The organism is Ochrobactrum soli, from assembly GCF_003664555.1.
GTDB lineage: Bacteria > Pseudomonadota > Alphaproteobacteria > Rhizobiales > Rhizobiaceae > Brucella > Brucella teleogrylli.
This window is the reverse complement of record NZ_RCHH01000016.1, coordinates 1-84,734: the sequence shown is the minus strand read 5'-3', so window position 1 is coordinate 84,734 and position 84,734 is coordinate 1. Positions and strand designations below refer to the sequence as shown.

The window sequence follows — 84,734 nt, the reverse complement described above, 5'->3', positions numbered from 1 at the left end:
TTGCATTATGGCGTGACTACACTGCTGAAATGACGGCTTGAAAAACACACGTGCAACCTGCTCGATGCCTTGATCAAACAACTTGGCAATGCCGATGAAAGAGCTGTCGGAACACCACGTGCAGTTCGGGAAGTCGAGAGGATCACTTTACGACGCGTCGGTATAAAATGGGACTTCCGGTTTAAGGTCTGAATACCGAGCGGACATATATAAGGGACCAGCATATTTAGACGCGACTAAAATATCATTCTCAGTTCGCAAACCATTTCCTCCTTTTTTTACAACGACGTACACGTTTGGCGCGATCACGGCCTGGGCAGCGTTTTCATATTGGAAGTGACTTCGCGTGACTCCAAACCCGCTCTCTCAACATATCGCCAGCATGGAAATAGATCCGTGTTGGAGATCCCAATGACTTTGAACAAAACTTTGTCATATCGAAAAATGACCGCGGTTGACCGGAAGCGCGGCACATCGCTTGCTGGCTGGACATCGATACTGCTGGCATCCTTCACTGCCTACGCAAATGCCGAGTCGAATCATCGCGGCTGCGTTGACGGAACGATGCAGATGAAAGTGGGTGTTTTCTATGATGAGTACCAGTGGTGCGGCATCAACGGGGGTACCGGCCAAAACAGCAGCATATGTAAGGACGTAACGACTGTGAACAAAATGGTTCCTGGTGTGGAAGCATTGTTCCAAGACAACCCTGACACAAACAGAGCTGTTGTCTTCCGGGGGAGACCTACGAAGCACGGAGATTATTCTGGATATGTAGACGCTATCGCCATAGGCGGGGGCATCGGGGGGCGCTTGACTTGTCGAGCCCACGTAGCAAAGCCAGACATAGTACTTAAGTATCCAAATTTGCCGTCCGAGAGGGTTGGGCAACCGGTGACGCCGCACGGTGGTGCTTCAGGCGGCATTGATCCATATGGTTTCAAATTGGCGTCGGGCAGTTCGCTTCCACCAGGACTCACTCTGGATAAAACGGGTGGCCTATCAGGCGTGCCGACAAGAGTAGGGACATATTCCTATGACCTGATTGTAACTGACTCGATGGCCTACACAGCCACTATAAAGCAAACAATCGTCATTGCTGAAGCACCGACGGTTGATCTTGATCTCGGCTCGCTGCCAGGCGGCAAGGTTGGTCTCGACTATGCAGCACACAAGCTGGCAGCTTCCGGTGGCACGGCACCTTACAGCTATGTCGTCTCCGGTCTGCCCGCTGGCCTGACCTTTGACGGTGTTGACACCATCTCCGGCAAGCCAACGGCTGCAGGCAGCTTTGACGTCAATGTCACGGCAACCGACGCTGAAGGTTATACGGCGACCAAGTCGCAGACGATCGTCATTGCTGAAGCACCGGTGATTGATCTCGACCTGTCGGCCATGCCTGCGGGCAAGGAAGGCCTCGACTATGCGCATACGCTCGTCGCAACCGGCGGCACCGAGCCTTACAGCTATACCGCAACCGGTCTGCCGGCTGGCGTCACCCTGAACGGCGACACGCTTTCGGGCAAGCCGACCACGGCTGGCAGCTATGATGTGACGATCACTGTCACGGATGGCGAAGGCTATACGGCGACCAAGTCGCAGACGATCGTCATTGCTGAAGCACCGACCGTTGATCTTGATCTCGGCTCGCTGCCAGGCGGCAAGGTTGGTCTCGACTATGCAGCACACAAGCTGGCAGCTTCCGGTGGCACGGCACCTTACAGCTATGTCGTCTCCGGTCTGCCCGCTGGCCTGACCTTTGACGGTGTTGACACCATCTCCGGCAAGCCAACGGCTGCAGGCAGCTTTGACGTCAATGTCACGGCAACCGACGCTGAAGGTTATACGGCGACCAAGTCGCAGACGATCGTCATTGCTGAAGCACCGGTGATTGATCTCGACCTGTCGGCCATGCCTGCGGGCAAGGAAGGCCTCGACTATGCGCATACGCTCGTCGCAACCGGCGGCACCGAGCCTTACAGCTATACCGCAACCGGTCTGCCGGCTGGCGTCACCCTGAACGGCGACACGCTTTCGGGCAAGCCGACCACGGCTGGCAGCTATGATGTGACGATCACTGTCACGGATGGCGAAGGCTATACGGCAAGCAAGTCGCAGACCCTGGTCATCGAGAATGCTTCGGCCATCAGCGTTGACCTCAGCACATTGCCTGCCGGCAAGGTCGGCCAGGATTACGGCTCGCATAAGCTTGCTGCAACCGGCGGTACGGAGCCTTACACCTATGTCGTCTCCGGTCTGCCGGCTGGCCTGACCTTCGACGGTGTTGACACCATCTCCGGCAAGCCGACTGTGGACGGTTCGTTCGAAGTTGCTGTCACGGTTACGGATGCCGAAGGCGCCACCGCCACCAGCAAGCAGACTGTGGTCATCGAGAAGGCTTCGGCCATCAGCGTTGACCTCAGCACATTGCCTGCCGGCAAGGTCGGCCAGGATTACGGCTCGCATAAGCTTGCTGCAACCGGTGGCACGGCACCTTACACCTATGTCGTCTCCGGTCTTCCGGCTGGCCTGACCTTCGACGGTGTTGACACCATCTCCGGCAAGCCGACTGTGGACGGTTCGTTCGAAGTTGCTGTCACGGTGACCGATGCGGAAGGCTTCACCGCCACCAAAAAGCAAACGGTAGTTATTGCTGTCGCAACGCAGATCGAACTCGTTGCCCTTCCAGACGCTGAGCAGGGCAAAAATTACGGTCCGCATCAGTTGCAGGCATCGGGCGGAACCGGTCCTTACAGCTACGTCGTCACCGGTCTGCCGGCTGGCCTGACCTTCGTCGGCAACACCCTGGCTGGAATTCCGACGACAGCCGGTACCTTCCCGGTCTCCGTGACCGTCACCGATGCCGATGGCAATGCTGTGACCCATGTCGTGACCTTTGTCGTCCGTGTCCCTGTTCTTCCCGATCCATCGCTTGATCCGGAAGTGATCGGACTGGTCAATGCTCAGGTCCAGACTGCAAACCGCATGGCAAAGACGCAGATCCGTAACTTCCAGCAGCGCCTCGAACAACTTCACGGGGAAGGCGACTGCCGTCAGGATTCCATTGGTCTGAACGTCGGTCTCGACGGAGCCAACCTCAATCCGAAGATGCCGGAAGCCTGCTCTGGACGTGAACTGTCGCTCTGGACTGCCGGTGAAGTGAACATCGGCAAGTCATCCTCCGACGAGCATGCAAAAGACAGGAAGCTTGAACATACCAGCATTGGGGTCAGTGGCGGTGTCGATTACCGTTTCTCGCCATCCTTCATCGGCGGCATCGGCTTTGGCTATGGCAAAGACACCACCGATATCGGTCAAAACGGGACAAAAAGCCGTGCGACCATGACCTCGCTTGCAGCCTATGGCAGCTATCATCCGGGCAAGAACTTCTACCTCGATGGTGTCATCGGCTATGGTTGGCTGAACTTCCAGAGCGATCGCTTCGTTACCGCAACCGGCGGTATGGCAAACGGTGAGCGCAAAGGACAGCAGATCTTTGGTTCTGTCACCCTTGGCTACGACTATCGCAATGAAGCCTGGCTTCTGTCACCATATGTGCGGGCAGATGCAGCCCATACGAAACTGTCTGCATTCTCTGAAACCGGTGCGGGGATCTATAACCTCACCTATGGCGATCAGACAGCTGACCTCTTATCGGCAACCATCGGTCTTCGCGGTGAGTATTCGATCCCAATGTCCTGGGGTGAGCTGAAGCCAAAGGCCCGCCTCGAATATAGCCATGACTTCGAAGGCTCAAGTCGCGTCAAGCTTGGCTATACCGACATCGGCGCAATGCTTCCCTACACCATCGACGCCGACGCAGGATCAAAGGACAACTTCAAAATTGAAGCGGGCTTTGATGCCAAGATCACAGGCGACTGGACTGCTGGTTTCGATTACAGCACCCAGATCGGCACTGGTGGTGGAAAGCTTCAGCATGGATTCCGCTGGAAACTCTCCAAGCAGTTCTGATCGAAACAAGACTTGTCCTGTCCGGCCCACAAGGCCGGACAGGCGCACAACAAGCCAATACAGCCAAAAGTGTTACCTGGCGAACTATCCTCACGTACTGATGAATATCATCTAAAAATGAGAGAGATCATGAAGCACTACGTACCCAACAGGCCGATCATCAATGAACTCAGTCAAAAGTTAAACGCACTTGCCAATCCCAACAGGCTTTCCATCATCGCGCATCTAAACAATGGTGAAATGACCGTAGGGACACTGGCCGATGCGGTCGGACTTGGACAATCTGCTCTGTCACAGCATCTATTGAAAATGAAGATCATTGGTCTGGTCCAGGCACGCAAAAAAGGACAGTTGCGATTTTATTCTCTCACCGACGAACTATCCAATTCCCTCATCGGAAGTGCGGTTGTGAGCGAATTGAAGAGAAGACACACTATCAGATGAGATGGCATTGGTCGCCGAATGTATTGGCTGGGCGACAGAAACCGTTCCGCAACGACGCGGGCACATCCTTTTAATCAACTCGTAACGATATCGGCGGAATTTGCCAGTAAATTACATTAATAGCTATTGATTTAGAACATAATAAATAAAGATAAGTGAGAAATTGCCTGACCATTAATATTCGGGGGCCTATGAACAGTCTCAAGCGCATTGATCGGCGGACGATAACTTTATACTGGCTGGCTACTGCAATCGTCGCCTGTGTCGTGCTTCTGGGCGCGGCGATAATAATTTATAGGGATTATAATAATCGTATCAATGCAGCAGGCCAGCAAGTGATGTCGTTGGCTCAGGCTTTGGCTGAACATACTACCCAGGTTTTCACGAAGCTTGATGTGCTGAGCTGGGCTCTCGTTGAAGATCAAACTGACATGATCGTTGACGAAATCATGTTGTCAGAGGTGATGCGCAGGCGTGCAGCTGCTGAGCCTGCGGTCATGGGCATTGCGACAATTGACAAGAACGGGATTGTCACGGCCAGCGGTATGGACGATTACCCAATCGGTCGCAACGTTAGCAATGCCAAGAACTACAGAATATTAAGTCAGGAAAACTCTCCCCAAGTCTCTATTAGTGAACCCTATAGGGCATCGAACGGCATACCGGACGGAGCCGGCGGCTGGGCTATGAACTATGCCCGCCGCATCAACGACCATAAAGGGAATTTCAATGGTTACGTCCTGATCGTTGCGAACGAGGCCTATTTGTATGGCTTTTACCGACGGTTTGAGGATCAACACGGCTTGATCCTCGGTTTGATCGGCAAGGATGGAATTATTCGCGCGTCGAATGAAGACGCAGCAAATGGTGATACCATATCGGGTAATATGGAGCAGCATATCAATGAGGGAGATGGTATCCGCATAGAAACATCACGCCGTACCGGTGAAGAATGCATCTATGCTCATTACCAAACTGCGGCGGCTCCCCTTGTTGCCTTGGTCGGGGTTCCGACGGCCCCGATATATAGATCCTGGCTCATTGCGTCTTCCCTGACGCTCGGCGCATTGTCAGCTCTATTTGCGGCATTGGTCGCGATTGGGATACTTCTCGGCAAGTTTGTAAAAAACAGAAATGCTCTCACCATATCCGAGATACAAGTTGCCGGAGAAAGACGTGAAAAAGAATTTCTAGAAACAATAGTCAATACAGGGGCGGTTCTTATGATGGTGACCGACTCCAAGGGAAAAGTACTTGTCGCAAATCACGCCATACGGGAGCTTTTTCCAGAAATTCAGCATGAGGATGAGAACGGCGATCCGGTCTCTCATATTCTTGGCAAGCTCTTTTCGGAAGTGGTTGATGAACTGCCCTGGCAGGCCATTAACAACGTTTCATTGCCTTCTGGCCAGAAAAGAGCACTTTCCTGGTCGGTATCGCCGATCCTTAATCCAAAGGGCGATCTGAAGAATGTCGTGGCGATTGGACTGGACATAACAGAACGACGTGAGGCGGAACTTGCCATCTACCAGTCAGGAAAACTCATAACGCTCGGAGAGGTCGCGACTGGTATAGCGCATGAAATCAATCAGCCACTCGCAACCCTGGCTATGGGCATATTTAATCTCCAGACGCGTGAAGAGCAGGACAGACTTGACCGCGTGACGATTAAAGAGGGCCTGGCCGCGGCGGCGTCGCAAGTTGAGCGGGCTGCGAAAATTGTGAAACATATGCGTGTTTATGGTCATCGAGGCGGTGGAGACCTTGTGGCGATCGATCCGGCAGACGCAATCGACGGTGTCCTTACCATGATCGGAAGGCAAATTCAAAATCAGGGCATAGAAATCAAATATTCTAGGAACCCTGCAGATGGTCGAGTGCTGGCCGAACTGGTGCTGCTGGAACAGATACTGTTCAACCTGATTCTGAATGCCCGCGATGCAATTTTAGGGGATCGCAATCATGAAGCGGAAACAGGAAGCTTCATTGAAATCAGACTGGAGAATACGGCTCCCGATCAGGAAACAATAGTCGTTTACGACTCTGGGCCAGGGATTCAAGCCGAAATTGTCGATCGGATTTTCGATCCATTCTTCACCACAAAGCCAGTCGGAAAAGGGACGGGCCTCGGCTTATCACTAAGCTACGGCATGGCACAGGATATGGGCGGTAAGCTGTCTGCGTCCAATGGAGCGATGGGTGCAGAATTCCGTTTGACGCTACGCAAGGCACAAGCAGCGCAGGGGAATACATGACCGGTTCGACCGAAAATCCATCGACTGTTCTTCTGGTCGATGACGAAGAACCATTGCTTGATGTACTCGGCACTGCATTGGCCGATGCCGGCTATGATTGTGTCAGAGCATCCAACGCGGTTGCCGCATTAAAGTTGTTGGATAGAACCCCTGAGATAGACATCGTTGTCAGCGACATCCGGATGCCTGGCATGGATGGTATTGAGCTATTACGCACCATTCGTAATCGATATCAGGAACGAAACTGGCTTCAAGTGATTTTTATCACGGGTCACGCAGATATCGATAATGCCGCTGAAGCACTCAGGCTGGCTGCTGTCGATTTTTTACAAAAGCCTGTTCAAGGACTGGAATTTCTCAACGCGGTTGGCAAGGCCGCAATTAGATCACGCCAGCTGAGATCAGAAATTAGCTTACGGCAAGAGAACGCAGTTCGTTGGGATCGCCTAATGAGCGAAGTTCAACAACTCGGCAATAGTATTCGAGCACCACTTCAGGACAACACAGAAAAAACGGATGTTCCGGCAAATTCGACGCCTTCTTCGCGCATTCAATCCTTCACCGCGCCAAGCAAGGAGCGGCTTCTAGATCTGTTGCGCATACGGGATGTCAGGACGCAATTTTTCCCTGGCAAACTCTTTGTCGATCCCGCCTGGCATATGCTTATGGAGCTGATGGAAGGTCATTTGACAGGGGCCCAATCCACTGCTTTCAATTTATACGTCATTTCAGGTGTGCCTCTCGCGACCGCATCGCGACGTCTTGACGATCTGACCAAATCCGGCCTGGTCCATCGCTGGGTCGATCCGACAGATGGACGGCAGCAGATCGTCCGACTAACCGACAGGGCCATAAGATTGATGACCTCCTATCTCACCGAGCTCGATCAGCAATTGAACGATACTTAGCGTATCGTTCAAAACCGACTTCCTTCACAGTGGATATGAAAGACGGCTCCAAAACTACGCGCATTGCGCTTTAACAGGCGGTATTCACTTTCATAATGGGAGCATTTATCTCCGCCGCTGAATAATTCAGTCTATTATATAAGCATCACGTAAAATATACTTTCATTTTGAAATGAATATATTTTGAAAGCAGTTGCTAACTTATGTATGGGCATTGTTTGATTAGCGTTCCTTTTAATTTCAAAACAATGCGGACACCCTCATCTTGGCAATAAGTGGAATACCTGTGTGGCAATGGTTGGTGAATCAGGGACAAAATGATGGCAACCAGAATTCATAGTTCCCGGCGTCAAATATTGATTATATCCGCCTGTCTGACAGCAGTTGCCGGAACGATAGCGCTATTGTTTTTCATGGCCTGGGTTACATGGCGAACCGCTACTCATAAGGAGTTGCTTGCACTCAACACCTATGCCGATCAGACCGTAAAACGCGCGCTACATGTCTTTGAGGAAGCACGATCGTCGTTGGTCGACATGCAATCCTTCTCGGAGCGCCGCTGTTCAGATGCGCACATAATCCGGATGCGTGATCAGACGATCAATACGACTTCGATCGAAGAGATCGGATATTTTGAAAACGACATTCTGAAATGCACATCGTGGGGTAAGACCAGTCCCGCGGTCCGGCGCGCTAAAGCGGACTTTGTTACTTCGGATGGATTGGACGTTACGTTTCGTTTAACGCCTTCGGCCAGTAAGACAGGCCAAATGACAGCGATCGCTCTCGGTGACTATAACGCGCTGATTGTTCCAGCCCGGTTGATCGACGTGCCGGTAAACGGAGAAATCGCCACAGTCTTATTGAATGAGCACGATCAGGTTCTCGCAAGCCGCGATCCGTTTAACTATTATCCAGACGACGATACGAGCTTTGACGCCAATCGCCTCAAGAAATCCGGTTATCTGGTTGGTGTTAGTGCAATCAACGGTCTTAAAGCAATTGCAATTGAGCCACGCTCCAGACTTGTTATTCGTGTGGGTACAGAATTGCCGGGTTTCCTTTTTGCAGGTCTGTTTGCCACGGTATTGTTTCTCATAGCTGTCTACTGGTACTTTGCCAACCGCCTTTCTCCCAAAGCTGAACTCGCAACTGCGATTAACAACCGCAATCTGATCGTCGAATATCAGCCAATTATCGACTTAAGTTCCGGTACGTGTGTCGGCGCGGAAGCACTGGTGCGATGGCGAATGCCCGATGGAACACTCGTTCGTCCTGACTTGTTTATCCCACTGGCTGAAGAAACAGGATTGATTGTAGAGATTACGGATCAGGTCATTGACCTTGTGATCGCGGAGCTAGGCGACATGCTCGCCGATGACAAAACTATGCATATCGCAGTTAATATCAGTTCTTCAGACATTCAGTCCGGACGTGTTCTGCATTATTTGCGAGATAAGCTACATTCGACGGGTATAGAGAACAATCAAATTTGGCTGGAAGCAACGGAGCGCGGCTTTCTTGAAATCGATTCAGCGCGTGCAACCATAGATCAGGCACGAGAAATTGGTCACGCCATTGCGATAGATGACTTTGGAACAGGCTACTCAAGTCTGCAATATTTGCAAAGCCTCAATTTGGATGCGATCAAAATCGACAAGTCGTTTGTTGATACGATTGGTCAAGCACCCGCCAAACACTCCGTCATTTTGCACATCATAGATCTTATCCATGCCCTGGAATTAGTTTCAGTTGCAGAAGGGGTTGAGACCGAAGAGCAAGCAGCATTTCTGCGCGAGCACGGAGTAGCCTATGCTCAAGGCTGGCTATTTGCGAAACCGCTTCCTGCCCTGGCTTTCATCGACTTTCATAAACGCCGCAATGAGAACCATTCAGCGGCCGTTGCTTAACATCTAAGAGCCGAACCGAAAATTAAGTTGAGCGATTTTTCATAAATTTTGAGCGCCGTTTATTTTAAACTATTTATATGATTATTAAATGTAACCTAAATATCTGTCAATCTAGGCTCAAATTTATAAATTATTCTTTAGTTTTCTCTAATATACAGGAGGTCATGAATCTATTGCTTGGCGGAACCAGAAGCCGAGCCACATTGGTGGGATGATGCATCGGAAGATACCAATCTTATGAACAGCCTGCATTATATCCGGTTTGTAGATCAATTCGGCGATATCAGCTGGTTCGGACGCAATCTACAACTCGATTTTCCGGACATGAATGCGATTGATATTAATCGGCCATCCTTCACAATACCCTGCAATTTGCCGCCGATTGCCTCTATATTGCCATTATAGCCCCTAATAACGGTGCTGTTGGGCAACATATTCGCCGGTGCCAAATGGCGTTTGCTGGAATTCCGCATGGCGCGTGTGAACAAAGACATGAACCGCACGGGTTTTTGCCACAGAACAAGGGTGAGGGCGTGGCTCAGTTCGACAACTGCGAACTTGCCGATGACGCTGTCGTCATCCGTGGTTGCGCAGAAGGGCAAACTCCTTGCCTAGGCTCTACGCACCAGCATGGCGATCATTCGCTCGCGTAGCGTGGCGAGAGGTTCGCGTTGGTTGAAGATGCAACCGTTGCGCCGGAGCGTAAGCGTAGCCCTGTTTAATGTGGTGCTCGTGCCCGATCGTGAGTTTTCCTGCTGTGGGTTTGGGGGCAGGATTTGGCAGGCGCGATCGTAGTCACGTCAGCCGATGGCGAAGCGTGGCCGGATTAAAATATAGCAATTGGTAGGCCAGATTGGCGTAGGTTCCAGCTGGGGAGTTGTCCATATGCGAGCATGTTCAAACATGCGCCTGATTGCCAGTCAAGAACCTTGGCGCCAATTTCTCCCCCAAACAGCATTATGGCCCTTCGCCGCCGGGTCGATCTGAACCACTGTTCCCGGCATTGAGCAATGTGATGGCTCCCAACCCACAATGTGGCTAGAGTTCAATTGCGCCCACCTCTTCACCGCATGCGCGGAAGCTTTAAAAGATGGTCGCCGTTCTCGCGCACGAAGTACAAAGCAGTGCTCGCAATGCGGTTATAAATGCTTGCGTCTGCCCTTGTGACTTTGGTCAGAGATCGATGTGCTCCTGTTCCGATAATCTACAGAAGCTACCCGCGGGGCCTTCATTGCGGTCGCCATTCGCGTCAAGATAATCTTGCTAACGATAAGGATCGGCGCCGCAAAAACGAAAAGCAATGCAATCGTGAAAAATGCCGTATCGAAAGCGATTACTGTAGATTGGTAGGCGACAGCCTTGCTCAATAACGCCTTGGACGCCTGATTTGCAGCAGCCGTAGTCATCCCGCGGGCCTCGAAAACTGCCACACTTGTTCCTAACCGATCGCCTACAGCAGAATATCCAGCTGTGATATGGCTGGCGAGCACAGATACATTGCCTGCGATATTCCGCGTCATAAGAGACTGAAGACAAGCTATTCCCAGAAGACCGCCAAACTGCCGGCCAGTATTGAAGATGCCGATAGCGGCAGGGAGACTACGTGCACTCATCCTACTGAATGCGATCAAGGTAATAGACAGAAATAGAAAGCCAAGGCTCAAGCCCCGCAGGAGAACGGCGTTCAACATGTCGTCCATTCCGCTGTCGCCTGCGGAGCCTGACAGGAGCCACATAGCGATCATGATCATCACGATCCCGAAGGGTACGGTGACAATTGGAGAGACGCCCAGGCCCTGGAATACGAAGGCAGACAAGAAAAGCGAAAATACAAAAGGAATACTACTGGCGAGCAAAAGAATACCGGTATCCGTTGGCGTGAAAGCCAGGACCGAGATTGCAAAACTCGGAATCAAATAAGTGCTTCCAAACAATGCCGCACCAGCTACAAAACTTACTATGAATGCGAACGTAAAATCGACGGACCTGAAAACACTGAGCTCGAGCAGTCCTTCATCCTCAGGCCGGCTCGCTTGGTGACTAATAAACAGGCAAAGCGTCACCACACCTATTCCGGTCAGCCACCGGATGCGACCTTCATCGAACCAGTTCCAGCGGTCGCCCTGGTTGAGCACATAGACGAGGCAGAAAAGCGTGATTGATGCCAGTAGAAGGCCACTCCAGTCAAAGCGCCTATAGGGAATATAGGTGCCGATGGTTTCTTCTGATAGGAGAACAAGCCCGGCTGCCAGCAATCCGATAGGAACTACTGAGAAAAAAATCCACTTCCAAGAATAGCTGTCCAATAGCCATCCTTGCAGTACCGGTACGAGGGTCGCCGGTGCAACCACAGCCCCTGTTGCAAACAAGGCTTGTAGAACAGGCTGGCGAGAAGGCGAAAAGTCTCGAAAGATAACGGTTTGTCCGATTACCAGTAGGAGACCTCCCGAAAACCCCTGAAATGCGCGCAGAACAATCAGCAAATCCAATCGGGTCGTCAAGGCAGTGGCCGCACTTGCCAATGTTATCATCACAGTCGCCGCAACAACGATAATCCGCAAATTAACGGTCGTCGCAATCCAAGATGCCATAAGGAACGCGATCATCTTCAGTGTCGTATATCCGATGTCGAGCCAGGCGAATTCGTCGGGAGTAGCGTATACATCACCGATTATATGACCTTTGCCAAGCGTCAAAGCGGTACCCGCAATCGCCTCAGTCAAAGTGGCAATCACAATGCCCGCGAGGAGGAGGCATCCTGTATTCTGCCTGGTTTGGCTCGAGACGCTTGGGGGAGAGAGCATCAATTCTCACTCCCCAAATCGATCTTGACCCGCGCGGAAAGTCCAGGAACCAGACGGCCGGGAAGTGGATTCTGAACAAGTTTGATCTTGACTGGAACACGTTGCACGACGCGGACGAAATTGCCAGTAGCATTATCAGCGGGCAGGAGACTGAAGGCCGATCCGCTACCCGGTGCAAAGCTGTCAACTTTTCCCTCGATAATTGTTCCTGGATAGGCGTCGACCGTTACCTGGGCCCACTGACCGGGTTGAATATTCTCAATCTGTGTTTCCTTGAAATTTGCGACAATCCATACGTCCTTGATTGGGACCAGATCGATCAGTGAAGCTCCAGGGGATACCAGGCGTCCGACGCGAACCTGACGGTTACCAATAACGCCGTCAAAGGGAGCACGGACGACTGTATTGTCGAGATCAATTCGGGCCAGGTCACGCGCAGCCCTGGCTTGAAGCACAGCAGCCAGGGCTGCTTCCTTTTGTGTGGTGAGAACCTTGATACGTGTTTCTTGTGCCTCCAGCGCGGCTTGAGCGCCTAATAAGCCAGCCTCTGCTTTTGACCTCGCAGCGTCACTTTCATCGACCTGAGCTCTGCTGACCGAATTTGTGCGAACAAGTTCACGCTGTCGCTGAGACGCTTTGACCGCGAGAGCAAGATCTGCCCCTGCTGCCCGTTTCTGTGCCGTCGCCTGCTTGACCAGAATATGCTGAAGCTGGATCTCCGCCTCAACATTTTCGATATGTGCCTGTGCCGCCTGCACATTTGCTTCAGCCTGCGCCAGACGTGCGCGGAAATCCCTGTCATCGATTCTGAACAGAACATCATTTGCTCGTACAGTCTGGTTGTCGGCTACATCAACCACGGTGACATATCCGTTTACTTTGGATGCTATAGAGGTTGTATTGCCACGAACATAGGCGTTGTCAGTTGTCGCTCGCTCAGTCGAGCTCGCCCACATCCAGCCTCCTGCAGCGGTTGCTACGGCAATGAGACAAAATACCAGGCCAACGATTTTCTTCTTACTGGTCGACATGTTTACACCAAATGGTAATCATCATTACCGTTGACAGATATGGTAATGCCAATTACCAGTCAAGCGGCAATATTGAAGAGGCAGATATTAAGTGACCGCCACGAAAAGCGAACGGACACAACTTCGACGGCAGGCTATTCTTCGTGCCGCAGCTCAGCTTTTTTTCGAGCAAGGCTACGCAACCACCAGTATCGATGCGATCATCGAGCGTACAGGTGGATCAAAGCGAACAATCTACAGCGAGTTTGGGAACAAGGAAGGATTGTTCCTGGCACTGGTCGCCGACAGTGCTGATCGCGCAATCTCTGCACTCTCTCTAGACTACGATACCCAAAGTGACTTGCCCAACACGCTGACGATCTTTGGAACTCGCTTACTTGCGGTTTACATGAGCCCTTCGGTCCTGGGTATTTATCGTATCATTATCACTGAAGCTGGTCGAATTCCCGATCTTGCACGCTTGTTCTACGAAAGAGGTCCGGGGCGTACTACGGTGCATCTTGCTAAAGTTCTACAAGCTGCAGCCGATCGCAAAGAAATTCGGATAGGTGATCCGTTGCTTGTTGCGGGGCATTTTGTTGGAATGATCCGCGACAATCTTCATTTGCAGGTCGTGCTTGGTTTGCGACCTCCCCCTACCGAAGGGGAGGCGCAGGCCACTGTTGCCTCTGCAGTAACGCTGTTTCTAAATGGTGTGCGGCCTCGGTGAGATTATTACGCCCATGCCGGAACCAGAACACACACATTGGGAGAATCAAGCCTTGGCCGCCACCGGAAGGCGGAACGGCGCGCCGAGGCGATTGAACGCGTTCATCGCGGCGATCGTAATAGTGAGATCGACGAGGTCCTTCGGCTCGAAGGCGGCTGAGGCGGCGGCATAAGCCTCGTCGGAGGCATGGGTCTGGCTGACATTTGTAACTTCTTCGGCCCAAGCGAGTGCGGCCCGTTCCTGGTCGTCAAACAGATGGGGCACCTCGTCCCAGACCGGTAGTAGAGTGATCTTGTCTACCGACATCGTTTTGCGAAGGTCACGGCTGTGCATGTCGATACAGTGGGCGCAGCCGTTGATCTGCGACACGCGCAGAAAGACGAGGTGGATCAACTCTTCCGGTAGATTCGTCTTGGTTGTGACGTAATGGTGGACCCCGTAAAGCGCCTTTGCACCTTCGGGTGCGACTTGGGACCAGTTGATTCGGGACATGTTACATTCCTTTCTTGAGGGCGAGACTCTTCTTCCGCCGGAGAGCCGCCGTTGCCTATTCAAAGATTAAGAAGGGTTCAGGAACCGTGCCGTCCGACTAGGGCTTGCGCGGGATCGTCAGGTCGGTATCGTTGGAATCGACGACGAAGACGGCGAGCAGTTTCGCTGGCTCTGTCTTGCTGGCATTGGCGGAGACGTCGTGCAGGTCGCCGGGAAGTTCCGTGAAGCTCTGGCCAGCAGTAAAGGTTTTTACCTCGCCACCGTTCACCGCGCTCAAAATTGACCCCTCGAGGATCGTTGCGTAGATCAGGGCGGACTTCGCATGTGTGTGCGCGGAGCTATAACCGCCGGGCCCATACTCCACTAATGCAGCTTTGATGCTTTTGCCTGGAACGTCTGGAAGAGCATGCTCGTAGACCAGTGTCACTTTGGCGTCCTTCGTATCATATGCGAGTGCAGTCTTAGTGACGTCGTGAGCATGAGCTGTGGCCAACGATGCTGCGAGCAGCGCGGCAACATAGATGAACTTCTTCATGATTTTCTCCTGTTTTTGTGTTGGTTATGCGGTAAGCCATTCAGCGATCGTCACCCGGCCTTCAATGTAAGCTCCGCTTGGGACGAGCGATCCGTTGATGACAGGGGCGCCGAAGTAGTCGACTTCCGCGTCCGCTTCGATGGCGGGAACGTCCCCCCTTGCCTCGAGATACGCCCGGATAAAGGACTCGAACGATGCCCGTTCCGGCCCAGCAAGATCGATAATTCCGTTCTTCGGTTCGCCTAGCGCAGTCTCGACCAGAGCCGCGGCGACGTCGTCGGCCGCGAGTGGCTGGAAGTCGATGTCAGGCACCTTCACCCCGCCGTCGACTGCATAGGCGCCTGCCAGCGTCTCGATAAATTCATGGAATTGCGTCGCTCTAACGATGGTATAACCTTGGCCTGAGGTTGCGACGGTCTCCTCCTGCACTACTTTGCCCGCCATGTAGGGATTGGCAGCAAGACCGTCCGCGTTGACGATCGAGAGGACGACGTGATGGCGCACGCCCGCGGCCTTTTCCGCGTTCGTCAGGTTCCTGCTTGACGTCCCGAAGAAGTCGACGAGTGCTTCCTTGTCAAAGGACATCATGTTTGACACATCAATGACGGCGTCGGCGTCTGCGATGGCTTCTACCAGTCCTTCTCCCGTATAGGCGTTGATACCGTTGCGAGAGCTTGCGATGACGGCGTTTTGGCCGGCGTCCTGCAGCAGCTTCACTACCTTTGATCCGATTAGGCCCGTGCCGCCGATCACGACGACCTTCTTCATCTTGGTCATGTTATTTTCTCCTATGACGAGGCGCGATTGCCCGTCTTGCGTTCGTGGAGTTCAAGGAAGGCGCATCCGCGAGCGGCGATACCGCCGTCGTCGTCAGCACCGAGACCCGCCAAAAGGTCCGCGACCGACACCTTGGCGAGCTCTGCACGATAGGCCTTCTCGGCCTTAAGCATCGCGGCATTAATTTGGCAGGGCTTGGTAAAGTAGCGCTGCGGCAGTGGGTTCGGCCCGCGCTGGCGGATCTCGGCGCACCGAAAGGCGGGGGCCGGTCCCTCGACCGCGAGGACGATGTCCAGGAGACTGATGTCACTAGGCGCCTTTGCCAGCCGATAGCCCCCTTTCGGCCCCGGTGTCGTCGCGACTATCCCGGCGCCAGAAAGCGCTTGCAAATGCTTCAGCAGATAGCTCGTCGACACGCCGTGGAGTTCGGCCAGTGCTGCCGCCGACAGGACGCCGTCGTCGGACAGCCCCGCCAGAAATGCCGCACAGTGGATGGCCTGCTCGACGCCTTCGCTCAGTTTCATGTTACATCTCCTAATCGTAGATATAATTTATCTATGATTAGGTTCATTGTCAATACCTGTTTAGATCGAACGTATTGATCATGGAATTGCCCGACTTTCGGAAAGCAGCGAGTATGATAATCGGTGCCGGTGCCCCAACGTATAAGCAACCTCTCGAAATGAAGCTGATCGCCGTATTTCCAATAAGTACTAACGTTGTGGTGAAGGTTCCAGGAAATGCGTCGGTCATCCGAGTAGCCTTGACTGCATCTTGAAAAACGCCCCATACGCAAAACCTCCGCCCCTCCGATCATTTCACGCAAGACGAGAAGGGCAGCACGGGGTGAGATATCGTGCTTGTGGCGATTATGCTGGCTGAAACCAATGGCCTCGCCAGCACCAGTTCAATGAACCCGGCAGATTTGACGAGGCGCGACGGCCGGTAAGCCGCCGCCCTAACATCTAGCGCGCTAGCAACAACTGGTCATGCTCTTTGAAACCGAGGTCGATCCCGGCAATCTGCCCGTCAAGACTGGCGCGTAGCTGTGTTTCGAAATCGCGATGACCCGCCGATTAACACGAAGAGTTTTTAGGCAGCCCATATTGAACGACAGCAAATGTGTTTGGCTTGTCAACCCATCGCGGGTAATGGTCAGGGCGTGATCGGTTGAGCGAATATCGCAAACCACCTGCTGCAGCATCGAGTCCTCGATCTCGACCAACTCCTCATTGAACCACAGCGATGAAAGGTCTCGACAAACCAGAACTCTTCGATGTTCCCTTTCTCCACTGGCGACTGCTCAAGTCTCTCATCGAGACTCGCGAGAGCGACACCGACGTCGAAAGACGCTCGCATAAGTAATTGGGCGGAATATTTGTTAGCGGCTCATTTGTTTTTGCCGTAGAGTCAAGAATGCCTGTCGCCGTTTTCAGCAATAGCGGGACTGTTCTCCGATCCGTAAAATTTTCAAAGGCTGACGCTCATTGTGAAACTTGAATCCAGGTGGTTTGATGACCACTTCCGCCCCCAATTCATCCGTGAAGTTCATGGTGACACTTGACTGAAAGCTGCCCATCGCAGCATATTGCGCTCATTCCCGGTTCGGGCGATATTTGGTGCTACCGACAATATGGGGTAGATTCACTGTTGACCGACGAACCGGCCAAGGGCCCAGCCTCCTACTTACCTTCAATTGAAAAGAAGTACGGGCGTCCCCTCTTCCATTGGCAGGAGTTAGTACGTAAGGGTATCCCGGCAAAGCATATGGATTTCGTCGCAATGTTGAAGAACGAGCAAGGAATGGGACACGGGCACGCAAACGCCGTTGTCGCACACACATTGGCGCAGGGCAAAAAAGTAACTTGACGACGGCGGTCAAATGGATCGCCGCCCGGGTTGCTAGCCGCATTATTTGGAGGTTGCATGGCGAACACTTTTCCTCATGGCACTGTTCACGAGGCACGCGAGGATCTTCAGGCTGCCCTGCTATCGGATCCGAATGTCTTCGTGCTGTGGGAAAGCCTGACGCCGCTCGGCCGGAATGAATTCATCTGCTGGGTGGATGATGCAAAACAGCCAAAGACGCGCCGGCGTCGCATTGAACGAACCTGTGACGAACTGTTGGAAGGCAAGAAACGCCCATGCTGTTGGGCGGGCTGCGTTCACCGCACCGACAAAGCGCCAAGCCGATGGCAGCAGGCAGTCTTGATAGATCACCAGGGGAAGAATAGGCCGTAAACCTCAAAGCGAATGTCCCGTTGTCATTTTTCCCAGGAAACAGCCGCCAGACTGCTGCCCACCCCATGGAAGACAAAATGGATAGCCTCGAGACGGACTCTTTTTCATTGGGTTGATGACCTTGATTGCATCGATCGAGATTGCATAAGTCCTGTTCATCCTCGTCGACCAATCACCCTCCCCTATGACCTTGCTGACAGCGCGCATGGCCGATGACGTAATACCCACACCCGTCTATCTATAAACCGCGCACGAAAACCGGCCAGAAGCGATAACTCGTATGGGACGAATGTGCGCGCCAGATTTTCAGAAAACGGAGCAATTGGTTGGCGTGTTGGTGTTTCTGATTTCATGTCAAGAATCCGGCACGCGCCGGGACATTGGCGTCCGTTTTCCAGATTGCCAGTCAAGAACATGATCAGCCCGATCAATTTTGATCCGAGGCAAATGTAGTAGAGCGCGTGCCGTTGCATTCATTATCGGATGGTGATCTTTAAAATAACGGCTTGGTCAACATCAGCCATATGATGGCCAAAACTGCGGTAAATGCCGGAAAGCCAAAAGCAAACCACCAACGATAGAGACGATGATAGGCCGCCGGCAGTGCTTTTCCCTCGTAAGCAGCCAAACGCGCCATATTCCGCAACCGAATCTGCATCCAGACAACTGGCAGCCAGAATGCACCAACAAAGATGTAGAGCGCCAACGACAGTCCAATCCAACCGGATAAGACAGGCCATCCAACTTCGCGTGCAAGCAAATAGCCGGTGACTGGCTGGAAAATGGCAGCAGTTGCGGTGAAAACCGTATCAGCCAATACGACGATGCCACCGACATGAGCAATCAACCGCGGGTCTGCCGATCGATTTGAGATGACCATGAAAAACGCGATACCCGCGCCGGTGCCAAGTAGCACCGTTGCACCAATCACATGCAGAAAACGCAGAATATCGTAGGTCATCGCGCCTCCTGCATCATCACAATGATCGCCGCCAAAACAATAGATGGAACCACTTTGACCATCGGTCCAAGCGGATCAAGCCACAGATCTGGCGCGACCGCCAGACCACCGAAGAGATAGCAGGCCGAAAGCATTATCATTCCAACCGCTGCCAGGCGCGTTGCGGAACGCCAAAGGATCGCTAGGCCCAATGCGATATCTGCAAATGCGCCGCCATATAATGTAATACCCGCCAGCCACGCCGGAACGTGATGTCCTTCGAGAATAGCCATAGCGCGCATCGGAGATATTAATGCGAATAGCCCCGACACGCACCAAAACAGCGCAAGCGTGGCGATGGCCAGTGGCAGCATGAAGTACATCCGAGCGAAAAGCCGTTCCTGTCGGGTGGACGGCAGACTTCTCAGTGTCGAAACTAGCGAACGACAGGGGTAACCGCCCGCCTCAAGCCATACGCTAGGATCGCCTTGTATCCCGCCGGCGAGCGCCTGTAACGCAGTGCTGCGCATCGGCGAGCGCCACCCAAGCCAGCCGAGCAGATCAGCGCCCTTCCCCACTAATTTCAGTACCAGTGCGGGCATTTTTGGGCGCAACCACGGAGGTGAAAAACCCTGCCATTGTCTGATCCCGTCGACAAGTTCGGAGAAGCTTCGAGCCTCCGGCTCGGTGAGATCGGCAATAAGGCCCGATGGTAGCTTTCCCGTTGCCGCTGCCACTACGGCCATTGCCACATCATCGATATGAACAGTCTGCACCTGAGCATGAGGCAAAACACGCGGCAAAATTAACGGTAAACCAGCCACGCCACGTAAAAGCGCTGTGCCGCCATAGGCATCTGGCGACAAAACAAGCGTTGGACGCAGGATCACGCAATCTCGTCCGCTCCTCGCCAGTATTTCGTCGCCGCGCGCTTTTGACCGAAAGAACTCCGTTGATGCTTCGGTTCCAACTCCAGCCGCCGAAATCTGGACAATGCGTAAGGAAATGTCCTTCGTTGCCTCGACCAGACGAGCTACCGTTGTGACGTGGATGGCTTCAAGACCGTCTCGCGCGCCGTCTTGCAGTGCTCCGGCAGCGTTCACAATTACATCGACATTTCCCAGCAACACTTGCCACTCGTCGACCGAGATGGTGGGAATGTCGCGGATCAACCATGTCCCATCGGCGTCAGCGGCGAGCGCAGCATGACGCGACCGTCCTACGCCGACAACTTCAAAATTTGCGTTAGCCAAAGCCCGCATGCACGCTCTGCCTATGAGCCCGTATCCGCCCAAAACGATGGCCTTACGCATCGAAGCTCCCATAGATGCACGACGTACATATATTAGCTCCTCAGTATTGCCATGGGCAGTGCGACTGAAACGCACGTGGGCGGCCCCCCGAACCTGGCTGGATGCCCCGTCCATCCTCACTTAATTTTTCAAGGACTTGAATGGGGCCGGAAGGAGAATGTCCGCTCATCTCGCAAGAGTCATGGAAGCGGATATCATGCTTTAGTGGAATTGAACTACTGCTAGCGAGACGGTCATTGCGAAACGGCAATAACAACCTTGCCCTTGGCCCGCCCGGTCTCGACATAACCCAAGGCTTCTGGCGTCTGCGCAAAGGGATACACCTTGTCCACGATCGGACGAATGGGGCCAGCGTTGCTCAGCTTAGAGATCTCCCTCAGTTGCTGCCCTTCGGCGCGCATCTCTGCGCCGGCGTGTAGATCCCGGCGTGACCTGATAGCCCTGCCACTGCTGAGAAATTTGGGTTGCTTCGGTAATGATCAGGCCAGCCGAGGCGCGCTGGGCATAATACTCGGGGGTCAGGGTACCGGGCACGAAGCCCGCGCCTGCACCGTTGCGTGTGAGCGGCGCAATGACAACCCGGTTTGAAAGGGGATGTTGCCGAGGGCGACGGGTTCGAAAAGAGGGCTGCGGGTCATGATGTACCTGTGATGTTACTTCTGCAGTGGGGGCTTAATGGGAATGCTTAGGCGGGAGTGCGATAGCGTTCGGCCGGAACCGCGTTGACAAGGTTTCCGAGCATCGCTTTGCGGGCTCCATCGAAAGCGTCCCACTGTCCGCCGTCGTGCAGCGGCGGGATGGTGACCGGCTCGCGACTGTCGAAGCCGACGAGGGCGGCATCCACCAGATCGCCCACTTCCATGACATTGCTCATGGCGTTCACGTCTGCGCCGACATGATCCCAGATCTCGGTGCGGGTCGTGGCGGGAAGTACGGCCTGGATGTACACGCCCTTAGGCCCGAGTTCATGTGCCAGCCCCTGCGACAGGAAGAGCACGAAAGCCTTCGTCGCACCGTAGACGGTCATGCCGAACTCTGGCGCTAGACCGACGACCGAACCGATATTGATGATCGCGCCCTCGCCTGCCTTGGCAAGACGGGGAGCAATAGCGCTGGAAAGTCGGACGAGTGCGGTCGCATTGAGCGCAACGAGCTTGGTCATGTCATCGACATTCTGGTCGACGAAGCTTCCGCCGATCGCCGTTCCGGCATTGTTGACTAGGACGCCGATGCGCGCATCGTCGCGCAGCCTCGTCTCGACCTTGGCAAGATCAGTCGCCTGGGTGAGATCGGCTTGGAGGATATCTACCGTGACTCCCGTTTCCTGGCGCAGGCGGCCCGCAAGCGCTTCCATGCGCACCGCGTCTCGGGCGACCAGTACGAGATCATGGCCGCGGCGCGCGAACCGTTCGGCATAGGTGGCGCCGATGCCCGTGGAGGCGCCGGTAATGAGGACTGCGGAATCTTGGCTCATCGGATTGCTCTTTTCTGTCATTGACCCTATATTCATGACAGTCATCATGAATATATCTAAATATGATGGTCATCATGTAAATGTCAACGGGTGTTGCGGAGAATTTTGAAAATGAAGGTCAGCCGAGAACAGATGGCAGAGAACCGTCGCCGGATCCTGGACGTCGCCAGCCGGTTGTTTAAGGACAAGGGGTTCGATGCGGTGAGCGTTGCAGAGGTCATGAAGGCAGCGGGCCTGACCCATGGCGGCTTCTATGGACACTTCACATCGAAGGACGACCTGGTTGCGCAGAGTCTGGCGCACGCGCTTGCAGCAGACAGCGTCGGCAATGGCGAGTTCAGCGATTTCGTCCGGTCTTATCTAGCGCCTCGCCATCGGGATAATCCCGGCAATGGATGCCCGACGGCGGGCTTGGCCGCTGCCATTCGTCACCAGACGCCCGCAGCGAAAGGCGCCATGACCGAAGGTCTGCGGACACAGATTGCTCGTATCGAGCAAGCACTTCCGGACGACGGCGCGGTCGACAAGCGCCGGGCAGCGATCGGAAGCTGGGCGGCAATGATCGGAGCCGTCATCCTCGCGAGAGCGGTCGATGACCCCGAATTGTCTAATGAGGTTCTTGAGCAGACCCGCGATTGGATCGACACTCAGGTCGAATAAGAGCAGGAGAGGCGAATTTCGAGTGCCTAATCTACGTCTGCTTGGAGGATACGCTCGAACTTCACGTGACGGCAGAAATGAAGGCGCAAAGCCCTCCGGCAGCTTCCGACCCACTGCGGTCGTTCGAAAACAGGGGGCGAAGACAACCAAAGCGGACCAAGTAGGTCTCTGTCATCTTGAATCATTTCTGCCACTTGTTTCAGGCAGACGGTCCCAAAACTCGAGATGATTTCGGCAAGGTAGAATCTGATTCCGAAAATCTGCATAGTCATGTCCGCCCTGAGGGTGGCAGGCGTTTAGCCGGTGCCTTAGGATTATCCTCTAATCAAATTTTCTGGAGCCGCGTTTTCGGAGGTCTGCAGGACTTTCGCGAATGCTGAAAGACGGCTGTCAGGAGCGGACTAATATCATGTCCGTCAGAATAAAGAGAAGATCATCATGCCGGCGAACACTATAAGCAGCACGATGTAAAACGGACGAAATAGATAGAAACGCTGCCAATTCGTGAGGCCGAGAGCATTGATGTAAACGCGCTCATCAAGCTTCAGATTGTCCGCGCCGCTATCGACGGAAAAATCACCGCCGTTACTCTTATAAAATCGGTACTCCTTGATCTGCGCGACAATTTGGTGAGCCGCCAGAAGAATGACCGCCACAAACGCGGCTGAAAAAATCAAGAATTCCAATAATAGCATAACTCGAAAACGCCTCTTTAATTCGCAGGGCAGGGATAAATAGCAGCCAGCGCCTCAATCACCAATGTAGATGCTCTCCTTTTAAGACGCTCCGGCGTGACGCTTCGAAGATGCGTGTATACGCGATCTGTCAGCTCATGGGGGAGAACCGATCCGGCCCCACACCAGTCCGTCCCGCTGGTAGCATCAGCCACCCCAGCTATATAAGCACTACCACGAGCGCCCGACGTTATACGACCAGCCTCACTCTGCAGAGCGCCATCATCGAACTTTCCTTCGAGCGCTTTGACCAACTCAGTCCCGTTGATGATCCAGTCGCGGGCCTGATCGTTGTCAGATTCTGCCGATGCAACATTGATGGCCAAACCTATCGACAGTATAGCCGCCGGAAAAGTTGTCCGCAATTGGTACGCTGCTGTCATCTTCCGCTCCGTTGATCTGGCGGCACCGGCGCTGCTCGAACGCAGGCGGTTATCGACGTGAATGACCCAATGCACGCTGGAACGGGCAACATCAGATCGTGTATCGCTCATAGGCTTCGAGCAGAAACTGCTTGCCTTTCTCGGTCAAGCGCGACGCGTCAACGAATGCGGAAAACGAGTCGGCCTGATCCCGCATATTGTCGAAATGGGCGATCATCTCCTTGCTCCCGAACACAACGTGGAAACGCTCGCCAGCGGGCAGCCAAACAAAAAGCGGGCTTGGTGAGAACTCCAGAATGACGTCCTCATGGAAAACTTGAAAAAGACTGTCCCATGCGCAAACCGGATCGCTGCTGGTGGTTTTCTCCGGCTGCTTGCCGAACTCGGCATGATAAATAAAGACGGATCCTCCGAGGTTTCCAGCAATCCTTGCCAGGGCAAGGAACGCGGCCCTATCGAGAACATCAGGGAATACCCGAGATTCGAGCCCGCGTGCCAGAAGGAATGCAGGGCGCAGAAGGCGCATTTCATCGAGCGCATCATCAAACAGCGTATCCACTATATTGCACCATACATCTTTGACAGCGTTTATCGCAATACTCCCGCAGACCCTCTCAAAACTCCGGGCGCCTGACAATCCCATTTCGATCTTCACGTGATCTATGGATCTGCTTCAATCATTCTCGAAGCATTCAGCGCGATTAGCGCAGCTGTTACTTGACCGCACCATTGAGATAGAGGTCTTCACCTCGCTGCAGCGGCGTGAAAATGAACTCGTCTTTTCTGAGAAAGCGGTTGAACCAACTTAAAAGATCATCTTTGGTCGACGAGTTGCGATATCCGATCAGCTTGACGGCCAGGGGAGCACTAAAGGCTATGTCAAAGGCGGTAGCGAACTGGGTGGTGCCTGAAAGCTGAACCGAAAACATGCCACCACCGTCGTGACGGATGGAAATTTCCGCACGAGCGAAAAACTCATCGCTGTAGGTGGTGATAAGACCTGGGGCTTCCCACCAATCTTCACTCGTCAAAGCGTTTCGAGTTCCTTCTCCCTGGAAGTCGGCCCGGATTTCCTGGAGGCTGCGATAGTCACGGTTCTCGAAACGCTTCAAAGGTATTTTGAGCCACTGTGTATCCAGACCCGGGTTCAACCACTGGGAGACGTCATCCTCGGGGTCATTGTTGGGATCGAAGAAGAATTTCGGAGATTTCACTTCTAAATCCAAGACGACGTAGTCATCCAGCTGCTGACCAGGCCAAGATCCACTTGAGGCCCGCAAGGTAATGCGTGGCTCTTCGACTGGAAGGTCGAGCGGATAGCTCTGATAAACAAGCTTAAAATGTCCCATGCGGTTCCCCGGTCTGAAAACTCAATGTGGATTCCTTAAGATAGCGGCTGATGGTTATACTTTACTATGTCACATCTTTCTGCAACAGATCGCTCGCAATTACTGCTTCTGCCGGAAGCAGTCGATGATTATGTGGGACCTGACAACTTGGTCCGCTTCATCGAGGACATCGTTGACGACCTCGATCTCAAGGCTGCCGGATTCGTGCGGGTTGTCAGCTTGAAGTGCTTAGGCCCCTCTCCACCCCATAATTGTCGTTAGCAGCAAGAAAAAGCGGAACGACCGCTTTGGAAAGCTTGAGAATGCTAAGCTAATGTCCGGAATAAGACGCATTACTGACCGGCCGCTTTCAACCTTACAGCGGCTAATTTTCGCTAAGCCGGCGGATAATTCGGCGACGGCGGCGTCGCGAAGGTGATCAGATTGCCATCGGGATCACGCACTTGCGCCAGCGTTGAATAATCGCCCGTGATGTCATCACCCAGCATGATCCCAACGCCACGCAACCTCTCCCGTTCGGCGTCGACGTCGTCGACAATAAGGAAGATTGCTCCTCGCCCGGAGATTTCATCGTCCGTCGAAATCCCCACTCCGGCCTGATTGAACAGCTCCCACTGAACAAGTGTACCCATCGGTCTGTTATCCGGTCCGCGACCGAACAGTTTCGTATACCAGGCTTCGGCAACTCCAAGGTCAGCGGTGAGCAAGAACGTGTAAATCTTGTGCTGTGACATTCGCTTTCTCCGCAAATGGCAATGTCATTGGAGCCATCCAGCCTAACATAAAGCGTGCCGTGACCGAACGCCCCGCTTGTTTGACCCAGATTCAGCAGCAAGCAATGCGGCTAAGCAACCGAGGATGGACGCAGAAAATCACGTCACAAAGGGCATGATATCGATGCCGTCACCTGGAAACACCGTGATATGCGGGTGATCCTGAAACAGCTTGGCCGCAGCATCCGCGGTTTCAGCGTCCACCACCAGATAACCGCAGAACGGATTCTTGGCTTCAGCGATCCCCTGCCTCGTCACACGCGTTGTCTTCCCCACCATGCCCCCGCGATCGAGGATGACCGCAGCGTTGCGTTCTTCCCACGCCATCCATTGGGCTATTCCCTTCGCATCGACCGCGTCCTGCTCTGCTTTTGACAGGCGTCGAAAGGATGCCAGGTCTTCAGAATTGATTGTATATACAGCCAGAAATCTCGGCATCGGTATTCCTCCCTCAGCTTTTAAACACTGTCAGTTTAGCGTCACTGCGTCGGAAATCACGCAATATCGCTCGTCGAGATCATGCGCAGGCGCGAGCGGCCGATGAAGCGACGTCTGCCGTACTTGTAGCGGATGCGCCCTGCTTGCCGGAGGCTCCTGCTGATTCCATGCATCTGATTAGGGCATTCAAGAAACGAACCGGCCAAACGCCTGCTGCCTGGCGGCGCGAGAACAGCCTTCGATAGAATCGCCGGCGACATCAATGAGGGCAAGACCGTACATGGAAGCGCAAGAACGTGCATGGCATCGGACACGGACGCGCGTATAGTCAGCTCAATTCTGCAATCAGGTAGGCTCTCATTTGGATCAGATACTCGCCATACGGACCTTCGTGCGCGTTGCCGAGGCAGGATCTTTCGCCAAGGCGGCGGACAGCATGAATTTGCCCCGCTCATCGGTCAGCAAGCTCGTTCAGGATCTCGAGGCCCATCTCGGGACGAAGCTGGTTGAACGCACCACCCGGTCGGTGACGATGACCACGGAAGGCGTCAACTATCATGAGCGCGCTCTTCGTCTGCTTGCCGACCTCGACGATATGGACGGTACGGTCGCGGGCGCGCGCAGCACGCCTAAGGGAAAGCTTCGGATCGATATCGGATCGGTGCTAGCGAATGAAATCCTCATTCCGGCCCTGGCCGACTTCCAGCTTCAGTACCCCGACATCGATCTGATGTTGGGCGTCAGCGACCGCTCGGCCGACCTTATCGGCGAAGGCATCGATTGCGTCATTCGCGGGGGAACGCTTGCCGACTCCTCAATGATGGCGCGAAAGCTGTGCGAGCTCGACTATGTGCTCTGCGCCGCGCCCAGCTATCTGAACGGACGAGACCCGCCGGCGCGTCCGGAGGATGTCCAGTCACACCGCGTCGTCAGCTATTTTTCCGCATCCTCGGGAAAGCGATTTCCCCTGCGCTTCCAGCGCGGTGATGAGCGCATCGAATATGCGCCCAGTTCCGCAGGCATCTCCGTCAATGAAAGCACCGCGCATCTGAACGCGCTGCTGGCCGGATTGGGGATCGGTCAGAGCTTCGGCTTCCTGGCGAGACCGCACATCGAGCGCAGCTCGCTGGTCGAGTTCCTTCCGGAGTGGAAACCCGAAAATCACACCCTCCATCTCGTCTACCCGGCCGACAGATTTCCGAACCCTCGGCTGCGCGCCTTTGCCGACTGGGCGGCCAGGATTTTCGAGCGGGTCGACGCCAGACGCGCCGCCGCACCCGAGATCATCCATGCGGATGGATAATCTCTCCACGCCGAGCGACTTCTCGCCGCCACGCTAGCCGACTAGATTTCCCTCATCGGACGGCGACGACAGGCAGGAAGCCAACGCCACCTCCCGAACAGTTTCAACACATCAACAGGCCGCGCGCATTCGGGCTGAACCCTTCCGCGCGCCCAGCATCAGGAGAAAGTAAGATGACCAACAGGCTCGCAAACAAGATCGCGGTCGTAACCGGCGCCACCAGCGGGATCGGCCTTGCAACCGCCAAGCTCTTCGCGGCGGAAGGCGCCCGCGTTTACATCACCGGCCGCCGCAAGGATGCGCTGGACAAGGCGGTGGCCGAGATCGGCCACGGCGCTGTCGGCATCCAGGCGGATTCCGCGAAGAATGAGGATCTCGACAAGCTCTTCGCTCAGGTCAAGTCGGAGCAGGGACGCGTTGACGCCCTCGTCGTTAACGCCGGTGGTGGCAGCATGCTGCCGCTCGGCCAGATCACCGAGGAGCAGATCGACGATACCTTCGGCCGCAATGTGAAGGCCGTCATCTTCACCGTGCAGAAGGCGCTTCCGCTGATGGGCCAGGGCTCGTCGGTTGTCCTGACCGGATCGACCGCGGGCACCGAAGGCACCGCGGCTTTCTCGGTCTATTCCGCCTCCAAGGCAGCGGTCCGCAACCTCGCCCGCTCCTGGGCGCTCGATCTCAAGGGGACCGGCATCCGCGTCAACGTCGTCTCGCCCGGCGCGACCCGCACCCCGGGCCTCGTCGAACTCGCCGGCGACGACAAGCAACAGCAGCAGGGTCTTCTCGACTATCTCGCCTCGCGCATCCCGCTCGGCCGCGTCGGCGAATCCGAGGAGATCGCCAAGGCGACACTCTTCCTCGCTTCCGACGATGCAAGCTTCGTCAACGGCGCCGAACTGTTCGCCGACGGCGGCCAGGCTCAGGTCTAACCAAACGACGGGAGTGGCTGACGGCCACTCCCCTTTCTCAAGGAGTTAAGGCGATGCGCGCTGCAGTCTATTTCAAGCATGGAAAGCCCGAGGCCGTCCTTCAAGCCATAGAAGTCGAAGATCCGAAACGTCCGGGGCGCGGTGAAGTCCTGATCCGGGTGCTGTTGCGCCCCGTCCATCACGGCGACCTTCTTGGCGTGGCGGGACGCTACCAACCAGGATCGGTAGTTCCAAAAGAAGGCGTGCGCGTCGGCTTCGAAGGCTACGGCATCGTGGAGGAAGCTGGAGATGGCGTCGATCTCAAGCCTGGCGTCCGCGTCGCGTTCTTCCCTGGCCGGGGAGCCTGGAGCGAGAAGACGATCGTCTCGGCCGAATACGTCACCGAGATCCCGGCCAACGTATCGGATGAAGCTGCTGCGCAACTCCACGTCAATCCGCTGACGACGGCGCTTCTGCTGCGGGCGGTCGAGACTTCAGGCGCCAAACCCGGGCGGGACGTCGTCGTTTTGACGGCCGCCGGATCCGCCGTTGCCCGACTGACGATCGGACTCCTTCTCGATCGCGGCTTCGACGTGGTTGGTGTCGTCAGGCGTGAAGCCGGCGTAAACGAACTCAACGTCGTGTTCCCGGACCTGCCGGTCGTTTCCACCGACAAGGCCGGCTGGCAAGACAAGGTCATTTCGGCCGCCGACGGTCATCCGATCGGCGTCGTGCTCGACCCGGTCGGCGGCGAGACGGCCAGCGCGGCGGCCGGGCTGCTCACCCAAGGTGGCACCCTCGTATCCTATGGCGATCTGTCCGGGCAGCCGATCTCGGTGCCTGCCCTCTATTTCTCGACCCGCGACATCCGAATCTCGGGCGTGACCGTCGGGCGCTGGGCGAGCCTGCCGGTCGAGGTCCGTAAGGCCGACCTTAAGCTGGCGATAGAACTGGCCGCCGGCAAACCAGAACTTTTCCCGGTCGAGAAGACCTTCGATCTGGCCGATGTCGGCAAGGCCGCCGCACTTGTCGAACTGCCCGGCAAGACCGGTACGGTCCTGCTCTCCTCCTACTAGAAAGCTGCCGGGCACGGCACGCGCGCCGAAATCCGCAGCAAGAACGTCCAGACAGAGCAAATCCGAACATCGGCGCAGGCTCTGCGCCGATCTGATGTCTCAACCGATCATCAACCACAACATGAGGAAACACCATGGCAGACCATGACAAGACATTGCCCACCGGCGTCGTCGTAAGCGCCTACTACCGCGTCCATCCCGACGATCGCCAGACATTCATCGACGCGGTCATCCCTGATATGACCGCCGCCGAAAAGATCAGTGGTTGCCGGTTCTATGCGTTCGCGCAGGACCTCGTCGACCCGAACACCTTCCACCTGATCGAAGGTTACGAGAACGAGCAGGCTTATGAGGAGCACGAAAATTCCGAGACCTTCCTCAAGGCGCTCGCTCATGTCGTGAAAAATGTCCGCATCCTCGATCGGCAGGGCGTGCGCTACGACGTTGCCAAGCTGCATGTCGACGACCCTCGCGGTCGCGTCTCCGCCTGACGCGCCGCTCCCTGGAGGCGCGAGGTCATTTCAGACCGTTTTCGCGCCTCCATGCTCCCGGCGTCTGGCCGGATCGCTTCTTGAAGGTTCGTATCAGATGCATTGCGTCGCTAAACCCGGTGACTTCGGCCACGGCTTCGAGCGGGCTCTCCGAATTGACGAGCAGTCGCTGAACCATTTTCACCCGCTCGTCGAGTTGCCATTGATATGGCGACACACCGGTCGAAGCCTTGAAGGCGCGCGCAAAATGCCACTGTGAGAGCCCGACCAAGGCAGCAAGTTCCTGCAACTCCACGTGTTCGGGCAGACGTGACAGCATGTATTCGGTCACCCGGTTAAGCTGCCGGGGTGCGAGCGTTCCCGAACGCGCGTGCGTTTCCCTCGTTTCAAACGCAATTGCGAATATCGCAGCGGTCAGGCTGTCGCCGTATAGCCGGTAGGTGTCATCCTCGGCAGGGATTTCCGCCAGCATCGTCACCAGCTTCCATATCCTGGGTTCGGTAAATTTCAGTCTAGGTGCACCACCCCGTGCGCAAGAAACATGGTGCTCGAACTTTTCAGAAAGTGCATTGAGGTCGAAGATGACCGTGGCGTCATAGACGAACTTCACTTCGGAAGCGTATCCCCACAACGGCGTTCCTGCCGGAGCGAAGGCCATGTTTCTGGGCTTGTGTTCCACCGGACACGGTACATTCTTGCTGAGCCGAGGCTCTGTGATGCCACCTACCTCGTCGAGATTGATCGACAAGCGGGTCATGTGCTCGTAACCGAGAGGGTGAAGGATCTCGCCTTGCGAGTAATGCGCCTTCGTGATGTCTATACGGACGCTGTTCCAGAACTGGGTCCGCGTGGTGATGCTGCGAATATTGTATGGCAGGCCGAGCAGTTCGGCTTCGCGCGTGTTCATCGGCGGTTACGCCTCCAGGTTCCGGGAGCCTCTCCAGTGAGCTTCTTGAAAACACGACTAAGGTGCATTGAATCGCAAAATACGACGGCCTTCGCGATCGCGTCGAGAGGGGCGTCCGAGCGAAGCAGAAGTCCCTGAGCAGCATCCACCCGCTTGTCGAGCTGCCACCGGTAAGGCGACAGACCTGTTGAAGCCTTGAATGCCCGGCAGAAATGCCATTGCGACATCCCGGCCAGCCGTGACAGCTCGTCTAATTCGATGTGGCGAGGCAATTGGTCCTGGATATAGCTGACGATGAGTGAGAGCGCATGATCCGAAAGGCGCGCCGCTGCAGCAGGCGGCTCACCGCCTTCCGCAGATAACAGCGCGAACACGGCAGACGTGAGACTATCACACAGAAGCATCATCGCAGGATCTTCTTGCGGGATGTCGACAAGCATCCGGACGAGTGTGTGGATCCGGTGGTCGGTGAACCGCATCCGCGGCCGCTCGAACATCCGGGCGTGGAAATCTTCCTGGAACGTCTTCTCCAGCGTTTCCAGATCGAATAGCAACAGCGCGTACCGACTGTAGTGCAGCTCCTTGGTCGTGTGCCCCCAGAGCGGCATTCCTCGTGGCACGAGTGTCATGTGGTTGGGCCTGTGGTCCAGAAGGCAAGCCTGCTGTGGTTTCAACCTCGGCTCGGTCACACCGCCAACCTCGTCGAGCGCCATGGCGATGCCGGTCTCCTCCTCGTTCAGCAAAAAATGGAGGACTTCGCCTTTCGTGTATTCGTGCACATCGACAATCGTGACGCCGTTCCAGGACTGCGCACTGCTGTCAATCCTTACGACGTTTTCGTGAAGATCGTTCGCACTCTCGACACTCATTGCCTTCCTGTTCCCTCCAGCCGCCGGCAAACACCGGTCAGCCGAAAACCTATCCGCTCGCGCTAGCCCGTAAACAGTCGAATGCGGCCGGAGCGAAGTTTGGAGCAAGAACGTGCAGCTTCAGCAAGAACACGCATCGCTCGCGTGACCGGAGCCGAATAGTCTTCAGCCGTCCAACTAACACGAACAGAAACGCCGACCGTGACCTCGACCGACCAGCCCCTGCCCCTCACACGACGCGACGCGCTCCTGACTGGTGCCGCGTTGGCCGTGACGATGTCGCTGCCAGCAGCGCCCAGCCTCGCCGCAACCAAATCATCAAACCATCCAACTGACGGAAATCTTCCCATGACTGAAAGCTTCATCAAGACCAAGGACGGCGTCGACATCTTCTTCAAAGACTGGGGTCCGAAGGACGCGCAGCCGATCGTCTTTCATCATGGCTGGCCGCTGTCATCGGACGATTGGGACGCCCAGATGCTGTTCTTCCTGGCCAATGGTTACCGCGTTGTCGCCCATGACCGCCGTGGCCATGGCCGCTCAGCCCAAGTCTCCGAAGGCCATGACATGGATCACTACGCCGCCGACGCCTTTGCCGTCGTCGAGCACCTGAACCTCAGGAACGCCGTCCATATCGGACACTCCACCGGCGGCGGCGAAGTGGCACGTTATGTCGCGAAGTACGGCCAGCCGCACGGCCGCGTTGCCAAGGCCGTGCTCGTCTCCGCCGTCCCGCCGCTAATGGTCAAGACCGCCTCCAATCCTGGCGGCACGCCGATCGAGGTCTTCGACGGCTTCCGTTCGGCGCTGGCCGCCAACCGGGCGCAATTCTTCCTCGACGTCCCCACTGGACCGTTCTACGGCTTCAACCGCGATGGCGCGAAGCCTTCACAAGGCGTCATCCAGAACTGGTGGCGGCAGGGCATGATGGGCAGTGCCAAGGCGCACTACGAAGGCATCAAAGCTTTCTCGGAAACGGATCAGACGGAGGATCTAAAGGCCATTGCCGTGCCGACCCTCGTCATGCATGGCGACGACGACCAGGTCGTTCCGATCGCCGACGCCGGCGAGCTATCCGTCAAGCTCCTGAAGAACGGCACGCTCAAGGTCTACAAGGGCTATTCGCACGGCATGCTGACCGTGAATGCCGACGTCCTCAATCCCGATCTGCTTGCCTTCGTGAAGGCGTGAGAAGAAGGGCGGGCAGCGGGATATTATCCATCACGGTGGATGATGTCTCCATCCCGGCCAGCTTCTCGGCTGCTGCCCGCCCTTCTATCCTCTTCGCATCGGAAACACGGATGCGTCAGCTCTATCGGTCCGCCTACCCCAGGCGGGAGAGCTTTCGTGCATCCCTAAACCTTGAGGTTCGAGTATGACGGAGACAAGTGCGCCCTCAACCTCTTCGTGGCCTGCGGTTCTTTCAATCGCGGTCGGCACCTTCGTGCTGGTCACAAGCGAGTTCCTTCCGATCGGACTGTTGTCGCACATCGCCAACCAGTTCGACATCCAAGCCGGGCAGGCAGGTCTGCTGGTCACAGTGCCTGGCCTCATCGCGGCCATCGCGGCGCCGCTGTGCACCGTATCGGCACGAGATATTGATCGCAAGCTCCTTCTGATCGGCTTCACGGTTCTTGTCCTGATCTCGAACCTGATCGTCGCCAGCGCTTCCAGTTTTGAAGTAGCGATCCTCGGACGCGCCCTGCTCGGCATCAGCGTCGGGGGCTTCTGGACCTTTGCTGCGGCCGTCGGACGCAAGCTTGTCGCCCACCGCGACGGCAATCGCGCGACATCGATCATCATGGCCGGAATATCCATCGGGACCGTCGTCGGCGTGCCCCTCGGGTCAGCGCTCGGAAGCATCATGGGCTGGCGCCTATCATTTATCGCCGTCGCCGCATTGTGTCTGCTCGTCGCGGCAGCACAGGCGACACTTCTGCCCAAGATCCTGATCGAGGCCGGGCAGTCCTGGCGAGGTTTGCGGGAAACAGCTCGGAGCCATAGCCTGACGCTCGCGTTCACCGCGACCGCACTGACCGCCGGTGGCCACTTTGCCGCCTACACCTACCTCGAGCCGCATCTGGTCATCAACGCGCTGCTAGATCCGGCAAGGCTTGGCCTGTTCCTAGCAATCTATGGCGTCTTCGGTATCGTTGGCACTTTCGTCGGCGAGCGCCTGAGCCGTCAAAAGCCTGCGTCCGGGTTCATGCTCGTCGCTATAGCGATGGCGGCGTCGATCATCCTGACCGCTCTTTTGTCTTGGAACCCTTTCGCCGAGGCCGTCGCCGTTGCCCTATGGGGAGCAGCTTTCGGAGCAGTTCCCGTCTGCGTGCAGATCTGGACCTATGCCTCCGATCCCGCAAGGTTCGAAAGCAGTTCTGCGATCACTGTCAGCGTCTTTCAGATCGCAGTTGCTGCTGGCTCATTTTTCGGCGGACTGGTCGCCGACGCGCAAGGGATTATCGCCGCCTTCCTGGCCGGCGCATGTCTGAACCTCCTAGCTGCACTGCTGGTCGCCAGGAAGATCCTTCACCCCAATATCATCACAAAGGAGATCTGAATGATCGTTCGTCCGCTACTGTTCGCCATTGCCGCATTTACCGCCAGCGTTGGGATGGCTGATTTGGCTTCGGCTCAATCCGCTACGGCTACTACCGCCGCGCCGGCACCAAGCGATGCCGAGCTCGTTGCCTCCCTTCCAGGCTTTCGCAATGCCGATGTCACCGTTAACGGCGTCAAACTTCACTACGTGATCGGTGGACAGGGTTCACCGGTGGTACTGTTGCCGGGCTGGCCGCAGACGTGGTGGTCCTGGCACAAGATCATGCCTGAGCTTGCCAAGGGTCACACGGTCATATCGCTCGACATTCGCGGCATGGGGCAATCCGACAAGCCGGCCGATGGCTATGAAAAGAAGACCCTCGCCAACGACGTCCATGAACTGGTGAAAGCCCTCGGCTTTCAAAAAGCCGACATCATCGGCCACGATATTGGCTCGATGGTCGCCTTCGCCTACGCCGCCAATTACCCGGAAGCGACAAGCAAACTGATCATGCTGGACATCCCACATCCAGATGCTGAGCTTGCTAAATGGCCGCTGCTGCCGACGGTAGGGACCTTTAGCGACAAGATCGATGAGAATCATGGATATCCGTGGTGGTTTGCCTTTCATCAAGTCAAGGGCCTTCCCGAGGATCTTCTCGAGGGTCGCCAGGCGATCATGCAGAACTGGCTCTTCCGCTATTTGATGAAGGACGAAAGCAAGATCGACGCGCGTGACCGTGCTGTCTATGCAGCAGCCTACGGCGACCGCGATTCAATCCGAGCAAGCGACGGCTGGTACCAAGCCTTCCCGCAAGACATCATTGATGATGGCAGCTACGCCAAGCTCGAGATGCCTGTACTGGCGCTCGGCGGAACCGGCTACGGTTGGCTCAAGGCGACCCTGGAGCGCAAGACAACCAATCTGACCGCGATCAAGATTGCGAACAGCGGGCACTTCATCGCCGAGGAGCAGCCAGAAGAGACGCTGAAACTCATCAACCAATTCCTCAATTAAAGCATCAACTCGGGAAAGAACCCACCCATGACCGTTCAAACGACCGACGCTTCGCGTCGCCGCATATTGCAGCTTGCTCTCGCCCTGCCTGTCGCGACCGCCTTCGTTTCGCAAGCTGCTGCATCAAGCTCCGCAGGCATCCTTCCGCCAGCGACGAAAGACATCAAGCCGTTCAAGGTGTCGGTGCCACAGTCGGCCATCGACGACCTGAAGCGCCGGCTTAAGAACACCCGCTGGCCGGACAAGGAAACGGTTTCCGACTGGTCCCAAGGCGTCCCTCTTCAAAAGGCGAAGGCGCTGATCTCCTACTGGGGAGAGAAGTACGATTGGCGGAAGTTCGAGAAGCGCATCAACGCCTATCCGCAGTTCCGCACGGAAATCGACGGGCTCGGCATCCACTTCATCCACGTCAAGTCGAAGCACGAGAATGCTCTGCCGATCATTCTCACCCATGGCTGGCCGGGCTCGGTCGTAGAATTCCTGAAAGTGATCGAGCCGCTCACCAATCCGACCGAGCACGGCGGCAAGGCGGAAGACGCTTTCCACGTTGTCATCCCGTCGCAACCGGGCTTCGGCTTCTCGGACAAGTCGCAGGCGGAGGGCTGGACGGTTGTGCGCACGGCGAAAGCCTGGGCCGAGCTGATGACGCGCCTGGGCTATAGCAAATGGGTTGCCCAAGGCGGTGACTGGGGTTCGGGCGTCACCCATGCGCTCGGACATGTCCGGCCCGAAGGGCTGGTGGCAGCCCATGTGAACTGGCCGCTCGTTTTCCCGGAGAAATTTCCGGACAATCCGACGCCCGAGGAGAAGGCGGCGATGGATGCGGCCGCCCGGTTTGCCAGCGACCAGTTCGGCTATTTCAAGGAACAGGCAACGCGACCGCAGACGATCGGCTACGCGCTTGCCGATTCTCCGGTCGGACAGGCAACATGGATCTACGAGAAGTTCCAGGCCTGGACTGACAATCGCGGCGAACCCGAAGACGCTCTGACGACGGACGAGATGCTCGACGACATCTCCCTCTACTGGTTCACCGACACGGCTGCCTCCTCGGCGCGCATCTACTGGGAAAATGCCCGTAATGGCGGGGGTTTCGACGCCAGCCGGATAGAATTGCCGATGGCAGCCACGATCTTTCCGAAGGAGATCTACCGCGCGCCGAAGGCGTGGGCTGAAGCTCATTGGCCAAATCTCTTTTACTGGAACGAGGTCGACAAGGGAGGCCACTTTGCCGCCTTCGAGCAGCCCGCCCTCTTCGCGCAGGAAATGCGCAAGGCCTTCACATCTATCCGCTGATCCAGCTCTAGCAAAGCCAGGGAAACAACATGCCTACCAATGAAGAAGTCATTCGCGAACTCTACCGTACTGCAGAAGTGAAGGACGTCGCGGCATTCGTCGCCCTCTTCGCCGAGGGCGGCTATTTCTGGGACGTGTCGGCCGGCGCGAAATATTACGGCGACGATATCGGTAAGACCGTCGACATCTATGCCACCGCGTTTCATGACATGCATCGCGAGCTCGGAAACTTCTACGTGACCGAAGACGTGGTCATCGTGGAGTTGACCCTCAACGGCACCCACTCAGGTCCCCTCGCCCTGCCTGCTGGGACGATCCCTGCCACAGGCAAAGAAATGCACGCCCCATGCTGCGACGTCTTCCATCTGAAGGATGGCAAGGTAACGTCGTTCCATTGCTACACCGCGGCGACGATCATCTTGGGCCAACTCGGGGTGCTCGGCAACCTCGGTGCGTCGTTCCAGCAAACGTGAGACCGGCTACGGCCGATTTCGAACAGTCGCGGCGCATTCTGATCATCCATGCTGATGGATTGTATCTGCCTGCGCCGCTGCTTCTGCGCAGATTGCCCACCGTCTATATCAGGGCATGCCTTTGAACCCCAGGATGGAAGCGACGATGAACAAAATTAACCTTGACAGCCCCCACGATGTCGACGCTAGCCGTCGGCTGTTCCTTGGAGCCGCAACGGCGGTCTCGGCCTTCGTGACGATCGGCGGAGCGGCGGTGTCGATGCAATCGACCGGCGGCATGGAAATGCCCACTGCTACGAATGCTATCGATCCATTCAAGGTAAAAATTTCCGCCTCCGCAATCGAAGACCTTCGCGTTCGCCTTCATGCTGCAAGCCTGCCGGAACGAGAAACGGTCTCCGACTGGTCGCAAGGCGCTCCCCTGAATTCGTTCGAGGCGCTGTTGAAATACTGGCGCGACAGCTACGATATGCGTCGCCTGGAAAAGCGCCTGAACGCCTACCCGCAGTTCCGGACCGAGATTGATGGCTTGGGCATTCACTTCATCCATTTAAAGTCGACGCATGCGAACGCAAAGCCGCTCATCCTCACGCACGGATGGCCGGGCTCGGTCGTGGAGTTTCTCAACGTAATCTCCCCGTTGACCGATCCCACGGCGCACGGTGGGAAGGCGGAAGACGCGTTCGACGTGGTCATCCCTTCCCTTCCCGGCTACGGCTTTTCCGACAAGCCGAACGAGAGGGGTTGGGGCCTGCCGCGGATCGCGCGGGCGTGGGCCGAATTGATGAGCCGTCTCGGCTATACTGAATATTACGCTCAGGGAGGCGACTGGGGTGCCGGGGTCACGACCTGGATGGCCAAGCAGCATGTCGCCGGCCTGAAGGGCATCCACCTGAACCTGCCGCTTCTTTTCCCGCCACCGATCGAAGGAACTCCGAGCGCCGAGGAGCAGGCGTTGATCGCCCAGCTCGTCGAATTCGCCACTCACGGTTCAGGCTACGCCAAGATCCAGTCCACCCGCCCACAAACGATCGGCTACGCACTTGCGGATTCTCCGACAGGTCAAGCCGCCTGGATCTACGAGAAATTCGGGGAATGGACCGATGCGGACCATCATCCGGAGAAGGAGCTCGGTTACGACCAGATGTTGGATGACATCATGCTCTACTGGCTAACTGACACCGCAGCGTCTTCAGCGCGCCTCTGCGCCGAAAGCTTCGACACCGATTTCAGCCCGCAGAAGCTCGATATCCCCGTTGCGGTCAGTGTCTTCCCTGGAGAGCTTTATCGCCCGCTGAAGATCTGGGGGGAGCGCATGTACTCGAAACTGACCTACTGGAACGAAGCCGCTCACGGCGGTCACTTCGCGGCATTCGAGCAGCCTGCAATTTTCACCGAAGAACTCCGCAAGGCTTTTGCGACCATGTGATCTACTGCTGGGCTCTGCCGGGCATTCACCTCGATGTAACAAGAAGGAAGAAGCCGATGAACCTCTGGTCCTCCCGAAAGTTGATGGCTCTTGCGGCCACCATCCTGGCGATGGCGAGCGCCTGCGCCGCCTTCGCCCATGATCCATCGCAGCACGACCATTCGGCAATTCAAGCAGATAGCGCCGCTCCTGAGGCAGCCTATCTCGCGGAGAACGACGCGGCCATGAACAAGATGATGGCGGACATGGAGGTCGAGCCATCAGGTGATGTCGACCGCGACTTCGTGGCGATGATGACGCCCCATCACCAGGGCGCCATCGAGATGGCACTCGCAGTTCTCAAATACGGGAAGAACGAACAGCTCAAGCGCATCGCGCAGGAGATCATCGTGGATCAGCAACAGGAGATCGCGGCCATGAAGCTTGCGATCGGCGATCCGCTCCCCCCATCCGAAGCGGCCCCAACCCAGGTCACCCCGGAGACTACCCCAACCGGATCCAAGCCCAGCAAGACCATGCAGGGCATGGACCCCAACATGAAGATGTAAGCCAGAGGTCCTCCCAATGAATATTCGGACATCTTTCGCCGCCAGCTTGCTGGCGGGCAGCATGCTATTGCCTTTTGCAGCCTTCGCGGGACAGGCGCCCTTCGCCGCCGCTGATCCGGACATTCCCGTCAGCAGCAAGGACCGCGTCTATGCCGCCGAGCAATTCTCCAACACGCTGTCGGTGACCGATCCCGCGACTAACAAGCTTCTCGGCGTCATCAAGCTCGGCGATCCCCAGCCCGGCAACCTCTCGCCGCTCTACAAGGGCCAGGTGCTGGTCCACGGCATGGGCTTTTCGCCCGACAAGAAGACGATCGCGGTGGTCTCGATCGGTTCGAACTCGGTGACCTTCATCAACACTGCAACGAATGCGGTAAAGCACACCACCTATGTCGGCCGCTCGCCGCACGAGGCATTCTATACGCCCGATGGCAAGGAAGTATGGGTGACGGTCCGTGGCGAGGACTATATCTCCGTCATCGACGCCGCCACATTCGAGGAGAAGACGCAGATCAAGGTGCCTGCCGGGCCTGGCATGCAGATCTTCTCGCCTGACGGCAAGTACGGCTACATCTGCTCATCCTTCAATCCGGAGACCGTCGTCGTCACTGTCGCCGATCACCAGATCGTCGGCCATGTGAAGCAGGCGAGCCCCTTCTGCCCCAATATCGCGGCCTCGCCTGATGGAAAGCAGGTCTGGTTTACGCTGAAAGACATAGGCAAGACCCAGGTCTTCAATGCCCAGCCGCCCTTCGATCTGATCCAGACGATTGATACCGGCCCGATCACCAACCACGTCAACCTAGCCACCAACAAAAACGGCAGCTTCGCTTACATCACCGTCGGCGGCCTCAACGAGGTCAAGGTATTCCGCACCGACAATTTCGAGCAAGTCGCCACCATCCCCGTCGGCAAACTGCCACACGGTGTCTGGCCCTCCGGCGACGGCACGCGCGTCTATGTCGGCCTTGAAAACGCCGATGCGATGGCCGCAATCGATACGCTGACCAACAAGGTCATCGCGACGATCCCGATCGGCCAGGCGGCACAGGCCGTCAACTATGTGCCGAATGCCGTTCCTGAAGGCGACGGCATGCAGAACTTGCAGCCGCTCGGCACCGCAGGCGTCGCCGCCCATCTGACGCTGTCGGCAAAGGGCGACAAGGACAAGACGGCGCCGACAAGCGTTACGCTCTTCGACCAGGGCCTGACGCAGGTGTTGCAGGCATCGGTGACCGGGCTTGAACCGAAGACGATGTACGTGCTGGCACTCTCCGACAAGGCCGATGGCAGCGGCCCCCTTCAGGGCCTGTCCAACTTCATGACGAACCCGGCCGGTTCCGCGATCGTCAACGCAGTCGGCCCGATCCGACAGATCGTCGAATCCAAGCACAAGGATGAACGCAGGTATATCGTCGTTGCCTCATCGGTCGACGGCAAGCCCGGCAAGGTCCTCCAGGTGCAGGCCCATTAATGTGAACCGATGGCCCGCGGCTTGATTGCGGGCCATCTAGCCAAGCTCTCACCGAGACGACTTCCCAGCCAATCGTAATGCCAAAACGTCCGCACTCAGCGATTGGACACTTGAACCGGGGCCATCAAATACCTTAAGTCAACGATGGATGGTCAGCTTTGTTGAACCCAAGGCTGAAGCCGTGGGTTCGGCAGCTCGAAGCAGCCGCTCCGTGTACTGAGGAAGTAGGTCAATATGACGTCGATGGCGTGGCGTAGTAGTAGAGTGTTGCGGGCTTCGACATTGGTCTCGGATTCGCGATGACGGCTATCGACGACGAGGCCGACTTTCTCACTAAGATCGTCAAGCTTGATAGCTGGACAGGATCTTGGAATGGCGTGACCATTGATGAGCGACGTGAGCAGCTAAGGGGAAAGGTCCTTCACGAGCTTGTTCGGGAAGATGAAACCGGGCTCACCATTAATCTCGATGAGGTCGGCGGCTTTACCGAACCCCGGTTAAAGAGGGACCAACCCTGCCCAATTGACCACCGTCCAAACCATATGGCCCTGATCCCCAAGGGTATGCGCCTGTGGGGTTACGGAGAGCTTGAGTACTGCCACTACGCTGTATTGCGTTTCGACATTCCGACACTCGTCAGAACATTCGGCGACGAATTCACCGCTCGGGCATTCGAGCAACCACGCATTAGATTCATGGACAGTCGAATTCTGACACTCGTCCGTATGTTGCTCGAAATTCGGACAGAAAAGACCTCAAACCTGCTTGGCGAAAGCCTAACTGCCGCGATTTTCGCGATCTTATCTGCAGGAGATGCAGAAGTTCGCAAGGCGGGCAAGCTCGCTCAATGGCAGGTGAAACGAGTTACCGAGTATATGCGCGAACAATTACCCCGTCAGATAGAACTAAGCGAGCTAGCTGGAATTCTCAACCAGTCACAGTGGCACTTTTGTCGAGCCTTCAAGGCGTCGACCGGGCTTTCGCCCTATCAGTGGCAGCTCGAGCAAAGAATCAAATTTGCAAAGGAAATTCTTCTTGATACGGACATCCCACTGCAAGCGGTCGCGGAGGCTACGGGATTCGTCGATGCGATGCATCTCAACCGGGCATTCAAGCGCCGGGCGGGCGAAACACCAGGTGCATGGCGCCGTTCACAGAAGTAGCTGTCGGGCGTTCTTCGTACATCTAGTCGGCAACGTGATGATGAAACTCAGGCCTGGGATGAAGATGGGATAATTCAGCACGCCACCTATGCAGGGTTGGCACTGAGGCAGGACAATGCCGACGTCTTCAGGCTGGAACTTCTCAAGCAGGGCCAACCAATAGCCGACGTTAGATTATCCGCTATTCGATCTGGTCGGAGTGGATAGCCCGCGATGTGCAATCTTTATCTGATGGAAGGGTGGCGTCGCCTTAACTGTCTGGTTGGGATGGGCTTGATATTGGGGTTGCCATGACCGAAGCCCCGCACTCCCATTTCAAACGCCATCGCTTTCCCGCTGAGATCATTGCTCACGCCGTGTGGCTCTACTATCGATTTCCGCTCAGCTTGCGCGACGTCGAAGATCTGTTAGCCGAGCGCGGTATCGCCGTCTCGTTTCAGACCGTCGCGGAATGGGCAGCTAAATTCGGCTTGAAGTTCGCTCGTCAGCTCCGGCGCCGCTCACGAGGTCAGTTTGCCGACAAGTGGCAACTCGATGAGATGGTAGTGACGATCAAGGGGAAGAAATACTGGCTGTGGCGCGCCGTCGATGCAAACGGTTACGTCCTCGATACCCTGCTGCAAAACCGAAGGAATAAGGCCGCCGCGTTGCGCCTGATGCGTAAACTGCTCAAGGGCCAGGGTACCATCCCGCGGGTGCTTGTGACCGACAAGCTACGTTCCTATTCGGCCGCAAAGGCCGAGTTGATGCCGGGCGTCGACCATCGCTCGCACAAGGGATTGAACAATCGAGCGGAGAATTCACACCTTCCTGTACGACGACGAGAGCGACGTATGATGCGCTTCAAGTCCGCGCGGCAATGTCAGCGTTTCGTCTCAACTCACAGCCAGATCGCCAATCTGTTTCTTCTTCATCGGAAATACTTGTCCGCCGCCGATCATCGCCAGCTTCGCACCCACGCCATCTCGACCTGGCGGGAAATTACCTTGCCAATAGAAACGTGAAATTCAGGCCGAAGGGACTATCGCGCCTCAAAATCAGTTAAGGCGACGCCACCCTTAGACCTGATCTGGCGTCTGCCGGTCAAGCGATGAATGTGGGCGTCGGCTATTGTAAAAGGTTAGATATCGGCTGATGCCAGCCCGCGCTTCGGATACGGTCGTGCATAACATCTTATCCATCGCTGAGCTTTACAACAAAGTTAGCGTTACCGTGCCTCGATGCCTTGCTGGCCGTGCGTATCGCTAAACGGCTTTCCTCGTTGAAGTGCTACTTATTGTTGCGCTGGCTCTATCGCGCATATTCCAGTTGAAGCGCGACCAGGTCTGCGGTTGCGTCGCCATAGCGGGCTGCAATCTCCTCAAGGGTGCGGTCTAAAGCCTTCGCCGAGGCAATTGTCTGATCGAGTGATAGCTGGGCTTCGCATGTATCCGCATTTTGATCCGGCATCAGGGCAAGACCGTAACGCGATTCGACAAGTGCCTTTCCGGCCGTAGCGACCGCTTGCGAACGATAAGTCCTCGACCATGCGTCGGCGCTGAGCGCAAGCGCAATTTCGTCAAAGCCGTCTGTGACCGGGATCGATAGGGTCTCGCGGTTCCAGAACGAGAGAAAGTTGCGAGCAACGAACCACATGCGCCGCGCCGTAAGATGAAACGATGCGGAATCATGTACCGAAGTCCAATTTCCGGTACCGAGTTCGGCCGCCATCGCTTTCGCTTTTGCACGTCCCGCCAAGGCTTCAACTAGGGCAAGACTTGCGGGAATCGAAGCGGTGACGCCGGTCGTGGTCATGACATTGTCATCAAAAACAAAGCGCTGGCCCCGAACCCATCGTGCCTTGGGAAAATTTCTTGCGATCTCATCGAACGCGTACCAATGGGTGGTTGCCGCCCTTCCGTCGAGGATACCGGCGCGAGCGGCTATCCATGCACCCTCGCAGATGGACACGACGACTGCTCCCTTGCCGGACTGATCTCGTACCCACCCGATCACGGCTTCGTTCCTGCTGTCATGCATCGCCGGCACGATAATGATGTCAGCACCCTCCGGATGGGCCACGTCAAATGCATGTATGGTCGTATCCGGCTGGATTTTAAGCGTGGGCATCAACCTGACTGGACCGGCGTGAGTCGAGACAATGGCGACATCCGCGACATCCGCCCCCTTTAATACGCCATAAGGCACGATGAGATCGGTTGTCTCCGTGCCTTCATTATCAGCCACAATCGCAACGAGCGGCCGTTCTCGTCCGGCCTTCACAGGCGGCAGATGAATGGAGCTGGCATCGGCGCCCACAGCACTTCCCGGCCCCGAAATGCAGGAGGCGACCAGAAGGACCGCAAGGAGAATTTTCATAAGACTGCGCATAAGGTTATCCGTGTTTGATGGAAACAGCTCCAAATAGCCGCTGAAAGCTATGGCGAAAATGTCAATTCTATCGCATTTTACGCCAATGATTCAAAAGACCAGGCTGATTGTCGTAATCGGGTATGACGGGGTGCAGGCCATGGACGTGGTCGGCCCTATGGAAGTTTTCGCGATGGCGAACCTCTATCTCTCACAGCCCACACCGCAGTATGTTGTTACATTGGCTTCTCCGGCCGGTGGCTGCGTGAAATGCAGTTCAGCCGGCGGATTGCAATTGGGAAATGCCGTGGCGTTGCACATGCTGCCGGATGAGATCGATACGATCATCGTGGCCGGCGGCAGCGAAGAAGCTTTGCGCGGCGTTGTCTTCGGCACGACATTGGTCGAATGGCTGAAGTCACGCAGTGGCACAACGCGCCGACTTGTCAGTGTTTGCACCGGCGCTTTCGTGCTCGCTGCTGGTGGGCTCCTGGACGGGAAGCGTGCGACCACGCACTGGAATTCCGTCGGCCTCCTGAAGGAGCTTCGACCGCAGATCAATGTCGAACCTGATGCCATATTCGTCGCTGAGCCACCGACTTATACCTCGGCAGGGGTCACGACAGGTATCGATTTATGCCTGGCATTAGTTGAAGCCGATTGCGGGGCGCAAACGGCATTGTCCGTCGCTCGACAGTTGGTGCTGTTCATGCGCAGGTCGGGAGGGCAATCGCAGTTCAGTCCGGTTCTGGCGACCCAGGTCAACGCCACGCCGCGCCTGCGCAGGCTATTAGACGAAATCATCGAGAATCCGATCGGAGATCTTTCCGGCCCCGCTCTAGCGGCCCGCGCGGGAATGAGCGAGCGGACCTTCTCGCGCTCCTTTAACAGGGAAACCGGCACGACACCGGCACAATTCGTGGAAGGTGCACGGATTGAGCGTGCGAAGGCGCTTCTTGAGACATCGGACTGGTCTCTGCCACGCATCGCCGAGCGCTCAGGTTTCGGCAGCCTCCATTCCTTACACCGCGCATTCCAAAAACGCTTGGGAGTTACGCCCCGCTCCTATCGTGATCGCTTCGGGGTTGGGTAGGAGATATCTAATAGCGTATCTCTATTCCCTGCCCGTGGTCATCTCCAAGCATCGGGATGAAGAAGGCTGAACAGTGGCATGCGCGACCTTCCCACCGAGGTCGCTGAAAAGCTAAGGACGTTAGGGCACGAGAATTCTAGGAATATTTGGCGCGCTGCGCCGGGCGAAGACGAGAACTACGTCTACGCTATACCCCCTCCTTTAGCTCGATCTGGAATCCGGCTCCCATCCCCTCAATTCTCGTAGCAAGCCGTCACAACGGGGGATGATCATGGGGCCAACGCCACGTCGCGATGAGATAAGGCGACGAGCGCGCGGCCGAGTTGTTCGGCCTCTTGCAGGGAACCAGCCACCTTGAACGGAACACCGAAGGCCTTTTCGAGCATGGCGGATTTGGCCACCTCAAATGCGCGCTTGAGGCTGCTTTCTTCGATGCTAATCAGCCCTTTGCAAACTGCTGCCAAGGCTCGGCGGTTCTCTTTCAACCACCGCGCCCGAAGTCTTCTTCCTTCCTGAGCAGGTCTTTGCGGTTCATCAGTCCGCGAGGCGTCGCCCCCGCTGAAACCTGGCGGGAAAATGATAACGAAAGCTTCGCCGCGGGCGATCAGCATCTCCATTTCACACTGCCACTGGTCGGCTGTTCCCGGCATTTTTTCCAGCTCACTGGCATGGACGATCGGAAACTGCGCTATGTCGTGCAGTTCAAAATTTCTATTGCAATCTGACATCAACAACTTCCCGCGGCCAATCCGGCTGCTCCAATCCGTAACTTCCAAGATGATCAAGATCCGGGCCGCTAACTTATGTCAGGCGCGGTACCAGAAAGTTCGAAGAGCTTCGCCGCGCCCCGGTTGGAAACGGCCACAGCCTTCAATGCCCACTCGCGCATAATGCGCTCGTACCCGGCAACAATCTGGACGAGCTTGTGTTGCGACGTTGCTGCGCTGCTCAGGGCACCGGCAAGCGCAAGGGCATCTTTCAGAGCTGTATTGGCTCCAACACCACCTGCGGGGCTCATCGCGTGAACGGCATCGCCGAGCAATGTTACAGGACCCGATCTCCAATCGACCTCAGGCCTTCCGCTTCTCACTGGCAGCATCGCCACTGCCGAAAGATCGGTCCGGTCGATGATTTGTCGAAGCGAGGGGTGCCAATTTCTAGTCAATGACGAAAGGACGTAGCCGAGAGCAGACCCAGCGGCGGGAGCATCGGCCGGGTTTAGTCCGAGACGATCGTGGGGGCAGATGATGGCCCAATAGCGGTAGTCGTCGACATCCGTCAGCTTGCAGCCCGGAGCGATCGACCGGGCAATGGCTGACAGATCACCCTCAAAGCGCATCTCGTCGATGACGGCGCTGAAACCATCGGCAAATACGACGCTCGTTCCGGCATAGGCATCCGTCGTATCGTCCAGCCGGTTCAGTGGGGATTTTCCGTAAATGCAAACCGCGCCCGTATCGTTCGGTGCGGCATCGGGCGCCAGTCGGGTCCTTACTCGCGAATTCACGCCGTCGGCGCCGACCACCAGACTGGATACGACAGGATCGGCATCGTCGAAAACAAGTTCGACCCGGCCATCCTCCAATATGCGGTAATTGTCGAAGCCGTGCCCGAAATGAATGTTCTCCTCGATCCCGCACATCAGGATCTCGCGCAACGTGTGACGGTTGACGCTCAGGTCGGGGCTTTTGTACGAGTCGTCCTCCGATGATCCCGTGTGCCAGCTTTCAGGCACCCGTCCCGTCGCTTCTTCCAGCTGGGGCGTGATGAAGCGACCCTCCGTGGCAGCGGTCGAAGCGGTCTGCCGGAACAGCATATAAAGGTCGGAGGGCAGCACCGCTGCCAAGGCGCGCTGCCCATCGGCGTCGATCCTGATCCTATACCCCTGAATGCGGCTGTCGGGCGCAGGGTCGCGCTCGTAGACGTCGAAGGCTATCCCCGCGCGGTTGAGGCCCTGCGCCAAGGCCAGTCCCCCAAGCCCGGCGCCGATAATGGCAACGTGAAACTCTCTCATGTTCGCTCCTGCGGTTGTTCTTTCTCGGCCCTGCCAATCTCTGGAACGGAGTTGCACGAAAGCGGATCGTGATGATAACGGTATATGGACAGAAAATAGTGATTTCTGGACAAATGGATGTCTCAGTGAAAAGCGCTTCGGACGGGTATAGCGATTGGAGTGAGGGACCCTCGCTCATCGCGATCCGGGGGGACGACCTTCCTGGAAATGAATATCGCCTCGGGACGCGCGAGTACGATTGGCATCATCATCTGCGCGGTCAGGTCTTCTGTGTCGAAGCGGGCCTGATTCATGTGACGACGGCGAACGGCGCCTGGCTGCTTCCGCCGCATCGCGCTGGATGGATTCCACCGAATGTGCCGCACAAAGTTCGCGTCAGCGGAGCCGTGAGTGGCTGGACGCTGTTCCTCGCGCCCCAGGTCTGCCACGATTTTCAGGAACAGCCCTGCGTCATCGGCATCAGCGACGTGCTTCGTGTGCTCGTGTCGAGGGCTGTTGAATGGAGCAAGGACGTCTCGCTCGCCCCGGAACAAGAGCGCATCGCGGCAGTGATCCGCGACGAAATCTACCAGGCGCGACATGAGGCGCTGTACCTGCCGATGCCATCGGACGTGCGCCTGCAAAAGATTGCACACGCACTTCTCGAAACCCCCGGAAGCACCCGCACGCTTGAAGACTGGGCCTCTTTCGCAGCGATGTCGCCTCGGACCTTGAGCCGCCTGATCGTGGCAGAAACGGGCCTGACCTTTGCGCAATGGCGCCAGCAGGCCCAACTGACACATGGTCTGGATATGCTTGCACGAGGACTCTCTGTGGCAGTGGTGTCCGACGAATTGGGCTATGCGTCGCCCAGTAATTTCATTGCTATGTTCAAGAAAGCTTTTGGTGCCTCACCCGCGCGTTATTTCGGGCGCCCACGTCATCGGCCGTGGGCGACTCGGCTCGGTGGTGTGCGGTGACGACGTGCAATGTCGAGCGGTGGATGGCAGTCTGCAGAGCTGGTGTTATCATGTCAAGTTCTGTCGCAGCTTGGCATGGATATGCTCCTCGATTGAATGCTGAATGCGTGAGCGCCGCCTTGGATCACATTACAAGTTCGACCATAAACGATTCGAAATTTTGTGCCGCCAAACGCCGCCTTTCCTACACCTTTATCTCGGTAGCGATTATCCGATCATCGCGTCTGCGTCGTTTCCCCGGTGATAGCGCGCCAAAGAGAGAAGTTGGAGGAATTTGGCGCGCCGCGCCGGCTGAAGACGAGAACTATGTCTACTCCCTAGCCCTCTAAAACGAGGATCGGAAGACTGTGCAAACTCACTGAGATAACAGGGGAAATCGCTCTACATGTTCTGGCTGGACGGCGAGGCGATGACCTTCCTGCTAGAAATTGCGGGCGTTGATTGCCGTGTACGACCGCATCTTTCCACGGCTCGCCAATCGGGTGATCTGAAGGGTTGGCTCAAAAGTAAGCGCTGGGTGAACACCCGAGCGATCGGCGGAACATGGCGGAAAAGGCGCTCGGGCTGTTGTAGCCACATTCAAAAGCGACATCGAGGATGCTTCTTCCTTCCGCCAGCATCGTCAAGGCAGCGAGCATCCGGGCTTGTTGGCGCCAATGCCCGAAACCCATGCCGGTTTCACGCTTGAACTGCCGCATAAAGGTCGCTCTGCTCACGTGAAGTAGAGCTGCCGCAGCTTCAACGGGGAGGTTTTGCGTCAAATCGTTGCGGAACCGCTCGCATATTTGCGCCAACTCGAGATGCTTCGGAGTTGGCAACTTGAGTGGCTGCACTGATTGGAAGGAAAGTTCCATCAGGAGCAACGTGACGACGGCGTCTGTCCTGTCACGACTTGTCGGGTTCTCGGCAAGGTTGGCGAGCTTCAGGATCAATTCCCGGAGGAGCGATGTGATCTCTACGACGACGCACTCGCCGGGGAGATCCTGCATCTGGCTGGTGTCGATCAGAAGTGACCGGAACTGCACGCCTGCATGGCTAGACGTTTGGTGCTCCAGTCCGGGCGGAATCCAGACAGCCCGGCTTGGCGGGACTACCCAAGTGCCCTCATCAGTCGTGATCGATACGACCCCGCTGACTGCGTAGAGAAGCTGAGCGTGTACGTGAGTGTGCTTCAGTCCTGAAAAGCGATGTCCGTCATGCGTAATGACGGCGATCTCGTTTGTGATATTTACGCCGTTTTGCAAAAATGATCCTTTCGCGACGATTAATGATCATCCGGCGTTAGAATATCATTTGGGGAACGACTAGGGTAGGCCATCCAACAACAGAAAGTTCTTCGCCAGGTGTTCACCCGCAACCGTCTCGTTAACCGCATTGAAGCGTCGCACTCCACGGCATTTGGCGTGGTCGTTGCGCGCGCGACCCACCCGCTCCTCTTGTCGGTGATTTCCTTTGCGCTGCGACTTACCGGCGGTCGCCGGGCCTGACGGCTTCCCGGTGATCGTAGTCAGCCGTGTCGAATCCTTTACCAATCGCACCGCACTGGATCATGCCATGTTGACCAATCCTGAAACCAAATATCGTCCTTTCGCATCTCCTATCGACCTGCGGGATCGAACGTGGCCGTCCAATCGACTCACGAAACCGCCGCGATGGCTGTCTACCGATCTGCGCGACGGCAATCAGGCACTTGCCAATCCAATGGATGTCGAGCGCAAGCTGCGCTTTTACGACATGCTGCTGTCTGTTGGCTTCAAGGAAATCGAGATCGCTTTTCCATCGGCGTCCCAGACCGAGTTCGACTTCGTTCGGGCTCTGATCGAAGAGGCGCGAATCCCCGATGACGTGACGATCCAGGTCCTTACCCAGTCGCGGAAAGACCTCATCGCGCGAACTTTTGCATCGCTGAATGGGGCGAAACAGGCGATCGTCCACCTGTATAACGCAACCGCTCCGCTGTTCCGACGCGTTGTCTTCGGTATGGAGCGGCATGAGATCATAGAGCTGGCCGTTACCGGCGTCACTGCGATGCTGGAGGAAAGCCTTAAACGGCAACAGACGAAATGGACCTTCGAATACTCGCCGGAAACTTTTTGCTTTACGGAGCCGGATTTCGCTCTCGAAATTTGCGAACGTGTGCTTGATGTTTGGCAGCCAACGCCGGAGCAACCGGTGATCCTCAACCTGCCGGCAACTGTCGAGGTGGCAACGCCCAACGTTTATGCCGATCAGATCGAGTGGTTCTGCCGCAACATCTCGCGCCGCGACGCCGTGGTGATAAGTGTGCATCCTCACAATGACCGCGGTACGGCCGTGGCTGCGGCCGAGCAGGCACTGCTGGCTGGGGCCGATCGCGTCGAGGGCTGCCTGTTCGGCAACGGCGAGCGGACCGGCAATGTCGACCTGGTGACGCTGGCCCTGAATTTCTATACGCAGGGGATTGATCCGAAGCTCTATTTCCCCGCGGTCCGCGACGTTGTGAAAACCGTCGAGCATTGCAACGGGCTGCCGGTACATCCGCGCCACCCCTATGCCGGCGAGCTGGTGCATACGGCCTTTTCGGGCTCGCATCAGGATGCGATCCGCAAGGGTTTCGCCGCTCATGGCCAACGCAATGATGGAGTTTGGGAGATGCCTTATCTGCCGGTCGATCCGGCGGATATAGGAGAGACATATGAGGCTGTCATTCGAGTCAATAGTCAGTCCGGGAAAGGGGGTATTGCCTGGATGATCGAACAGGACAGGGGCCTGAAACTGCCCCGATCACTACAGATCGATCTCAGCCGGCGTATCCAGGAGTTCGCTGACAGCACCGGCAAGGAAATCACCGCTACGATGATCTGGTCGATCTTCGAAGAAGCTTACAATCTGACCGGTCCGCAGCCATTCGAGCTGGTGGGTTATCAGGACGGATATCCGCGCAGAGCCGGGAAGCCGCGCGTCTTTGCTGGAAGAATCCGACACAACGGCCGCGAGATTGCGATCACGGGTCGCGGGAATGGGCTGATCTCCAGCACGGTCTCGGCACTCGAGGAGGGTTGTGGCGTCACGCTGGAAGTCCTCGACTATCACGAACATGCCCTGAAACGCGGCACAGATTCCCAGGCAGTCGCCTATCTGGAATGCCGCGCTCGTGACGGCCGCAAGGTTTTTGGAATCGGCATCGACGACGATATCGCCACAGCTTCGGTCAAGGCCGTTCTAAACGCAGCGAGCAACGGCTGAACTGCCCTTACGGCTAGGCTTTCGGGCCCGGCCGTAATCTGCCGGTCGGTTTCTCCTGGATGCCAAGGAGAAACCCTATGGCTCCACCCAATCATTCGCTCGTGCTCGCATCTCGCGCTCTTCGTTCCTTGATTTAGTCGTACAGATAATAGGCGCTTTGTTTTCGTGGGCAGATCACGGCAGGATTCTCGAGAATTGCGGTAATCAGGTTTCGTAACCGAGGCATCGCCTTGACCTGCAATGCCAGACCTGGATTGAACGGGGCTTGCCCTCCGGTCTGCGCATGAAAAGCACCAGCTGACGAGCCACGGAAAGAGCGGTCTGCGCCCCACAATCAGCTTCAACTAAAGCTAAACACAGATCAATACCTGCAGCAATCCTGGCGGAAGTGTAAATTGGTGGATCGGCTACGAAGATCGCGTCTGGTTTAACATCGATTTGTGGTCGCAAATCTTTGAGCAACCGGGTGGAATTCCAATGTGTTGTTGCTCGTTTTCCGTCCAAAAAGCCGCCGGCGACGAGTACGAAGGCGCCCGTGCATACACTAGCCAAACGACGAGTGCTCGAAGCGCGCGATTTCAGCCACTCGGGCATACCGGTTTCATAAATTACATTCCGAAGCCCCTCTTCACTGCCTCCAGCCACAATGATCGTATCAATGTCGGCAGGAACTGCGCTGAGCGCGATCGCATCGCCCAGGCGAATTCCGCCAGCAGAACTGCATTTTATCGATCCGCCGTGAGGAAATGCGAACATAAGTTAATAAGGCGGGATGCTTTCCGGCTTAAAGAGATTAGCCGTCGAGAATACTTCCATCGGTCCGACCACATCCATGGCCTGGACACCTTCATAACCAATGAAGAGGACCCGTTCAGACTTTCCAGATTTTATGTTCATTGGCGTAATATGCTATACTTTCGTCATTTCCGCCAGAAGCAATATGCGCAAACTTATGGAGCAATCTCTGACATCGGGAACCATTATGCGCCTTCTGAAAGTCTTCTTTCTGTGCCTTCTGTTGCTGTCTGGCACTACAGCCGCCGCAGATACAAAACAGATATCGATACCTTTGAAATCGGATCGGTCTCGGCCGCTGATTGCCATTATTGCGGACCACTATGTCATGACGACTACCGGTGTTACCGCATCAATTCCGGCAAGTCTCGCTTTGGTTGAAGCAATATCCGGATCGGTAAATGCAAAAGTTATAGCCAGAAAGCTCGGCGTTGAAGACTGGAATTACGCGCATGTTTCCGCGCCGTTTCACCTGACTGCAGCACACATCGGGCTCGTGGCTCGAAATTACCTCTCGTTCTGGAAGCACGAGACGTTGTCCATTCCAGTCGCAGGTAGTTTTGACGAAATCGCGCTGGCTCTCAGTGCAGATGCCTGGTCGAGAACATATCGCTCGCAAGCCGTCGCGATCTCGAAAAGTGACCGTGTTAAATCGAGGGTACCTCACTAGAAAATGAGTACGGGTTACATTGAGCTATCACTTGACTCGGTAGCGGCTCCCGTCAAATCAATAGACAATACTCTTGACAAAATTGCAGAGCGTTACGGCAACAAAACCTCTGCTCTGGTTGCTCTGCAACGGGAGTATACGCCAGGTGATTAAGGAGCAACGAGCAAAGAAGCTTTTCAAACTCCTTGATTGAGCGCGCATGCCCTTTTATCCACGGCCGAGCTTCATATTAAAGTTATGATTGCGAACTCAACTACCACACGTCCGCCACTGGAAGCTCTCGGCCAGTGATCCACCAAATCTTGGGTACTTGCAACTTATGAGTTGCACGGCCTAGCCCGATGGGCAAAAAAGAAGCGAAGATTTGAATAGCACGGTTCAAGCGTACTATGAGACATCAAAACATTATTATCCGACCTGGCGGACCTGATGATCTACCTGCCCTCCGGGATATCTTTTTAAGGTCTCGGCAGGCAGCATTCCGTTGGGAGCCTTCCTATTCGTTTGATCTCGGCGATTTTGACAGCCAAACTGAAGGCGAATTTCAATTGGTTGCCTGCAATCAGGAGGTGCTCGTTGGATTTATATCTGTCTGGGAGCCCGACCAATTTATCCACCACTTGCACGTTGATCCCCGCTTCTTGCGTCGGGGGATTGGTCGCGCTCTTCTTTTTGCGTTGCCGGGCTGGAAGATCAATCGCTACCGGCTCAAGTGCGTGTCCGCCAACGAGAGGGCACTCGCTTTTTATCATTCAAACCACTTTATACAAGTCGGCGAAGGCCGCGTTAATGGTAATGGACAGGATTACCTGCTGCTCGAGTCCAAAGGGGGCGGGTAAAAGTTCGTACTATTTTGGGCACTGTAACGTTAACTTTGTTGTAAAGCTCAGCGGTGGATAAGATGGCATGCTCGACAATCGCTCCTCGCTTTATCATCGCCATGGCTTTCCACCTGAGATTATCGCCGAAGCGGTATAGCTGTATTTCCGGTTTCCGCTGAGCTTTCGCATGGATGCTGTTCTTTCTAGCTTAAAGATTTCGGTAGCCCGTGCAATGGTCGATGACCAGCAGAAAAAATGAGAATATCACGAATATCACCATGAGACGATTAAACGCGCAATGCTTGACAGATACGGCACCAAACTACGCAGGCATCTATAGCATGCTTACCGTCACCGACAGCCCAAGCAGTAAGCATAGTGGCGTGTATGCAGCTGTGTCGCAGTAAGCGAAAGTCGACATATGATCCGCCTTGAACAGCCCTACATATCGGAAGTCACCCACAGCTCGTGCAATTAAAAGCACCGCAGTTAACCAGCAGCCGATGCGGGTGGCTCCGGGCATCATCAGAAACTTTGTGCCTGCGGATTGTTCAGCTACAAGAACGCTGGCAAGGATGATTCCAACCGCAACCGCCGCCGTTCCGATCCTGCTCGGACAAAAAATCGGCTTGCCATTTTTTTCTGGAATGACCGCGACGAGATTTGCGGGCCCTCGGATCGCCCAATACAGATGGAGGATTCCTATAAGCATAAGTGCGATGGCCGTAGCCAATCCGATAAATGGCTTCGTCCCCTCAAATGAAACTGCACCGTCATGCTGTATCGCTGTCCACCAGCAGAGAACTCCAACGATCGTGAATAACGGCCAGGCGATATGCTGCCCTTTTGAGTAAGAGCCTGTGATCGCGGCGGACGCGACGAACAGGGCGCCCAGGATTTCGAGGCTCAAAATTGATGCCAAATCTATAGGCGCAACAGCAACCGCAAGGAGCAGTGCAGCGCAGGCAAACATGAATAGGGAGGTGAGGTGCCAGGCAAAACGCAACGTGAGGCGGATGAAATCTCCTCTCTTCGTAGGAGAGAAACCAAAGGAAGCGTTGAAGCCGGGAGCGATTATACGTCGCTCACCGAGTACCGAATGTGTCACAGCGATGCCGATTGTAATGACAGATCCGACCAAAAGGCGCCAGTCCATAACTGTCTCCATACGTTTGCGTATGGAGCTTCTTAAAGCAGCAACTTGCGAAACACAATACGGTCCCGTATGGTATTTCGTATGGAACGTCTTGATAGAATTGATTGGGTGTATGCTGGTCTTTCCGCGCTCTCTGAGGGAGGTATAGCTGCTGTGCGGGTCGAACTTCTCGCCAAGCGTCTCGGAATTACCAAGGGCAGTTTTTATTGGCACTTCGCGAGACGCGAGGATCTGCTTGGCGCGATGATCGAAGAATGGGAGCGCTCCCAGACTGCCAGTGTCATTACCGAGGTCGAATCTCTCGGTGGCGATCCCTACCAACGGCTCCAGCATCTTTCCGACGCGCTGAGTGAGCTCGACCTGCGGTTGGAAGCTGCTATACGTGGCTGGGGAGGATCGGATCCAGATGTTCGTAAAACAATCGAACGCATAGACACTGCACGTCTAATTTACCTCCAGTCAGTCATTGAGAGTGCCGGTGTTCCGACCTTGCCAGCGCAAGCACGTGCACGCCTCGTTTATTTTGCCCTGATTGGCGAGTTGATCAGTGGGAGAGCTCACTGGCTTGAAGATCACCAGGAAGCGATGCGCTTGAACAGAACGATGTTGCTCACGTGGCCATAAGGTTGGTTTTGCAGCAAATTATAGGATCAAGACGGAAATCGGGGGGGGGGAGGGACACGCCGCGAGCCGTCGGTGCGGTCGAACCAATCGGTGTCGAGAATCTGCTATTCTGACGGCTGGAATGAAGGCGCCAAGCGGTTATCAACTTCGCTGATCGCTGGGCTGGAATCTGGTTTCACAGCATCAGCCCGGATCTGATACCCCCAGTTTATTAGTTTTCCCGACTCTTATCTCGATTCACAAAGATCGGAAACAAATTCCGCCGGATTGACATCGACAGATGATCTGCAAATGGGTCCGCGTCCGAACTGTTTTGTATACCAGGCTTCAAAAGCTCCTGAGGTCCGCGGTAAGCAAGAACGTGTACATTTTATGCTGTGACATTCTTCTTCTCCGCACTTGGAAATTTCATTCAGCTAGAGAACCTAAATAAAGCGCTGCCTTGACCGAACACCCCGCTTGATCGGCCCGGTTCGGCAGCGACGAATAATTAAGAAATTACGTCACAAAGGGCATGATATCGATGCCGTCACCTGGAAATACCGTGATGTGTGGATGGTCTTGAAACAGCTTGGCCGCAGCATTCGCGGTTTCAGCTTCCACCACAAGATAACCGCAAAACGGATTTTTGGCTTCCGCTATCCCCTGCTTCGTCACACGCGTTGTCTTCCCCACCATGCCGCCGCGATCAAGGATGGCAGCAGCGTTGCGTTCTTCCCATGCCATCCATTGTGCTATTCCCTTCGCATCGACCGCATCCTGCTCTGCTTTTGGCAGGCGTCGGAAGGATGCGAGGTCTTCAGAATTAATCGTATAAACAGCCAGAAATCTCGGCATCGGTATTCCTCCCTCAGCTGAAACACTGTCTGTTTAGCGTCGCTACGTCGAAAATCACACCTTATCGCTCATCGAGATTACGCAGATGCGGGAGGGCCATGAAACACCGGGCCTCTCCGCCCCTCGTTCCCTTCTATGGCGCTGCAATAATCTGTTCACAAGCTGACATCGCCATTTCGCGCAATGACCGCCGTGATATTCTTTTGACAAGCGATGTGACGCCTTCAATTCAGCCTTCGAGGCCTTCCAAACACTATCCTGGGTTCGGCAGAGCGTTTTTGCGGATATGTCCCGAATTTCAGTAACCGGGGCAGATTTGGTGGCAGTTCTTTTGTTTTTGAGTCGAAGTCAAGAATCCGGAACGCGCAAACTTGGCGTCCGTCTGCCAGATTGTCAGTAAGGCCGTTAGCGATCGCCCCCTCACCTCGGCGAAAATACACCTTTACGCCTTGAAAGGAGTTGAACCTCAGGCATACCCGCTAATTTTCTGTAAGCTTCAGAATTGATTAATCAATTCGCATTAGCAGCCCACGCCCGGCAAGAAGCCGGTCAATTTAGCAATTTGGGCTGCAATGAAAACACAGACTTCTTCACCTCTTCAATTTCGTAATATGATCTCTGAATTCTGCAACAAACGCGTCAGGCCGCATGTATCCGAAGAAATACTCGATAAGACCAAGTCATATCTCGATGATCTGATCGTCCAACACAGAAAGCCTCCGATGCGCCGAAGCCAGATCGACTGGTTATCGGTTGCATCGGAAAGCCGGGTGGATTGTGAGTTAACGGGGAAGCTGAAGAATATTATCCGGCCTGCACTCGAAGCCCTAATTCGATGGGTCGACAATAGCGTTCCCCAAGCCGATCATATTGCCTCAAAATATAAAATACAGGATCGTCGCCCCGCCCTGCGTTTGCCAAAGCCGGACCGGGCCCCAGCCTCGGTGAGTCCTGTTCGTCCAAAGTCGCCCAGTTTAGCGCCGGCGGATCCTGTTGAGGAGTGTCCGGAACCGCTGTTTGCGTGGACCGAAGATCCGCAGACTTTCCAGCAGGCCTTGAATTATCATATGCGCAGGTTCGGTGAGACCTACTGGCGCCTCCACCGCGCGATTATAAAACAGCATGAGATTTTCGACATCCGCACAATATCGAATTGGGCGAATGGAACGAAGACGCCACGCTCTGCCGATAGCTTCGATGTACTTACGAGAATAGAAAAGCGATATCGTCTTCCTGAGAGTTATTTTAAATCCAGACTGCCTCATCAGGCACGATCAATATACGGTCACGAACTCGGCAGCGATGTTAGTGCCGCCGAACGGCGGCGCATTGTCTGGCATTTGCCAGACGACTTTAATCAGCTTTCCTTTAGCAAACGGGAAGAGATCCTCGAATGGGTCCGGCGTGTGATCATATCGGGCTCGACTGATTATCGCCAGTTTCAGAGGAAGGCGTCCAAACAGAGATATGCGATCCGGTTCCCTGGAATTTCTTATGGCGCAGTATTGTCACCACGCACCAGATCGGAAACTTTGGATTTCGAAGGCAGTGTGGATGAAGATGATTTTATCGAAGATCCCGATCTGCTCGCGGGCGTCGTAGACGCTCCTCCCCGCCTGGCAATGGAGATGGCCAATCTTGTGCGGTTTAAGACAGCAACCCTGACATCAGTCGGTTTTCAGAGAAATGGTGTTTGGGGAGAAGAAACTGCGTCTCAAAAGGTTGAGCATCTTGGACTTTTATTCGGCGCCCTTGCTGCTTCTCCAGATAGTGAAGTCAAGGGACGCGGCATTCCTCTGCGGAAAATAACGTTCGGTTTGCTCGTCTTTCCCGGAATCTGGGACTGGTACCTTCAGTGGCGAGAAAAGCGCCGCGGCTTTTACACATCGTGGGAGCAGGACATGCTGAGCGCAATACTCGGCATGACACGCCCGGAAACCGGTTGGATGTGGCAACATGCTGAATTAGCAAAGGGACTGCAGCCTGTTCCAGGATTGGTGACAGCGGAAGAAATCGATTTTGCACAGCAGGATTGGCACGGATCCTGTGCGGAGTGCTTTAAACATGCAACACATCGCTCCAGAGAAATCCAGCGTGTGATGCGGGTTCACCGGGATCCGTTCGAACCGATAATGTGCGTTTTGGAAGCCGATAGTCCACTTGCTGAATATCGAAAAATCACGGACGAGATAATTAAACGATTACCTGATGAAAACCGCTATCCGGTCCCAGCGGCAGAAGCGGTTCGCTCGTTCCTGATGCTCCGGCTTGGATTGCATCTCGGCTTGCGTCAAAAGAACTTGCGACAGCTCCTTATTTGCCCCCGTGGAAATTTCCCGACACCGGAGCGACGTCTTGAAGATATGAAGCGCGGAGAAATCCGTTGGAGCGACCGTGAACAGGGCTGGGAAGTGCTCATTCCTTCCAATGCGTTCAAGAATGCAAATTCGTCTTTCTTTGGTGCGAAGCCGTTTCGTCTGGTTTTACCCGACCTGCTCGACCTCTATAAATTCCTGAATGATTATATTGAACGGCACCGGGCGGTCTTGTTGAGAAATGCCCGCGATCCGGGCACGCTGTTTGTCAAAACTGTAAAAACAAACAGCAAGGATGCAGCCTATGACCAAACGACATTTTACGAAGCGTGGCGGCTCACAATCCAGCGATACGGTATCTATAATCCTTATACCGACCGAGGCGCGATAAGGGGATTGCTTCCCCATGGTCCGCACAACGTCCGGGACGTCCTGGCCACTCATATCTTGAAGCAGACTGGCTCCTACGAACAGGCCAGCTATGCAATCCAGGATACGCCGGACATGGTGGCAAGCCACTACGGGCGATTTCTGCCGCAGGATAAGGCCGCGCTGGCCGCAAAGATACTCAATCAGGTCTGGATGGAAGTGTGAAGAGAACCGCGCCTGACATTTGTCGTCTTATGGGAGCGGTGCTGCACGCAGCCGCTCTCTCACTTCATCGAAGCTCAAGCCGAACTTCGCCAGATACTTGATCAGGCGATCTGCATCGTTGGCGCTTTTCTTCTCCTGCCGCGATTGCGCAAAGAGAACACGGCCGGCCGCACTCGCCGATTGGCTCTCCCCGCAGGCTTTCAAAACCGCGGAGAGTTGCACCTTGTCGAAAAGGTCAAGCCTGTTGGCGCCAGCTTTCCCCATCACCATTTCAATAGTCTCGTGATCGGCATTTTCGCTCGCTTTTGACCGCCATAGTCGTGAGAGCCTGGCAATTTCCTCTTTGACCTCATCTGCCGTAATACGTCCCTGTGGCGCGAGAGTGGCCATGCGTGTAATCGAGGCAGAAAGATCACGGAAATTGGCATGCCACTGACCTTGGGGACCTGTCGCGTAGTCAAGATAATATTGGCGGGCTTCCTTATTGAAGGTTACGTTCTGCCCTTCCCTTTCCAGATAGCGTTTTAGCTCAAAGTCGACATTCGGTTCGATGTCCTCGGGACGTTCGCGCAAGGCTGGCAATTCAAACGTCCAGAGATTGAGACGGGCATAGAGATCCTCGCGGAAACGCCCGGCCTGAACATCGTCGCCCAGATCACGATTGGTGCCGGCGATCAGCTGAAACTCTGCGGAGGTCTCCTTGTCCGAGCCGACGGGCAGAAACCGTTTGTCTTCAATGGCTCTCAGACACATCGCCTGTTCATCAAGACCAAGATCGCCAATCTCATCGAGAAACAAGACGCCCTTGTCTGCCGATTTGAGAAGGCCGGCGCGTTCTCCTATGGCTCCGGTGAACGCACCTTTTGCATGGCCAAACAATGTGGACATGGCCTGATCACCCCGCAAGGTTGCGCAATTGACCTCTACAAAAGGGCCGGTGACTTTGTGCTGGGCCTTTCTCAGATCATAGATGCGACGCGCCAGTTGCGATTTACCCGCACCTGTTGGGCCTGTCAGCAATACAGGCGCAGTAGAGCGGATAACCACACGCTCGATCTGATCGATCATCCGATTGAAGGCCTGATTGCGTGTAACGATCCCCGATTTCAGGAAAGTTGCCGCATCCTCCCGTTCAGATGCAAAGCGTTTTGCGATCTCATCATAGCGAGAGAGATCGAGATCGATGATGCTATGCGTGCCAGCAACATCAATTTCTGCATCAGGATCGGCGTCTTTATAGCGCGGCGGGGAAAGCTGCAAAAGGCGTGCCGGAATGATGCGCGCTTCGGTCAGCAGGAACCAGCATATCTGCGCGACGTGTGTGCCAGTGGTGATGTTCACCAGATAATCTTCAGCATCCGGATCGAAAGGATAATCGCGGGCGAAATCGCGAAGCTTGGTATAGACCTCCGAGAAATCCCAGGCGTTGGTATAATTGACGATGTTGCAGTTGATTTCTGTTGCCGGTGATACCGTGCCGATATCGCCTATAATGCGCTTTGCCAGCGTTTCGGAATGATTATCGTGCAACAGTTCAACACGATCAATGAAAAGGCCCTGCTGCTGGCAAAGCGCAACATTCGGCCTCCAGCGCGACCATCGTTTGTCCCACTTGCCCACATCAAGGGTTGTGCCGAGAATGCTGAAGGCGACTCGTTTTTTCATCTTATCTTTTTATATAAATGTTTCTATTAATGGATAGAGTATCCCGCACCGGTTCTTTCCTCAATAATTCCTCGCCGTATTATTTCGATTTTTATTTCTCTGTTTTCTCAGCAGGTTATGAATTTTCTCAGGGATTTTTTATGCAGAACGCTAAACTGGCACGCTTCTTGAAATGTAAAGGGCAACGAACATTCAAAAAGGTGATGCCATGGTGAACAAGGCAATCTTCAAAACTTATCTGGGCAAGCTGCTTCCATCGACAAACACGGTGAATGAAGCTGGCGCCCCGGCATATAAGCTGACACCGAAAGAAGCCCTGGCTCAACTCGCAGTTACCGGGACTTTCAACGGAACGTTTTATGCTGATGGCGAAACGCAAGCCAATGCCCTGCACGAACTCAGTTCCCAGGTCGAGCCAGAATTTCTGGCCAGACTTGCAGTTTATGCCGCGCAAAAGGGTTTTATGAAAGACATGCCGGTCACGCTGCTGGCACTCCTTTCGACCCTCCAAAGCAATGCATTTGCTGCTGCATTCCCGCAGGCAGTGAAGAGCGGCAAGATGCTGCGCGGCTTCGTGCAGGTCATGCGCTCAGGCGCAATGGGACGCAAATCGCTTGGAACAAGGCCAAAGAAAATGGTGCAGGCATGGCTCGAAGCGGCCAGCACGCGCCAGCTTCTCAACGCCATGGTCGCTAGCGACCCGTCTCTCGCGGATGTCGTCAAAATGGTTCATCCGAAACCGGCAACCGAAGAACGCAAAGCGTTTTACGCCTGGATTGTCGGCAAACCATACGACTACGCAGCGCTGCCCGTCGAAGTGAAATCTCTGGAAGAGTTTCGGCGCGATTTGTCGAAACCAGTGCCGGACGTTCCGTTTCAGCTCCTGACCTCGCTGCCGCTGACACGCGAGCATTGGGTCGAGATCGCACGAAACGGAAGCTGGCAGATGGTTCGCCAGAATCTGAATACCTTTGCACGCAAGGGTGTATTCGAAGTCAAGGGGATGACAACGGAAGTTGCTAGCCGTCTTTCGGATCCTGAAGCCGTACGAAAAGCCAGAGTTTTTCCGTATCAGTTGATGACAACGTGGAAAGCGGCGTCGGAGGCGGTACCGGAAGAGGTTCGCGATGCGCTTCAACAGGCAATGGAGGCAGCTCTGGCCAATGTGCCGGCGCTGGCCGGGCGGGTGGTTCTTTGCCCGGACGTTTCCGGTTCGATGGGCTCGAGCGTCACCGGTTATCGCAAGGGGGCGACTTCGGTCGTTCGATGCATCGACGTGGCCGGCCTGATGACTGCCGCGTTCCTGCAGCGAAACCCGAATGCTCGAGTGATGCCGTTCGAATATGACGTTGTCGATGTTCGGCTGAACCGTCGTGACTCGGTCATGACCAATGCCGAGAAACTGGCAAGCATCGGCGGTGGCGGCACCAACTGCGCTGCACCTCTGGCGAAACTTGCCAATGAGCGGACAAAGGTCGACCTGGTGGTGTTCATCTCGGATAACCAGTCCTGGGTAGAGCAGTCGTATTATGGCAGCCCGTCAACAAAGATGCGGGAATGGGCGCGGATAAAAAGGCTCAATCCGGCTGCAAAGCTGGTATGTCTCGATATCCAGCCATACCAAACGACGCAGGCGCAAAGTCGAAACGATGTGCTCAACATAGGCGGTTTTTCTGATGCCGTCTTCGAGGTGATTGCAGCTTTTGCCAATGGCGAAAGTGGCCCTGAGGCTTGGCTGCAAAAGATCGAGGCTATCGAGCTTCAATAAAGAGAATACTCGCGCCGGTTTTCCGGCGCGAGCTACTGCAACGAATGCCGGTCGAAACTACAGATCGTTACTCTCCAGGTCGCAGGTTCGAATCCTGCCGGGTTCTCCTTTTCTATGGACCCGTAGCTCAGCGGTAGAGCAGGCGTTTCACCAATTCTTGTCGTTGCAGACAATCTAGATATCTGGCGAATGCCTGAGGAACTACATTGGTAAAGCCGCAAGGCAAGCAGATTCAAATTCTGCACTCTCGCAAGAGAGACGGTTTCTCAAAAATTTGTCGCCAGATCAAAGACGGGCAGTTGCGAATGCCGGGTGGAACTACAGCACATCTTTGGGTGGTCTGGCAGGTTCGACTCCTCCTTTGCAACACGCTCTCTGGCACGAGCGGGGCCATCCTAGTTTCGCCCATCGTTGTCGCCGCTGTCCGTCTTCACAAATGCATTTTCGCAAAATGCAAGACATGCCCCTCACCTCGGTGAAGGATCAATTTTAGAAACGATGACAATTGAGAAGGACTGCAAAAGCAGGAAAGACAATGGTTGAGAAACTCAGCGGCCAGGATCTGATCGATGCAGGATTACTGCAGGGTAGATGGTTTCGTGACGCACTCGATGCCGGAAATGACGTTCTGCGTGACGGCGGATCGCGCGAGGCGGCACTTGCGGCTGCGATGGCGTATCAACCCGCGCCGAAACTACCGCTGAAGGGAGCCGGCGATATCGATATTCACATGAATATCCGGGCTGAAAGTGCTGCGGAACAGGCAAACGTCGAAAATGTGCGCGCAACCATGCGTGAACTCTCGCGCACGCCCGGTATTCGCGCGGCCGCGATCATGCCCGACGCCTGCCCATCCGGGCCGATCGGTACGATCCCGGTTGGGGGTGTCGTCGCTTCTGAAGCAATTCATCCAGGTATGCACTCGGCTGATATTTGCTGTTCGATGGCGATCTCCATTCTTCCAGGGGTAGCGCCGCACGAACTGCTTGATGCAGTTCATGCTGTGACGCATTTCGGGCCAGGCGGACGTCCTCGTGGCGCTCAACTCAAGCCATCCGATGCAACGCTTACAGCTATCGAGGCGAACCCATATCTGAACCAAATTGCAAGTGTCGCTGTTGAACATTATGCGACGCAGGGTGACGGCAATCATTTCGCTTATGTCGGGCAGATGAAGTCAACGGGAGAAACGGCGCTCGTTACCCATCATGGTTCGCGTGCGCCCGGCGCCCGGCTCTACGACCGGGGCATGAAAGTCGCCAATCGCTTCCGCGAGGTGCTTTCGCCGGAAACCTTAAAGCAGAATGCCTGGATTCCAGCCGAAAGCGAAGAAGGAGAACATTACTGGAAGGCGCTCCAGATTGTCCGTCAGTGGACAAAAGAGAACCATTTCGCCATTCACGACATGGCTGTGTCCAGACTCGGAGCGAAAGTTGCCGACCGTTTCTGGAACGAGCACAATTTCGTCTTCCGGAAGTCTGACGGTCTCTTTTATCACGGCAAAGGCGCAACACCGGCCTTCGACGGATGGGCGGACGATGCAACAGACCTTACGATCATTCCGCTCAACATGGCGGAACCGATCCTGATCGTACGGGGTTCGAATGCAGCGCACGGTCTTGGCTTCTCGCCGCACGGTGCGGGACGTAATTTCTCCAGAACCGCACACCTTCGACAGCTGGCTGCGGAATATGGATCAGATTCACGCGGACTGAGCCCGAACAACATTGCCGATATTCTGGCAAAGGAAACGAGCGGGCTTGATGTTCGTTTCTTCAGCGGTAACGCCGACGTTTCGGAACTGCCCGGCGCTTACAAGAACGCCGCTCAGGTCAAGGCGCAGATCAGTGAATACGGACTGGCCGAGATTGTCGATGAGGTCATTCCCTATGGCTCGATCATGGCCGGCGACTGGCAGAAGAACGCACCCTGGCGTAACAAGAAAAAGGGCTCACAGAAGTCTGAATAACGAGAATGGCCCGGATATCCGGGCCATTCTTTTACATCGATCACAAGCGATAGCTCTTCACCTCATTTCCGCGTTCCATGTTACGGTTTTCAAGATGACGTGCGGCCTTGGCCTCTTCAATTTTGTCCTCCTGGAGATGCTTCAGGACCATTCCAAGACGTTCTAGCGCCGTTGCCTTGTTTCGATGCTGAGATCGCTCATTGCGGGCGATTAACTGGATACCCGTTGGAATATGGACAACACGTACGGCACTGTCGGTTGTGTTCTGGTGCTGACCGCCTGGCCCGCCAGCTCGCAAAGTTTCAAATCGAACGTCATTTGGCAGAATGACGATCTCATCAATTCCTGGCTGCGCGATCCGGCTCACTGATATGAACCAGTTCTGTCGCTTATGCTGCGGTCGAACAGGGCTTTTGAACACCAACCTTATTGTTCCGCAAAATTCTTGCGCAATCTGGTCAGCCGCTTCTCCCTCGAGAGTCACCAAAGCGGATTTAGGGCCATGCTTATCGGACGCAATTTCTGCTGTAACGTCGAGCAGGCAATCGCGATCTTGCGCCTCTTTAGAAAGGATGTCGATGAAGCGTCCGACTGCAATACGGCATTCAGCAGGCCCGCTTCCCGAAGATATAAGTAGATCAACGCTTTTCATTGCGCATCTCCCTCTTGTTCCGCTTGTCAGATTTTTCGCGAGAATATTCCGGTTGGCCGACGGCTTTCTTGTAAGTAACAAGCGGGCGCAAAGCTGCAACACGTTCTACCAACTGATGTGCCTCCAGATCCGTCACAACCTGGCCGCAGTCTTTATAGGCGGAGGCAGCTTCTTCAATGAGGAGTGAGCGGTCATCGCAGATTGCGCGCCCACCCCAATCGTTGCGTGCCAATTGCTCTCGATGTGAACGTGAAGTGCCGACACGGCCGTGCATGCTTGCCCGATCATATTTACGCCCCGCTCCGTGAGAAACTGCGCCGAGAGACTGATGCACTTCTTCTCGAGCCCTCACGATGTAACTGAGGCTTGCTCTCGATCCGGCAATTGGAACGAGATCGCCGCTCTCAACCGCTGCCGCACCTTTGTGGTGCACAATCCCCTCCGACCGAACGCGCACCAGATTATGCGGCACGTCTGCTACGAGGCTAAAATCCGCCCGTAGTGCTCGTGCAGCGCGTTCCGCAATCAAGTGGCGGTTCAGTGTTGCCCAGGCGACACATCGATCATGCATTGCCATCCATCGCGTAGCAAACGGATCGTCTATCTCAATTCCAACGTTCGGTTTTTCGATAGTGGCGAGGAATTCTGCAAATACCGCAGCTCCCACGCCGCGAGAACCCGAATGAACGAGAAGATACAAGCATTGATCGTCGATCAAATTTGCCGAGGATGATCCGGAAACCTGATCGACAGCTTGCAATTCGCAAAAGTGATTACCGCCGCCAATCGTTCCCAAGGCTTCCGCGAAGAAATCGTGCGGAAGGCCGTGAGCAGATAGCGCGTCCCCTGGATCGCGGATTTGCTGGTATTCCAGTTCCCGTAGTCGCTGTTCAGCCTTATCGATGCGTAGCTTACGCAATGGCAAATCGAGTGCGAATAACGCCATCCCGCAACCGATATCGTTGCCGATCAACAGCGGATGCAGGCGATGTGAAAGAAGTGCAACGCCCGTTGCTCCGTATTTTCCCGGATGCAAATCGGGAAAAGCAGCAAGTGCCTTTGCTCCATCAAGACTTGACATTTCTTCAAGCTGTCGAAGGGATTCACCCTCAACCCAACTTTGCTCGGAATAAAAACGACGAATAGTTGCCGGAGAATGTCCTCCGGCGTTGATGGAGCCGAAGCTCCCAGTTTGAATGCCCATGATATAAACTCTGGATATGGGATATCGTCTGCTGGCGTAACCAACAGCTCAATCAGCATCCGTCAGTAAAGACTGAACTAGGCTGAAACCCCAACGGGGCGAAGGATGATGTTTTGCATCGTCGTGCTCCCTTTCCAGAAAAAGCCTCGTTGGCTTTCGAACAGCCGGTCCATACAAAGCATATGGCAAGAAATCAACTTGATGTTCTGCTGAGCACGGCCCAACCTGCACAAAAGTAATGAATTTTTTGCCCCTTGTTGCAATGCCGCATCACTGCTGAATCGTAAGCCATTCTTCAAAAAATTTACTTGAGAAACCGGGGGGAATAATCCCAGAGACAGTATGGCCAACTTGTTTTTTGAAGTTTTGTGGTGCAAATTGACGCTATAATTCGCGCGGGAGCATTCATGGCAAGACCAAGAGGACAAAAGCATCCGGTTAGACTCAGCGTCAGCATGGACGAAAAGGATCACGCAGCGATTTCTCGTCTTGCAGCCGACATGAATTTATCGGCGGCATGGATTGTCCGTCGCGCAGTCTCAGAATTTGTCGCACGACATGAAGATGGCGCACAAACCGAGCTTCCACTTTCACCGCGCATTTCGAAAGAACACTGACAATGGCATTTGTTCCACTAAGGCTGGAAGAGGACTCGATCGAGGAAACTTGGTCAGCCATAGTTGACGAAGTGAAGAGAGAGTACCTCTCTGAACAACAAAACTATCCTTGGATTATTGGCTTCTCTGGTGGCAAGGACAGCACTGTTGTAACACATGCAGTTTTTGACGCATTGTTAGATATATCTCCGTCTAAGCGCACTCGCCCCATTCACGTTGTTTCAAATGACACAATGGTGGAGTCTCCTCTCGTAATCAGCCACCTCGATCAGGTCAGCAAGCGGATTGCCGAAGCCGCAGAGAGTCTGGATCTTCCCGTTACCGTAGCCCGAACTCACCCCGATCCAGACAAAACCTTTTGGGTTCTTCTCATCGGTAAGGGTTACCCCAGTCCGAATATGACGATGCGTTGGTGTACCGATCGTCTAAAAATTCAACCCACGAGCGGTTACATAAAAGACAAGGTTTCAGAATCAGGAGCTGCGATTGTTATTCTAGGCGTGCGCCGAGATGAGAGCCAATCGCGCCAACGTTCAATCGATAAGTGGCGTAATAATCGCGGAGGGAATCTTGCTCCGCACGAAAAACTGCCAGGTGCGCTGATCTATAGGCCAATCGTTGACCTAGGAATTGACGACGTTTGGGAAATCCTCGGTACGTATCCGGCGCCTTGGGGGGGCGATCACTCGTCTTTGATCAAGCTTTATCGTGATTCAGAGGGTGGCGAATGTCCGGTCGTTCTCAGCGCGGATGAAGCACCTGGCTGTGGGACATCGAACAGTCGGTTTGGGTGTTGGACCTGCACAGTTGTCGAAAAAGACAAGAGCTTGCAGGGTTTCGTAGATGCAGGAAAACATCAATTCCAGCCACTCATTGACTTCCGCGATTGGCTGCGGTCAATCCGGAACAATCCTGGAATGCGTCAAATAGTTAGGCGAAACGGAAAATTGTCCTTCGATATGAACGGCAAGCATATTCCCGGCCCTTTCACTATTCAGGCGAGGCGTGAAATACTGGCGAACCTCTTGGAGGTCCAGGAGAAGTTCGGTGATCAACTGATTAATGAAGAAGAGCTGAAGCTAATATATGGTCATTGGGCCGAAGAATTACAGGCTCAAGGGGGGATTGCCGATGTCTGATGATTTCAATGACGAAACGCAATTAAACGATTTGCCATTGTGGGCGGACGATGAAGCTAGTCGAGTTTTGAGTGAGATTGCTGAAGCGAACAACGTTCCTGTCGATGTTTTGGCTGAATTGGTTGGCCTTCAACGCGCCAGACAACACCAAGAACGCGCTGCGGGAATATATCAACGGATCGAAGAGATCTTGGGGCGAATGGATTAAGGGCGGGCTCGCAAGCAGATGTGGATTTCTAAGATTGAGCTGGTATGTTTCAAGTCATATCAACGTCAGGAATTTGAATTTCCGGAACCAACCGACGGGCGCAATGTAGTTTTGATCGGTGGTATGAACGGGTATGGTAAGACTTCAATCCTTGAGGCGCTCTACCTCTGCCTGTACGGGAAAGATGCGATGTCGCATCTTGCTCGTGCGGGTCTGAAAACTGATGAGACGCGGGGATATCCTACTTTTTTAGAAAAGGCGTTCAACGGCGAAGCTCTGAGGGCCGGTCGTGACACGATGATGGTCAAAGTCGTCATTCATCGGACAAAAAGTAAGGCGGTTGAAATCGCTAGAAAATGGTATTTCCGATCAAACGGTAATTGGAGCGATGAAGAAACAACTTATCGCGAAATTCTTCGTGGTGTGCCCCAACTCCCGCGATCTGATGGAAAGAATTCATTTCATCTCTCCGAAGCTTTAGACGAGTTTTTTGTCCCTGCGCATGTCGCACCATTCTTTTTCTTTGATGGTGAAGAGGTGAAGAAACTGGCCGACCAAGGACGAGTCGAACAGGTTAAGCAAGGACTTGAGGGGCTTCTTGGTGTCGTGTTGCTGCGCAATCTGGCGGACCGACTGAAACAATTTGAACGGTCAAAACGTGAAACTGTGGTGAATGTTGATGAAGATCGGCTTTCGCTTCTCTTCAACCAACTTTCTGAAAACGAGCGCATTGCAGCCGAACTCAGAAAAAAACTGGAGGAAGCCAGCCAGCGGCGGGCGCGACTTGACGGTGAATTTCAATCTTTGCTTGAGCGGGTTACCACAGCTGGTGGTGGAGGTGGTGACACGGCAACGTATAAAGACCTCGTCGAACAACGCGAACAGGTGCGTGGACAATTACGTGATACACATCGGAAATTAGAAGACTTTCTGGCGGTGCGTTTGCCATTCCATCTCGTTTCGAAGGAGTTGGTGACACTTTATGAAAAACAACTCACAGAGGAAAAACGTTGGTTCCAGTGGGAGGCAGAAAAGCTCGCGCTTGAACCTCGTCAGCTTGAATTCAAATCTGCTTACGAAAGTCAGTCTGATCCTGCAATTGATCCACCATTGACAGAAGAACAACTAGCAGCGATCCGTAGTCGAATGAATGCTGCGTGGGCAAGTCTATTCTATCCAGCACCAGACGGCTGCGCTGAAGTGATCGAGCATGGCTATTTGTCTTCGAGTGAACGAGACCGTGTGCTCTCCACTCTTGGAAGCATGTCACTGGGTTATCAGGAGATTCAAGACGTACTCCGAGCAGAAACAGAATTGTCCGATCGCGTTGATGATCTCGGACGTAAAATCACCCGTTTGGAGGGCATAGATCGTGACGGTACGCTGTCATCTTTGACTGCAGAACTTAAGTCAGTTCAAGATCAAATGAACTCACTGGACGATGAGTACCGTGCCGATGATCGCCGTCTCGTCGCCTTGGATGCGCAGGTCTCGTCTCAGCGAGCAGATTATGAGCGCGAGCGCAGGAAGCTCGATGAATCGTCGCCGGCGCGCGCGATCATTGAGAGATCGGATCGCGTAAGAAGGGTCATTGAAGCGGTCATACCGGCCCTCTTTCCATTGAAGGTCAAGGAACTCGCCGCAAACATGACGGCTGTGTACAAGCAATTGGCACACAAGGATCAGGTATCGAAAATCGAAATTAAGGATGACGGTACAACGACTATTCTCGGTAAATCGGGAAAACCACTTTCCTTCGATCGCTCCGCAGGCGAAAACCAAATTTTCGCTACCGCTTTGATCGCCGGATTGGCCCGTGTGTCGGGTGTGAAGGCTCCGCTCGTTGTGGATACGCCCCTTGGCCGTCTCGACAGCAGGCATCGCCAGAACATTCTTAAATACTGGACTGGCGAGAAAAATCGCCAAGTGATTCTCCTAAGTCAAGATGAAGAAATAGACAGTGGTTTCTTTGAGCGTATACGTGCCAATGTGTCCAAGACTTACCTTCTTGAGCACTCTGACGTTGGTGATGGCATTGGCAGGACCACCGCTCACGAAGATCGGTATTTCCTGGAGAACGTAGCATGAGCGGTGTGAGCCTTCAGCAAATCATGGCCGCACGCTTCCGTACGTCGGCACACGCAGACAATCAGACCAAAAGTCTGATGGAGGTGCTCGGCCTGTCTACCAAAGCCGCTGTAGCAAGGTTGGCGATTGGACGGTCGTTATCTCTTGGCGGCTTTATCGATGAGCAAATCGATGCAAAGGGGCTGGAAATACCTGCCTCTTCGTTGTTTACTCAGGAGGACGTAGCCATTTGGGTGGGCCTCGTTCTTACACATGCAAAAACCTATGGAAGTGTAACCGCGGACGGTATGGACACCTTCCGTACCCAACTACGGCAGCATTGGCACCGCGGTGCTAGCTTGCTCTATGAGGACTGGAAAAACAGCAACGAAGATTTTGATAACTTCGTCGGAACTCTTGTAAAACGCCGGGCAGATTTGCCAGATCGTTCGGTCGGAATATCAACTGTCATAAGTATTCCGCCGGACGCTTCACCCGCTGATGACCTGTCAGCGCAGTTGGTCCGAAGTCTATCGGAAATTGGTGTCAACGGAGAAGTCAAAGGCATTATTCATGGCCCTCGTCTAACACGATACAAGGTCACCTTGCGCGACGTAAATCAACTCGACAAGCTGAAGCGCGGATTGGAACGCCTTGCACTCTCCATGAATCTTCAACAACAGATGCCAGCTTGGAGTGCGGGCGACGAAGCACGAACTGTCCTAATCGATATCCCACGACCTCAAGCGACATGGCGTATTGAAGGGAAACAAGCTTTGCTTGAAGCCCTTAGCGTCGTGCCATCCGATGGGCTAAGTCTTATTGTGAGCCCCGGAGTGGATGTCATTGGTAAGCCAGTTGAATTCGATCTGGCCAATGCGCCCCATGTGTTGGTTGGCGGCGCTACGGGTAAAGGGAAGAGCGTGTGTGTACATTCCCTTTTGGTTTCGCTTATCACAAAGCACTCGCCTTCGACACTACGACTGGCCCTGATGGACCCCAAGCAGGTTGAATTCGGTGTTTATGCAAACTCTCGATTCCTTTGGCGTGATAGGATGGCGATTGGCATTGAGGAGTGTAGAACCATGCTGGATGACCTCGCCGTTGAAATGGACGATCGCTATCGACGTATGAGGGAACTCGGTGTCAACACTTTTACCGAGGCCAGAAAGAAAGGTTTGAATATACCGTTTATCGTAGCGTGCGTTGACGAGCTTGCTGATCTCGTTTCCCAGAATCGAGACGCTGAAGCTCAACTCGTACGTCTGGCAACGCTGGCTCGCGCAGCCGGCATACACCTAATCCTTGCTACCCAGCGCCCAGACGCACAAACATTCCGCGGGCAGCTCAGAAGCAACGTAACTGCAAGAATTGCGCTCACAGTTCAAAAAAGCTCAGAGTCCCAAATCATTCTCGACGAGACGGGCGCTCAAGACTTAATGGGACGGGGTGACATGATTGTTAAGTTGTCAGGTACCGATGCAACACGAGCGCATGGATACTTCCTATCGCTGGCTGACGTTGAAACCTTGGTGCGCTAATGATTCCGAAAAACGAAACTGTCTATCTGCTCGACATGAAAGGGCTCAGATGCCCAATCCCGGTTACTCGAACTCGTAAGGCGGCCCGCAAATTGCCGTCAGGCTCGTACATTAGAGTTGAGTGCACCGACCCACTTGCGGACATCGATATACCGCACATGGCCAGCTCGGACGGCCATGAGTTGTTGGAGAAGGGTGTCACCGATAGCGTTCGGTGGTACTTAATACGCCTAGGCTGAGCGATTCCTTCAACGTTCTATTGTGACAAAATCACCGTTCGCCATTTAACTTCCTCTCTACCGAGAAGATCTTCGCGCTCCCCGAATTCTTGGACCTTCAGACCAAGCGGCTTGCTAAGATCACGAAGCTCTTCGACGGTGACTGGATAGATTTCGCGGACGGCATCGGGAGGCCCCAAACGTAGCGTTAAGTAAATTTTGCCGGCCGACGTCAGAAGGCTCTTCAAGCGCGCCAGCGCATCGTGTCGGTCTTTGGGATGAATATGCATCCAGACCGCGCTCAGAACTATCCAGTCGAAACGCTCCATTTTGAGCTTTTCGAGCTTCGGCAGGCGGTCATCGATCCACCGGCCTGAAGAGGTGGGATGAAGCCGGGTTGCCAACGCACGAAAGGCGGCGGCTGGCTCCACAGCTATAACACTGTGCCCGTTTGCTACCATCCAATGCGCGTCTCTCCCAGTCCCTGCACCAACGTCGAGGATTGCGCGGCCCTCCTTACCGACGAGCTCGTTGACCAAAACCGGGTGCGCCTGTTCGAAAGGTATGAGTTCATAGTCTTCGGCCAGGTCTTTAGCTTGGCGCTCGTAGAAAGCTACAGCGCGATCAGTGCTAGTGTCGCCCAGCCATCCTGCTTGGTAAATAGATGCCACCATGAGGGTCAAACTCGAAGTTGCGGCCAACGCAAGCAATACCTGAAATGTGCGTCGAACCGTATAGGGCCGAGTGAAAAAACCAACGCCAGGAACATCGACATGGCTTTCTGCATCGAACCTTTTCAACCAGCCGAGATACTCCTGCATCACGTACCGTAGCCTCTGAAGTACGATTAGCAAGCCCAAATTTCCCGCCGCCGCCAAACCCAGCAAGCAGACCTGGAAAAGTGGCGAGGAGTCCGCCTTAGAAACCCCGAACCACAACCCGCCAGTAAGTGTCATCGCAATGAGGGGGATCTGCCACATCAGCTGATTAAGCGATCGAAAACTTTCTGCGTTTTGAGCATATGCTTCCAGTCTCAACGCGTTTTCTTCTGCCATTTTCACCAACCAGCTTCACCAGATAAAACGCCTAATATACTCGGACGGTCAACTCAGTTAACTGACTACACGGAATTTTTTAATATTTTATTTGGCAGGCCGAGCTAACAATGGTTTTTCAACCAGGGCATGAATTTATGAGAGGGTAACGTGGCTATAAAAGCCAAGACGCTGTCAGCGGCAGAAATTGAGTCAGATCATCGCCGCTTCATTCAAGACACTGATGAAATCAAGCTGCATACTGAGACGGTCACAAACTACCCCGCGCTTTGGGAGAGGTGCCCCGACGACTACGGTTTGACATGGAGCCGACTTCCGTTCGACCCTGTTAGTCAAGATAGAGTACCCAAGACACAAGGGCTCTACGCGTTCGTAGTGCAGCCTACGATGCGAAGCCTTCCGCCGAGCGCTTGGCTTTTTTACATAGGAGAAGTCGGAGCGACGAACTCTCCAAATCGTACCTTTTGGAAACGATATTCCGAGTACATAGAGGAATACCGCACTGTGACACGCCCCAAGCTGGCTGTCTTATTTGAACGATATAAGGGCCATATTCATTTTTATTTTTCCGAGATCGACCCAACCGTGCACGATATAAAGAAGATCGAGTCTGAGCTGATCACGGCTGCATGGCCTGTCGCTAATATCAAGGATTTCAACGTAAGAATGCGTAAAGCAAGAAGGGCGTTTGCATGACTAGCAAAAAAAAACCGCCGCTCGATGTACCAGCTCTCTTCGCTCAACTTGGCGATTGGAAATACTACAACACTGTCATGCGCCTCGCCGACGTTGACCAATATATTAGCTATGCTGAGAGCATCAACGAGATCCGTCCCGGAAAACAACTGTCCGATATGATCCAGCGCGCCTTAGACGGACGAAGAGCAAAGGATATCAGTCAGTATCTGTTAACTAACAACGACCGCTTCTTCAATGCTCTGGTTGTCGCAGTTTACGGAGGTGATCCAAAATGGCGTGATTTTGACATTCAACCATCCGGCGCGAAGGCAAATTCCGCTATTCCGGAATGGATCGGAAATGCCTTTGGGCTCCTCCAGCTGAGTGGCAAGGAGGAACTCTTCCCACTCGATGGACAACACCGCCTAGCCGGTATCAAACGCGCAATCGCAGCAAACCCAGAGCTCGGCGAAGAAAAGATCAGCGTAATTTTTGTCTCACATCATGTTACCGATGAAGGGCGCCGTAGGACCAGAAAGCTTTTCACAACCTTGAACAGGACTTCAGTGAATGTTAGCAAGTCTGATCTCATAGCTTTAGATGAGAGTGACACAGCAGCGCTAATCACCCGCCGCCTTGTTGAGGAGCATCCGTATTTTAGCAAGGATAAAGTTGTATTAGCAAAGTACGGATCGGCGAATCTTTCATCGAGTGACCTTGAACACTTCATAACTATTATTAAGTTATACGATTTTGTTGGGTATATGCTGCGCTATGTTCTTTATAATTTCGATAGAACCACAATGGTGACGCTCAAATACGTTCGCCCCACAGACGAAAAATTGGAAGAATACTACCTCAGAACTTGCGGATTTTTTGAGAGTTTCATCCGTAGCATTCCGAGCTTGAAAAGCTACTTTGAAGCGTCACCTGCCCAACAGACCAAAGTTCTCAAGTCCGAGCGACAATCTAAGCTAAATATGCTTTATCGGTCAGTGGGCTTGGAAATATTTTTTAGAACCATCAACCAAATAGTCGCGAGCGGCAAAACCATTGACGAGGCTATCGCACAAGTCAGCCGCCTGCCGGTCAGCTTCAAATCGAAGCTTTACGCCGATCTTTTATACGACGTAGGTGGAGAACGAATAATCCCCGGTCGAGTGAGGATAACTAGTAAGATTGCTGCGCACGTCCTAGGCTTCGGTCCGAATGATACGACGAAACTACGCGAGCAGTACGCATCTGCTCTAGGTGAGGACATTAGTCAGGTTAAGCTCCCGACAAATCTTCGATAGTCCTGCGCTGCGTGACAACGGCAACAATGAACGGAACCGCTGTTCGATCAATTGCTACACCAAACCCCACGCCCGAAACCGCCCCCTGCCCGTCATTTCACGCAGGCTGAGCTCCTCGACGAGACGAAGGGCGGCACGGGGCGTGATGTCGAGTTCGGCTGCGATCATCCCGGCCGAAACCAGGGGCCTCGCCAGAACCAGCTTGATGAGCCCCGGCAGGTTCGACGAGGCGCGCCGGCCCATAAGCCGCCGTTCCAGCATCTGCCGCGCCAGCAGCAGTCGGTCATGCTCCCTGAAGCCGAGCTCGATCCCGGCCATCAGGCCCTCGAGACTGGCGGTGAGCCGGGTTTCAAAATTGCGATGACGGCGCCGTTCGACGCGGACGCTTTTCAGGCCGATATTAAAGGCCAGCAGATGCGCCTGACTTGTCAGACCTTCGCGGCGAAGCAACGAGGCGGCCAGCAGGCGGCCCAGCCACGGTGCCCGCTGCAAAACCGCGAGCTCGTTCCAGGCATCGAGCGCCAGGATGGCCTGCAAAACCGGCGGAAAATCGCTGATCGAACGTAACACCGCCCGCCATTCGTCTAGCCGTTCCTCTTCATCCCAGTCGGGATCGCGGATCAGCGGGTCGGCCTCCCTCCTCGGCAACCGTTGCGGCTGTTTCGCTTTGGCCAGAACGTCTTCGGATCGCGCCAACACCGCGTCAATGACGTCGAGATCGATGCCGGGCAGATCGAGCCCGACATCCAGACGATTTTTTCTCCCCTCCCCGCCCTGCCGACCGACCGCCGCATCTTGCACCGCGGCGTTTTCGCTCTGCGCGAGGATGCCGTCACCCCCAGAAGAGGATGCACGCCCCGCCTGCCCGCCAACCCGAAGGCTGCGCAAGCCGTTCGGGCTCAGCGCCCAGTCTGGCGCCTGCTCTGCAATGCGCCGCCTTGTCTGCAACACGTCGCGGGCAATGGTGAGCTGGTGGCTGGGTGAGCGGATATCGCGTGCTGCCCCATGCAGGACGAGATCTTCCATCTCGACCAGTTCGCCGTCGAGCCACAGCGATGCGCAGGCATCGGCAAAATGGAGACGTTCGATCAGACCTGGACCGACCGAAGAATGAGCAAGACGCTCATCGAGACGCGTCAGAGCGGCACCGGCGCGCGCCAGCGGCGACAACAGGGTCCGGAGAGGCAAATCATCAAGTTCGTAACGCATTGAAAATATGGTAGACAAATTCTCAAACGGACACCAGCGATTATTTAATGTCCGGCACTGACGATGCTTTCGGGTTGGGCCGATAACATCCGATAAGTATCGCTTATCGAATCTTATGGATTTGAAGCCGCAAATCAGCGAAAGTCATGGCCAATACGCCGCTGAAAGCCCGCTTTCAGGCCAATCAGGGAGTTTTGACCCGTGACCACATCGCCCGTTTCCGCCATCGAACGGCGCGCCGAAACACTCGATACGATTGCCGCCGTTTTGCCGATGGACCGCCGCGACATGCTGGCCGGCATTTTGACCGATGAGGATGTCGAAACGCTGCGCCATCTGGTCAATGAAGCCATGGGCGAAAACACGTTGCGTGCGCTCACCTCGGATCTGGCCTATCTCGAAGCCTGGGCGATGGCCGCTATCGGTAGCCCCCCCTTCCCTTCCCGGCGCCTGAAGCCCTGCTCCCGAAATTCGTCGCGCATCACTTGTGGCGGCCGCAGCAGCGCGAGATCGAACCTGATCACGGTATGCCAGCTGGTGTAGAAGCAGAATTGCGCAGCCATGGCTTTCTGCGCGCGTCGGGACTGCATGCACCAGCAACGGTGCGCCGTCGTATCGTAATTGGTTGACAGACATTGTGAAAGTCAGGCCAAGTCCAGCCGTAAAGGGCGATTGCGTGGCGCCTTGCGGCACGTCCAGTCACATCGTCTCTTAGGATGCGTCAACGACAAACATGCGTGCCTGCTGCGCAACATGTCGTTCCGCTTTTATCGGTGCATATTGCTCGGAATCGTAGAAGGAGAGCGCTTGAGCAAGAGTGGGAAATTCGAAGACGCCGGCCAGCGGCAGAGGCTGGTCTTCCCCCTCCAGTACCTCTGCAACACGGCCAAAATACAATATGCGGCCTCCGGCGTCTTGCAGAGCCGCTTGAAAACGCGGCGCAAGCGCTGCTTGCTTCTCCGTATCAAGTATACGCAAATTGATGTGCACATAGGCTGGCATAGGCTTCGCTCCGTTGTTGCGATAAAGAATCATGTATATACAGTATTTAGATAGTCGCGACTTGTCGAGAGACCAATATGAAAAAACTGGATCCGGATCTTCTGAAGGAAATTGCTGCGCGGTGCCCTGCCTTTCAGGCCCGTGCAACAGCGCGCGCACTGACACGCTTTTACAGCGCCTGTTTCAAATCTGTCGACTTGACGGCCGAGCAATTCAGTCTGCTTGCCGGCATCGGCGCCACAGAAGGCGTTACGGTCATTGGTCTCGCTCTTGATGCTGATATTGATGCAACGACGATCAGTCGTAATCTTCAAAACCTGGAGGCACGCGGGCTGGTCCAAGCTGAGGGCGGACGCGGGCGGTCAGGAAAACGTCTTCGCCTGACAAAAACCGGTCGTGTACTGATGATTGAGGCAACCGGTATCTGGCGCTCGACCATGGAGCAGCTAGTTTCACAAATTGGAGAAACAGCGATAGAATCGGCCAATGATACTTTTCACGAACTAGCGACGGCTGCAAAAGCGGCCCTGCAAAAGAGGGGAAGTCATGAATAGCGTGGTCGAACGGCGCGCAGAGACGTTGGACACGATTGCCGCCGTTTTGCCGATGAACCGGCGCGACATGCTAGCCGAGGTTCTGACTGATGAGGACGTCGAGACGCTGCGCCATCTGGTCAATGAAGGCATGGGCGAAAACACGCTGCGCGCCTTGACCTCGGATCTGGCCTATCTTGAAGCCTGGTCGAAGGCCGCAACCGGTAGCCCCCTCCCCTTCCCGGCGCCGGAAGCCCTGCTCCTGAAATTCGTCGCCCATCACTTATGGCGGCCGCAGCAACGTGAGATCGAACCTGATCACGGCATGCCAGCCGACGTGGAAGGGGAATTGCGCCCACAAGGCTTTCTGCGCGTGTCGGGACCGCATGCGCCAGCAACGGTGCGCCAGCGTCTCGCCAACTGGTCAACGCTGACCCGCTGGCGGGGGCTGGAAGGGTCGTTTTCATCGCCTTCCGTCAAATCGGCCATCCGGCTTGCGGTGCGCGCTCTGAACAGGCCGCGCAGCCCCAAGAGTACCAATACGATTACCGGCGATATTCTGGGCAAGCTGCTGGCAACCTGTTCCGGCGACGATCTAACCGCTTTGCGGGATCGTGCTATCCTGATGGTAGCCTTTGCCTCAGGCGGGCGTCGTCGCAGCGAAGTCGCTGGCTTGCGCGTGGAACAGCTTGTCAAACAGGTGCCTGTCACCGATGAGGACGGCCTTCCCCTCCCCTCGCTCGGTATCCACCTCGGTCGCACCAAAACCAGTGGTGCCGATCACGATGAAATCGTCTATCTGACCGGACGGCCCGTCGAAGCCCTCACCCGCTGGCTGGAAGCAGCCAAGATCGACAAGGGCAGCGGGTTTCGAAAAGTCGATCGCTGGGGCAATGTGTCCACGCGAGCGCTCGAACCCAGCGCCGTCAACCAGATCGTCAAACAACGAGCGCAAAAGGCAGGGCTGGATGCCACAGAGTTCTCCGCCCACGGCCTGCGTTCCGGCTATCTCACCGAGGCAGCCAATCGTGGCATTCCGCTCCCTGAAGCCATGGAACAATCGCGCCATCGCTCCGTGCAGCAAGCGTCCGACTATTACAACAATGCCAAGCGGCGTAGAGGGCGAGCATCCAGGCTGCTTTAAAGCTCGCCACCGTCATCGGTTCATTTTGAACCGATGACACAAATGCACCATCGGTCTCCATGGTTGGATGTAACTTGCTGGCTTTCAGTGCGCGCAGTATTTCTGATGGACGCGGCGGCAACGGTTCTCGCAATGACTGGAACGTTTTGGCCCTTACATTTTCGAAACCGATCGCACTCGTTTGTGCGACAGTTCACGCAGGCTGTAGTCATGGTCTTGGCCAGCTAGCTGGACTGACGCTGATCGGTCTTCACCCCGGCGATGATCGAGCTGAAGCGAATGATGTTCTCAACATCGGCGATTACATTCCTGCAGGCTTGATACCCGTTGCAACAGGCTTCGTCATCGACAAGGCGGGGCCTACGGCTGCGACCTTGTTTGCCATAATTCTCTCGGCTATCGCCATAGCGGGAGCATGAACGGTCGCACGATGGCTTACAGACGAATAGCCGTTGGGCACCTGTCCAATCGAAAGCCGACCAATTTCTCGATTGAGCATGATAAATGACGACTTGCCTCTTGACTTAGAGTACACTCTAACAATTAGCTTCTTCTGCGTCGTGACGAAAGAAGGGCTCCGATGAAGATTGGCGAGTTGGCGAAGCGCTCAGGACTGTCGGCCTATACCATCCGTTATTATGAACGGATCGGCCTGCTACCTTTTGCTGACAGAGATCAATCAGGCCAGCGTGATTACGACGCATCGATCCTGACCTGGATAGAATTTCTGGACCGTCTTAAAATGACAGGAATGCCTATTCGGGAAATGCTGCACTATGCAGCCTTGCGGGAGCGTGGCGTCGGCACAGAAGCTGAACGCGGTGCGTTGCTTGAACAGCATCGCCACCGTGTCCATGCACATGTGGCGAAACTGCAAGCCTGCCTTGTCGTCCTCGATACCAAGATTGCCGGATATGCTGGCAACGAACAGAGGATGAATGACTATGACGCATCAACTCCCGAATCCCGACGAAAGCCGTCTGGAACGCGGCAAGCGCGCGCTCGCTGAAATCGATGGCCAGGCTGGCCACAATGTCATTGCCGCTTTGGCTGACATTGCGCCGGACTTTGCAGATTACGTTTTCGAGTTCTCGTTTGGTGATATTTACAGCCGCCCCGGGCTTGATTTGCGCTCCCGCGAGATCGCCACCATTGCAGCGCTGACTGCGGTGGGAACGGCCACCCCACAACTGAAAGTTCATATCGAAGCGGGGTTAAATGTCGGACTGACCAAGAATGAAATCACCGAGATCATGATGCAGATGGCCGTCTATGCAGGTTTTCCTGCGGCGCTCAATGGGCTGTTTGCGGCCAAGGAAGTGTTTTCTGCCCGGTTCTCCGTCGAAAAGGGGGAAGCAGCACGATGACCCATCTACGTTCATTAGCAGTGGTCAGCGTTCTCGCCTTCGCTCCCATTGCCGACTTTCCAACCTTGATTACAACCGCCGCATACGCAAATCCCACTACACCTGAAAAGCTCTGGGATGGGTTCAACGCCCCGACCGGAATAGCTGTCCATTCCGACGGGACAGTCTACGTATCCAACTGGGGCGATAGCACGGTTGAGCGGATTGCCGCGGATGGGACGCGCTCGGCCGTTTTGAGAGGCGTCCCCTCTCCTGCCGGGATTGCTATCGATGCGGAAGGAACCGTATTCGTCTCTTCCTACTCTGGAGATTATATCGTTCGCATCAACCCAGACGGAAGTCATACACGCATTGCCGAGAACCTGGCCACTCCAACTGGAATTGCTTTTTCTGCCGAAGGCCGGTTGCTCGTTGCAAACCGTGCCGCAGGCGAAATTCTCTCAATCGATCCGTCGAACGGATTGGCCCGCGTCGTCGCCCGCTCTTTGTCACTACCCGTTGGCGTGACCGAGATGGCAGACGGCAGCCTGGTAACTTCACAATATGGCGGGCGAGTAACACGCATCCTTCCAGATGGCTCCATGCAGGAATTGGGAGAGAGTTTTTCTCGGCCGGGCGTAGGCATACTATCCGATGGGCCCGATGCTGTTTTTGTTATCGACAACGGGGCAGCTCTGGTCCGGAGGGTTTCTTTCAACGGCCGCTCCGAAGTGGTCGTAGAGGGGTTTGAAGGAAGCGCCGTGGCGCTTGGCCGTGCCACGAATGGTGATCTTCTGGTTGGCACCTGGGGAACAGGAGCTGTCTATCGAACGCCAATTTCCCGATAACGAAAGTCTGCGTCGGCTGGGCAACAAGCCGCGCAAATCCAAATTGCGGAGCAGGCTCATGCGATACAGGAAGTCCGCTCCGCTTCTCGCAGGCTGCATTCCACACCTTCGTCGGTAGAAAGCAGGATAAGGGGAACACCGATTTGGAAAACGAGAGAATGCTCCGGTAATGACTGAAATTGGGCGCATTATCCACCGACGGCTAAGAGGCCCGAAGCGGTCAGTTCGGTTTCAGTTACAGCCCAAGAGATTGCCGACCCGGAGCATGAATGGCATCTATGGCCGTTTCCAACCCCATGCCAGCCGTCAAGTTCATGGTGAGACTTTGCTGAAAGCTGCCCTTTGGAGCATGTTGCGCTCATTAACGATTCGGGCGATATTTGGTGCTACCGACAACATGGGGTAGGTTCACTGATGCCCGACGGACCGGTCAAGGGCCCGGCCTCCTACTTCCCTTCAATTGAAAGAAGTACGGCCGTCCCGTCATCCATTGGCAGGAGTTGGTACGTAAGGGTCTCCCGTCAAAGCACAAGAATCTCGTCGCAATGCTGAAGAACGAACATGGAATGGGACACGGGCACGCCAACGCAGTTGTAGAACACACATTGGCGCAGGACACAAAAGTAACGTGACGACGGCGGTCAAATGGCTCGCCGTCGCTTGGTCTACGAGCCGTATTATTTGGAGGTTGCATGACAAACACTTTTCCACACGGTACTGTTCACGAGGCACGAGAGGATCTTCGGGCTGCCCTGCTATCGGATCCGAATGTTTTCGTGCTGTGGGAAAGGCTAACACCGCTCGGACGGAATGAATTCATCTGCTGGGTGGATGATGCGAAACAGCCAAAGACGCGCCAGCGTCGTATTGAGCGAACCTGTGATGAACTGTTAGAGGGCAAGAAACGCCCATGCTGTTGGGGGGGCTGCGTTCATCGCACTGACAAAGCGCCAAGCCGATGGCAGCAGGCAGTCTTGATTGATCAGCAGGGGAAGAACAGGCCGTAGACCTGAGAGCGAATGTCGCGTTGTCATTACTTCCTGCTGTTTGGTTGCGGAACGTCATTGGGATAAGTTATGAGGGGCCATTGTAGAAAATGCCTGGCGTTTTGAACCCATGATGACCGAGGGCCTTTGAGATGATGCAAATCCACCCTCAGGCACGAACGACCCCAGCAGTACGAGCAGAGATCGCCCGATCAACGGAGCCGGCAAGTGTCATCGCCAGACGCTATGGCATCAGTGATCAGACAGTGCGCAAATGGCGCAAGCGGGGAGAGCATGCTGTCCAGGATCGCTCGAGCCGTCCAAAACGTTTGCCATGGCGCGTAACGGAGGAAGAGTATGCCATCATCGTTGCGCGACGTGAAGGCTCGTATGCGCGGACTGTTTACGCAGGAGCGCGTTGCAGCCTCTGCGAACCTTTTCCTGGACGGTTTGCTGGGTGACGAGCGGCGGACGACTGGTTGGATGCGTGCTGAGGCGGCCGGTGATTCCGGTCCGTGGCGGCAACAAGCCATTCTGGGGCGCGGGCGCTGGGATGCAGATGAGCTGCGCATCATCGTACGAGAGTATGTCGTAGAAAACCTCGCCACGGATGATGCGGTCCTGGTCATCGACGAAACAGGCTTCCTCAAGCAGGGCAAGACATCATGTGGTGTTGCCCGTCAGTATACAGGTTCGGCTGGCAAGATAACGAACTGCCAGATCGGTGTATTCGCCGCCTATGTGTCCGTTCGCGGTCGTCTGGGCGCTGGCGCTTAAGGGAAGGCCTGCAAACATGCACCAGACTTCGAACCACGATGAACTATATGACGAGAACGGACTGCCGAAATGAGTAGCTCGTCGTCAGGTTCGATTGAAAAACGCACCGAGACTTTAGATACAATCGCCGCCGTTTTGCCGATGAACCGGCGCGACATGCTAGCCGAGGTTCTGACTGATGAGGACGTCGAGACACTGCGCCATTTGGTCAATGAAGGCATGGGTGAAAACACGCTGCGCGCGCTGACCTCGGATCTGGCCTATCTTGAAGCCTGGTCGATGGCTGCAACCGGCAATCCCCTCCCCTTCCCGGCTCCCGAAGCCCTGCTCCTGAAATTCATTGCGCATCATTTGTGGCGGCCACAACAACGCGAGATCGAACCTGATCACGGCATGCCGGTCGGCGTGGAAGAGGAATTGCGCCAACAAGGCTTTCTGCGCGTGTCGGGACCGCATGCGCCAGCAACGGTGCGCCGTCGTCTCGCCAACTGGTCAACGCTGACCCGCTGGCGCGGTCTGGAGGGTGCGTTTTCATCGCCTTCCGTCAAATCGGCCATCCGGCTTGCGGTGCGCGCCTTGAGCCGGCCACGCAGCCGCAAGAGTGCCAATGCCATTACCGGCGATATTCTGGGCAAGCTGCTGGCAACCTGTTCCGGAGAGGATCTAACGGCTTTACGGGATCGGGCTATCCTGATGGTGGCCTTTGCCTCGGGCGGGCGCAGGCGCAGCGAAGTCGCTAGCTTGCGTGTAGAACAGCTTGTTAAACAGCCCGCTGTCACCGATGAGGACGGTTGCCCCCTCCCCTCACTTGGTATCCATCTCGGGCGCACCAAAACCAGTGGTGCCGATCACGATGAAATCGTCTATCTGACCGGCCGACCCGTCGAAGCCCTGGCCCGCTGGCTGGAAGCAGCCAGGATCGACAAGGGCAGCGTGTTTCGAAAAGTCGATCGCTGGGGCAATGTGTCCGCTCGCGCGCTTGAACCGAGCGCCGTCAACCGGATCGTCAAACAGCGGGCGCAAATGGCAGGGCTTGATGCCGCGGAATTCTCCGCCCACGGCCTCCGCTCCGGCTATCTCACCGAAGCGGCCAATCGTGGTATTCCGCTTCCTGAAGCCATGGAACAATCGCGGCATCGCTCCGTGCAGCAGGCGTCCGATTATTACAACAATGCCAAACGGCGTAGTGGACGCGCGTCGCGACTACTATAATGAGAAACAGAACATCGTTTATCGCCTCAATAGCCTGTCATCTACTTATTAGATGAAGCCCGTCTATGAATATATTGCATATGGCGCTTCGTCTGTTGGCAATAAAGCTGTTCCTGATATATAAAATTGCAGCACATTGGTTGAATGCGCATCGGGGGGGCAGTAATGAGGCAGCACTTCACTAAAGATATTTCCGCGCGCGGGGAGTCTTCACAGTGCTCACGAAAGTTGTTTTGGTTCGCCTCAACCGCTTATGCGCCAAGTGCCATACTGACCGCTCTTCTCCCGTTGCAAGTCGCACTGATGAGTTTAGTTGGAATCGTACCGTCCTGGGCCGAGGAATGCAGCGTAACCGATATTACGGGCTGTGGGGCGTCCGGCGGTCTTGGTGTGCCGGGGCGCAGCGGGGACGGAGGGATCGGCAATGGCCAAGGCGGCGGTTCCAGTCACATCGGCGGTGATGGTGTAACCACTCAGGATCCCGGTGGTTGGGGTGGGAACGGAACCGGAG

General features: G+C 55.1%; 79 protein-coding genes and 7 pseudogenes. 53 read left to right on the top strand and 33 right to left on the bottom strand.

Features of this window, described 5'->3' with window-relative positions:
• Window positions 1-411 precede the first annotated feature (411 nt).
• The 5 genes from D8666_RS20195 to D8666_RS20175 all read left to right on the top strand — a co-directional run bounded on the left by D8666_RS20195 (window position 412) and on the right by D8666_RS20175 (window position 9,489).
• The gene (locus D8666_RS20195; RefSeq protein ID WP_121539191.1) at window positions 412-3,972 is read left to right on the top strand and encodes a putative Ig domain-containing protein; all 3,561 of its coding nucleotides are present in this window, start codon (window positions 412-414) and stop codon (window positions 3,970-3,972) included.
• 129 nt (window positions 3,973-4,101) lie between these two features.
• Complete coding sequence (locus D8666_RS20190; RefSeq protein ID WP_167836134.1) at window positions 4,102-4,416, top strand: ArsR/SmtB family transcription factor; 315 nt, start codon at window positions 4,102-4,104, stop codon at window positions 4,414-4,416.
• A 191-nt stretch (window positions 4,417-4,607) separates the two neighbouring features.
• Window positions 4,608-6,671 carry an ATP-binding protein gene (locus D8666_RS20185; RefSeq protein ID WP_121539189.1) on the top strand — a complete coding sequence of 688 codons (2,064 nt, stop codon included), beginning with the start codon at window positions 4,608-4,610 and terminating at the stop codon, window positions 6,669-6,671.
• On the top strand, window positions 6,668-7,579 hold the full coding sequence (locus D8666_RS20180; RefSeq protein WP_121539188.1) for a response regulator: 912 nt from the start codon (window positions 6,668-6,670) through the stop codon (window positions 7,577-7,579). The genes D8666_RS20185 and D8666_RS20180 overlap by 4 nt, the downstream gene beginning before the upstream one ends.
• 320 nt (window positions 7,580-7,899) lie before the next feature.
• Window positions 7,900-9,489, top strand: coding sequence for an EAL domain-containing protein (locus tag D8666_RS20175; protein ID WP_121539198.1), 1,590 nt, complete (start codon window positions 7,900-7,902; stop codon window positions 9,487-9,489).
• Window positions 9,490-10,628: 1,139 nt separating this feature from the next.
• On the opposite strand, the gene D8666_RS20165 is transcribed toward D8666_RS20175, so the two are convergent.
• Both D8666_RS20165 and D8666_RS20160 read right to left on the bottom strand, forming a co-directional pair.
• On the bottom strand, window positions 10,629-12,293 hold the full coding sequence (locus D8666_RS20165) for a DHA2 family efflux MFS transporter permease subunit (protein ID WP_121539186.1): 1,665 nt from the start codon (window positions 12,291-12,293) through the stop codon (window positions 10,629-10,631).
• Entirely contained in the window at window positions 12,293-13,324 is a 1,032-nt protein-coding gene (locus D8666_RS20160) for an HlyD family secretion protein (protein ID WP_121539185.1), read from the bottom strand. Before D8666_RS20160 ends, D8666_RS20165 begins: the two co-directional genes overlap by 1 nt.
• 91 nt (window positions 13,325-13,415) lie before the next feature.
• On the opposite strand from D8666_RS20160, the gene D8666_RS20155 reads away from it, so the two are divergent.
• Window positions 13,416-14,033 carry a TetR/AcrR family transcriptional regulator gene (locus tag D8666_RS20155; protein ID WP_121539184.1) on the top strand — a complete coding sequence of 206 codons (618 nt, stop codon included), beginning with the start codon at window positions 13,416-13,418 and terminating at the stop codon, window positions 14,031-14,033.
• A 45-nt stretch (window positions 14,034-14,078) separates the two neighbouring features.
• Here D8666_RS20155 and D8666_RS20150 read toward each other — a convergent pair whose 3' ends face one another.
• The 4 genes from D8666_RS20150 to D8666_RS20135 all read right to left on the bottom strand — a co-directional run bounded on the left by D8666_RS20150 (window position 14,079) and on the right by D8666_RS20135 (window position 16,361).
• Window positions 14,079-14,525, bottom strand: coding sequence for a carboxymuconolactone decarboxylase family protein (locus D8666_RS20150; protein ID WP_121539183.1), 447 nt, complete (start codon window positions 14,523-14,525; stop codon window positions 14,079-14,081).
• A gap of 97 nt (window positions 14,526-14,622) precedes the next feature.
• Window positions 14,623-15,060: a cupin domain-containing protein gene (locus tag D8666_RS20145; protein ID WP_121539182.1), complete on the bottom strand. Its 438-nt coding sequence runs from the start codon at window positions 15,058-15,060 to the stop codon at window positions 14,623-14,625.
• Between the two features lie 24 nt (window positions 15,061-15,084).
• On the bottom strand, window positions 15,085-15,837 hold the full coding sequence (locus D8666_RS20140; protein WP_121539181.1) for an SDR family oxidoreductase: 753 nt from the start codon (window positions 15,835-15,837) through the stop codon (window positions 15,085-15,087).
• A gap of 11 nt (window positions 15,838-15,848) precedes the next feature.
• Window positions 15,849-16,361 (bottom strand): RrF2 family transcriptional regulator, encoded by a 513-nt coding sequence (locus D8666_RS20135; RefSeq protein WP_121539180.1) that lies wholly within the window; start codon window positions 16,359-16,361, stop codon window positions 15,849-15,851.
• Between the two features lie 1,126 nt (window positions 16,362-17,487).
• On the opposite strand from D8666_RS20135, the gene D8666_RS20125 reads away from it, so the two are divergent.
• Together D8666_RS20125 and D8666_RS20120 are read left to right on the top strand one after the other, a co-directional pair.
• A complete protein-coding gene (locus D8666_RS20125; protein WP_121539197.1) occupies window positions 17,488-17,706 on the top strand; it encodes a DUF4287 domain-containing protein in 219 nt (72 codons plus the stop codon).
• A 57-nt stretch (window positions 17,707-17,763) separates the two neighbouring features.
• Window positions 17,764-18,078 (top strand): YdeI/OmpD-associated family protein, encoded by a 315-nt coding sequence (locus D8666_RS20120; protein ID WP_063620588.1) that lies wholly within the window; start codon window positions 17,764-17,766, stop codon window positions 18,076-18,078.
• Window positions 18,079-18,571: 493 nt separating this feature from the next.
• On the opposite strand, the gene D8666_RS20115 is transcribed toward D8666_RS20120, so the two are convergent.
• The 5 genes and pseudogenes from D8666_RS20115 to D8666_RS20095 form a co-directional block, all read right to left on the bottom strand.
• Entirely contained in the window at window positions 18,572-19,039 is a 468-nt protein-coding gene (locus D8666_RS20115; protein ID WP_121539179.1) for a DUF2269 family protein, read from the bottom strand.
• Window positions 19,036-20,331: an SDR family oxidoreductase gene (locus D8666_RS20110; RefSeq protein WP_167836133.1), complete on the bottom strand. Its 1,296-nt coding sequence runs from the start codon at window positions 20,329-20,331 to the stop codon at window positions 19,036-19,038. Before D8666_RS20110 ends, D8666_RS20115 begins: the two co-directional genes overlap by 4 nt.
• Before the next feature lie 233 nt (window positions 20,332-20,564).
• Window positions 20,565-20,732: pseudogene (locus tag D8666_RS20105) on the bottom strand (zinc-binding dehydrogenase); the annotation flags it as partial.
• Window positions 20,733-20,751: 19 nt separating this feature from the next.
• Window positions 20,752-20,969: pseudogene (locus D8666_RS20100) on the bottom strand (oxidoreductase); the annotation flags it as partial.
• Between the two features lie 47 nt (window positions 20,970-21,016).
• Window positions 21,017-21,805, bottom strand: a complete 789-nt coding sequence (locus D8666_RS20095; RefSeq protein ID WP_121539195.1) for an SDR family NAD(P)-dependent oxidoreductase — start codon at window positions 21,803-21,805, stop codon at window positions 21,017-21,019.
• 111 nt (window positions 21,806-21,916) lie between these two features.
• Between D8666_RS20095 and D8666_RS20090 the strand changes: the two genes are divergently transcribed.
• The gene (locus D8666_RS20090; RefSeq protein ID WP_121539178.1) at window positions 21,917-22,465 is read left to right on the top strand and encodes a TetR/AcrR family transcriptional regulator; all 549 of its coding nucleotides are present in this window, start codon (window positions 21,917-21,919) and stop codon (window positions 22,463-22,465) included.
• A gap of 416 nt (window positions 22,466-22,881) precedes the next feature.
• Here the strand turns inward: D8666_RS20090 and D8666_RS20080 are convergent, their stop codons facing one another.
• The 6 genes from D8666_RS20080 to D8666_RS20050 form a co-directional block, all read right to left on the bottom strand.
• Window positions 22,882-23,142 carry a hypothetical protein gene (locus D8666_RS20080; RefSeq protein WP_235859024.1) on the bottom strand — a complete coding sequence of 87 codons (261 nt, stop codon included), beginning with the start codon at window positions 23,140-23,142 and terminating at the stop codon, window positions 22,882-22,884.
• A 35-nt stretch (window positions 23,143-23,177) separates the two neighbouring features.
• Window positions 23,178-23,582: a Rap1a/Tai family immunity protein gene (locus D8666_RS20075; protein WP_167836131.1), complete on the bottom strand. Its 405-nt coding sequence runs from the start codon at window positions 23,580-23,582 to the stop codon at window positions 23,178-23,180.
• A gap of 91 nt (window positions 23,583-23,673) precedes the next feature.
• A complete protein-coding gene (locus tag D8666_RS20070) occupies window positions 23,674-24,141 on the bottom strand; it encodes a hypothetical protein (protein ID WP_100557343.1) in 468 nt (155 codons plus the stop codon).
• Between the two features lie 154 nt (window positions 24,142-24,295).
• On the bottom strand, window positions 24,296-24,931 hold the full coding sequence (locus D8666_RS20065) for a hypothetical protein (protein WP_167836130.1): 636 nt from the start codon (window positions 24,929-24,931) through the stop codon (window positions 24,296-24,298).
• A 374-nt stretch (window positions 24,932-25,305) separates the two neighbouring features.
• Window positions 25,306-25,665: a VOC family protein gene (locus D8666_RS20055; protein ID WP_121539175.1), complete on the bottom strand. Its 360-nt coding sequence runs from the start codon at window positions 25,663-25,665 to the stop codon at window positions 25,306-25,308.
• Window positions 25,666-25,803: 138 nt separating this feature from the next.
• On the bottom strand, window positions 25,804-26,142 hold the full coding sequence (locus D8666_RS20050; protein ID WP_121539174.1) for a hypothetical protein: 339 nt from the start codon (window positions 26,140-26,142) through the stop codon (window positions 25,804-25,806).
• 361 nt (window positions 26,143-26,503) lie between these two features.
• On the opposite strand from D8666_RS20050, the gene D8666_RS20040 reads away from it, so the two are divergent.
• The 4 genes from D8666_RS20040 (at window position 26,504) to D8666_RS20025 (ending at window position 29,920) form a co-directional block, all read left to right on the top strand.
• Window positions 26,504-27,445, top strand: a complete 942-nt coding sequence (locus tag D8666_RS20040; RefSeq protein ID WP_121539173.1) for a LysR family transcriptional regulator — start codon at window positions 26,504-26,506, stop codon at window positions 27,443-27,445.
• A 173-nt stretch (window positions 27,446-27,618) separates the two neighbouring features.
• A complete protein-coding gene (locus D8666_RS20035) occupies window positions 27,619-28,374 on the top strand; it encodes an SDR family NAD(P)-dependent oxidoreductase (RefSeq protein ID WP_121539172.1) in 756 nt (251 codons plus the stop codon).
• Window positions 28,375-28,427: 53 nt separating this feature from the next.
• Complete coding sequence (locus D8666_RS20030) at window positions 28,428-29,429, top strand: zinc-binding dehydrogenase (RefSeq protein WP_121539171.1); 1,002 nt, start codon at window positions 28,428-28,430, stop codon at window positions 29,427-29,429.
• A 134-nt stretch (window positions 29,430-29,563) separates the two neighbouring features.
• A complete protein-coding gene (locus D8666_RS20025) occupies window positions 29,564-29,920 on the top strand; it encodes a putative quinol monooxygenase (protein ID WP_121539170.1) in 357 nt (118 codons plus the stop codon).
• Between the two features lie 25 nt (window positions 29,921-29,945).
• Here the strand turns inward: D8666_RS20025 and D8666_RS20020 are convergent, their stop codons facing one another.
• Entirely contained in the window at window positions 29,946-30,827 is an 882-nt protein-coding gene (locus D8666_RS20020; RefSeq protein WP_121539169.1) for a helix-turn-helix domain-containing protein, read from the bottom strand.
• Window positions 30,824-31,696 (bottom strand): helix-turn-helix domain-containing protein, encoded by an 873-nt coding sequence (locus D8666_RS20015; RefSeq protein WP_121539168.1) that lies wholly within the window; start codon window positions 31,694-31,696, stop codon window positions 30,824-30,826. The genes D8666_RS20020 and D8666_RS20015 overlap by 4 nt, the downstream gene beginning before the upstream one ends.
• Before the next feature lie 276 nt (window positions 31,697-31,972).
• Here D8666_RS20015 and D8666_RS20010 point away from each other — a divergent pair, with 276 nt between their 5' ends.
• The 10 genes from D8666_RS20010 to D8666_RS19965 all read left to right on the top strand — a co-directional run bounded on the left by D8666_RS20010 (window position 31,973) and on the right by D8666_RS19965 (window position 42,642).
• Window positions 31,973-32,887, top strand: a complete 915-nt coding sequence (locus tag D8666_RS20010) for an alpha/beta fold hydrolase (protein ID WP_235859027.1) — start codon at window positions 31,973-31,975, stop codon at window positions 32,885-32,887.
• A 184-nt stretch (window positions 32,888-33,071) separates the two neighbouring features.
• Window positions 33,072-34,256: an MFS transporter gene (locus tag D8666_RS20005; RefSeq protein ID WP_121539166.1), complete on the top strand. Its 1,185-nt coding sequence runs from the start codon at window positions 33,072-33,074 to the stop codon at window positions 34,254-34,256.
• Entirely contained in the window at window positions 34,257-35,255 is a 999-nt protein-coding gene (locus D8666_RS20000) for an alpha/beta fold hydrolase (protein ID WP_121539165.1), read from the top strand. It abuts the gene before it with no gap.
• Between the two features lie 27 nt (window positions 35,256-35,282).
• Entirely contained in the window at window positions 35,283-36,551 is a 1,269-nt protein-coding gene (locus tag D8666_RS19995) for an epoxide hydrolase family protein (RefSeq protein ID WP_121539164.1), read from the top strand.
• Window positions 36,552-36,580: 29 nt separating this feature from the next.
• The gene (locus D8666_RS19990) at window positions 36,581-37,024 is read left to right on the top strand and encodes a nuclear transport factor 2 family protein (RefSeq protein ID WP_121539163.1); all 444 of its coding nucleotides are present in this window, start codon (window positions 36,581-36,583) and stop codon (window positions 37,022-37,024) included.
• 145 nt (window positions 37,025-37,169) lie between these two features.
• Window positions 37,170-38,453, top strand: coding sequence for an epoxide hydrolase family protein (locus tag D8666_RS19985; RefSeq protein WP_235859023.1), 1,284 nt, complete (start codon window positions 37,170-37,172; stop codon window positions 38,451-38,453).
• A 56-nt stretch (window positions 38,454-38,509) separates the two neighbouring features.
• Window positions 38,510-39,001: a DUF305 domain-containing protein gene (locus tag D8666_RS19980; protein ID WP_121539161.1), complete on the top strand. Its 492-nt coding sequence runs from the start codon at window positions 38,510-38,512 to the stop codon at window positions 38,999-39,001.
• Window positions 39,002-39,017: 16 nt separating this feature from the next.
• Window positions 39,018-40,475 (top strand): YncE family protein, encoded by a 1,458-nt coding sequence (locus D8666_RS19975; protein ID WP_121539160.1) that lies wholly within the window; start codon window positions 39,018-39,020, stop codon window positions 40,473-40,475.
• A gap of 299 nt (window positions 40,476-40,774) precedes the next feature.
• Window positions 40,775-41,638: a helix-turn-helix domain-containing protein gene (locus D8666_RS19970; protein WP_121539159.1), complete on the top strand. Its 864-nt coding sequence runs from the start codon at window positions 40,775-40,777 to the stop codon at window positions 41,636-41,638.
• A gap of 290 nt (window positions 41,639-41,928) precedes the next feature.
• Window positions 41,929-42,642 (top strand): IS6 family transposase, encoded by a 714-nt coding sequence (locus D8666_RS19965; RefSeq protein ID WP_121539158.1) that lies wholly within the window; start codon window positions 41,929-41,931, stop codon window positions 42,640-42,642.
• 54 nt (window positions 42,643-42,696) lie between these two features.
• Here D8666_RS19965 and D8666_RS19960 read toward each other — a convergent pair whose 3' ends face one another.
• On the bottom strand, window positions 42,697-42,819 hold the full coding sequence (locus tag D8666_RS19960) for an integrase core domain-containing protein (RefSeq protein ID WP_268967061.1): 123 nt from the start codon (window positions 42,817-42,819) through the stop codon (window positions 42,697-42,699).
• Window positions 42,820-42,928: 109 nt separating this feature from the next.
• On the bottom strand, window positions 42,929-44,008 hold the full coding sequence (locus tag D8666_RS19955; protein ID WP_121539157.1) for a DJ-1/PfpI family protein: 1,080 nt from the start codon (window positions 44,006-44,008) through the stop codon (window positions 42,929-42,931).
• Window positions 44,009-44,057: 49 nt separating this feature from the next.
• Between D8666_RS19955 and D8666_RS19950 the strand changes: the two genes are divergently transcribed.
• Window positions 44,058-45,080, top strand: coding sequence for a GlxA family transcriptional regulator (locus D8666_RS19950; RefSeq protein WP_209446001.1), 1,023 nt, complete (start codon window positions 44,058-44,060; stop codon window positions 45,078-45,080).
• 269 nt (window positions 45,081-45,349) lie between these two features.
• Here D8666_RS19950 and D8666_RS19945 read toward each other — a convergent pair whose 3' ends face one another.
• The gene (locus D8666_RS19945) at window positions 45,350-45,808 is read right to left on the bottom strand and encodes a hypothetical protein (protein WP_121539155.1); all 459 of its coding nucleotides are present in this window, start codon (window positions 45,806-45,808) and stop codon (window positions 45,350-45,352) included.
• A gap of 68 nt (window positions 45,809-45,876) precedes the next feature.
• Window positions 45,877-47,094 carry an FAD-dependent oxidoreductase gene (locus D8666_RS19940; RefSeq protein WP_121539154.1) on the bottom strand — a complete coding sequence of 406 codons (1,218 nt, stop codon included), beginning with the start codon at window positions 47,092-47,094 and terminating at the stop codon, window positions 45,877-45,879.
• A gap of 71 nt (window positions 47,095-47,165) precedes the next feature.
• Between D8666_RS19940 and D8666_RS19935 the strand changes: the two genes are divergently transcribed.
• A complete protein-coding gene (locus D8666_RS19935) occupies window positions 47,166-48,053 on the top strand; it encodes an AraC family transcriptional regulator (protein WP_235859026.1) in 888 nt (295 codons plus the stop codon).
• Window positions 48,054-48,553: 500 nt separating this feature from the next.
• Here D8666_RS19935 and D8666_RS19930 read toward each other — a convergent pair whose 3' ends face one another.
• Entirely contained in the window at window positions 48,554-49,297 is a 744-nt protein-coding gene (locus D8666_RS19930) for an AraC family transcriptional regulator (RefSeq protein ID WP_121539152.1), read from the bottom strand.
• A gap of 310 nt (window positions 49,298-49,607) precedes the next feature.
• On the opposite strand from D8666_RS19930, the gene leuA reads away from it, so the two are divergent.
• Window positions 49,608-51,278, top strand: coding sequence for a 2-isopropylmalate synthase (gene leuA / locus D8666_RS19925; protein WP_121539193.1), 1,671 nt, complete (start codon window positions 49,608-49,610; stop codon window positions 51,276-51,278).
• A gap of 204 nt (window positions 51,279-51,482) precedes the next feature.
• Here leuA and D8666_RS19920 read toward each other — a convergent pair whose 3' ends face one another.
• Complete coding sequence (locus D8666_RS19920) at window positions 51,483-52,034, bottom strand: AraC family transcriptional regulator (RefSeq protein ID WP_121539151.1); 552 nt, start codon at window positions 52,032-52,034, stop codon at window positions 51,483-51,485.
• Window positions 52,035-52,260: 226 nt separating this feature from the next.
• Here D8666_RS19920 and D8666_RS19915 point away from each other — a divergent pair, with 226 nt between their 5' ends.
• Both D8666_RS19915 and D8666_RS19910 read left to right on the top strand, forming a co-directional pair.
• Window positions 52,261-52,743 carry a hypothetical protein gene (locus D8666_RS19915; protein ID WP_147438017.1) on the top strand — a complete coding sequence of 161 codons (483 nt, stop codon included), beginning with the start codon at window positions 52,261-52,263 and terminating at the stop codon, window positions 52,741-52,743.
• A 389-nt stretch (window positions 52,744-53,132) separates the two neighbouring features.
• The gene (locus D8666_RS19910; protein ID WP_121539149.1) at window positions 53,133-53,582 is read left to right on the top strand and encodes a GNAT family N-acetyltransferase; all 450 of its coding nucleotides are present in this window, start codon (window positions 53,133-53,135) and stop codon (window positions 53,580-53,582) included.
• Window positions 53,583-53,898: 316 nt separating this feature from the next.
• Here the strand turns inward: D8666_RS19910 and D8666_RS19905 are convergent, their stop codons facing one another.
• The gene (locus tag D8666_RS19905; protein WP_167836129.1) at window positions 53,899-54,720 is read right to left on the bottom strand and encodes a DUF3995 domain-containing protein; all 822 of its coding nucleotides are present in this window, start codon (window positions 54,718-54,720) and stop codon (window positions 53,899-53,901) included.
• A gap of 81 nt (window positions 54,721-54,801) precedes the next feature.
• Here D8666_RS19905 and D8666_RS19900 point away from each other — a divergent pair, with 81 nt between their 5' ends.
• Complete coding sequence (locus tag D8666_RS19900; RefSeq protein WP_167836128.1) at window positions 54,802-55,344, top strand: TetR/AcrR family transcriptional regulator; 543 nt, start codon at window positions 54,802-54,804, stop codon at window positions 55,342-55,344.
• A 498-nt stretch (window positions 55,345-55,842) separates the two neighbouring features.
• On the opposite strand, the gene D8666_RS19895 is transcribed toward D8666_RS19900, so the two are convergent.
• Window positions 55,843-56,181, bottom strand: coding sequence for a hypothetical protein (locus D8666_RS19895; RefSeq protein ID WP_121539146.1), 339 nt, complete (start codon window positions 56,179-56,181; stop codon window positions 55,843-55,845).
• A gap of 572 nt (window positions 56,182-56,753) precedes the next feature.
• Between D8666_RS19895 and D8666_RS19890 the strand changes: the two genes are divergently transcribed.
• Window positions 56,754-59,090 (top strand): hypothetical protein, encoded by a 2,337-nt coding sequence (locus D8666_RS19890; RefSeq protein ID WP_121539145.1) that lies wholly within the window; start codon window positions 56,754-56,756, stop codon window positions 59,088-59,090.
• Window positions 59,091-59,117: 27 nt separating this feature from the next.
• Here the strand turns inward: D8666_RS19890 and rtcR are convergent, their stop codons facing one another.
• The gene (rtcR, locus tag D8666_RS19885; RefSeq protein WP_121539144.1) at window positions 59,118-60,755 is read right to left on the bottom strand and encodes an RNA repair transcriptional activator RtcR; all 1,638 of its coding nucleotides are present in this window, start codon (window positions 60,753-60,755) and stop codon (window positions 59,118-59,120) included.
• A 208-nt stretch (window positions 60,756-60,963) separates the two neighbouring features.
• Between rtcR and D8666_RS19880 the strand changes: the two genes are divergently transcribed.
• Together D8666_RS19880 and D8666_RS19875 are read left to right on the top strand one after the other, a co-directional pair.
• The gene (locus D8666_RS19880; RefSeq protein ID WP_121539143.1) at window positions 60,964-62,523 is read left to right on the top strand and encodes a TROVE domain-containing protein; all 1,560 of its coding nucleotides are present in this window, start codon (window positions 60,964-60,966) and stop codon (window positions 62,521-62,523) included.
• Window positions 62,524-63,058: 535 nt separating this feature from the next.
• The gene (locus D8666_RS19875; protein WP_121539142.1) at window positions 63,059-64,492 is read left to right on the top strand and encodes an RtcB family protein; all 1,434 of its coding nucleotides are present in this window, start codon (window positions 63,059-63,061) and stop codon (window positions 64,490-64,492) included.
• Between the two features lie 40 nt (window positions 64,493-64,532).
• Here D8666_RS19875 and prfH read toward each other — a convergent pair whose 3' ends face one another.
• Both prfH and D8666_RS19865 read right to left on the bottom strand, forming a co-directional pair.
• Window positions 64,533-65,144, bottom strand: a complete 612-nt coding sequence (gene prfH, locus D8666_RS19870) for a peptide chain release factor H (protein ID WP_121539141.1) — start codon at window positions 65,142-65,144, stop codon at window positions 64,533-64,535.
• A complete protein-coding gene (locus tag D8666_RS19865; RefSeq protein WP_121539140.1) occupies window positions 65,131-66,348 on the bottom strand; it encodes an RNA ligase RtcB family protein in 1,218 nt (405 codons plus the stop codon). Before D8666_RS19865 ends, prfH begins: the two co-directional genes overlap by 14 nt.
• Window positions 66,349-66,755: 407 nt before the next feature.
• Here D8666_RS19865 and D8666_RS19860 point away from each other — a divergent pair, with 407 nt between their 5' ends.
• The 6 genes from D8666_RS19860 to D8666_RS19835 are packed head-to-tail and all read left to right on the top strand — an operon-like array spanning window position 66,756 to window position 72,159.
• Window positions 66,756-66,965: a ribbon-helix-helix protein, CopG family gene (locus D8666_RS19860; protein ID WP_121539139.1), complete on the top strand. Its 210-nt coding sequence runs from the start codon at window positions 66,756-66,758 to the stop codon at window positions 66,963-66,965.
• 2 nt (window positions 66,966-66,967) lie between these two features.
• Window positions 66,968-68,104 (top strand): DNA phosphorothioation system sulfurtransferase DndC, encoded by a 1,137-nt coding sequence (gene dndC, locus D8666_RS19855; protein WP_121539138.1) that lies wholly within the window; start codon window positions 66,968-66,970, stop codon window positions 68,102-68,104.
• Entirely contained in the window at window positions 68,097-68,312 is a 216-nt protein-coding gene (locus D8666_RS19850) for a DNA modification system-associated small protein (protein WP_121539137.1), read from the top strand. The genes dndC and D8666_RS19850 overlap by 8 nt, the downstream gene beginning before the upstream one ends.
• Before the next feature lie 18 nt (window positions 68,313-68,330).
• Window positions 68,331-70,400 carry a DNA sulfur modification protein DndD gene (dndD, locus tag D8666_RS19845; RefSeq protein ID WP_121539136.1) on the top strand — a complete coding sequence of 690 codons (2,070 nt, stop codon included), beginning with the start codon at window positions 68,331-68,333 and terminating at the stop codon, window positions 70,398-70,400.
• The gene (locus D8666_RS19840) at window positions 70,397-71,920 is read left to right on the top strand and encodes a DNA translocase FtsK (RefSeq protein WP_121539135.1); all 1,524 of its coding nucleotides are present in this window, start codon (window positions 70,397-70,399) and stop codon (window positions 71,918-71,920) included. The genes dndD and D8666_RS19840 overlap by 4 nt, the downstream gene beginning before the upstream one ends.
• Window positions 71,920-72,159, top strand: coding sequence for a sulfurtransferase TusA family protein (locus tag D8666_RS19835; protein WP_121539134.1), 240 nt, complete (start codon window positions 71,920-71,922; stop codon window positions 72,157-72,159). The genes D8666_RS19840 and D8666_RS19835 overlap by 1 nt, the downstream gene beginning before the upstream one ends.
• Before the next feature lie 17 nt (window positions 72,160-72,176).
• Here D8666_RS19835 and D8666_RS19830 read toward each other — a convergent pair whose 3' ends face one another.
• A complete protein-coding gene (locus D8666_RS19830) occupies window positions 72,177-73,193 on the bottom strand; it encodes a class I SAM-dependent methyltransferase (protein WP_121539133.1) in 1,017 nt (338 codons plus the stop codon).
• A 150-nt stretch (window positions 73,194-73,343) separates the two neighbouring features.
• Between D8666_RS19830 and D8666_RS19825 the strand changes: the two genes are divergently transcribed.
• Together D8666_RS19825 and D8666_RS19820 are read left to right on the top strand one after the other, a co-directional pair.
• Window positions 73,344-73,889: a hypothetical protein gene (locus tag D8666_RS19825; RefSeq protein WP_121539132.1), complete on the top strand. Its 546-nt coding sequence runs from the start codon at window positions 73,344-73,346 to the stop codon at window positions 73,887-73,889.
• A complete protein-coding gene (locus D8666_RS19820) occupies window positions 73,886-75,166 on the top strand; it encodes a DNA sulfur modification protein DndB (RefSeq protein WP_121539131.1) in 1,281 nt (426 codons plus the stop codon). The genes D8666_RS19825 and D8666_RS19820 overlap by 4 nt, the downstream gene beginning before the upstream one ends.
• 54 nt (window positions 75,167-75,220) lie before the next feature.
• Here the strand turns inward: D8666_RS19820 and D8666_RS19815 are convergent, their stop codons facing one another.
• A complete protein-coding gene (locus D8666_RS19815) occupies window positions 75,221-76,384 on the bottom strand; it encodes an RHE_PE00001 family protein (RefSeq protein WP_121539192.1) in 1,164 nt (387 codons plus the stop codon).
• Window positions 76,385-76,648: 264 nt separating this feature from the next.
• On the opposite strand from D8666_RS19815, the pseudogene D8666_RS19810 reads away from it, so the two are divergent.
• A pseudogene (locus tag D8666_RS19810) lies at window positions 76,649-76,992 on the top strand (integrase); the annotation flags it as partial.
• Window positions 76,993-77,086: 94 nt separating this feature from the next.
• Here the strand turns inward: D8666_RS19810 and D8666_RS19805 are convergent.
• The gene (locus D8666_RS19805) at window positions 77,087-77,377 is read right to left on the bottom strand and encodes a DUF1330 domain-containing protein (protein WP_109366372.1); all 291 of its coding nucleotides are present in this window, start codon (window positions 77,375-77,377) and stop codon (window positions 77,087-77,089) included.
• Between the two features lie 77 nt (window positions 77,378-77,454).
• Here D8666_RS19805 and D8666_RS19800 point away from each other — a divergent pair, with 77 nt between their 5' ends.
• From D8666_RS19800 to D8666_RS24375, 12 genes and pseudogenes are all read left to right on the top strand, one after another.
• The gene (locus tag D8666_RS19800) at window positions 77,455-77,931 is read left to right on the top strand and encodes a MarR family winged helix-turn-helix transcriptional regulator (protein ID WP_109366373.1); all 477 of its coding nucleotides are present in this window, start codon (window positions 77,455-77,457) and stop codon (window positions 77,929-77,931) included.
• Window positions 77,924-79,054 carry a site-specific integrase gene (locus D8666_RS19795; RefSeq protein WP_121539130.1) on the top strand — a complete coding sequence of 377 codons (1,131 nt, stop codon included), beginning with the start codon at window positions 77,924-77,926 and terminating at the stop codon, window positions 79,052-79,054. The genes D8666_RS19800 and D8666_RS19795 overlap by 8 nt, the downstream gene beginning before the upstream one ends.
• A gap of 74 nt (window positions 79,055-79,128) precedes the next feature.
• Window positions 79,129-79,473, top strand: coding sequence for a hypothetical protein (locus D8666_RS19790; RefSeq protein ID WP_121539129.1), 345 nt, complete (start codon window positions 79,129-79,131; stop codon window positions 79,471-79,473).
• Window positions 79,474-79,634: 161 nt separating this feature from the next.
• Window positions 79,635-80,063, top strand: coding sequence for a MerR family transcriptional regulator (locus D8666_RS19785; protein WP_121539128.1), 429 nt, complete (start codon window positions 79,635-79,637; stop codon window positions 80,061-80,063).
• Window positions 79,999-80,421 (top strand): carboxymuconolactone decarboxylase family protein, encoded by a 423-nt coding sequence (locus D8666_RS19780; RefSeq protein ID WP_121539127.1) that lies wholly within the window; start codon window positions 79,999-80,001, stop codon window positions 80,419-80,421. Before D8666_RS19785 ends, D8666_RS19780 begins: the two co-directional genes overlap by 65 nt.
• Window positions 80,418-81,248, top strand: coding sequence for a virginiamycin B lyase family protein (locus D8666_RS19775; RefSeq protein WP_121539126.1), 831 nt, complete (start codon window positions 80,418-80,420; stop codon window positions 81,246-81,248). The genes D8666_RS19780 and D8666_RS19775 overlap by 4 nt, the downstream gene beginning before the upstream one ends.
• Window positions 81,249-81,662: 414 nt before the next feature.
• A pseudogene (locus D8666_RS19770) lies at window positions 81,663-81,880 on the top strand (DUF4287 domain-containing protein).
• 60 nt (window positions 81,881-81,940) lie between these two features.
• On the top strand, window positions 81,941-82,255 hold the full coding sequence (locus tag D8666_RS19765; RefSeq protein ID WP_109366379.1) for a YdeI/OmpD-associated family protein: 315 nt from the start codon (window positions 81,941-81,943) through the stop codon (window positions 82,253-82,255).
• A gap of 131 nt (window positions 82,256-82,386) precedes the next feature.
• Window positions 82,387-82,596, top strand: a pseudogene (locus D8666_RS19760) (helix-turn-helix domain-containing protein); the annotation flags it as partial.
• A pseudogene (locus D8666_RS19755) lies at window positions 82,592-82,990 on the top strand (transposase); the annotation flags it as partial. The pseudogenes D8666_RS19760 and D8666_RS19755, both read left to right, overlap by 5 nt.
• A gap of 90 nt (window positions 82,991-83,080) precedes the next feature.
• Complete coding sequence (locus tag D8666_RS19745) at window positions 83,081-84,223, top strand: site-specific integrase (protein ID WP_121539125.1); 1,143 nt, start codon at window positions 83,081-83,083, stop codon at window positions 84,221-84,223.
• Between the two features lie 303 nt (window positions 84,224-84,526).
• A pseudogene (locus D8666_RS24375) lies at window positions 84,527-84,734 on the top strand (hypothetical protein); the annotation flags it as partial.

Bases quoted from the DNA above. Each gene is read 5' to 3' on its own strand.
- D8666_RS20195 (WP_121539191.1), top strand. From the start codon at position 412: ATGACTTTGAACAAAACTTTGTCATATCGAAAAATGACCGCGGTTGAC.
- D8666_RS20190 (WP_167836134.1), top strand. From the start codon at position 4,102: ATGAAGCACTACGTACCCAACAGGCCGATCATCAATGAACTCAGTCAA.
- D8666_RS20185 (WP_121539189.1), top strand. From the start codon at position 4,608: ATGAACAGTCTCAAGCGCATTGATCGGCGGACGATAACTTTATACTGG.
- D8666_RS20180 (WP_121539188.1), top strand. From the start codon at position 6,668: ATGACCGGTTCGACCGAAAATCCATCGACTGTTCTTCTGGTCGATGAC.
- D8666_RS20175 (WP_121539198.1), top strand. From the start codon at position 7,900: ATGGCAACCAGAATTCATAGTTCCCGGCGTCAAATATTGATTATATCC.
- D8666_RS20165 (WP_121539186.1), bottom strand. From the start codon at position 12,293: ATGCTCTCTCCCCCAAGCGTCTCGAGCCAAACCAGGCAGAATACAGGA.
- D8666_RS20160 (WP_121539185.1), bottom strand. From the start codon at position 13,324: ATGTCGACCAGTAAGAAGAAAATCGTTGGCCTGGTATTTTGTCTCATT.
- D8666_RS20150 (WP_121539183.1), bottom strand. From the start codon at position 14,525: ATGTCCCGAATCAACTGGTCCCAAGTCGCACCCGAAGGTGCAAAGGCG.
- D8666_RS20145 (WP_121539182.1), bottom strand. From the start codon at position 15,060: ATGAAGAAGTTCATCTATGTTGCCGCGCTGCTCGCAGCATCGTTGGCC.
- D8666_RS20140 (WP_121539181.1), bottom strand. From the start codon at position 15,837: ATGACCAAGATGAAGAAGGTCGTCGTGATCGGCGGCACGGGCCTAATC.
- D8666_RS20135 (WP_121539180.1), bottom strand. From the start codon at position 16,361: ATGAAACTGAGCGAAGGCGTCGAGCAGGCCATCCACTGTGCGGCATTT.
- D8666_RS20120 (WP_063620588.1), top strand. From the start codon at position 17,764: ATGGCGAACACTTTTCCTCATGGCACTGTTCACGAGGCACGCGAGGAT.
- D8666_RS20115 (WP_121539179.1), bottom strand. From the start codon at position 19,039: ATGACCTACGATATTCTGCGTTTTCTGCATGTGATTGGTGCAACGGTG.
- D8666_RS20110 (WP_167836133.1), bottom strand. From the start codon at position 20,331: ATGCGTAAGGCCATCGTTTTGGGCGGATACGGGCTCATAGGCAGAGCG.
- D8666_RS20095 (WP_121539195.1), bottom strand. From the start codon at position 21,805: ATGAGCCAAGATTCCGCAGTCCTCATTACCGGCGCCTCCACGGGCATC.
- D8666_RS20090 (WP_121539178.1), top strand. From the start codon at position 21,917: ATGAAGGTCAGCCGAGAACAGATGGCAGAGAACCGTCGCCGGATCCTG.
- D8666_RS20075 (WP_167836131.1), bottom strand. From the start codon at position 23,582: ATGACAGCAGCGTACCAATTGCGGACAACTTTTCCGGCGGCTATACTG.
- D8666_RS20065 (WP_167836130.1), bottom strand. From the start codon at position 24,931: ATGGGACATTTTAAGCTTGTTTATCAGAGCTATCCGCTCGACCTTCCA.
- D8666_RS20055 (WP_121539175.1), bottom strand. From the start codon at position 25,665: ATGTCACAGCACAAGATTTACACGTTCTTGCTCACCGCTGACCTTGGA.
- D8666_RS20050 (WP_121539174.1), bottom strand. From the start codon at position 26,142: ATGCCGAGATTTCTGGCTGTATATACAATCAATTCTGAAGACCTGGCA.
- D8666_RS20035 (WP_121539172.1), top strand. From the start codon at position 27,619: ATGACCAACAGGCTCGCAAACAAGATCGCGGTCGTAACCGGCGCCACC.
- D8666_RS20030 (WP_121539171.1), top strand. From the start codon at position 28,428: ATGCGCGCTGCAGTCTATTTCAAGCATGGAAAGCCCGAGGCCGTCCTT.
- D8666_RS20025 (WP_121539170.1), top strand. From the start codon at position 29,564: ATGGCAGACCATGACAAGACATTGCCCACCGGCGTCGTCGTAAGCGCC.
- D8666_RS20020 (WP_121539169.1), bottom strand. From the start codon at position 30,827: ATGAACACGCGCGAAGCCGAACTGCTCGGCCTGCCATACAATATTCGC.
- D8666_RS20015 (WP_121539168.1), bottom strand. From the start codon at position 31,696: ATGAGTGTCGAGAGTGCGAACGATCTTCACGAAAACGTCGTAAGGATT.
- D8666_RS20010 (WP_235859027.1), top strand. From the start codon at position 31,973: ATGTCGCTGCCAGCAGCGCCCAGCCTCGCCGCAACCAAATCATCAAAC.
- D8666_RS20005 (WP_121539166.1), top strand. From the start codon at position 33,072: ATGACGGAGACAAGTGCGCCCTCAACCTCTTCGTGGCCTGCGGTTCTT.
- D8666_RS20000 (WP_121539165.1), top strand. From the start codon at position 34,257: ATGATCGTTCGTCCGCTACTGTTCGCCATTGCCGCATTTACCGCCAGC.
- D8666_RS19995 (WP_121539164.1), top strand. From the start codon at position 35,283: ATGACCGTTCAAACGACCGACGCTTCGCGTCGCCGCATATTGCAGCTT.
- D8666_RS19990 (WP_121539163.1), top strand. From the start codon at position 36,581: ATGCCTACCAATGAAGAAGTCATTCGCGAACTCTACCGTACTGCAGAA.
- D8666_RS19985 (WP_235859023.1), top strand. From the start codon at position 37,170: ATGAACAAAATTAACCTTGACAGCCCCCACGATGTCGACGCTAGCCGT.
- D8666_RS19980 (WP_121539161.1), top strand. From the start codon at position 38,510: ATGAACCTCTGGTCCTCCCGAAAGTTGATGGCTCTTGCGGCCACCATC.
- D8666_RS19975 (WP_121539160.1), top strand. From the start codon at position 39,018: ATGAATATTCGGACATCTTTCGCCGCCAGCTTGCTGGCGGGCAGCATG.
- D8666_RS19970 (WP_121539159.1), top strand. From the start codon at position 40,775: ATGACGGCTATCGACGACGAGGCCGACTTTCTCACTAAGATCGTCAAG.
- D8666_RS19965 (WP_121539158.1), top strand. From the start codon at position 41,929: ATGACCGAAGCCCCGCACTCCCATTTCAAACGCCATCGCTTTCCCGCT.
- D8666_RS19960 (WP_268967061.1), bottom strand. From the start codon at position 42,819: ATGGATAAGATGTTATGCACGACCGTATCCGAAGCGCGGGCTGGCATC.
- D8666_RS19955 (WP_121539157.1), bottom strand. From the start codon at position 44,008: ATGCGCAGTCTTATGAAAATTCTCCTTGCGGTCCTTCTGGTCGCCTCC.
- D8666_RS19950 (WP_209446001.1), top strand. From the start codon at position 44,058: ATGGCGAAAATGTCAATTCTATCGCATTTTACGCCAATGATTCAAAAG.
- D8666_RS19945 (WP_121539155.1), bottom strand. From the start codon at position 45,808: ATGTCAGATTGCAATAGAAATTTTGAACTGCACGACATAGCGCAGTTT.
- D8666_RS19940 (WP_121539154.1), bottom strand. From the start codon at position 47,094: ATGAGAGAGTTTCACGTTGCCATTATCGGCGCCGGGCTTGGGGGACTG.
- D8666_RS19935 (WP_235859026.1), top strand. From the start codon at position 47,166: ATGATAACGGTATATGGACAGAAAATAGTGATTTCTGGACAAATGGAT.
- leuA (WP_121539193.1), top strand. From the start codon at position 49,608: ATGTTGACCAATCCTGAAACCAAATATCGTCCTTTCGCATCTCCTATC.
- D8666_RS19920 (WP_121539151.1), bottom strand. From the start codon at position 52,034: ATGTTCGCATTTCCTCACGGCGGATCGATAAAATGCAGTTCTGCTGGC.
- D8666_RS19915 (WP_147438017.1), top strand. From the start codon at position 52,261: ATGCGCCTTCTGAAAGTCTTCTTTCTGTGCCTTCTGTTGCTGTCTGGC.
- D8666_RS19910 (WP_121539149.1), top strand. From the start codon at position 53,133: ATGAGACATCAAAACATTATTATCCGACCTGGCGGACCTGATGATCTA.
- D8666_RS19905 (WP_167836129.1), bottom strand. From the start codon at position 54,720: ATGGACTGGCGCCTTTTGGTCGGATCTGTCATTACAATCGGCATCGCT.
- D8666_RS19900 (WP_167836128.1), top strand. From the start codon at position 54,802: ATGGAACGTCTTGATAGAATTGATTGGGTGTATGCTGGTCTTTCCGCG.
- D8666_RS19895 (WP_121539146.1), bottom strand. From the start codon at position 56,181: ATGCCGAGATTTCTGGCTGTTTATACGATTAATTCTGAAGACCTCGCA.
- D8666_RS19890 (WP_121539145.1), top strand. From the start codon at position 56,754: ATGAAAACACAGACTTCTTCACCTCTTCAATTTCGTAATATGATCTCT.
- rtcR (WP_121539144.1), bottom strand. From the start codon at position 60,755: ATGAAAAAACGAGTCGCCTTCAGCATTCTCGGCACAACCCTTGATGTG.
- D8666_RS19880 (WP_121539143.1), top strand. From the start codon at position 60,964: ATGGTGAACAAGGCAATCTTCAAAACTTATCTGGGCAAGCTGCTTCCA.
- D8666_RS19875 (WP_121539142.1), top strand. From the start codon at position 63,059: ATGGTTGAGAAACTCAGCGGCCAGGATCTGATCGATGCAGGATTACTG.
- prfH (WP_121539141.1), bottom strand. From the start codon at position 65,144: ATGAAAAGCGTTGATCTACTTATATCTTCGGGAAGCGGGCCTGCTGAA.
- D8666_RS19865 (WP_121539140.1), bottom strand. From the start codon at position 66,348: ATGGGCATTCAAACTGGGAGCTTCGGCTCCATCAACGCCGGAGGACAT.
- D8666_RS19860 (WP_121539139.1), top strand. From the start codon at position 66,756: ATGGCAAGACCAAGAGGACAAAAGCATCCGGTTAGACTCAGCGTCAGC.
- dndC (WP_121539138.1), top strand. From the start codon at position 66,968: ATGGCATTTGTTCCACTAAGGCTGGAAGAGGACTCGATCGAGGAAACT.
- D8666_RS19850 (WP_121539137.1), top strand. From the start codon at position 68,097: ATGTCTGATGATTTCAATGACGAAACGCAATTAAACGATTTGCCATTG.
- dndD (WP_121539136.1), top strand. From the start codon at position 68,331: ATGTGGATTTCTAAGATTGAGCTGGTATGTTTCAAGTCATATCAACGT.
- D8666_RS19840 (WP_121539135.1), top strand. From the start codon at position 70,397: ATGAGCGGTGTGAGCCTTCAGCAAATCATGGCCGCACGCTTCCGTACG.
- D8666_RS19835 (WP_121539134.1), top strand. From the start codon at position 71,920: ATGATTCCGAAAAACGAAACTGTCTATCTGCTCGACATGAAAGGGCTC.
- D8666_RS19830 (WP_121539133.1), bottom strand. From the start codon at position 73,193: ATGGCAGAAGAAAACGCGTTGAGACTGGAAGCATATGCTCAAAACGCA.
- D8666_RS19820 (WP_121539131.1), top strand. From the start codon at position 73,886: ATGACTAGCAAAAAAAAACCGCCGCTCGATGTACCAGCTCTCTTCGCT.
- D8666_RS19805 (WP_109366372.1), bottom strand. From the start codon at position 77,377: ATGCCAGCCTATGTGCACATCAATTTGCGTATACTTGATACGGAGAAG.
- D8666_RS19800 (WP_109366373.1), top strand. From the start codon at position 77,455: ATGAAAAAACTGGATCCGGATCTTCTGAAGGAAATTGCTGCGCGGTGC.
- D8666_RS19795 (WP_121539130.1), top strand. From the start codon at position 77,924: ATGAATAGCGTGGTCGAACGGCGCGCAGAGACGTTGGACACGATTGCC.
- D8666_RS19785 (WP_121539128.1), top strand. From the start codon at position 79,635: ATGAAGATTGGCGAGTTGGCGAAGCGCTCAGGACTGTCGGCCTATACC.
- D8666_RS19780 (WP_121539127.1), top strand. From the start codon at position 79,999: ATGACGCATCAACTCCCGAATCCCGACGAAAGCCGTCTGGAACGCGGC.
- D8666_RS19775 (WP_121539126.1), top strand. From the start codon at position 80,418: ATGACCCATCTACGTTCATTAGCAGTGGTCAGCGTTCTCGCCTTCGCT.
- D8666_RS19765 (WP_109366379.1), top strand. From the start codon at position 81,941: ATGACAAACACTTTTCCACACGGTACTGTTCACGAGGCACGAGAGGAT.
- D8666_RS19745 (WP_121539125.1), top strand. From the start codon at position 83,081: ATGAGTAGCTCGTCGTCAGGTTCGATTGAAAAACGCACCGAGACTTTA.